The organism is Parabacteroides goldsteinii DSM 19448 = WAL 12034 (assembly GCF_000969835.1).
Classification (GTDB): Bacteria; Bacteroidota; Bacteroidia; order Bacteroidales; family Tannerellaceae; genus Parabacteroides; species Parabacteroides goldsteinii.
Genome location: NZ_KQ033913.1, coordinates 712,230 through 827,572, shown reverse-complemented (window position 1 = coordinate 827,572; position 115,343 = coordinate 712,230). Strand labels below are relative to the sequence as shown.

64 protein-coding genes and 1 pseudogene (2 of these 65 cut by a window edge) are annotated in these 115,343 nt (G+C 44.9%); 11 read left to right on the top strand and 54 right to left on the bottom strand.

Annotation, left to right across the window (positions count from 1 at the left end; translation table 11 throughout):
• The 9 genes from HMPREF1535_RS16320 to HMPREF1535_RS25450 form a co-directional block, all read right to left on the bottom strand.
• Nucleotides 1-178 carry the 5' end (the start) of a dipeptidase gene (locus HMPREF1535_RS16320; RefSeq protein ID WP_046146855.1) on the bottom strand. Its footprint begins 1,178 nt before the window's first position, so 178 of the gene's 1,356 nt are visible here — the first part of the coding sequence; it begins with the start codon at nt 176-178; its stop codon lies beyond the left edge, outside the window.
• 142 nt (nt 179-320) lie between these two features.
• Complete coding sequence (locus HMPREF1535_RS16315; protein ID WP_046146854.1) at nt 321-1,481, bottom strand: carboxymuconolactone decarboxylase family protein; 1,161 nt, start codon at nt 1,479-1,481, stop codon at nt 321-323.
• Between the two features lie 107 nt (nt 1,482-1,588).
• Nucleotides 1,589-2,107, bottom strand: a complete 519-nt coding sequence (locus HMPREF1535_RS16310) for a methylated-DNA--[protein]-cysteine S-methyltransferase (protein WP_046146853.1) — start codon at nt 2,105-2,107, stop codon at nt 1,589-1,591.
• Nucleotides 2,108-2,300: 193 nt separating this feature from the next.
• Nucleotides 2,301-4,310: an SUMF1/EgtB/PvdO family nonheme iron enzyme gene (locus HMPREF1535_RS16305; RefSeq protein ID WP_046146852.1), complete on the bottom strand. Its 2,010-nt coding sequence runs from the start codon at nt 4,308-4,310 to the stop codon at nt 2,301-2,303.
• 181 nt (nt 4,311-4,491) lie between these two features.
• Nucleotides 4,492-5,928, bottom strand: a complete 1,437-nt coding sequence (gene aldA / locus HMPREF1535_RS16300; protein ID WP_046146851.1) for an aldehyde dehydrogenase — start codon at nt 5,926-5,928, stop codon at nt 4,492-4,494.
• 309 nt (nt 5,929-6,237) lie between these two features.
• Nucleotides 6,238-7,419, bottom strand: coding sequence for a TolC family protein (locus tag HMPREF1535_RS16290; RefSeq protein WP_010803507.1), 1,182 nt, complete (start codon nt 7,417-7,419; stop codon nt 6,238-6,240).
• A complete protein-coding gene (locus tag HMPREF1535_RS16285; protein WP_046146850.1) occupies nt 7,416-10,496 on the bottom strand; it encodes an efflux RND transporter permease subunit in 3,081 nt (1,026 codons plus the stop codon). Before HMPREF1535_RS16285 ends, HMPREF1535_RS16290 begins: the two co-directional genes overlap by 4 nt.
• Before the next feature lie 100 nt (nt 10,497-10,596).
• Nucleotides 10,597-11,835, bottom strand: a complete 1,239-nt coding sequence (locus HMPREF1535_RS16280) for an efflux RND transporter periplasmic adaptor subunit (RefSeq protein WP_010803509.1) — start codon at nt 11,833-11,835, stop codon at nt 10,597-10,599.
• A 93-nt stretch (nt 11,836-11,928) separates the two neighbouring features.
• On the bottom strand, nt 11,929-12,318 hold the full coding sequence (locus HMPREF1535_RS25450) for a DUF6769 family protein (protein WP_228100026.1): 390 nt from the start codon (nt 12,316-12,318) through the stop codon (nt 11,929-11,931).
• Between the two features lie 527 nt (nt 12,319-12,845).
• Between HMPREF1535_RS25450 and HMPREF1535_RS16270 the strand changes: the two genes are divergently transcribed.
• A complete protein-coding gene (locus tag HMPREF1535_RS16270; protein WP_007653387.1) occupies nt 12,846-13,808 on the top strand; it encodes a hypothetical protein in 963 nt (320 codons plus the stop codon).
• A 93-nt stretch (nt 13,809-13,901) separates the two neighbouring features.
• Here HMPREF1535_RS16270 and HMPREF1535_RS16265 read toward each other — a convergent pair whose 3' ends face one another.
• The 3 genes from HMPREF1535_RS16265 to HMPREF1535_RS16255 all read right to left on the bottom strand — a co-directional run bounded on the left by HMPREF1535_RS16265 (nt 13,902) and on the right by HMPREF1535_RS16255 (nt 16,890).
• Nucleotides 13,902-14,672, bottom strand: coding sequence for a sulfide-dependent adenosine diphosphate thiazole synthase (locus HMPREF1535_RS16265; RefSeq protein ID WP_010803511.1), 771 nt, complete (start codon nt 14,670-14,672; stop codon nt 13,902-13,904).
• Between the two features lie 174 nt (nt 14,673-14,846).
• Nucleotides 14,847-15,488 carry a cytidylate kinase-like family protein gene (locus HMPREF1535_RS16260; protein WP_007653382.1) on the bottom strand — a complete coding sequence of 214 codons (642 nt, stop codon included), beginning with the start codon at nt 15,486-15,488 and terminating at the stop codon, nt 14,847-14,849.
• 46 nt (nt 15,489-15,534) lie between these two features.
• Nucleotides 15,535-16,890 carry an MATE family efflux transporter gene (locus tag HMPREF1535_RS16255; RefSeq protein ID WP_046147584.1) on the bottom strand — a complete coding sequence of 452 codons (1,356 nt, stop codon included), beginning with the start codon at nt 16,888-16,890 and terminating at the stop codon, nt 15,535-15,537.
• Nucleotides 16,891-16,965: 75 nt separating this feature from the next.
• Here HMPREF1535_RS16255 and HMPREF1535_RS16250 point away from each other — a divergent pair, with 75 nt between their 5' ends.
• The gene (locus tag HMPREF1535_RS16250; protein WP_046146848.1) at nt 16,966-17,433 is read left to right on the top strand and encodes a GAF domain-containing protein; all 468 of its coding nucleotides are present in this window, start codon (nt 16,966-16,968) and stop codon (nt 17,431-17,433) included.
• Nucleotides 17,434-17,477: 44 nt separating this feature from the next.
• Here the strand turns inward: HMPREF1535_RS16250 and HMPREF1535_RS16245 are convergent, their stop codons facing one another.
• From HMPREF1535_RS16245 to HMPREF1535_RS16130, 23 genes are all read right to left on the bottom strand, one after another.
• Nucleotides 17,478-20,456 carry a glycoside hydrolase family 2 protein gene (locus HMPREF1535_RS16245; RefSeq protein ID WP_046146847.1) on the bottom strand — a complete coding sequence of 993 codons (2,979 nt, stop codon included), beginning with the start codon at nt 20,454-20,456 and terminating at the stop codon, nt 17,478-17,480.
• Nucleotides 20,457-20,486: 30 nt separating this feature from the next.
• Nucleotides 20,487-22,040: a sodium/sugar symporter gene (locus HMPREF1535_RS16240; protein WP_007653377.1), complete on the bottom strand. Its 1,554-nt coding sequence runs from the start codon at nt 22,038-22,040 to the stop codon at nt 20,487-20,489.
• A 43-nt stretch (nt 22,041-22,083) separates the two neighbouring features.
• Nucleotides 22,084-22,878 carry an SDR family NAD(P)-dependent oxidoreductase gene (locus tag HMPREF1535_RS16235; RefSeq protein ID WP_010803517.1) on the bottom strand — a complete coding sequence of 265 codons (795 nt, stop codon included), beginning with the start codon at nt 22,876-22,878 and terminating at the stop codon, nt 22,084-22,086.
• Nucleotides 22,879-22,882: 4 nt separating this feature from the next.
• A complete protein-coding gene (locus HMPREF1535_RS16230) occupies nt 22,883-24,052 on the bottom strand; it encodes a mandelate racemase/muconate lactonizing enzyme family protein (RefSeq protein ID WP_046146846.1) in 1,170 nt (389 codons plus the stop codon).
• Between the two features lie 17 nt (nt 24,053-24,069).
• A complete protein-coding gene (locus HMPREF1535_RS16225; RefSeq protein WP_046147583.1) occupies nt 24,070-24,762 on the bottom strand; it encodes an RraA family protein in 693 nt (230 codons plus the stop codon).
• Between the two features lie 142 nt (nt 24,763-24,904).
• On the bottom strand, nt 24,905-25,771 hold the full coding sequence (locus tag HMPREF1535_RS16220; protein WP_007653369.1) for an AraC family transcriptional regulator: 867 nt from the start codon (nt 25,769-25,771) through the stop codon (nt 24,905-24,907).
• A gap of 139 nt (nt 25,772-25,910) precedes the next feature.
• The gene (locus HMPREF1535_RS16215; RefSeq protein WP_046146845.1) at nt 25,911-28,598 is read right to left on the bottom strand and encodes a glycoside hydrolase domain-containing protein; all 2,688 of its coding nucleotides are present in this window, start codon (nt 28,596-28,598) and stop codon (nt 25,911-25,913) included.
• Complete coding sequence (locus tag HMPREF1535_RS16210) at nt 28,579-30,801, bottom strand: alpha-N-acetylglucosaminidase (protein WP_046146844.1); 2,223 nt, start codon at nt 30,799-30,801, stop codon at nt 28,579-28,581. The genes HMPREF1535_RS16215 and HMPREF1535_RS16210 overlap by 20 nt, the downstream gene beginning before the upstream one ends.
• 973 nt (nt 30,802-31,774) lie before the next feature.
• Nucleotides 31,775-34,681, bottom strand: a complete 2,907-nt coding sequence (locus HMPREF1535_RS16205) for a glycoside hydrolase family 2 (protein WP_046146843.1) — start codon at nt 34,679-34,681, stop codon at nt 31,775-31,777.
• A 237-nt stretch (nt 34,682-34,918) separates the two neighbouring features.
• The gene (locus HMPREF1535_RS16200; protein WP_046146842.1) at nt 34,919-36,049 is read right to left on the bottom strand and encodes a DUF4998 domain-containing protein; all 1,131 of its coding nucleotides are present in this window, start codon (nt 36,047-36,049) and stop codon (nt 34,919-34,921) included.
• 31 nt (nt 36,050-36,080) lie between these two features.
• A complete protein-coding gene (locus HMPREF1535_RS16195) occupies nt 36,081-37,262 on the bottom strand; it encodes a DUF4959 domain-containing protein (protein ID WP_046146841.1) in 1,182 nt (393 codons plus the stop codon).
• Between the two features lie 30 nt (nt 37,263-37,292).
• Nucleotides 37,293-39,197, bottom strand: a complete 1,905-nt coding sequence (locus tag HMPREF1535_RS16190) for a RagB/SusD family nutrient uptake outer membrane protein (protein WP_046146840.1) — start codon at nt 39,195-39,197, stop codon at nt 37,293-37,295.
• A 20-nt stretch (nt 39,198-39,217) separates the two neighbouring features.
• Nucleotides 39,218-42,448, bottom strand: a complete 3,231-nt coding sequence (locus tag HMPREF1535_RS16185; RefSeq protein ID WP_046146839.1) for a SusC/RagA family TonB-linked outer membrane protein — start codon at nt 42,446-42,448, stop codon at nt 39,218-39,220.
• 686 nt (nt 42,449-43,134) lie between these two features.
• Nucleotides 43,135-43,674, bottom strand: a complete 540-nt coding sequence (locus HMPREF1535_RS16175; RefSeq protein WP_046147582.1) for a DUF5018-related domain-containing protein — start codon at nt 43,672-43,674, stop codon at nt 43,135-43,137.
• Nucleotides 43,675-43,706: 32 nt separating this feature from the next.
• Complete coding sequence (locus HMPREF1535_RS16170; protein ID WP_046146837.1) at nt 43,707-45,581, bottom strand: RagB/SusD family nutrient uptake outer membrane protein; 1,875 nt, start codon at nt 45,579-45,581, stop codon at nt 43,707-43,709.
• Between the two features lie 21 nt (nt 45,582-45,602).
• Nucleotides 45,603-48,734 carry a SusC/RagA family TonB-linked outer membrane protein gene (locus HMPREF1535_RS16165; RefSeq protein ID WP_046146836.1) on the bottom strand — a complete coding sequence of 1,044 codons (3,132 nt, stop codon included), beginning with the start codon at nt 48,732-48,734 and terminating at the stop codon, nt 45,603-45,605.
• A 270-nt stretch (nt 48,735-49,004) separates the two neighbouring features.
• Nucleotides 49,005-51,347 (bottom strand): glycoside hydrolase family 3 N-terminal domain-containing protein, encoded by a 2,343-nt coding sequence (locus HMPREF1535_RS16160; RefSeq protein WP_046146835.1) that lies wholly within the window; start codon nt 51,345-51,347, stop codon nt 49,005-49,007.
• A 27-nt stretch (nt 51,348-51,374) separates the two neighbouring features.
• A complete protein-coding gene (locus HMPREF1535_RS16155) occupies nt 51,375-52,760 on the bottom strand; it encodes an alpha-L-fucosidase (protein ID WP_046146834.1) in 1,386 nt (461 codons plus the stop codon).
• 225 nt (nt 52,761-52,985) lie between these two features.
• Nucleotides 52,986-55,283, bottom strand: coding sequence for a glycosyl hydrolase family 95 catalytic domain-containing protein (locus HMPREF1535_RS16150; RefSeq protein WP_046146833.1), 2,298 nt, complete (start codon nt 55,281-55,283; stop codon nt 52,986-52,988).
• A gap of 144 nt (nt 55,284-55,427) precedes the next feature.
• A complete protein-coding gene (locus tag HMPREF1535_RS16145) occupies nt 55,428-58,598 on the bottom strand; it encodes a glycoside hydrolase family 2 protein (protein WP_046146832.1) in 3,171 nt (1,056 codons plus the stop codon).
• A 188-nt stretch (nt 58,599-58,786) separates the two neighbouring features.
• On the bottom strand, nt 58,787-60,931 hold the full coding sequence (locus tag HMPREF1535_RS16140; protein WP_244275644.1) for a TIM-barrel domain-containing protein: 2,145 nt from the start codon (nt 60,929-60,931) through the stop codon (nt 58,787-58,789).
• Between the two features lie 184 nt (nt 60,932-61,115).
• The gene (locus tag HMPREF1535_RS16135; RefSeq protein WP_046146830.1) at nt 61,116-62,030 is read right to left on the bottom strand and encodes an Rpn family recombination-promoting nuclease/putative transposase; all 915 of its coding nucleotides are present in this window, start codon (nt 62,028-62,030) and stop codon (nt 61,116-61,118) included.
• Nucleotides 62,031-62,132: 102 nt separating this feature from the next.
• On the bottom strand, nt 62,133-65,552 hold the full coding sequence (locus HMPREF1535_RS16130; RefSeq protein WP_046146829.1) for a glycoside hydrolase family 2 protein: 3,420 nt from the start codon (nt 65,550-65,552) through the stop codon (nt 62,133-62,135).
• A gap of 367 nt (nt 65,553-65,919) precedes the next feature.
• On the opposite strand from HMPREF1535_RS16130, the gene HMPREF1535_RS16125 reads away from it, so the two are divergent.
• Entirely contained in the window at nt 65,920-66,165 is a 246-nt protein-coding gene (locus tag HMPREF1535_RS16125) for an RNA-binding regulator (RefSeq protein WP_007653338.1), read from the top strand.
• A gap of 667 nt (nt 66,166-66,832) precedes the next feature.
• On the opposite strand, the gene HMPREF1535_RS16120 is transcribed toward HMPREF1535_RS16125, so the two are convergent.
• From HMPREF1535_RS16120 to HMPREF1535_RS16055, 14 genes and pseudogenes are all read right to left on the bottom strand, one after another.
• Entirely contained in the window at nt 66,833-69,190 is a 2,358-nt protein-coding gene (locus tag HMPREF1535_RS16120) for an ABC transporter permease (protein WP_046146828.1), read from the bottom strand.
• Nucleotides 69,191-69,349: 159 nt separating this feature from the next.
• A complete protein-coding gene (locus HMPREF1535_RS16115) occupies nt 69,350-71,722 on the bottom strand; it encodes an ABC transporter permease (protein WP_046146827.1) in 2,373 nt (790 codons plus the stop codon).
• A 37-nt stretch (nt 71,723-71,759) separates the two neighbouring features.
• A pseudogene (locus HMPREF1535_RS16110) lies at nt 71,760-73,497 on the bottom strand (ABC transporter permease).
• A 156-nt stretch (nt 73,498-73,653) separates the two neighbouring features.
• Nucleotides 73,654-76,029 (bottom strand): ABC transporter permease, encoded by a 2,376-nt coding sequence (locus tag HMPREF1535_RS16105; protein ID WP_046146826.1) that lies wholly within the window; start codon nt 76,027-76,029, stop codon nt 73,654-73,656.
• 88 nt (nt 76,030-76,117) lie between these two features.
• Entirely contained in the window at nt 76,118-78,472 is a 2,355-nt protein-coding gene (locus tag HMPREF1535_RS16100; RefSeq protein ID WP_007653333.1) for an ABC transporter permease, read from the bottom strand.
• A gap of 42 nt (nt 78,473-78,514) precedes the next feature.
• Nucleotides 78,515-80,902, bottom strand: a complete 2,388-nt coding sequence (locus tag HMPREF1535_RS16095; protein ID WP_007653329.1) for an ABC transporter permease — start codon at nt 80,900-80,902, stop codon at nt 78,515-78,517.
• Between the two features lie 145 nt (nt 80,903-81,047).
• Nucleotides 81,048-83,417 carry an ABC transporter permease gene (locus HMPREF1535_RS16090; RefSeq protein ID WP_046146825.1) on the bottom strand — a complete coding sequence of 790 codons (2,370 nt, stop codon included), beginning with the start codon at nt 83,415-83,417 and terminating at the stop codon, nt 81,048-81,050.
• Between the two features lie 470 nt (nt 83,418-83,887).
• The gene (locus HMPREF1535_RS16085; RefSeq protein WP_046146824.1) at nt 83,888-86,209 is read right to left on the bottom strand and encodes an ABC transporter permease; all 2,322 of its coding nucleotides are present in this window, start codon (nt 86,207-86,209) and stop codon (nt 83,888-83,890) included.
• A gap of 128 nt (nt 86,210-86,337) precedes the next feature.
• Nucleotides 86,338-87,018, bottom strand: a complete 681-nt coding sequence (locus tag HMPREF1535_RS16080) for an ABC transporter ATP-binding protein (protein WP_007653323.1) — start codon at nt 87,016-87,018, stop codon at nt 86,338-86,340.
• Nucleotides 87,019-87,305: 287 nt separating this feature from the next.
• A complete protein-coding gene (locus HMPREF1535_RS16075) occupies nt 87,306-88,112 on the bottom strand; it encodes a DUF6261 family protein (RefSeq protein ID WP_007653322.1) in 807 nt (268 codons plus the stop codon).
• Between the two features lie 325 nt (nt 88,113-88,437).
• Nucleotides 88,438-90,801 carry an ABC transporter permease gene (locus tag HMPREF1535_RS16070; RefSeq protein ID WP_262362567.1) on the bottom strand — a complete coding sequence of 788 codons (2,364 nt, stop codon included), beginning with the start codon at nt 90,799-90,801 and terminating at the stop codon, nt 88,438-88,440.
• Between the two features lie 60 nt (nt 90,802-90,861).
• A complete protein-coding gene (locus HMPREF1535_RS16065; protein WP_046146822.1) occupies nt 90,862-93,240 on the bottom strand; it encodes an ABC transporter permease in 2,379 nt (792 codons plus the stop codon).
• An 86-nt stretch (nt 93,241-93,326) separates the two neighbouring features.
• Complete coding sequence (locus HMPREF1535_RS16060) at nt 93,327-94,577, bottom strand: efflux RND transporter periplasmic adaptor subunit (protein WP_007653317.1); 1,251 nt, start codon at nt 94,575-94,577, stop codon at nt 93,327-93,329.
• 43 nt (nt 94,578-94,620) lie between these two features.
• Nucleotides 94,621-95,961, bottom strand: a complete 1,341-nt coding sequence (locus HMPREF1535_RS16055) for a TolC family protein (RefSeq protein ID WP_046146821.1) — start codon at nt 95,959-95,961, stop codon at nt 94,621-94,623.
• Nucleotides 95,962-96,210: 249 nt separating this feature from the next.
• Here HMPREF1535_RS16055 and HMPREF1535_RS16050 point away from each other — a divergent pair, with 249 nt between their 5' ends.
• The 6 genes from HMPREF1535_RS16050 to HMPREF1535_RS16025 all read left to right on the top strand — a co-directional run bounded on the left by HMPREF1535_RS16050 (nt 96,211) and on the right by HMPREF1535_RS16025 (nt 104,969).
• A complete protein-coding gene (locus tag HMPREF1535_RS16050) occupies nt 96,211-97,563 on the top strand; it encodes a sigma-54-dependent transcriptional regulator (RefSeq protein ID WP_046146820.1) in 1,353 nt (450 codons plus the stop codon).
• 110 nt (nt 97,564-97,673) lie between these two features.
• On the top strand, nt 97,674-98,990 hold the full coding sequence (locus HMPREF1535_RS16045) for a sensor histidine kinase (protein WP_046146819.1): 1,317 nt from the start codon (nt 97,674-97,676) through the stop codon (nt 98,988-98,990).
• Between the two features lie 181 nt (nt 98,991-99,171).
• Nucleotides 99,172-100,425 (top strand): Nramp family divalent metal transporter, encoded by a 1,254-nt coding sequence (locus HMPREF1535_RS16040; protein ID WP_046146818.1) that lies wholly within the window; start codon nt 99,172-99,174, stop codon nt 100,423-100,425.
• Between the two features lie 313 nt (nt 100,426-100,738).
• A complete protein-coding gene (locus HMPREF1535_RS16035) occupies nt 100,739-102,487 on the top strand; it encodes a glutamine--tRNA ligase/YqeY domain fusion protein (protein ID WP_046146817.1) in 1,749 nt (582 codons plus the stop codon).
• A 125-nt stretch (nt 102,488-102,612) separates the two neighbouring features.
• A complete protein-coding gene (locus HMPREF1535_RS16030) occupies nt 102,613-104,055 on the top strand; it encodes a tetratricopeptide repeat protein (RefSeq protein ID WP_007653309.1) in 1,443 nt (480 codons plus the stop codon).
• A 2-nt stretch (nt 104,056-104,057) separates the two neighbouring features.
• Nucleotides 104,058-104,969, top strand: a complete 912-nt coding sequence (locus HMPREF1535_RS16025) for a DUF368 domain-containing protein (RefSeq protein ID WP_007653304.1) — start codon at nt 104,058-104,060, stop codon at nt 104,967-104,969.
• 410 nt (nt 104,970-105,379) lie between these two features.
• Here HMPREF1535_RS16025 and HMPREF1535_RS16020 read toward each other — a convergent pair whose 3' ends face one another.
• The 5 genes from HMPREF1535_RS16020 to HMPREF1535_RS16000 form a co-directional block, all read right to left on the bottom strand.
• Complete coding sequence (locus HMPREF1535_RS16020; RefSeq protein ID WP_046146816.1) at nt 105,380-106,774, bottom strand: ABC transporter permease; 1,395 nt, start codon at nt 106,772-106,774, stop codon at nt 105,380-105,382.
• 15 nt (nt 106,775-106,789) lie between these two features.
• Entirely contained in the window at nt 106,790-108,325 is a 1,536-nt protein-coding gene (locus tag HMPREF1535_RS16015) for an ABC transporter permease subunit (RefSeq protein WP_046146815.1), read from the bottom strand.
• Nucleotides 108,326-108,352: 27 nt separating this feature from the next.
• The gene (locus tag HMPREF1535_RS16010; protein WP_007653298.1) at nt 108,353-109,072 is read right to left on the bottom strand and encodes an ABC transporter ATP-binding protein; all 720 of its coding nucleotides are present in this window, start codon (nt 109,070-109,072) and stop codon (nt 108,353-108,355) included.
• A 223-nt stretch (nt 109,073-109,295) separates the two neighbouring features.
• A complete protein-coding gene (locus HMPREF1535_RS16005) occupies nt 109,296-110,711 on the bottom strand; it encodes an NEW3 domain-containing protein (protein ID WP_235438355.1) in 1,416 nt (471 codons plus the stop codon).
• Nucleotides 110,712-110,931: 220 nt separating this feature from the next.
• A complete protein-coding gene (locus HMPREF1535_RS16000) occupies nt 110,932-112,449 on the bottom strand; it encodes a TolC family protein (RefSeq protein WP_007653296.1) in 1,518 nt (505 codons plus the stop codon).
• 300 nt (nt 112,450-112,749) lie between these two features.
• On the opposite strand from HMPREF1535_RS16000, the gene HMPREF1535_RS15995 reads away from it, so the two are divergent.
• Together HMPREF1535_RS15995 and HMPREF1535_RS15990 are read left to right on the top strand one after the other, a co-directional pair.
• Nucleotides 112,750-115,047 (top strand): GH92 family glycosyl hydrolase, encoded by a 2,298-nt coding sequence (locus HMPREF1535_RS15995; RefSeq protein ID WP_087880751.1) that lies wholly within the window; start codon nt 112,750-112,752, stop codon nt 115,045-115,047.
• Nucleotides 115,048-115,087: 40 nt separating this feature from the next.
• On the top strand, nt 115,088-115,343 hold the beginning of the coding sequence (locus HMPREF1535_RS15990; RefSeq protein ID WP_010803561.1) for a GAF domain-containing sensor histidine kinase. It continues 989 nt past the right edge of the window; only the first 256 of its 1,245 coding nucleotides appear in the window; the start codon lies at nt 115,088-115,090; its stop codon lies off the right edge, out of view.

The window sequence follows — 115,343 nt, the reverse complement described above, 5'->3', positions numbered from 1 at the left end:
GTATCACCACGGCTTTATCCGCTCCGGACGATAGTAACAGTTCCGTCCAGCGCTGGGCACAAGCCTGCATATCAGGTTTATGCTCTTGTTTGGCACTGATAGAAGAAATACGGATTAAACTGAACAACTCTTCCAGAAAGCGTTCTTTATTGGATTCGATATACGATTTTACTGACATAAAACAGAAGATTTAATTTTAAATTTAACGTTTTTATTTAAGGTTACAAGTTTACGAATAAATTACTTAAATCCCCATTTTATTGTCATATAAAATATAGTAAGATGTTAATGTAACGTCAGTTTTGTATAGCGATAAAAGCCTATTTTATTTTCAGCCCGGGAAGCAAGGGAGTTGTATCCGTCAGTTCCAGTTCCTCAACCATAGATAAAGTTCCCTGTTTGTATTTCTGGAAATGAGGCGTTTGGATATGCTTTTCATAAGCCTCCCGGTCTGCATAGATTTCAAGGATTGTTATTTTATTCGGTTGCTTTTTATCGGCCGTGGCATATAAAGTAAGTACGCCCGGTTCCAGGCGCATGGAGGCTTCAATCTCTTCTTTCAGGTAAGCATTATATGCATCCAATTGTGCCGGGTCTACAGTAATTTTGGAGAGGCGGACCAGGTTATTTGCCGGACTTACGGCAGATGCTTCCTTTATTATTTTCAAGGCCTTTATTGCCGGCGGGAAACCGATATACGGAAGACATTGTATGACTGCCGCCACAACCGTCTCCTTACTGTTACCTGCATTCAGATTTCCCTGAAAATGAGAACGAAGCTGGCTGTCGGCTCCCAATGTCGTCAGGACACAATATCCCAGTAACTCACGTGTCTTGAGGTCAAGTCCGCCACGGGTATACATATCACCGAAACAATATTCTGTCAGGAAACGTTCCACATCGTCACCCATCTCCCCCGGAATATCTTCCATCACCTGGCTGATACCGCCGGGATAAAGCCGGTCTTGCACAGCCGCCCCTTTTTCATGACGGTTTTCTTCCGTAACCGTGCCTTGTTTTTCCAATGGCAAGGAAATGTCCCGTTCTTTAAATACTTCGTTAATGACGGTCAGCGCGTTCAAGGTTTTGGGAAAACCGATAAACGGAGCGCATGAATAAATAGCTTCACGAAGTTCAACAGGAGTAACTCCCACATTCAATGCCGCCCCTGCGTGTGCCTTCAGCTGGGGCAAAGTCTGCATAGTTGCTAATGTAACACAGGTTATCATTTCACGGGTCTTTATATCCAGTTCTCCCGTGCGGAATACTTCTCCGAAAATAAACTTCTGAAGAATATCCATCATTTCCGGGTCAGTTCCCAGCCCGGTCAGGGCTTCGCCACCGAATAAAGTGGTATAATTCTTTTTACATAATTCAATCCTATCCATATCTTTTTCTGTTTTAAGGTCCGAAACATTCTGGGCAATAGCAGGCATTAAGCCTGATACGATGAATACCAATGTTAACAATTTACGTTTCATATCTTTCTGTTTTACTGATGTTGCAAAGCTAAAGAAACCGGACCGTTTCGATTGTAGACGGATTACAGATAAATATACCTAAATTACAGATGAGAGATTGGTAAATATCAGAAGAGTCTGCCAGAGGATTCCAAATCGAGCAACCACTGTTTGGCAGGCAGGCCACCGGCATATCCAACCAGCTTTTGGTTACTCCCGATAACACGATGGCAAGGAACAAGTATCGAAATGGAATTTGCACCATTAGCAGCAGCCACAGCACGAATAGCTTTCAGTTTACCCAAATCCTGCGACAAAGTAGCATAAGAGACCGTTTTCCCATAAGGGATATTCAATAACGCATTCCAGACTGTTTTCTGAAAATCAGTACCGGCAAATAGCAACGGGACGTCGAACTCCGTTCTTTTTCCGGCAAAATATTCATCCAGCTGGGCAACTGCCCGGACAATCACTTCGGATTCACCTGTTTCATAGCGGGCATGCAATACCTTTTGCAGCCGCCGGTCAATCAGTGCCCTACGGTTCTCATCCATCCAGTCGCACAAACAAAGTTTGCCGTCCAGCGAACCCAGTATCAATTCTCCGCAAGGAGACTGATAGTTTTGTATCCAAATAATATTTTCCATACTTTAGTTCTTTATTTTGCAAATATAAGGAGTTTATAAATAGATAATAACCCAAATCTAAATTACCTTTATCACTTTCCGAACAAAAAAAGGTCGTTACTCTCGCCAAAGAGTTGGGAGTGGTTCTGGACGAATACTTCGACGGATATATCGAGCCATACAACCGTAATCAATTCACAATCAGAGTTATCACTTAAAATGAATACCCTGTATCTTTTACCAGCCATGGCAGGTTGAAACGGTAATGGTTACGACTGCTTACCAGATGTATCATTCCATCCGGCGATTGCGTACCGGCCAGATAACCGCGGGGTTCCGCATGGTTCCCGTCCATTTCAAAGAAACCGGTCCAGGCGCCTCCATCCATAAAACGTTCTTTGCCATCGGTCAGCAATTTCTTAACAGGCCATGTCTTTCCATCGTCGAAGGAAAGGGCGGCATACATTCCGTAACCGGTATATTCCTTGCCGTCCTTATCTTTAAAGGTCATACCATTCAATCCATTTTTCAGACGGAAAGGATGGTTCGTGAAAGAGACTAGCAAAACAGGTCCTTCCTGTAAACGCATCAATACCAGACGCTGACCACCATCAATCGGGGGAAATTCAGAAGCGCTGTATGTCCAGGTGCGTCCGTTATCTTCCGACAGGCTCATGGGCATCCGTTCCAGACCGTCTTTATCGACAATGCCGTCACCACGTCCGAATGCCATAAAACGGCCGTCGGACAGTTGCACTACTCCGGCATGGATTCCGGCAATAGTACCGCCCGAAGCACCTGCTTCAAACTTACCCGGATTGGTTTTGCCCATATCTTCCCAGGTCAGACCGTTATCCTTGCTGATATGCAATGCCGTGCCGCCATTGCTCCTGGGAGTTGCGTCGGCGGCTTGTACCAGCCAACCTTCCTTAGTGCGGAAAGAACCGGCTATCACCTGATGCCGCCTGGCATGCTCAGGGGCGATGATACGCGGACGACTCCAGGTTGCACCGTTATCCGTGCTTGTCCGCATGACCATAGCGAGGGTTTCCCAGGTACCGGCAGCTTCCACCCCATTTATATGGACGAGTGTACCCTTATTATTCAGCAGGGAAGAACCGGTCATATTCCGGTCAGGCACCTTGAAGAACTCGTGCGGCTCGCTCCATTCGGTACTGCCTTTCTTCAGGCGGCTTTCCAGAATCACCATCTCCCTACCCGATTCTTCGTCGCATGTAAACCAGATAGCCAACAAATCCCCGTTATCACACCAGGTTATGGCAGGGCAATGGTTATGCTTGTAGAACGGGACGCCGGAAGAACATTCGGGCGTTTTCACATAGACGAGAGGTTCACCGAAGAAAGGTGTTTTCAAAGGAGCGTCCCAGCTATGTTTCTGCTGTGATATATGCTCTTGCAGGGTCGGTCCGGCCACAGGAAGCGGCTGGGTTTTAGGCATATCGGCCTGCACCACCCGGAAGCCGGTGAGCCAGTGTTTATCTTCAGGTATCATCGCCATACGGTTGGCGGAACGCAGGAATCTTTCCGGAGTGCTATGGCTTCCGCCACGTGTCACTTTATATAATCCGTCAGAACGGCCCACCGGATCTGTTTGCGGTAATGCTTCGTAAGGTCCATACCAGTCGCTGCACCATTCTTCTACATTTCCGTGCATATCGTGCAGTCCGAAAGGATTGGCAGGAGTTTTGCCTACCTGAAGGCTGATCGTAGAATCCGTTCCCCAGACATTTTGCTGGTTCTTATGATACACGCCATGAAGTCCGTCGTCCATCCAGAAATTCCAGTAGGACCCGGCACGGCAAGCATATTCCCATTCGGCTTCGGTTGGCAGACGATACGTCTTCCCTTCCTTTTCCGAAAGCCAGTCACAGAATGCTTTCGCCTCGTGATAGTTCACATAAATAACAGCTTCGTCATCTTCTTTCGAAAGGCCGTACTTTCCCCGTAAGTTCTTATGGGAAGGGTCAAAACGCTCGTACTGAGCATTTGTCACTTCGGTCGTTCCCATCAAAAAAGGGTTTGTGATCGTTACCGGATGAATCGGTGCTTCATCATAATCTTCTCCCCATCCGTGGCTTCCCATGTGGAAAGAGCCGGCCGGAATCCGGGCAAATTGCATTCCCAGGCTATTCGTTTCCTGGGCATTCGTAGTAAAGGCGCCTAATACAAAAAGGCAATAACATAAGATAGCAGCGTTTCTCATTTTGATTCGTTTTTCCATATTCCGGAATAAAGATACATATATTATCCGGAAAACTATTCAATATTACCGAACGCAGATGACGCAGAAAACACAGATACTCGCAGATTTATAATTTCTTTTCTTATAAAACATCTGCGTTACTCTGTGTATTCTGCGTCATCCGCATTCAGTAATAGCTTAATTAACCCTGCGTCTCCAGATAAACGACATGAGTCTGAAGGTATTCTTCCAGGCCATGCTTACCGTCAGCACCACCAATACCCGATTTACGCCAGCCGGCATGGAAACCCTGCATGGCTTCAAAGTTTTCACGATTGATATAAGTTTCACCGAACTTCAAGGAACGCATCAGCTTAAACGCCATATCCAGATTCTGTGTATAGACGGAAGAGGTCAACCCGTATTCGCAGTCATTTGCCCAGGTAATAGCATCTTCCACATCTGTAAACTCTACAACCGGGAGAACGGGCCCGAATGTTTCTTCCTGGATAATATCCATCTTCTGTGTACAATTAGTCAAAAGGGTCGGTTCAAAGAAGTAGCCTTTAGCTCCGATACGTTTGCCTCCATAAGCCAGGGTCGCCCCCTGCTTAACGGCTTTTCCGACTTTTTCTTCCACTGATTTCAAGGCACCGGCATCAATCAGCGGTCCCATATCCAAATCTGCGACCTCGTTGGGGTTGCCTACTTTAACCTTACCAAAGCCATCCAGCAACTTTTCAATAAAAGCATCTTTAATGCTGGAATGCACATAAACACGTTCACAACAGTTGCACACTTGTCCGGTATTGATCACGCGGGAAGCAATGATCGACTTCACGGTCAGATCCAGATCCGCATCCGGCATAACGATAGCCGGAGCCTTTCCTCCTAACTCCAGCGATACCTTCGTCACATTGGCCGAAGCGGCTTCCATCGTCTGCACACCGGCAGAAACACTTCCTGTCAGGCTGACCATTCCGACTTTCGGATTAGCGGCCATCTCATGCCCGACAACCGATCCGCGACCATTTACGATATTGAATACACCTTTAGGCACTCCCGCTTCATCCACGATCCGGGCAAAGAGATACGCATTCTCCGGTGTCAACTGACTTGGTTTCAACACAATCGTATTTCCTGTCAACATAGCCGGGGCTGCCTTACGGGCAACCAGGAAGAACGGGAAGTTCCACGGCAATATACCGGTTGTCACTCCGATAGGTTTCTTAAATACAAAGATAGTCTCATGAGGACGGTCGCTGGGTATGATCTCTCCTTCATAACGGCGTGCCCAACCGGCCATATAATCGATATAATCGGCTGTAAAGTTAACTTCCACATTGGCCAGTCCCTGCGTCTTGCCTCCTTCACGTACAATAATATCCGTCAGTTCTTTTTCCCTTTTTCGAATTCCCTGTGCTATTTTGGTCAGATACTGTGCACGTTCAATGGAAGTCAGTCGTTCCCATGCTCCTTGCGCCTTCTCCGCCGCATCGATGGCAGCCCGAACATCATCCACTGTTCCGTCAGGCATACGGGATATAACTTCTTCCGTAGAAGGATTCAACACATTGATCCACTTTCCGGATCGATTCTCGATGAACTGTCCATCGATGTACATTTCTAAATCTTTCATGGTCTCTTTAAATTGATAATTAATACTAATATGTATTCTTTATACGAATTAAGGCATTCTGATACCTGTTATCCACAGATATGTCTGATTATCGGTCTCCTAAACAATGCTACATTGTATAATCTCCTGGTAAAAAGTACTTTGTAAAAGTAAAAACTTATTTGCATAATAAAAAATACAATGATGAAAAAAAACAGTACGATAACTTTTTATAAGTTTAGTAACCAATATACGGCTCAATGGGAAGCTATAATAAAAAAAGGTCCATGCCCGAAAAAGACATGAACCTTCCTTATTTTATAAGAAAGTTTATAACTTATATTTATACAATTGCGCCATCACCTTCTGATACTCGTTCTGCAACTGCATATAATTCTGCATGCTCTGATAGAAAGTCGTTACATCAACGAAATATTCAATCATACTGATTTGGCCGGTCTGGATAGCCTTATTCAACAATGCCAGGCTATTTTGGCTTTTCAGAACCGTATTGTATTCGTCCATAGAAGTCTTCAGAGCGACCGACTGGTTATACAATTGGTGCAATTCACTTTCCACGGTCGTTGTCGTACTTTCCAGTTGAAGGTCGGTATAAAGAGCCTGCGCTTTAGCCTGCTTTACATTATTCCTGTTTGAGAACAAAGGAATGCTGATACCAACCAGGAAACCGTTAAAACGTTCTCCGCCGGTAGCCGTATTCATACGATACCCCAACTCAAAACTGGGTAAACTCTTCGACTTATTGACGCTCAACTGGCGGCGGGCAGCCACCTGCTCGCTTTTCAACGTAAGCAACTGAGGATTGGAAGTCACAGCCTCCGCACATAATTCTTCGAATGACAGGATATCACCGTCCGACATATAGGTCGTGTCCGTGAAGTCGATAGCAATACCACCATTCAATGTTGCCAGTTCCTGAAGTTTGGCAATACGGGCAGACTCGTTCATACGGGCTTCCGTTTTCGCATTCAGCAGTTCCAGGTCAATCTTATTTGTTTCCAGAATATTCGCATCGCCGGTTTCCAAACGCATGGCATACAGTTCCGCCAGTTGTTCCGCATTCTGCCTGCGTTGGTCGAGTAATGCCCGTTGCTGGTTCAGCAGGACCAGGTCAAGGCAAATCTCTTTTGCCTGCAAAAGTATTTGCTGACGAAACTCTGCCCCCTGGCGGTCGAAACTGGCGGCTTTCGATTTCGCCAGTTTATTCTTCTGCACATATACCGAAGGGAAGTCGAACGACTGGGATGCAACCAACTCTCCCTGTATCCCCATCCCTTCCCGGTTGCCGTACTGATGTACATAGGAAACTGAAGGGTCTGGCAGGTTATTATCCAGCTTCGCTTCCAATTTCTTAGAAACGGTAAGCTGGTTGTTCGCCTGCAATTCTTTATTATTGGCTTCGATACTGCGCAGGACGGCATCGATAGAATTCTGCCCGTTCACTGAAAGCGCAGCGGAAGCCAACAAGGTAATTACTATGAATTGTTTCATTTTTCCTTATTCATTAAAAGATAAACAATAGGGATAATAAATCCGTTCAGGAAAGTAGATGTCAGCAACCCTCCCAGGATGACAGTCGCCATCGGACTCTGTATCTCATTACCCGGCAAATCTCCGTTCAATGCCAACGGTATCAATGCCAAAGCCGAACTTAAAGCAGTCATAAGAATCGGGTTCAGACGGTCCAGCGAACCGTGTATCACCGTATCGTAAACAGAGAACCCTTCACTGCGCAGCTGTGCATAATGACTAATCAGCAACATACCGTTTCGGGTAGCGATACCAAACAGCGAAATGAAACCGATAATAGCCGGTATACTGATTTCGCCGGAAGTCAGCCACAAAATAAACACGCCACCAATCAAAGCCAACGGCAGGTTCAGCAGAATAACACCACTCTCCTTTGCATTCTTGAACTCATTATAAAGCAACAGGAAGATTACCAGCAGAGACATCAAAGAAGTGAGCAACAGCGTGCGGCTGGCAGCCTGTTCACTTTCAAACTGTCCGCCATATTCGATATGATACCCTTCGGGCAACTTGATTGATGTTCCAATCTTATTCTGAATATCATTTACAACACTGCGCAAATCCCGTTCGGATACGTTCGCACTGATTACTAACTTACGCTGAACGTTTTCACGGTTAATCGTATTCGGACCGGTTACCGAACGAACCTCGGCAATATAACTCAGCGGGATTTTCTTCCCTCCGGCATCTATCATCAGATTACGGATATCTTCCATCGTTGCACGGCTCTCGTCGGAAGTCTTTACTGTCAGGTCGAATGTTTTACCGTCATCATACACCTGGCTGACAACTTCGCCACCCAGCATGACATTAATATATTCTTCAAACTCAGGAAGAGATACGCCATATTTAGCCATCAGTTCACGTTTCGGCGTGATGGTCAGCTGCGGACGTTCAATCTGCTGTTCTACTTTCAGGTCAACCAGGCCCGGAATACTCTGGATAGAGTTTTTAATATCGTTGCCAATCGTAAAGAGACGGTTCAAATCGGTACCGAACAGTTTGATGGCGATATTGGCTTCCGTTCCCGAAAGCATCGCATCGATACGGTGAGAGATAGGCTGGCCGATTTCGATATTCGCACCACTGATAGTCGACAGCTTCTTACGGACATCATTCATCACAGTTTCCCGGCTACGGTCTTTCAATACGAACGGGGCCTCTATCTCCGAAACGTTCACACCCAATGCATGTTCATCCAGTTCGGCACGTCCGGTCTTACGGGCCACCGTCTGGATTTCGGGCACCTGCATCAGTAACTCTTCCGCCCGATGTCCCATCCTGTCTGATTCATCCAACGAAATACCCGGCAGCGAACTTACATTAATAGTAAAAGAACCTTCGTTGAAAGGAGGAAGGAAACTGCGTCCCAGCATAAAGAAAATACCCAACGCCACAAGGAACAGACCTACCGTAGAACCCAGTACAATCTTCTTATGCGCCAAGGCAACTTTCAATGCGGAAGCATATACCTCCTTCAATTTACGGGCTACCCATGCCTCTTTTTCTATCTTCTTATCGGTCGACTTATTACCCAGCAAATAACTACACAATACCGGCGTCAAAGTAAGTGCAACAACGGTAGATGCAAACAAAGCAACGATAAACGCAATACCCAGCGGCACCAACATGCGTCCTTCCATGCCATGAAGGAAAAACAGGGGAACGAAACTTACCACAATAATCAACGTGGAATTCAGAATAGGCATACGCACTTCACGGGAAGCGTCATAAACCACCTCCAATACCGAGCGTCGCTCTTCCGGAGGAAGCATCCGGTTCTCCCGTATTCGTTTATACACATTCTCCACATCGACAATCGCATCATCCACCAGCGAACCGATAGCAATCGCCATACCGCCCAGAGACATTGTATTAATGGTCATCCCCATATAATGCAAAACCAGTATAGAAACGAGCAATGACAAAGGCAATGCCACCAGCGAAATCACCGTCGTACGGATATTCATCAGGAAGAGGAACAAAACGATGACAACGAAGAAACTTCCTTCAAACAAACTGTTCTTTACATTATTAATAGAACTGTCGATGAAACGGCTCTGACGGAAAATATCGGTAGAGACATTCACATCCGACGGAAGGTTCTTTTGCAGGTCGGCAACGATACCGTCCAGCTTGTTTGTCAGGTCGATTGTACTGGTATTCGGTTGCTTGGTCACCGTTATCAACACAGCATGTTTGCCGCGTTCAGAAGCTGTACCCAGTTTAGGACTTTTGCTTCCTATCTTCACCGTCGCCACATTTTCCAGCATAACCGGAAAACCGTCTACAGTCTTGATAACCCCTTTTGCCAGTTCCTCCACTTTCGGAGTGGAAAGAACGCCACGGATGATATATTCATTGTCATATTCATACAAGACGCCGCCATTTGCATTGCGGTTCATATTACGGCAGACCGTCAGGACTTCATCCAACCCTACTCCATAATGTTTCATACGGGCGGGGTCAAGCAATATCTGATATTCTTTGATATCGCCACCAATCACAGCGACCTGTGCCACACCACCTGTCGACAACAAACGCGGACGGATTGTCCAGTCGGCAATCGTACGCAAATCAAGCAAAGAAGTAGAATCGGCAGTCAGACCGATAATCATCATTTCTCCCAGGATAGAAGATTGCGGTCCCAGCGTCGGCTTGCCAACATTCTCGGGAAGGCTTTCACTAACGACTGCCAGCTTTTCCGAAACAATCTGGCGGGCACGGTAGATATCCGTTCCCCAGTCAAATTCAACCCATACAACAGAGAAACCGGTGGTAGAGGAAGAACGTACACGGCGCACATCCATAGCCCCGTTCACTGCTGTTTCTACCGGGAAAGTCACCAGGCGTTCCACTTCTTCAGGAGCCATACCATTTGCTTCCGTCATGATAACCACGGTCGGAGCATTCAGGTCGGGAAACACATCTACATCTGTATGAAAAGCTGTATAGGTTCCCGCTATCATCAGCAGCAATGCACAGATCAGGACAACCAATCTGTTATGCAGCGAGTAATATATTATTTTATTCAACATAAGAATAATTATTTAATTAGCCGATATGCCAATGTGCCAATCAAGATAGTACCATGAGATTTCCATTGGCACATTGGCATATTTGCATATTTGCTCATTATTAATGATTATGAGTATGAGCCGGAATAGCATTGGAGGCAGAAGCCAGTTTGACCTGGTAAGCACCTTGTGTAACAACCGTATCTCCCGGTTTTAGACCAGACAGAATCTGGACTTCAGCACCATTGTTGGCACCCAGTTTCACTTCCTGCTTTTTGTAACCTTCCTCATCCAGACGGATAAATACGGAATAAACACCTTGCTCTTCTATCAACGCAGAAACCGGAACACTCAACACATCCTGCATCGGAGAGGTAAGCAAATAGATTTCAACAAACGAACCGGGAATTACAGCCCCTTTATTATCAAATTCAAAAGTCACAGGAATATAAAAAGAATTGGCATCCGAAGCCTTTCCGTAAGAAAGTAAACGTCCGTGAAGTTCGGAAAGCTCATACACCTGGTCATCATAAGGAGTTCGGAAATTAGCAGACTGTACAGCCGGAAGATATTGATAATACTTTTCCGACACTTCAGCACGAAGCACTAGGCGGCTATTCTGAGAAATCGTAGCCAACGGTTGTCCCACAGCGACATAATCGCCTTCTTTCACCTGAAGGTTCTTCAAGTATCCGTTCATCGGAGAAACAACCGAGACACCGTTCTCTGTTTGTTTACCGGCAATGGCATCGTAAGCGGCCTTTGCATTTTCATAGTTCAGACGTGCCTGTTCAAAGTCCTTGGCAGAAACGATCTTATCTCCCACCAGCTGTTGCATACGTTCATATTCCTTCTTGGCATTTTCGTATGCATATTTGGCACGGGCTGCCACATTCCCCTCAGACAAATTACTGGAAGCCAGGCTCAGGATAGCCTGTCCTTTCCGGACCGGAGTACCGTCCACAAAAGATAAACTGCCGAATGTAACGATACCGGGGACAGTAGCAACCACAGTCGTTTCATCGCCTTGTGCAGCCATCACGCTTCCGCTGGTCTTTATCACATCGGTAAAAGGAGCCGGTTCCATCACTTTCGTCTGTAAACCGACTGCTTTCGCTAATTCTTCTTTGAAAATGATTTCATTGGAATGTACGCCGGCGGCAGCTTCATTCCCATGTTCGTGTCCTTCATGCTCGTCTCCTTCGTGTTCATGGTCATGTCCTTCATGCTCATGATCGTGCCCCTCTTCATGTTCATGTGCTTCATGATCATGATTATGCTCTTCAGATTTAGTAGCTCCGCCACCACAACCTGCAAATATGTAGGCACATAAAACCCACAATAAATATATCTTTTTCATTGTATTATAATGTGTTATTAATGCATAATAAATAGCTCGGCGTTTAGATAAAAACACCGAAAAGCGAATAAGGTTCGCCACCATCAGTAACAATTATAACACAGGAGGGGCTCGCAGTCCACTTGCACACGTTATCCAGCTATCGTGCAGAGACTCAATATAAAAGGCTCGACTGCGTTCAAAAGGTTGTCCGCAAAAAGCCGGTTCGGGAGGGTTAATATAATCAAATAAAACTTGCAAAGGGAAAAGCAGATGACTAGCATCCACATCCGTCGCATGTGACAGCAGAGAGGTGAAAAGAGCAACATTATGCCCGTTACAACCGCAATCGTGAGAAGAAGCACTCTTGTGACTGTGTTCAGTCAGCGGTTTAAAACAAGGCAGACCGTTACTATGATGATGATGCGGTATAATGACCGAAAGCAGCATGATGATGCCGGCTATCAACATTACGTAACGGATTATGTTTTTCTTTGCTTTCATATTTATTCTGCAAAAATAGAAAGTTTATTTTGCAACACAATGGCAAATATCAGATATATAGCAAAAAAAATTCCGGCCGAGAGTCACCTCCCAGCCGGACAGTTGTTCATGGTATTAGCATTAGTGGTCTACTCATTCTGATTATACAAGCAAATGTTTGGTTAGGTCAATAATTTATAAACAAAAAATCTAAGACTAAAATAAAATAAAGTTCATCCATTCTAATGCTATTTCAATTAACATCACTTAGTATTAATAGTAAACTGCAATAACTATCCGTTCAAACCATCATTGCCGTCTCTCTTTTGAGATATGCGAATTTACTAAGCAAATACGGGAGTTTTATTTCGCATATAAGGTATTTTCAGTCATATCTATTTCTCATTCGTCTATTTACCCCCTCCGCATTTTCGAAAATACGCAACCCGTGAGTGTGCTTATTACATTTGTTGCGTTTTTCGAAACAATACGCTTTGTTTATTGTTTAATAATTGAACATATATATTATTTAAAAGGGAGAATTGGAAATGAATACAGATGTATTAAATACAAATCTGATCGAGGTAATGAAAGAGAAGATACCGGATGGGGTTAATTTAGCGAATACCCTGATGGATATTCTCTACATAGGAAAAGAGGCCGTATACAGAAGATTACGCGGCGAGGTTCCCTTCACCCTCAATGAGGCTTCCATCATTTCAAAGAAACTGGGAGTTTCACTTGACCAGATCGTGGGTATAAGCTATACTAATAACGCAATGTTCGACCTGAATCTTTTACATTATTCAGATCCTATCAAAACGTATTACAAAATCCTTGACCACTATCTTGAATTGTTTGAGTCTCTGCGCGACGATCCGACTTCGGAGTTAAGTACAGCCTCAAATATGATACCACAGACTTATTATCTGAAATACGATAGCTTGTCTAAGTTTCGGTTATTTAAATGGATGTACCAGAATGAAAAAGTAAATTGTGTAAAATATTTTTCAGAATTAAATTTATCCGAAGAACTCAAACATGCCCAAAAGGCATTCGTAGAAGCCAGTACATATATACAAACAACAAACTATATATGGGACAGCATGATGTTTAACTACCTGGTGAACGATATTAAATATTTCGCCAGCATTCATTTAATCACGGAAGAGGAAGTAACCAAACTACAGGAAGAACTCCTCCGGCTATTGGACGACCTGGAGACAATCGCTTCCAGAGGTAAATTTGACTCAGGCAAGGATATACATATATATATATCCAACATAAACTTCGAAGCCACATACAGTTTTGTGGAAACATCCAGTTTGCAATTAAGCCTGATCCGGATCTTTTCGATCAACTCGATCACATCGAGAGACAAAGAGATGTGTAAGAACCTGAAAGAATGGATTCAATCCTTACGTAAGTTTTCTACTATGATCTCCGAAAGCGGAGAAATGCAGCGTATACAGTTTTTCAAAAAACAACGGGAACTTGTAGAGAAGATGTAATAGGAAGCATGAGTTTTTATGTTACTATATGAAGAAAGGACGGAAATCTGTAAAAAGATAACCGTCCTTTCTTTTCATGTATATCAGATAATCTTATTTATCCAGTTTTGCACAGATCAGTTCTGCCGCTTTCTTACCGCTCATCAGCATACCACCGAAAATCGGTCCCATACGGAAGCTACCACTTACACCATTGGCTGCCATACCTGAAACAAACAGTCCCGGATAGATTTCTTTTGTATTTTCTACCGTTGTCTGTTCACCCAACTCAACGTTTAATGAACGTTCGCCGATTACACCGCCGGTCGGGGTATTCAGTTTGATATCGTTTTTGCGGGCAACAGTACGTGCCACTTCGCAGTCGTGTCCTGTTCCTTCCAATACGGCTTTTGCCATAATAGTCAGCGGGTCTACATGCATACCTTCGCGGATTACCGGAGCCCAGTTAACTACCACACCGGCTACTGCATCGTTGTGGAATACCACATCTTCCACAGAATAGCAGTTAAAAATAGTAGCACCGGCTTTTGTTGCCTGATAGATCAATGCTGAAGTAGTATGAACCGAATCCATAATATAAGTACCATTGCCGGCATCATGATAAGAAACGCCCAGTTCCTTCACGATCGGCATGGCTTCTTCCTGTACGACAATATCATTAAACATCATGGCACCGCCCCACATGCCTCCTCCCGGAGCCAGTTTACGGTCGAAAAGAGCCACTTTCTTTCCGGCTTTAGCCAGATAATAAGCTGCTACGATACCGGAAGGGCCACCACCAACAATAGCCACATCAATTGATAAGTTGCTCTTCAGTTTTGCAAAATAAGAGTCAATAATCCCCGTTGAAACGATCTGTTCCATTACAATAATAATTAGAGTTTAAACATCGGAGAGCACATAGAGGTTAAAGCTCTCCTTTATTTAGCAATTCTACCGATTCTCCCTTCACGGCATTACCCGGGCAGGTTCTATGGGTATAATCTCAGCCTGTGTATTAAGGCACCCCTATGATAAGTCGACGACAAAGATAGTAAATTATCCGAAATGTGGCGGACGCTTATTCATTTTCCGTTCAACAAATGCTTTCATGAACTCGACAGTCTCGTCTACACCCAATACGGATACGTCGATAGAAAAATTATAGGATGAGGCTACACCCCATTCTTTATTCGTATAATAATTATAGTAGGCTGCACGCGATTTATCGGTCTTCCCCATCAGTTCCTTTGCTTGTTCGACAGTGATATTCTGACTTTCGAGGATGCGCTGGATACGGTTTTCCATATTATTATGGATAAAAAAACTAAGACAATCCGGATCATCCCGCAGGATATAATCGGCACAACGTCCCACCAGCACGCACGACTGCTCCGATGCCAACTTACGGATTGCGTCACTCTGGAATTTAAACAGTCCGTCGTTGGAAAGAATGTCATTATAAGGAGTGAACATTCCCATATAGGAATATCCCATAGTAAAAGCATACGCCAGTCCGCTCGAAGCACGTTCGTCCGCCTTTTCGAAGAACTCTTCGCTCAATCCGCTTTCCTTGGCGGCCACCGCCATCAACTCCTTATCATAATAACCGATGCCCAATGCCTGAGCCAGTTTTTTCCCTATTTCACGACCACCACTGCCAAACTGCCGGCCAATGGTCAATATGATTTTGTTATCCATATACTAACCGATTTTATTATCTTGCGATAAATATACAATATTTTTTTTAGTTAGGAGATTCATGTTTAAACTTCTTGAATTGATTCACCAGTACGATTGCCGTAACAACTGTTGCGATCGTATCGGCAACCGGCATACTGATCCAGACTCCCAGCGTACCGAAGAAGCGAGGAAGGACAATCAAACAAGGAATCAGAAACAGCATTTGCCGGGTAAGTGACAGGAAGATAGCCTTCTTCGACATACCAATCGAAAGGAAGAAGTTCGTTGCCACCATCTGAAAGCCGACTATCGGGAAAACGGCAAATACGATATGAAGACCAAACACGGCCGCTTTCACCAGTTCGTCATCCGTTGTAAACATATTCACGATCAGGGTCGGGAATAACTGGCAGAGCAAGAAACCGGTCGTTGCCACTCCGATTGCCCACTTCATCGTCAACTTGGTTACTTCCGTTACACGGGGATATAAGCGGGCACCGAAATTATATCCGGCAATAGGTTGCATCCCCTGATTGAAGCCCATAATAATCATTACAAACAGGAAGATAATGCGGTTTACGATACCATAAGCACCAATCGCCATGTCTCCCCCATGTTCTTTCAAACCGCGGTTGATCAGGATAACAATCAGACAGGAACAAAGATTCATCAAAAAAGGCGACATCCCGATATACAGAATACCCTTCACCACCTCTTTCCTCAGTTTATAAATCCCTTTCTTAAAATGGAGCAACTGTTTCGGACTTGAAAAATGAATCATCTGTCCCGTCAAAGAGATTACCTGCGAAATGACTGTCGCCCATGCAGAACCCTTGATTCCCCACTCAAAGCCAAAGATAAAAATCGGATTCAAGATACAGTTTATCACCACAGAAGCCAGGGTGGCATACATAGCCTGTTTGGGAAAGCCCGACGAGCGCAACACCGCATTCAATCCCAGATACATATGGGTTATCACATTCCCATATAAAATAATCTGCATGTAATCGCGGGCATACCCTATCGTATTTTCACTGGCCCCGAAGAAATAAAGAATAGGGTCGAGCAAGAGCAAAAAGACAATGGTAAAAGCCACCCCGAGCAGTACATTCAGAACAAGTACATTCCCCAATACCTGGTTGGCCCCTTCATAATCCTTCTGTCCCAGCTTTACCGAAACTAATGTAGAAGCACCGACACCAACCAGCGAACCGAAAGCTGCCGCCAGGTTCATCAACGGAAATGTCAGAGCCAGACCGGAAATTGCCAGCGGTCCTACCCCATGTCCTATAAAAATACTATCAGCCATGTTATAAAGCGAAGAAGCGGTCATGGCTATAATTGCCGGAATAGCATACTGCGTAAGTAGTTTTCCGATACGTTCGGTACCCAGTACCAAAGGTGAGTTTTGTTCTGTCATAAAAATCAATTGATGCGCAAAGGTACGGATATTTACGATTAATTTTTACCTTTGTTTTCCTATAATAATTTAAATATGGCAGAGAATTTAATCATAACGGAGGGAGACAAAGAACAACAATACCAGACGTTGTTCCTCCAGATAGAAGCGTTGCTGGCCGGTGAAACAGATATGACAGCCAATATGGCGAATGTTGCCGCAGCATTGAAACAGACATTCGATTTCTTTTGGGTAGGTTTTTACGTGGTAAAAGAAGATATGTTGGTGCTCGCCCCTTTTCAGGGACCGATTGCCTGTACCCGCATCCGGCACGGCAAAGGTGTTTGCGGTACGGCATGGAAAGAAGCAAAGACCCTGATTGTTCCGGATGTAGAACTGTTTCCCGGGCATATAGCCTGCAACGCAGCTTCCAGGTCAGAGATTGTGGTTCCGGTGATCCGCGAGAGGAAAGTCATAGCGGTTCTCGATATAGACAGCGATAAGCTGGATAGTTTCGATGAAGTCGATGCAAACTATCTGGAAAGGATATGCGGATTGCTTTGATATAAAAAATAAGAGGTGGTTAAAACCACCTCTTACAAACGAGTTTAAAAGATGATCTCTATTTTACCAAAACAAGGGTTAGCTTCGAGTGTCTTACAATAGTTTCCCCAGGCAATTTCCGGGTAATCCCAACGGTTATTGACATACAGAATCAGTTGTCCGTCGGCTCGCTTATTGGAGCGGCAAGCAACGGAGGCATCCGGTGAAATAACCGACAGGCCGGTGGACGGATTACCGGCGTTCAACGTATAATAATAGATGTTCTCCTTCATACCCTTTGCCATTTGGGTAAGCGGACGATCGCAATTCGCTCCGGCATCGGCCCAGTAATAATAATTATGCGTATCCATTTGCCAGGGTTGCTGCGGACGTTCGCCGTATGCCACCTGATTCGGGTTATAAAGAGAAGTTTCTCCCTCATTACCGGCAAACTCTCCGGCCGGATAATAACTCCAATGTCCGCGGCGTTTCCATTTGAGTTGCTCCATCGTTTCGGGAAGATAGAACGAAAGTCCCGTTTCACGCAGGAAACCGTTAGGCTGCCCGTTTGTCAGGTAATTGATTTCCATACGGCCTTCCGGGGAAATCAACAGGCGGATATCGGTATCGACATCGTTATAACGGCCCTTCAATATGACCTGTACATTTTTACCCTGCTTCATATACGTAACACTCTGTTTTCTCCAATCCGCATCGGCTGTCAGGAACTTGGTGGCGCTTTTACGGACTTCAGCTCCGGTCAGATGATTCAGGTTGATATCCAGATTCAGGAAAGGGCCCTTTTCAATAAATACTCGTCCGTCGACCGTTGCGTTACAGATTAATCCCGTTTCTTTGCAGAAAGGTATTTCGAAGCCTTCGCCTTTCACGACAATACGGTCAGTATTTTCCTCAACCAGAAGCGGACCATTACGGTGCGACTGTGGCAAGGTAATCGCCGGCTGTCCCAGCGTCACAAGTGAAGCATCTATTAAATCCCCACCGGCAGTAAAGAAACGGATAAGAAGTTCGCTTCCCTCTTCCCAGTTTTCAGCCGGGATAATCAGGACTCCTTTCTGATGCGGCGCGATGGATGCTGTCTGCGTCTCTTTCTCTATTCCTTTATATATATAGCGCACTTTTATTTCATTCAGGTCAGTATGGTCGAAGCGGTTGTAAACGGGAAGCAACAGGCGCTCACCCGTCGTATAGTCACCCACTTGTTCCGTCAGCAGGCGGACAGGCGAATAGGCTTTCTTGGTTGCCCAGAACTCCGGTTTCTCACGGCGCCAGACATCGACTATTCCCCATTCACCGTAACCGACACAGTTGCCCTGGAAATCTTCCGGCTTGGCTGTACGGGCAAATTCTTTCCAGAAAGAAGTACCCATCTTCGGTTCGGGCAGCATGAACGTCTCGTCGATATATCCCCAAATCGCACCGCCCAAACCTCCGGGAGCATCAAACAGGCCGCTCCACATCTTATCGATAGAGATTCCCCAGAACTCACGGATGTTCGGATCATCCTGCAAAGTCTTATAGGTATAGCAAGCCGGGTGCGCCCATTCATCGAACAAAGCCGGGATGCCATGCCCCTGGTAATTACGCGTCGCACGTCCCCATTGATTCAGGTTGCCATCCACATCCTGATAATGCATGCTGAGAATATCATATATCGGCTTCTTCTCGCCCACCGAACCGGGATAACTGAAAATGACCGGACGTGTCGTATCCGTTGCTTTCACCCAATCCCAGCAATCCTGGAAATTCTTTCCGTACACACTCTCGTTTCCAATCGACCAGAACAGGACGGACGGATGCGAACGGAATGCCTTCACCATCTCACGGCATTGTGACAAATAACGGGGAGCAAACTCCGCACTGTCCTGCGTCCTGCCGGGAGCATAGTTCTTCTGGCGGTATGTATCGACAAAGCAGACGGCCGTTTCGCTCTCCACATAGATACCGAAACGGTCGCAGAAATGAAGGAAACGTTCGGAAGGTGGATAGTGCGAAGTACGCACGAAGTTCATATTCGATTGCTTGAAACGAAGGGCGTCCAGGCTATCCAGTTCGGCAGTTGTGGTACGCCCCAGCGTCGGATGGATATCGTGGCGGCAGGCTCCGCGCAGCTTAACGGGAAGGCCGTTCACCAGCATACGGTCTTTTACAATCTTCACGTCACGGAAACCGATCTGCTGGCTGAAGCGGCTGATTTCCTCGCCTTCCTCACGAAGCGCAACCGTTAATGTATAGAGGTTCGGATGTTCGGCATCCCATTTCAACGGATTGCGGACGGGGAGTTCATTACTGTTTCCGTCTTCTTTCAATACAAAAATACTTTGTGACAAAGGGACCTGGCGACCTGCGGGGTCGGTCAGGCTGTAGACCACTTCGGCATTTCCCGCCGTCCTGCCGGTATAGGATACTTTCAACACGGCATCCCGGTATAACGAATCGAGATGAGTCTCCGCCGCAAAATCGTAGAAACAGGTTTCCGGCAAGGCGAAAACCGTTACATCCCGAAGAATACCGCCAATCGGATGATGGGCATACCCCGAAGCATAGGAGATATCATCGATGCGATCGGTTATTTCAAGCTGTATCTCATTCTTTTTTCCCGGCCGTACAAATTCCGTCACATCTGTCTCCCAACGGGTAAAACCGCCATGATGTTCACGCACCTGTTTTCCGTTCACCGAAAGGACCGCATGGCTATATACCCCGTCGAAACGAAGAATGACCCGTTTCCCTTTATAATCGGCCGGAAGGGTAAATGATTTACGATAAAGATAAGGCGTATCATGTTCGATAGCATATCCCTGCATAGCCAGTTCTCCCGGAACCTGAACGGTATTCCATTTACCCTGCGGGGCGAAACGGAATTGCCAGTCACCATTTAACAGCAGGGAGGACGCACTCATTCCCTCTACTTCAGCAGGTATGATATAGGATGCTTCTATCGGCAAAGCCTGCAAACCGGCAGCCATACTCCCCTGCCCGATAAAGCAACAGGAAGCCATAAGTAATAAGATCTTTTTCATACTTATATGTTATTACAATTATTTCTATATTCACCACCAAAGGCAATAAAACGTCACCAATATGGCAATGACAATCAATGACATCACGTTGAACAGCCGGCTGGTACGGAACAAACCGGGACGATGGGTGGTATATTCCTCATTCATCTGTTTGCCGCTGCCCAACAGGATGATCAAACCCCAACAAAGCAGAAAGACAATCCCCATACGGTCCAGCCAGGGTAATTCGGGACAAAGGAATTTCATCAGCGTAGAAAACACAAACGAACCGAGAGCCGCAGCCAATGCTCCGTTTGCCGTCGCCCGCTTATAGAAGAACCCCGCCAGGAAAATAGCCAATGCCCCCGGACTGATAAAGCCGGTGAACTCCTGGATATATTGAAACGCCTGGTCCAGCCCCGACAACATCGGAGCAATCGATACCGCAATCAGCAACGACCCGAAGCTGGCCCATCTCCCAGTCAGCACCAACTCCTGCTGTCCGGCATCCTTCCTGAAATAAGAGCGGTAAATATCCATCGTGAAAATAGTTGAAATACTATTCATCATCGAGGCCAGCGAACTGACAATGGCCGCTGTCAGCGCTGCAAAAGCGATCCCTTTCACTCCTACCGGCAGCAGATTGCTGAGCAACCACGGATAAGCCTCGTCCGACTTCTCCAACGGGGCATTCAGAGCAAAGGCCGCAATCCCCGGAATCACCACCAACAGAGGAACCAGCAGTTTGATAAACCCGGCAAACAACATACCGTTCTGTGCCTCTCCTACCGATTTGGCCGCCAAAGCACGCTGGATGATATACTGGTTGCATCCCCAGTAATAGAGGTTGGCAACCCACAGTCCGCCGACAATAACGGAGATACCCGGCAAATCCTTATAACTCGGATGCGACTTGTCGAGAATCAGATGAAATTTATCTTCCGCCTGTGTATAAAGGTTCGTGACTCCCTGCCATACACCTTCTCCGCCGCCCAGCATATTCAATGCGATATAAGTGGTTATCAATCCTCCGCCTATAAGGAATACCACCTGGATAACATCGGTCAGCGCCACCGCCTTCAGTCCGCCATAAATGGAATAGATTCCGGCAAAAGCCGCCAGTCCGACAATGCCCCAAATCATAGGGACACCCATCACCTTTTCGATCGTCAGTGCACCGAGGTAAAGGATGGAAGTCAGGTTGATAAAGATGAAAACAGCCAGCCAGAAAACAGCCATGACAGTCTTGACCCGTTTATCGAAGCGTTCCTCCAGAAACTGGGGCATGGTAAATATCTTCTTTTCGAGGAATATCGGAATAAAGTACTTGGCGACGATAATCAATCCCAGCGCCGCAATCCATTCGTAAGTAGCCATTGCCAGCCCGATTGCATAACCGGAACCGGACATACCGACAAACTGCTCCGCCGAAATATTAGAAGCAATAATCGAAGCACCGATTGCCCACCAGGCCAATCCGCGCCCCGCCAGGAAATAATCGCCGGCATCCCGTTCTTCTCCTTTTTTCTTCCGGGAGACAAACAGGCCGACAAACAGGATCAGGGCACAGTAGGCGATAAAAATGACCAGGTCTATAGTATTCATGGTATCAATATTTAATGTTCTATATCTTTTTCTGAAAATATGGTCAAAATTCATCCTGCATCAAGGCCGAACGTCCTCCATCCATCAGAATCGTCGTTCCACTGATAAACCGGGCTTTGGGAGATGCCAGATAGACACAAAGTGCGCCCACTTCGTCCACCGTGCCGATCCGTTTAACCGGATGCAGGTTGATCGTTCTCCGGCGTTCCTGCTCCGCATCCGGAAAGGAGTCAAACCAGGTATCGTTGCCCGCCGTATCAATAAAACCGGGTGCTACACCGACCGTACGGATGGCTGGTCCCCATTCAATTGCCAGGTTACGCACCAGTCCTGTTATCGCCGTTTTGGTAACGCTATACGGAAAACATCCGGGTATCGTACCGAACGCATGGTTGGAAGTCATCAACAGGATGACACCTTCCCCACTCTTTTCGAGATAAGGCTTACACAACTTTGACAACCGCCAATGGGAAGCCAGATTCAAATCCAGGTTATACTGCCAACGTTCTTCGGTACATCCTTCGGCTCCCTCAAACACATTTACTCCGGCACTGGAGACCAGGATATCTATCCGCCCGAACGTGCCGACCGTTTCCCGAACCAGCGCTTCCAGGTCTTCCGGACAGGTCACATCTGCCTGCCTGTATAAGGCCCGTACCCCCTCTGCCTCTACGGCTTTCCGGAAGGCAACCGCACATGTATCGCCTGCCGCTTTCCGGGAACACCCGGCAACATGGGCTCCGGCCTTTGCAAACTCGATAGCCGTACCCAATCCTATGCCGGATGATACACCGGTAACAAGCACCACTTTATCTTTATAGTCTATCGTAAAACTCATACGCTTAAATATAGAAGTTATCGGGAGCGTTCGTAGTAATACCCGGATGTTTCTCCATCTCCTCTTCCACCAGGTCGACGCCTAAGCCGGGACGATTGGACAAATGCAGATGACCGTCGTAAACCATTTCGGCAATCGGATGGTCGATCACCGTATCTCTCCAGGGAACATCGTTAAACATAAACTCCTGACGGAAGAAATTCGGTATCGCGGCACACACATGCGAAGAAGCCAGTGTCGATAACGGCCCGTTCGGATTGTGAGGTGCAATCAGCACATTATAGGCTTCCGCCATCGTAGCCATCCGTTTCATTTCCGAAGGGCCTCCGCAACGGGTAATATCCGGCATAATCACGTCACAGACATGTTTTTCCAACAAAGAACGAATACCGAAACGGGTATAATGGCGTTCTCCCACACAGATGGCCACATCCGAAGGGATACGTTCACGCATAGCCCGCAAAGTCTGGGAACTTTCAGGGCCGGCAGGTTCCTCATACCAGGTGATATCCAGCTTTGCCAACCGTTCGGCCATCTTCACTGCTACGCGGTAGTTCAACATGGCATGCGTCTCGATCATAATATCGAACTCCGGTCCAACCGCGTCGCGGACAGCTTTCGATACATCGAAAGCCAGGTCCTGTTGCTCGGCTGTCAAAGTCAGATTCGAGGCCAGGTCTTCGCCATAGAAATAATTGGTATGTGCAAACGGGTCGAATTTCAATCCGGTAAATCCTGCCTCTTTTACTTTCAGGGCCTGCTCCGTATAATCTTTTGCATTATGGCCACCACCGGTAAACCAATAGTTTGCATACAACAGAATATCTTTGCGATAAGCACCTCCCAGTAATTCATAACAGGGAACACCCAACACTTTCGCCTTCAGGTCCAGCAAGGCCATGTCGATACCGCTGATAGCGCACAGGCTGGCTCCATACGGGCCGATCCAGTTCAGGTCACGATAAAGTTTTGTCCAGATAAAATCCGTTTTCATCGGGTCGAGGCCGATAATACGCTGTCCCACATGTTTGGCAGCTTCGAAAACGATCGGGCTCCCGGGCCAGTTGGTTGCTTCGCCGACACCGGTGTAGCCTTCGTCTGTATATATTTTAAGTAGCGTCCAGTTATATTTGATACCTTGTACCAACCATACTTTAACATCTGTGATTTTCATTGTCTATTCCGATTTAATTACATGATTCCAAACTGATCGAAAGCGTCGCGGGCTTTCATTCCTTCCTGAATTTTCTTTAATACCATACGCTCGCCGCGGGCTTTTTCAAGGGCGCGGGTAAAGACTTCTTCTTCAATGCTGCGGGGTACGACACATACACCGTCGATATCTCCTATCAGTATATCGCCATCATTAATTCGCACGCCATCCATTTCGATAGGTACCCGATAATCAATTACTTTTCCTCTCGGCGCCTGGTCTTGTGCATAAGGTCCGTAAGAAAAACAGGGAAAGTCGAGTGCCAAAATACCTTTTGTATCCCGAGAATACCCATTGACCACTGCGCCGGCCGCTTTACACTGGATAGCACGGGCACTCATCAACTCTCCCCACAAAGCATAACAAGGAGACGAACCGGAGCAAACATACACTTCATCTTCTTTCAGGTCATCCAACGCTTCGAGCATCAACCCGAAAGAGCGTTTCAGCAACGGATTTTCTCCGCACTTTTTGCCATGTTCCAGCACATCAGCCTCCAGCACGGTCATAGCACGTCCCACCACCAGCATATCATCACGAAGCGGACAAATCTGCGGTGGAAGGAACTGACGGGTATATCCCATCTTATCCATTATGTCACCGATTACTGCGGTATAAAGCTCCTCCTTTATCAAAGAGAACAGAGCTTTATCATCATTCCATTCTTTCATATCCATATAGTTTATCAGTATAAATTATTCAATGATTACTGATCACAAAGTTAGCCGGAGTATACAAAAAGTCAGCCCGAAATTCATATCTCAACGTATGCAGGAAGGACCTTTTACGAAAAAAATGTGTACAAAACGGAAACTACTTGGTAACTTCCCGCGGAGTGATCCCCATCTGCTGTTTAAAGACCCTTGAAAAGTATTGCGGTGATTTGAACCCGCAGATAAAACAGATTTCCTTGATCGACATCTCCGTATTGCGCAACAATTCAATCGCTTTGTTAATACGGATCTGATTCAGATAATCCAGCGGGGAAAGATTCAGGTGTTGTGCAAACAGTTTGCGGAGGTACCGTTCGCCTACTCCGGTCTGCCCGGCCACATCACTGATGGATATATCGGTCTGATAATTCATACGAATATAGGAAATTGCCTTTTTCAGCGACTCATTTGTACAAATCGGCAAGTAAGATTCATCCATGTAACGATAGATAAGAATCAGCAGTTCCGCATAGTACATCACCACCAGGTATTGATAGTATTTATTTTTTAGGTTCATCTCGTTTACAATGCGTTGGACAGCCCGCATGATACGGACATTATTCACGATTTTAATCAGGCGGTTCTCTTCCGAAAAGATCGTTACGGGAGTCAGCTCGCCTGTCTCATCCTGTGCATGCGGATTGAAACGGGAAAATATTTCCGGTAGAAATTCCAGCTGCATCAGTGTCGTTCCTTCCGAGCCTGCTTCAAAGGTATGTTCCACATTCGAACAGATAATCATCATCTCGTTCTCATTGAAACTGATACTTTCGTTTTCCAGATGAAGGATGCAGTTGCCTTTCTTTACATAGTTGATCTCGATGCGTAGATGCTGGTGAGGACCGAATGTTTCAAACGGCTGGAAAGAGACGAAACGAAAGACATCTGCCAAACGTTTATATTTTAGATTCTCCGTTATCCCCTCTAAAAGTCCCCAAAGAGACTGTTCTGTTGTCTTGTTATCCATGATATTCCTTTCCCTTGTTCTGAAGCAAAGATAGAGAAAAGACAGTACCGGATTTTACACTTCGAAGAAAAAAGAAGGACCGAAATGGTATCTTTCGGTCCTTTAACTTATACAAATCGGAACTAACCTATATATTCCTTTATTTTTCCAGTAAAATAATCATTCCGCCTCTCCCCATAATCTCACATTGCTTCAAGGAAGACAGTTTTCCTTCCCATTGTGTATTTCTAATCTCAGGTAAGATATAAGAAGATGGTTTGAATCCGAGCAATTCCTCATCCAGTGTGATTTCAGCCGTCTGAGGCATATCCGTCCAGTTTGCCAGTACCACCAGCGCTTTATCACCATTCACATAAACGGTAGCCGGGATGTCCTTATTATCCGTTTTCACCGGACAACGTTCGTCCCAATAACCTCTCATCTGTGCATTCTTCATGCCAAAATCATCCCAAAGTTTCCAAAGCGGAACAGGATTTCCGCTCCACGGCAAACGGGGAAGCATTCCGTAAACCATCCCTCTGAATAGGTTCCGGGCATCCAGCGTTTCACTCATCAAGCCGAAAGGAATACCGGACATTTCCACCAGCCAGAAATCCAGCGTATTATTTGCTCTGAAACCTTCACCGATCCAGGTGCGGTCCACATAAGGTAACAGTTCCAGATACAAATGCAGTGAATTGGCATAACCGGCCCACTGGTTCATATGGTTCCAGGAATGGATATCTATCAGCCGGCGCTTTCCGTCGGCATCCATAATACGGCGGGCACGTTGCAATGTTTGATGGTCCAGAGCACTGTCATCAATATAAACACCATCCAGCCCCAGATTCTTTATCATCCAATCCAAACCTTCCAGATAGTAATTGTTCCAGCGGGAATCAGGGGTAGTAATAACCGAGATATCCATATCGCCGGCATATTTACCTTCATTAAAAGCATTATACCAGGCCGGAATGAAATGAGTCGTCAGGTTCTTGTTCAACCATTCGTGAGGACCGTTCCGATGGATCAGCGTACGGGCATCCTTTCCGGGACCGTCATGGATCACTTCACTACCCAGGCTACGCAACGCCCAGAGTTCAGGTATCTTCACCGTCAACTCACGGGTCGTATAATAAAGCCGGACATCCAGGTCCTTGCTGTGTGCATCCGAGATAAAACGTTTCAAATCCGGAACTGCTTCATCATAATAAGGATAGTTAATGAACGGATATACATCTTTCTTATGATGGATATTAATCATATTGGCACCTGCTTCCAATGCAGCAGGGATATAACCGGCACTCACATCGCTGTTGGAATGGTAGAAACGTTTTTCCGCCAGTTCTTTCAGGTTAAGCGGTTTCACCGGAGTAACCAGCATATTGAAATTATAATGAAGAACATCACCTTTCTGCATAGTCCGTTCACCACTATAGGCCGTCATCAGGACTGTACCGTCTTTATCGGGCAGAATATCGATACCGCCCTTATTGGCATTTCCCCACGAAGCAGGCAGGTTCAGTTTACCTAAACCATAATAGATATTCACCAGCGGGCGGACATAGTTTTCATCTTTGAAGCAGAAGTTCAGACCGGCATTTATATTTCCCATCCAGATCTTATCCTGATGTTTGTCGACATTCCATTGCCAGTTAATTACAGAATCCGGACGGAAACCGCCTTTATGTCCCAATCCCATCATATATTTGGCAGCATACGAAGTATAAGGTACTTCCAGGCGGATATCCTTTACTTTCACGTCTCCCTGGGATTTCACCTGTATCTGATAATCGACCAGACCATCGAAACCGAATTTACCGGAACACTGTACTTCAAAATTACGGTTCTTCCGGGTAGCTATCCAATTTACCGACGCATTATTCCGTCCGGTGATCCGCAGGGAACCGGGTTTCAGCACTTCTTCGCCATTCTCCGTTTCTATCACGAACCGCATTTCTCCTGCCAGAACGGGAGTATTGCTCTGATCGTTCAGCTGGTTACTCTGATCATAACGGGTAGAAAGGGATTGAGGAAGACCTTCTTTCGACAGTTCCATCGTTCCTCCTAACCAGGAAATCGTTTGTTTCTGTAATTGAACCGGAACATACGGAGCCGTCGGTTCATCGGCATTACCGATGGAAGAATCCAACCAGCGCAGGCGGGTTTTCCTCCATCCTTCGTTATCTCCGTGGTTGGCGATGAGAGAACCTTGTACGGTCAGTTCACATGCGATCTCTACCGGTTTGGCATCAGCAGCTTTGATCGTAACTTTTCCTTTATAAACGCCGCTTGCCGTTACAGGCACATCGGAACCGATCCATAATGCCTGCACATTTCCTTTGGAGACATTCACCGTCTTTTTAAAAGATTTGCCATTCGTATCAGTCCCTCCCAGGTTAAAACAACGGAAAGCAGAAGCCGGAATCTTATTTCCCTTTTCATTCTTCCAGTCAGAGAAGATAACAGATACGTCCGACAAGGTTTCATAGGGAGCGAAGATTCCTACCTGCCAGGTATAGAACTCACCCGGAAGACAATCGCCCCGGAACTTTGTCCGCGAATCAACCGACCGTTCCACCCAACGCACAGGGATTGCATCCGTCATACGGATATCGTGTTCCCGGTCTTCCGTAAAACAGAAGTAACCGGCTTCCGGGTTTTCTTGTATCAACCTCTTCACCGCATCCGACGAAGCCACACGGCGCATTTCCGAGTCCTGCTCATTCACCGTACCCTGTCTTTTCAAGTCATCGAAGGCATTCGTTACATCATCCTGCGCCTGCATAACACAAGGCAGGGCCAGAAGCGAATATACCATCAGGTACTTAATTTGTTTTCTCAACATTGTAGTATTCTTTTGATAATTGTTTGTATTTGTCCAACATCCGGCGGGCAACAGCCACTTCGTCTCCTTCCGTTACCGGAGTACGGGCCTTACCCGGACGATCAACGAAAGCCAACTCCCAGTCAGCCAACGAATCATAAAACTCATTCGCACGGAAAGCCTGACGGCCTAAATCCATCTTTGCATCTTCCTCCCTGTAAATCGTTCCGTTATCGAGATGTCCCTGCAACATATCATAGAACTGTTTCCAACGTTGCAGATAATATCCCTCGATCAAACCGGTCCATTCACGCCATGAGTAATCGAATTGACGAACATCGACCTGTCCGCCCCAGATAGTCACCAGTGAAGAGGCATTCTTTTCAAACAAATTGCGTTCTTCATCGGTCGTTCCCCAGGCACGTGCATCAGTCAACCACTGGTCAAAGTTAAACTCTGTACGGGTACGAAGCAAGATATCTACATCTTTTAATAACTCGAGGAAACGTCCGGAGTGCAGAGCAAATGCCTCTTTATCCTTTTTCTTAAATGCCTCGGCAGCTTTTTTATGTATTTCCTGTCCCAGGTTGGACATAATCTGACGCTGTACATCTACAATATCGAAACGATAAGGTCCGGAACCTTTCAATTGTTCCGCATCCTGTAATAAACATACTTCAGCTTCTATCAATGATTGCGGATCATAAGGAATATTAAAACCGGCATTCGGTCCCGACTTCTTTACATCCACAGCAGGACGGGCACAGATGATCGAACTGGACTCGACCCCATTCGTTCCGGCCCGATAAGGACCCGCCAACAATAACTCCCAGGCCTTATTGGCTGCATCCGAAAATGCGCCATAACGACGTTCTGCATATTTATTCAACCATTCTTCCAGCTTCACCGAATCCTGATGAACCGGCATCTCAAATGCCAACTCATAAAATACAGGATTTTGTCCGATCGACTCCATGAATAAACCGGAACCTACCACATTCGGCGTTTCCTGTTTAGCTTTCATAAACTGATTGGATGATACCAGCGGCAAATCTCCGTGAAGATTGACACGCCCACCAAAATTATGCAGATTACCTACAACAAAATCATGGTTGCAAAAATGATCTTCTCCCCCTAACGCACCGTTCAGGCTCAATACGAGTAAATCATGTTTCGGTACAACGGATGCAATATCTTTCCGGAAACTCCAGGCTTGCATCACCCACAACGCCTCCGGATCGAACGTCTTCATCAATTTATGGATAGAAGCCCCTACTGCATTCAGATATTCAGGTGTATCCACAGGCGGCTTGCTTTCATGGAAAGGATCGGCAGCATATAGTCCGTAGGTTCCATATAATTTCTGTTCCTCTTCCAGAAAAGCTTTTCCCAGTTCCGTAAATAACGGATCCAGCGGATCTAACTGGCAGATACCTTCAAATCCATACCAATCCGGTTGTTTCTGTATCTTTGCCTCCGGAAACTTTTCCATCATCTTACGAGGTACAGCACCGGAAAAACCTTGTTGTATCGGTGTCATCCCTAATTCCAGCTGACGGTTTACCACTTGTTTACCCAAAGCGATATGCGAATCAATCCATGATTTCGGCAGCGGTCCGCCAAAGCTTTCGATATTAGGCATCCACTGCCAGGCAAAATGGGCCGGATCGACCAGATAAGAACGTGCTTCCTCATCTGTAAAACCGAAACGAAGCAGTGTATTATACCAAACACCTTCCAAACCGACAACCGACAAAGGTGTATTGATCGAATTCATAGCCATATAGTCGATCTCACGCTGCCAACGTTCCCAATCCCACCAGGCACCGGTATAGCTCAAGGTACAATAATTAAAATAGACACGATACTTACCGTTAATTATCCGGTGTGTCGTCTCTGCCGGAACAGGCAATGTCGCCGGTAAATTCAACTGATCGCCAAACCAGGAAACATGGGCATTACAATGATATTTCAAATACTGGTTATAAGCTGTTGCCAACGATACCGTATTGTTCCCCCGCAACACAACCTTGCCGTTCTCCCCAGCCACTTCATAGACATCGTTCCCGTTCTCCGGCTCTATCAGTTCCAGACTAAACTGCTGACTATAACCCGGAGTAATACGTTCGATCAAGTCATAAGCAGCCTGTATCTGCGGATCTTTCTGACAAGACATCAGAGATAAAATACAAAAAAGCAAAAATACTTTACTTACAATTCTCATGGTATAAATCTTTATAATTATTTATATTACTAGACGTAGAAAAGCCCGTTTACCCTATAAGGATACGCAAATAAACTTACTTTACACGTTCTACATATCTATCCCTGATATCCTACAATAGTTCGTTAAAAAGAACGGATAGGCATCCGTTCGCCATTCCCTGCCTATCCGTTGGAAGAAAAGCGTACGTTTTTTTCCTATATCCCGGCAGGTCATACCCTATAATGTACATACCGATACTCTATATTGTATTGGTATGTACATTATAGGGTATAGCAGACAAATCCATGGGGATAGATCTATTAATAGGTGTTCACCCGATATGGGCGACTTAGTAATGCCATCATGCCAGTACTACTATGTCATCTTGCTAGCATAGTAGTATCAGTACCATTAGCTCTACTGTGTAAAGGTGGTTAACACTATAGTGCTACCTATTCATCCTTTATTCTCATCTTTCAGGTTTCATCCCTGTTTGCAGCTTTAATATTCAAAGGATCCGGCTGAAAGGAGAAAAAATGCGAAGGCTTATACGATAAAAGAGGGGTACCTGTCCGATAAAAAACGGGGAGGCATCGGAGGACAGACAGATATTTACCCATTTAGAAAACTATTGGTATTTTTTACCTGTAAGATAAGTCTTCTCTCATTCTTAAAACATTTTTCAGCATACAAACCATGAACATCAAAGGACAGAAGATACCTGAAAACTGAAAGATGAGAAATAAAAACACACTGAGAGAGGAGGTTTTTATATAAAAATTGTCACTAGAAAATTGGAGAAGCCTAACTTATATGTCTATCCCCACTGATTTTCTTCTAAGCCGTTCTAATGTTCAATTTTAACAAGATAAATATCTCTGAAAAAAAATAAGGGACTTTTGCATTCAAAAGTCCCTTATTTTGTAATCAAAAGTCCTGTCTTAACATTTCAAAACACCGGACCTTTTTTTCTGCTATTTTAGATCTGTCTTTACGGATGAAAAGAAACCGTTACTTTCCCCTGTACTTTATCGCCTTTTCGCAACGGCTTGTATTCTTTCTCGGCATGAGGGATCAGGAAGTTTTCCTTCCCCGGATTGTTATAATCGGCAACTAATAAGCGGATTGCATCGCCTTCTATCCAGGTACGGACATACTGCGTTCCGTCGGATTTCACTGTGACAGATTGTCCTGATCCGTCTTTCAGCCGGGCTGAGTAAATATTCTCCTTCGTAGAACGGAACATGTTTGAACCGGCTGCCGTCTGGTCATACGACCAGGATTTTACAGGTTGTTTGGAAGGACCTGCCAGTCCGGATACAGGCAAAGAGGCATCGAATGCTTCAGCTTGTCCCGTCAACGCTCCTATATGGTCTTCCGGATATACATTCCAATAGCCTTTCCGCTTCCAGTCCAGATGGGTAAAAGAAGAAGGTAAAGTAAATACCAACCCTGTTTGTCTCGGGGAAATATCCTGAAGCATAGTGAAGTCGTAGACAAAAGTGACTTCTCCGTTCTTATGAAAACGATATTCAAATATGCCTTCGGCTTCTTTATAAATTCCTTTTACTTTTATACTAATAAGTTCATCACCCGGCAGACAAGTAACAGACTGAGCTATCCAATTTTCGCAGACTGAGTTATATGGCTTGAACTTCTGGTCTTTTCCGACCATCTGGACACCTTCGCCATCTCCATTCAACGGCAGTACCATAAAAACAGGTGATTGCAGCAATACGGCATTACCTCCCTGACCGGCGGACAACAATCCGTTGCGTTTATCCACAGTAAACACTCCTCCTACCGACTGAATCTCGATAACATCGGCTTTTTCCTGACAAGAGAGTTGTCCTGACTGCCCTTGTCCCTGTGGCTTGGTCTGTTCCGGTAAAATACGGAAACTGTATTCATCGATCACAAAACCACGGACACCGGTAACCGTCAGTTCCAGCTTTTCCGCATTCCGTAAAGATTCCGGCAACTGAATTTCGAACTCTCCTTCCGAGCGGGGAGCCATATCGGTTGTTACCCTGCCGCTCTTTCCCCCGGCTTTCCACACGATGGAACATTCCGACAGATTACTGAAATTATGACGGTTCTCCACATGGAAACGGACAATACCGTCGGCCGACATATTTCCTTTCTGTACGATCTTAACCGGACTGAATGCTTTCTTCATTCCCCAATATTCCGGTTTCTCACGTCGCCATCCGTCTATCGGTCCCCAGGTTCCGTAACCGACCGCCTTTTCACCCGGCAGGAAGAAGGTATCGTCGATACCGGCCCATATCGCACCGCCCAGAACACCCTGGCTATGATACATATCATTCCACATCTGGTCCAGCAGAGGTCCCCACATCGAACGAAGTCCCGGATCGGCAGCCAGCTCCAAGCGGTTGTAAGCATTCAGGTGGCAGAACTCGTCGAATGTGACGGGGCGTTTGCTATTGCGGTATTTATTCGGTCCGGTAGGCCCGGGATAATGATGATTGGTTACTTCCAGTTCGCCGTTATCGGCATCCGGTCCCCACTGGCTGAAGATGCGCGGACGTGTCGGGTCCATCTGCTTCACGACTTCTCCCGCCTTTTTGAAATATTCGGCATATTTCAATGATTCATTTCCCAGCGACCACATAATAACGGAAGGATGGCTGCGGTTCAGGTTTACCATCTCGACATGCTGGTTCACCAGTACGGCATCATACATCTCTTCCGGTACATTCGTGTTATGTGCCCAGCAGAAAGGAGCTTCCACTTCTACCAGCATTCCCAGTTCATCGCAGGCTTCCAGTAAGGCTTCATCGGGCGGATAGTGGGACGTACGGATATAATTCACATTACCACGACGGAACAACTCGACATCTTTCCGCCACATGCCGTCATTCACAGAACGTCCGCGCAACGGCATGACCTCATGACGGCAAACACCCCGCAGCTTTACCGGCATATTATTTATATACATTTGGTTACCGCGAACTTCCACCTGGCGGAAACCTACCCGACGTACCGTTTCATGCAACACCTTCTTTCCGTCTTTCAAACAGCAGGTCAACGTATATAAATAAGGATGCTCGGAATCCCATTTCTCCGGTTTTGCGATACTGAAAGAGAGGCAGGCTTTCTCTGTCGCACCTGCTGCTATCTTTTGAACCGGGTTAGTATTTTGTTTTAACGCGATCTCTTTTCCGTTTGCATCTTCCAAAGAGAAATGAAGGGAAAGGTTTGAAGCGGGAACCGATGACTCATTGCTAATTTCAATATCCGTTTTCAGTACGGCATCCATATAAGTACTGTCAAAAGAAGTATTTACATGAAACATCGACATATTTACATCCGGTAAGGTAAACAGATACATATCCCTTGTTATCCCTCCCAACGGATGAACAGCGTACTGGGAACCGCTGGAAGTCGAATCGGCAAGGCTTTCCGATCTCACCGACACAGCAATTCTGTTCTCTTTTCCTGTCTGTACCAGCTCCGTTACATCCAGTTCAAAGGCGGTAAAGCCGCCCAGATGGGCTCCGGCTTCCTTACCATTTATATAAATATGGCTATCGCTATATATACCGTTGCAGCGTAGTTTGATCCGTTGGCCGTTCCAGGAAGAAGGGACGGAAAACGTACGGAAATAACCGGCCGCCTTTCCTTTTTCCACTTCAAAGCCTTGCATTACCCATTCGCCGGGCACTTCGATACTTTTCCAGTTGGTAACACTTCCTTGCTTCCAGAATTCTTTTTCCGGAGAAGGATTGAACTGCCAGTTCCCTCCCAAAGGGATCTTTTGCTTCTCCACCTTTACGGGCAAAGGGGAAAGACGCGGAACCGTAAAATCTGTTGCACTGACCGATTGCAGGCATAAAACCGAAACCAGCAAGTAGAATAGTTTCCTTACATTCATATACGTATTTTGTGTTTTAATGATATTAATACAATTTCCACAGGCAAATTAACGACATTTATTCTTTTCGGCCCATACAATAAATAAAACAAAAGACTTTAATTCGGAACTAATTTATAAGAAATGCTTCAAATACGGAACTACAGGCATAAAAAGCAAAAAGAGCCATTCTTCACTTATTTATTAAGTTGAAAAATGGCTCTTCAAACGGACGATAGTACTTAGTATTCCGTTTTCCTATTTACCATAAACATATACTTCAGCAACATTTGTATAGGGTTCACGGTTACTATCCGGAAGTAATAATTTCAGGTAGCGTCCCTTGCCTGCCCCGCTAGTCTCCGGTAATGTAATTGATGAACTGTCTCCTTCGTCAAACACGGCAGTTCCTATTTTTGTCCAGTTACCTGTATTGGCATCCGGTTGATCAGATACATATAACTCAACACTTTTGGAATCAGTGTTACCTGACCGGCGATACAATTCAACCCTGGAAATCATTTTCGGTGTCTGCATATCTATTACGGCCCAATGAGGCAGAGGTGCATCCCCGCCTTCGTAGGCCGACTGCCAATAGGTACTCAAATCATCGTCTATCAATGCATCCATTCCACCACCTTCGGAGGTCGATACATCGGAAACGGACAAAACCTTCCACGAACTACAGTCATATTTATATTCTGTCGGGAAAGGTGTTTCATATTCTTTCCATGCAGTGGCAAATGTATCGATCGCTGCTGCTTCCGGAATATACAAAGACCTGTATTCAAAGGTTGAACCCGACTTTACATCCGGTAATAGAACTAAATCATCTGTAGAAGGGACTTTTGCTATTGCTTGTGAACCATCCTTTTTCACATAACGTATTTCACTACGAACCAAATATTGAGGTGCATAATACCACTTGATTGTTCCTTCCTGATCCGACAGTGACAAACTTTCTATCAGACGATCATTCAATGTTGCTTGGTAAGTATCCCCGTAAGAAGTTCCAAAATCTGTCATAAACAATGATTTATGTCCGAAATTATCAGTTGTCTGTATATTGAATGTATAAGATTTTTCTTCCAAATTATCCAATATGACAGAAATACTATCGTAACCGGTCTTCAGTTCAACAGGAATAATCAAAGAGTCAAGTCCGTCATTCCAATATACATCTATAGAACGGACATTTGGGGCATTATAGGTACGACAATTAAATAAAACTCGTCCTTTACCTGCAATAAAACTTACGGAATCCGGTTTAGGAGCATAAATAATCTCACCACCTTCTATATACTCTTCATGTATATCCATGAAATCTTCACAAGAAGTGAAAGATAAAATGGAAGCAGCCAGTATCGCTAAACTATATATTCTTTTCATAATTTTCTTGTTAATTTGTTGATACTATACATTATTTTTCGATTTGGCCATAAAAGTCAACATCTGCAATATTCGAGAAGGTCGCTCCTCCGAAAGCAGACATAAAGACTATACGGACATATCGTACCGAAGTCAGGGATACGTCAAATGAAAACTCATGTCCGTTATTAGCAACATCCATGTCCAAATCCGTCACGGTAGAACCAGGAGATCCGGAAGGTTTCACAATTTCACAGTCCATCACTTTTGTCCATTCGCTCCAATCTCCACTTTGGCTGGGTTCATGGTCACATACATATACCTCAAATGTTTTTGGATTACCATGACCGTAAGCAATGTTTGCACCAAAGTTATAAATACGTTGGTGTACAACCAATCGACTCAGTTTAGCAACAGTTCCTAAATCGAAAGTAGCCGGAGCACCCGGTAAAGCATTTGTAATAAAACATCCAAAAGTATTATGGTCATCGTCTAATATATAAGCGTCTTTTCCTTCCCAATTCGTCAAACTTTTATCGTTTGCCAAATTCATTACACGCATATTCTTTTTGTTCAATTTTTCTTCGAACAAAGGAATGACTTCTGCAGTGAGGGTGTCGGAATAATTATCAAAATTATCGTTTATTATCATGGAGAAATTTTTAGGTTCCGGAGCATAGCCTCTGATGTTGTAAACATTTTCGTCAATATCACTCATCATAATATTCATGGTTGACATTTCCCCGGTGGAATCCGGAGCTAGAAATTCAATGTTAAGAGGCGCCTTTTCCGGATTCCTCCAGCTGAAGCGGGCACCACCAAAGTCTTGCTCAATTGCTACTGATTTGATAGCTTTAGCCAAAGCTGATTCCAATGGGGTAAACTTCACTTCTATCGGATCTGACAACTCTTGGGCACGATTCACTGCATAAATAGTTGCTGTATGCTCCGAAGTGTCATTATAACCCTGGATTGCCAATTTATCTTCGTAATATGAAGCTGTCACTTCATACTCCTTACCATTAGTCGTAGTATATAAACATTTTACCGCCAATAAATCTTCCGTATTGGGAATTTTATAAGAGACAACAGCCCCACCGGCTGTGGGTTCAACTACAACATTGGTAACAACTCCCGGTTTACCTAAGCTTTCACTGATCGGTAACTGCTCTTTTTCTGAACAAGAAAAAAGAAACGGAAGTAATAATGTAAACTTTAAATATCTGGTATTCATATGTATGTCATAAATAATATAGATTAATAATTACCATCCCATATTCTGACGTAACAGTGGGTTTTTTACTATTTCTGACTCAGGTATAGGAGCAAAATAGTTTTTAAATTCAAAAGATTGCTCGTAAATGGCTGTTGGCGTATAATAGTTTTTAACATCTGAAGCATTGATATTCCAACCTTCAATGATACGATTTTGCTCAGCCAAAGCAGTTTTCCAACGATGGCTATCCCAGTAATAAGAACCCTCACATGTTAATTCTATTTTACGTTCCTGTCGGATTATATCACGCATTCCTTCTTTGGTGGTCGGTTTGTTCGGTTGTTTGGAATATTTACTCCAAGACTCAACAACACCTTTAAGGCCGGCACGTTCGCGTACCATATCGATATATTTGTACACTTCGGCATCCGGTGCATCTTTCGATTCATTCAAAGCCTCCGCGCACATTAATAACAAATCGGCATAACGCATGTCGGGGAAAGGATAAGATTCCCAAGTGATACTGTTGGCATCCCGGAAAGAACTATTGATGGAAACCAGTTTTTTAGGCCAATAACCGGTTGCGTTATAGTGCCCCGGATTTCCAACGGAAGAAACTTCTCCGAAACGATTTTTAGGATACAAGCATTCTGCATCATCATCCGGCATGTTTTTATAAGAATTTCCATACCACTTACCTCTGTCAAATCCTAAAGTAGAATAAAAGCGCGGTTCACGGTCAAAATTCAAAGCTGCTGTTTGTTCTCCTCGCTGAATATAATAGCGATGTTCCGCATCACTGACACGTAAACTATAACGACTGGCATAATCATACGTATTATCTTCTTCAATAGGAACACCGTTTTTTGAATAAAATCGTTCTACTGTCGATAAAGGCACACTCATTTTTTGCCATACATTATTTAATGAAGTAGAAGTTTCAAAATAAGTAAAACATTCCATTTGGAAACCACCGTCGACAATCGAAGCCGTATTACTCCAAATAACTTCGGGATTCCATCTGTGACTAATCACACCTCTTAATGTTTGTACCAACAACGTTTGATCGGACAAAGGTTTTGTTGCCACATAGTCTGATGTTTGATACAAACGGATACCAGCCGCTTCACTCACTTCTACTGCTTTTTTACATGCTTCTGCCGCAGCCGTCCAACGGGTAGGGTCATAAACCTGATTAAAGAACGGTTCACCATTATGATCCAGAAAACTATTATAGTCTGTGTTTCCATTAAACAAAGGGCTGGCCCAATACAATAGCACTTTAGCTTTTAGCATGTGAGCTGCCGGTTGTGTAAAACGACCTAGTTCCGATGACGGGTTGGTAAGTACTAACGGTAAACTTTCACTATCTATCACTTCGTTGATCAAATCCATAACGTATTGAAAGCAGTCGTCTACTTTCTCACGATAAACACGAACTCCCTGAGTCGATTCTGTCACAGGAGGACTTTCACGCAGCGGGCAAATAGGACCGTAATACGACAACAAATAGAAGTGCAGATAGGCTTTTATCAGTTTAACCTCGGCAATCATACGTTGTTTTTCGTATTCGTCCAGATCTTCAACGTTGACAATTCCTTTCATAAAAGTGTTGCACTCACGAATCCCTGCATATAATCCTCCAGTACCCCAATAATTGATAAGAGCACTCGTCGAACTATCAAGGCCTAATCCGAATTGCATTCCTTTTTCCGTATTATATTCCGTATTCAAAATCATTTCCAAAGCGCCGAAAATAGCAGGGTTTGCATTTCTGTTCATTGTAGACGGAAACTTTGAATAACAGGTTGCCAAATATTTTTCGACCGTATAACGATCTGCAAAAGCATGCTCTTCCGTTGCAATGTTGTCCGGAACGACATCCAAAAAGTCGCAGGATGTTGCAGCGACAGCCACACAGGTGCATAAAATATATTTAAATATTGATTTCATTTTCTTTCGTTTTTATTGTTTTAGAATCCTAAGTTAATGCCGACATTAAAAACACGCTGAATCGGATATCCAAAGCCGTTACCAGCCATTTCCGGATCCCATAGCTTGAATTTACTCCAGCACAAGAGGTTCGTTCCACTGACATACACGCGGAAGTTCTGTACTTTGATCTTCTTGAGCAAGTCTCTGGGAAGCGTATAACCGACTTCAACCGACTTCAACCGAAGGAATGTCGCGTCCTGCATGAACCAGGTACTGGTTTGATTATTGTTAGATATGGTTTGACTGGACAATCTGGGCCAGAAAGCATACGGATTACGGTTGCTCTCAGACCAATAATTATCAGCGATAACTTGTAATACCTGATTTTGCCCGGTCATACCATCGTCATGGTCTGTCCCCGAATTTCCATCGATAAAAGGAGATACCTTCTTTTGATCCAACCAGAACGACTGGCGTCCGGAACCCTGGAAAAAGAAAGAGGCGTCAATTCCTTTATAGCCGGCAGAAAGACCGAAACCATAGTTGATTTCCGGAGTTGTCGGGAAACCGATAGGTACTTTATCTAATTCTGATATTTTTCCATCCCCGTTCACATCCCGGTATTTAATATCGCCGGCCTTATATTCTCCGAATTGTGTCGGTGAATTTTTTACCTCTTCATCGTCAATAAACAAACGTTCGGCTATATATCCCCATTCCTGTCCTAATGATTTGCCAACTTTCGATAACCAGGGAGTAGCACTGTAGTCCGGCTCTTCCCATTCTACAGCTTCGCTGGTCGCATATGTAAAGGTTGCACGTCCGGTCATCCATAAATCTTTATTGAAACTCTTTTCATAATTGAATTCCATATCGACACCATGCCCTTTCGCTTTACCCAAATTGGCTTTTACATCCGGTACAATACCCATTGTTCCCGGAATGATACGGTTCAAAAGGATGTTTTTTCTTCGTTCGGTAAAATATTCCACATTAGCAGATAGCCCGAAAATGGTTGTTGCTTCAAAGCCGACATTCATCTTATAAGATGTTTCCCAACCGATTTCATCATTGGCATAACGATTAAACTTTACTCCGCCAGGATTATAATCCATCAAAGTACCCCAATGAACGGAAGAACCTGCACCCATGTTCACATCCGAAAGATAGTAGAAACGATCATTTCCACTACCGATCTGGTCCTGACCGGCCATACCGTAAGATCCTTTCAGTTTAAATTGTGAAAACACATCGGTTAATGGTTCGAAAAACTCTTCATTGGAAACCATCCACCCCAATGCACCGGAAGGGAAGAACCCCCAACGGTTATTCTTCGAAAAACGTTCCGATCCGTTGTAACCGAAAGTAAATTCCCCGAAATAACGAGAGTCGAAGTTGTAAGCCATACGACCGGCTAAACCAATATTTCTATAAGGTAATGACAATTGAAGATTATCCGCAATACCAGATTTCTGATTACGCATCGTGTAAACAAACAAAGCATTCACAGTATGTTTATCATTAAACAAGCGGGTATATTCTGCTTTCGCTTCCAAATAAACACTGCTGTTGATTTTGCGTTGCCCCGGTTGATAATTGATCCATTCTGTTCCGGTTGTCGGGTTCAAACGGCTCAACTTGTAAGACTGATCCTGCATATCGAAAGAGCTGATGCTATAATAGAAAGGAGTATATGCACGATCCACGGTATATTCCGAATAACGATCCATATTGACAAGTACGCTGGCCGTTAAACCTTCGGTTATCATATCCAGGTCCTGATTCACAACAAACTGAGTCAGCATGGTATTTTTACTGTATTCGTTATATCCTCTTAATGACTGGGCATAGGGATTGATATAATTGGAATCTCCGTAGTTACCAAACAAAATATGGTTCGCATAAGAATACTGCTCGTCCGGTTCATAATAGGGTTTGAATAATACCGGATTGGCCTGCATCACATGATTATACATGGTACTACCGCCACCTATTGGTCCGGAATAATCATCGAATGCCGCACTCATACGTAAAACCAACTCGGTAGTCTTTGTCAAGTTCACATTCACGTTCGAACGGATCGTATATTTCATCAAATTGATATTTGAGTTAAAGTTGTTACGCTTGTCAACCTTCATATTACCGTTGTCGCGTGTCATATTGGCCGCTACATAATAACGGGCTACCTTACCACCACCGCTTACACTAATATTTGCACGTTGGTTCATCGTCAAATCACGGAACATGGTATCATACCAATCTGTGGCTGGGAACAGATTCGGATAAAGGCCACGTTCGGTCATGGTTATTTTTTCTTGGGTATACAATGCCAAACCCATCGGATCACGTGTTTTGATCGCTTCATTATGCATACGCATATAAGTGACCGGATCTGCCAATTTTATCTTCTCGGTAGGAGTTGAAAACGAATTTTCCACACGAACATTAACAGAGACCTTCCCCTCACGTCCTTCTTTAGTTGTTACAGAGATTACACCATTGGCACCACGTGCTCCATATAATGCCGTAGCTGTGGCATCCTTCATGATCGTAAAGCTGGCAATATCGTCGGTATTCAGACGAGACAAGTCTTCTGTTCCCAATTCGATACCATCAATCAAAATCAGCGGGTCTTTTTTAGCTTCCGCTCCGAATGTCGTAATACCTCGAATGAAAAAGTTTGCATTATCCTTTCCCGGTTCACCGCTTGTCTGGTAAGAAATCAAACCGGCTACACGACCTGCAAAGGCTGTGGTCAGGTTGCTACTCGGAATTTTGAGTTCTGCCGGTTTTACTGTTGTGATGGCAGAAACCACACTCTCTTTTTTCTGTTTTGCAAAAGCGACAACCGTTACTTCATCTAAAACATCTGCTTTCGGTTCCAAGACGATGTTTAAAAACTTTTCCCCCTTATACGTAATTTCCTGGGGTTCCATACCAATAAAGGAAACGATCAGTATATCGTTCACCTTGAGACCATCAAATTCAAAATTTCCATCTACATCGGCAATCACTCCTTTTGTACTCCCCTTAATCTGAACCGTAGCACCGGGCAAAGGGTCACCTCCGGTATCTGAGATCTTACCTTTAAATTTTGAACTCTGCAAAACACCTCCAACGAATGGCCTTGTTTCACTTTTTACACCAGAATGAAGGTTAATTTCAGTATTCTCTCTTTCAATGCCTAGCGCCTCATCTGCTGCAAGCAACGATGGTGTGCAAACCAATGACAGAGGAACAAAAAGACCTAACAGTGTCTTTGTTTTCATAATGTATAATTTTACGATAAATAAAAAATGTCATTTGATTTTCTGATCAATTTAAATACATTCCGTCTCTTCCCTACTACTAATTCCATCCCGTCGGGAACGACCCATTTCTTTAGTTTGTTTTGCATAATAGTTAAATTTATGAATGGCACTTGCCTTTCAGGTTTATAATATTGTTTCAAAAATTGTATAAAACCAGTCAACCATAGTCTTAGTAGAACTATGGTTAAGAAGAGCACATGTATTTGTTCACCACAAACAATTATGCTCTGTATATCTGATATATACAGAGCATAATTTATTTTATCCGATTCAACAGCGATTCCGTTTTGTATACTTTTTTTAGGAAATAAAATCCGTATTCTCCATATACTTTATGGAAAACAGGATAAGTTTTTATCAAATAATCAAGAATTTTGTAAAGACAAATTTAGAATTGATATTCATCTGATTACGCGGAAGTGAAATAGTATGATGTATTCTTAAATTTTGAATCATAATCAACTGGTTTTAATATAAGCTTACAGATAATATTTACTAATAATTGTCACGATTATTATAAAAAAGGCTGTAGTTCTACTAAGACTATGTAAGAATAAAAGATCCCTATATTTTTGACACAAAAAGGGCTGACTAAACTTGTTAGACAGCCCTTATTTTTTTTACTCTTTATGAAAAACAGCTAATCAGAAAGCTTTTACAGTTTTCAATATATAATCCTGTGTGGAACCATCTGCTGCAGTCACCCGGTAATAACGATCTTTTGTAAAATCACCGGGGGCTCCTAACGTTGGTGCTCCATCCAATGGAGAAATGATAGCAGCATCCGAAATGGAGACATACACCCAGAGCTTTGATAAACCATCCCGTGCAATCTGTTCTTCGAACATCTTATACAGCATTTCCTTCGTAACGGAACCGGATGGTCCCGCTTTCTGAATACTATTCAGGGTATGAGTCAGAGTCGTTTTAAAACCAGTTATTCCGTTTTCTTCCACATTCTCTATCGATTTACTAAAAATCACTTCACAAACGCGTCCTTCAAGAATTTCCTGATTGGCAGTTCCTTTCTGAATCGTATCGTTATATAAAAAACGATATGAATAATCGACATTCGTCATTTTTTTATCCGATGAGTTCTCTAAATCCTCCAGATTGTGATATAAACAACTATTCATAGAGAATATCAATAAGCATCCGACCAATATATTAAAATATCTTTTCATTGTATTTGTCTTTTTATTTACTATTAATAAGATCATTCCCATCCCGCATTCTGTACAACACCGGATTTCAAGCAGAAGCTACGGTTCAACGGTACTAAATAGCGTTTCGGGGAGAACCGGGCTTCTCCTATCGCATTATTTACTTCAAAAAATTCATACTTCTGTCCGTCACGAGAGATACGTATACCACGTAATGGTCCAACCAATTCAGGGATAACGAAACCACTCGTTGCATAGGCCCCGTTACCGACACCGCCACTCTGACGCATTCCCCATCGCAAAAGAGACCAATAGCGGTCATTGCATTCATACACCATTTCAACATTACGTTCACGTTTATAGGCTTCGAATAAAGGATCGTTCCAGCCGTTTCCGCTTTTCGTATTGAGATATGCCGCAGCTTTTTCCGGGCTGAACCCTCCATGTTTTACCATCGTCGGGATCATATATTTACGGGCATTCGCAAAATCGCCTTTCATCAGATAAGCCTCTGCCATATTTAAATAAGCCTCGCCATAACGTAATACGGAATAACAATAATCCAGTTTTTGTGAACCTGGGTCAGGTAAAGAAACAACAGGGTCATAATGATATTTCAACATGGCATAACCGGTTGAAGAATTATAGTTATCCAAATCTCCTGCCCTACGTCCGTATTCATCTTCCGCTCCTGCATTGATCGGACTGTTAGAGTTGGAACAGTTTCCGTCACGACGGAAGAAAATACGTTCCTGACCATTGAAATACAGACAGCTATCATATAAAATCGTTGTATAGAAGCGTAAATCTCTTTTCTTATCCTTACTAAAATACATCTTTTCATCGACGTTTGTCCCTGTCTGTACATATGATGCATCTTCCCAATACTTGATCGATCCGTCTGTTTCTTCTACCAGATAATCGTCTACTAAATCCTGCGTAGGCCATGAACCACCATCCATTCCCCAATAATTCATCGTTGCATGGATCGGAAAATTCTTTTTAGCATATTCCGATATATTACCGGCATGCCATAAACCTTGATATTGCATAGGAGTATCATGTAGGGATGAATTTAATTTAAGACGTTCCACTACCAGAATTTGTTCCTGTGCTGTAACTGCCGTTTCGTACGAACGGAACATATCATAATAAGGACTCAGTTGGCTGCCATCGGCATCTAATCCTAAGGCCGTACCTGCTGCAATCACTTTATCATAATATTGGCTTTGGGCAGAACCACCATCGGCATAAGCCGCCGCTTGATTTGCTACACGCATCAATAAAGCATGGGCAGCCATACTGCTGACACGTCCTCTGGCTACTTTTCCGGTTGCCGGTAATGCCTGGGCCGCTTCTTCCAAATCCTTTATGATAAAATCATATGTCTCCTTAACTGAAGAACGTGGTATTTGCAAATCATCCTCTACAGACAACACACGGTTAATAATCTGTAATCCTCCATATTGACGGGCAAACAAGAAATAATGAGCTGCACGTAAAAATTTCAATTCCCCGATAGTACGGGTTTTAAATTCTTCTGAGAATATTTCACTTGCGGTAATCTCTTCCATTGCTGTGTGAATACGCCAAAGAACACTGTAATCCAACCATTCATAATTATCATCTGCGGTCACCCCTTCTGCACGGTCCCTCGACCAGTAAGAACTGTTCAGCGTACCTGTCATAGCATTCTTTGTTGAACTTTCAGCATGGCAGGAATAACGATGTCCGTATGCTCCTAGCCACAAACTTTTTTGTAGTACACTCGAGTAGATGGAATACACAAATGATTCTGCCAACGTTTCACTCGTCCATGTATCATCCCCAATAATCTTATCATACGGTCTCGTATCAAGAAAATCCGAACATGAAGTATTTGTCAATGCAAGGCCTAAAACAACAAGGCCTATATATATTCTTTTCATAATTTACTCTTTTATCTGTTATTAAAATCCTAATTGGAATCCAAGGGAATAAGTACGCATCATCGGATAAGCATATCCGTCGAAGTTCGAAGCTTCAGGGTCAGCATATTTTACAGAAGGACCGATAGCGAATAAGTTCACACCGGAAGCAAAGACCGTCAGATTCTGTAACCACGACAAGCTTCTCAAAGCTGCATATTTCAAATCATATGAGACTGTCAACGATTTCAAACGCACATAATTTGAATTGCGAGCCCAAAAATCAGAATCGACATAGTTATTATTTTCATTCAACGACGTATTACCCGGACGAGGGAATGTAGCATCGGTGTTAGTCGGTGACCAGGTATCGAGCTGATAAGTAAAGTCCAGCCTTCGTTCACCTTCTTTTCCCATAGCTACAGCACTCATATAAGTCTGTCTACGACCGGTTCCCTGGATATTTGCCAAAACATTTAAACCTTTCCAGTTTGCCGACAAGTCGATACCAAATACAAAACGCGGACTTGCATTGTTTCCGTATTTACGCTGATCCTGCCCTGTAATCTGACCATCACCATTCACATCGGCATACCATAAATCACCGGGGCGCAGGTCTTTCGAATTAATACGTTTCGGATTATTCAATACATCTTCCGGAGTCATATAAAACTGTGTCCCGACGAAGCCTGTTCCCAGATAACCTTGCTTATATCCTTGTTCACGAGTATAAGGATTTGACAAAGTCACTTTATCTTCATTGGTTATTGCCTTAATCGAGCGATACCAGGTAAAGTTGAAACCGGCAGAGAAATTAACTTGCCCAATCTTATCCGTATATTTTACAAAACCATCCAATCCTTCAGAACGGTCTTCTGCCTTGGAAACAATCAAAGGCAGGTCATAACCAATCGGATCCGTATATTCATATTTCGGTGCCACCAGATATCCCTTTGTCCGTTCATAAAACCAGTCGAACGAACCTTCCAGTTTGTTACCCAACGTAGAAAAATCAATACCAACGTCTGTTTTATCACGGGTGTACCAGGTCATATTTATACTGGGAGTAGCCCCCGGCGTAATCGAATTGACCATGCTTCCACCGATTACATATGCATTAGAATTATAATTGAAAGTTGTCAAATAAGCATAATCATCATGTTTTGCTCCGTTCAAACCGATTTCACCGTATGAGCCGCGTACTTTGAAGTAATCGAATATGCCTAAATCCTTTACCGGCGAAAAGAACTCTTCTTCCGAAATAGCCCATCCCAAAGAACCGGAAGGGAAGAAACCGAACCGGTTCCCTTTCGGAAAACAGTCCGAGCCATCGTAACGTCCGGAGAACTCTGCCATATACCGGTTGTCATAGTCATAACGAAGACGGCCTACATATCCCATCGAGGTCTGTTTACTTTCTTTGTTGCTTGCCGTAATACTGGCAGCATCTCCGTTTTGTATCTGATGTATCGTCGACAGATAGAAGGTATTCGAACTGGCAGAAAGAGATGTCCCATGATAATACTGACGGTTGTGCACTAAAGTTACCAGTACATTATGTTTTTCATTAAAGGTGTTCTTATAATCGGCACGCACATTGAAATCATATCGGTTGTGCTGATAAGAAGAACGAGTCATACTGATATTGGAAGGATCTTCAAAGGTGGCATTCCCATCCGCATCATAATAGGTGGCATTTTCATACCAGTCAGCCCTGTCCTGACTCTCGATATTATAATTTCCGTCAAAACCAAACTTCAAGCCTTTTACCCAAGGTACTGCCCACTCCAGATTGACAGCTAATTGATTATAAACAGTACGATATTTGATTTCACCCGGACCATCCAGTTGTAACGCTGGGTTATCAAATTGATTGGAAACTGTGCCGTCTTCATTATATGGTTTCTCAAAAGGTGTCCTGTCCTTCAGGCGGGAATAGAGAGTATATGCACTGGCGCTGGGATATAGTTCGTCTTTTACCGTTCCATTGACATTCAAACCGACTGTTAAACCTATTTCATCGAAATTACTGCTTACATTGGTCCGGTAATTATAACGATCATAGTTCAACTTATCCGATTTATAAATACCTTTCTGTCCCAGATAATTCAGACTACCAAAATATTTCAGCTTATCATTACCTCCACTAATAGATACCGTATGTTCATTCTGAGGTGTATAATTACGTAATAATGCATTTTCCCAGTTTGTGTATGAACCTAGATTCGCTTCAAGCTCTGCCATTTCTTCTTGTGTTCTGAATGAATTGAGGCCATTACCTAAAGATTGGTTCAATTTATTAATGGCCGTTGCATATTCATATGCATTCAAACGCTCTGCCGGATAAGACGGTGTATTGAATGCGAAATTAGCCTGATAATTTACACTCAACTTTCCGGCTTTCCCCTGTTTAGTAGTGACTACAACTACACCATTACCGGCATTCATACCATAAACAGCAGTAGAGGCTGCATCTTTCAATACGGTCATCGATTCGATATCCGATTTATTCAGTGCCATAAAACGGCCGCTCGAAGAAACAAATCCGTCAATCACATATAATGGATCTCCATTACCACGTATAGAAACACTGGCTCCATTCTGCCCCGGCTCAGCCGATCCCTGCTGTACAATTACACCAGGTACACGTCCTTGCAAACTCGATCCCATGTCCGAAAAAGGAACTTCGAGCACCTTCGTGTTATCTACTGTAGCCAAGGCGGCCGTATTCTTCCGGACACTAGTAGAACCATATCCAACAACAATCACCTCATCCAATTTTTGAGTATCTTCCCGGAGAGTGATTTGTAAAGAAGATTTATTCTTCACCGGAATAGACTGGGTCAGATAGCCGATATAAGATATTTCCAGAATAGCATCTTCCGGAATTTCCAAAGAGAATCGCCCGTCTATATCTGTTATACTTCCATTAGTAGTACCTTTTTGTACTACATTAGCTCCAATAACAGGTTCGCCAGTTTCATCGATAATCGTTCCTGTAACTTTTTTTCCTTTTTTCTGATTTAAACCATTGTTCAACTCGGTCACTACCGAGTTGAACTGATCATGATCAGTTCCGGCATAAACATGACTTGAGAAAGGACCCGCTCCTAATAAAGTCGCAATAAAAAAGTATCCCCCTCGTTTCCAAACACACATTTTCTTGTTTTCCATAATAATAATGTTTAGTGAAAACTACTTTATACAATGCTTTAATTCATAAAAGATTTACGATTACAAAGTAAGTTATGATCTCATTCTCAGTAAGTATAATGCTTGTGGTAAGAACTTTTAAATACGGAACGGATTCTCCAAAAATGTTCCAATTTAGGAACTATAGGAAAAAATGTAATCAAAGATATTGAATATAGACTTAGTATATAACACAAAATAGGCTGAACTCGCTACGAATCCAGCCTATTTTGTGTTATATAGAAATCTCTATTACAATGTAAACTCTCCTTCCAGCCGGATATCATCCGAAGCTGCTCCAACCATGACTTTGAAGTCTCCCGGTTCTACCACCTGTTTCATTTCCATATTATAAAGAGACAGTTCTTCTTCACCCAATGTGAAAGTAACTTTCTTGCTTTCACCTTTCTTCAGGGAGATACGTTCGAAAGCCTTTAACAGGATTGGGGACTGGGAAACAGAGGCTACTTTATCACAGATGTAAAGCTGGACAACTTCCTCCCCGTCACAGTCTCCGGTATTGGTAACCGTACAACTGACTGTTTGCAAGACATCTTTTCCATTACCTTTCTGCAGCTCCAATTGACTGTAATCAAACTTAGTGTAGCTCAATCCATAGCCAAATGCATAAAGAGGCGTTCCTTCTTCTTCGACATAGGCACGCTGTTTTCCCTGTGAATAGAATAAGGGTAACTGACCTTCGCTACGGGGTACGGATACAGGCAAACGCCCGGCAGGATTATAATCGCCAAACAAAACATCTGCTATAGCTGCCCCACCCTGTTCACCCGGATACCAGGCAGTAAGCAACGCCTGTGCCTTTTCCGAAGCCAGGTTCATATTTAATGTACGTCCCTGGATATAAATAACAACCAATGGTTTGCCTGTGGCAGCTACCGCCTTCAGGAGTTTTTCCTGATCACCCAGCAAACGCAATGTGCTACGGTCATATCCTTCGCCACAATCCATATCCGACAGGAGTTGGTTTCCGTCGTTAGAAACATCCGCAGCACCTGTACCTATATATTTTGTCTTGAAATCGCGAGCACTCGAACCACCGACAACCAAAACAACTGCATCTGCAGCACGGGCAGCTTCTACCGCTGCCGGGATATTACTGGTAGTTACATCACGGATTGCACAGCCTTTTACGTAATTCACTTTCGTTGAAGGAGAAACGGCTTTTCGTATGCCATCCAGTACCGTAACAATCTCTTCACGTTCCTGAGGAGCCGTATAGTCACCCAACTGGTTATACATCATATCCGCATTCGGACCGATCACGGCAATGCTTCCGATATTTTTCTTCAGAGGCAATACACCTTCATTTTTTAATAAAACAATCCCTTCACGGGCAACTTCGCGAGCCAGTTCCTTGTGAGCTTTTGAACGTACCACCTGTTTGGCCTGTTCCGGTGAAACATACGGATTCTCAAACAACCCCATGCGGAATTTCAGACGGAGGACATTAGCAACCGCTCTGTTGAGGTCATCCATGGTGATGGCACCTTCTTCCAAGGCTTTCTGAAGATTCTTTCCATAAGCATTTCCTCCCAGGTCCATATCAAGACCAGCTTTTAAAGCCAGGACGGCGGCTTCCTTATTATCTTTCGCCACTCTTGCCCCTACAATACCTTCGATACTTGTCAAATCAGAATAAACGAACCCTTTAAAACCCCATTGATCACGGAGAACATCCGTCAATAAATATTTATTAGAAGTACAGGGAACGCCATCGATAGTATTATAGGAAGTCATAATTGTTGCGACTCCTTCTTCCACTGCTTTCTTGAAAGGAGGCAGATAATCGGAAAATAACTGACGCATACCGACATTGGCACGTGCACCGTTATGTCCGGCTTCAGGAATGCCATAAGCGGCAAAATGTTTCAAGGTAGAATACAAATGCTTTCCGTCATTCTGCGATTTACCCTGCATACCTTTCATAAAGGCAACTCCCAGATGAGTTGTCAGCACAGGATCTTCACCGAACGTTTCTTCCATACGTGACCAACGGGGTTCACGGGCAATATCCAGTACCGGACCATAACCGATGTTTGCCCCCTGTGAACGTGCTTCCAGGGCAATAGCCTCTCCCATCCGATGCATTAACTCTGCATTCCAGGTACTTGCCTGCGACAAAGATGTCGGGAAGACAGTGGTACCAATTGCCATATGTCCGTGCGGACATTCTTCTGCGAATAGGACAGGGATTCCCAGGCGGGTTTCTTCTACGGCATATTTTTGTAAGGCATTTAATGCTTTAGCTGACAGTTCCGGATTCAATCCTGTCTCCAACGTTTTTTGTGTCCAGGGATCGGCTCGAAGGACTGCCCAGAATGAACCGATAGGCATCGTCTTCATCCGTTCTTTATAAAGGTCGGAAGCAACAACGTCGTTTGCCGTTTTGGTATACATTTCCCAACCCAGCGGACAACATAACTGGCCGACTTTTTCTTCAACCGTCATACGCCCTATAAGATCTTTTACTCTGTCTTCAACAGGAGCCGTAGCCTGTTTGTATAACGGTTGTTGTGCCATTGCATGTCCTGCAAAGGCGATAAGCCCGATAATTAAAGAAGTTGTTCTACTCATATAACATGTGTTATTTTATTTCATTTATTATCTCTTCAAAGTGAACTGCAAAGCAACCGGTTCGTTTTTCAACCCTTTCGGAAGAATAACTTTTACCTTACCGTCCTTGCTGGTATATTTCACTGTTTTGTTACCTTTCAGCATTTTCATTTTTCCTGTCGGAATGTTTCCTGTCCATTCAATTGTTTCAGGCAAATTCTCTCCTTCCGGCAAAGCATAAACAGCATATAATGTTTTGCCGTCCTTGTCTGCTGTAAACCAAACATTTCCATCATTATAAACCGGAGTGATACGAGTGTTGTAAATAGCCTTTCCATTGGCTCTCAGCCAGTCGCCGATCACATGCAGACGTTCTGCAACAGCATCTTCAATAGTACCCTGCGGCGTAGGACCGACACCCAGCAGCAGACATCCGCCTTTAGCCGTGATTTCAGCCAGCAGACCGATAACTTTCGTCGGTGATTTATAAGGAGCATTAGGAACCCATCCCCAGTCGTTGCTCAAAGTAATGCAACTTTCCCAGGGATTATTCAACTGAGTCTCAGGAATACTACGTTCCGGAGTTTGATAATTTTCATTTTTTCCACGGATAGTACGATCCACAGAAATCAACCCCGGTTGAGTAGAAGTACGTACCTTGTTCAATAATTTATCCAGATGGACATCTCCACCGGTCACCCAGCCGCCATCCAGCCAAAGGATATCGAAGTTGCCATAATTAGTCATCAGTTCATCCATCTGGTTATAGGTAAATTCCTGGTAATTTTTCCACCAGTCCGGATGACGGTCTATCTTATAATTCTGGCGGCGGTTGGGAGTTGCAAAATAAGGATTCCAAAACCATTCGCAATGCCAGTCCGGTTTGGAGAAATAACACCCGATCATGAAATCCTTCTGACGGAATGCGTCAAAGACATAACGGGCTACATCTTTTTTGGGGTTATTGGCAAAAGGACCGTTTGCAATAGAAAAATCTGTATATTTTGAATCAAACATACAGAAACCATCATGGTGTTTGGTTGTAAAAATCATATATTTCATTCCGGCATCCTTCATAATATCAGCCCATTTGTCCGGATTGAACTGTGTCGGGTTCAGTGATTCCTTCAATCCCCAATACCACTTCTTGTATTCATCGTACGTCATATCCTTTTTACGGGAAATCCAGTCTACATCCTCTGAACAAATAGACCATGACTCTACAATACCCGGAACCGAATAAAGTCCCCAATGGAATAATACACCGAATTTCTGGTCCTGCCATTTATCAAGTTTATCCAAGACCTGTTGATCTGTAGGCCATTCATAATCGGTAGAACGTTCATGAACAAATCCTTGTACTTCTTGGGCGTTTACATTCATAGACAAAGCTACGCCAACTAAACATCCGAATAGTGTTTTCTGGAATTTCATAAAATGATTGTTTTAATTATTGTACATTCTTAATTTTTCGTTTAAGTCAAATCAGATTTAGTATTAAAAATCACGGCAAGTTATAGAAAATATCCCAAATGTCAAAATGTAATCCAGACAATATGTAACAAAAAAATGTATGGACCGGGGCGAGTGATTGATTTGTCAGACGACATTCAATCTCAGCCCGGTCCATACACTTTCTGTTCTATTTATTCCAAAGAACTATTCAATACGATGATCTGCCGGCTTTATATCCACCCATTCACCTTTACGGGTTTCAAACGATAATATACCATCCTCGTTCGTAACATCTCCGGCATTACCCGTTACTACTGCTTCATCTGTTCCGAACGGAGAAGCGAGACGTAATGTTCCGCCCTGTTCCGGATAAATGCGCAGTTTGGTGATCTTTCCGTTTTGTTTTTCGGCAGAGATAAGGAAAGCACCCATGGCACGAAGGTTATCAAAAGATACATTCGACCAGTCGGAAGGGATTGCCGGGAATACACGGATGATTCCGGTATGGCTTTGCAAAAGCATTTCCTGGATACCGGCAGCGAAGGCAAAGTTACCTTCCAGGGTAAACGGACGGTATGTGAATTTGGATTTTCCTGTTTTTGTCTGGTCGCCGTTGGCATGGAATGTATTACGCAAGCAGAAACATTCAGCAAATGTACGCAATTCCCGGGCGGCACCATCACCGTCAAATGCACGGGCTTTCATATTACCAAACCAACTGTATGAATAACCGGTCCAGTAGTCGGGACCATAATCCTGCAACTTCTTTATCGTAGCTTTAATGATCTGTTGTGACTTTTCACCCTGGTTCCAATCCAGCAAACCCAATGGATGGATAGCCATCGCATGAGAGAAATGGCGGTGGGATTGATCGTATGAGAAACCTTTGGCAAACGTCAAGGCACCATCCTTATCCACATCCAGTTCCGGTAGTTGTTCATTCAGTTTTTTCCAATGAGCAGCCTCTTCCGGAATCTCTAATTCCCCGGCAAGTTCAGATGCGGCACTGAAAGCGAACTTCATCAAAGCCAGATCATAGTTTGTCATATCCTTAAACCAGGCGTTGATCGAGTTATCGTATATCTCAGGACTGGAACTCATGGTCAGTTTACGAACACTCTGAGCATCCACCACGGATATTTGTTCCAGGTATGTAGCCACATCTTTCAGGAAAGGATAAGCACGGTCTTTCAGGAAATCACGGTCCATCGAATATTTCCAGTGAAGATAAAAATGCTGTGCCAGCCAGGCTCCGGCCGTCTGCGACATGGAATATTGAATCCATCCACCCATCGGAACACCTAACAACGTACATACACCGGGGACATTCATTCCATCCGTTTCAAAATACTGGCGGGTATATTCCTTATAGACATCCCGCTGATTCCAAAGCGTATTCAGATAACCCAGACCTTCCGTCAGATGGTTGCCGGTATAAGTCGGCCAGTAGCTGAGTTGAGTATTCAGGTCATGATGATAATCACCTTTCCAGGGCGGGAGTTTACCGTTATCGGCAGTCCATACGGCCTGTAAAGAGATAGGATAAGAGTTTTCGCGAGTGGCAGAACCATATTTATACATTTCATTATCATATTGTTTCTGTAAAACAGGATCCGGAAGTGTGACGGATGACTGTGCCCAATAGTTCTTCCAGAAATTCAGATGAGACTGATAATCCTGATTCACTCCGCGTGTCATGGCTTCCTGTGTCTTTTCAGTTGCCTTATCGGATTCCAATGAAGAAGTCACACTCCAGACACCATACAGCGTCTTTCCTTTCTGCTCCCAACGAACATTCACATCATACGAAAAACCATTCCAGCCTTCCTGATGATAGGCTATCTGATTCGCATCTTCATCAATAGTACCTTGTTTATAACCTAGACGACGCAAATCCTGCCCTTCTACAGAATTACCGGCTTTATCTCCTCCTGTACTGTATTTGGGAGAAATTAAGGTAGGAGTTATTGACGAGGGTAAATTCTCGAAAACAAACCAACCGACCGGTTCGGTGGCATGAACAAAAGTTTTCAACGTGGTTCCGTTATCCCACGTCGCTTCACAAAGCGCGTCATTCAGATAAAGACGGACATCAGAAGGAGAGCCCAGTTCTTCCAAAGAAAATTCCAGCGCCGCCCCCGGTATTTTGGACGGAGCCGGTTGACGGTCATACGGATGGTCGTATTTCTGCTGAACCGGAAGATAATCCTTTTTCTTCACTTGTTCACGAACCCAGGCAAACCGGTTATTCGGACCGGAGATACTATCCATCGGACGCAAATCCCAAAGGTCAATCCTGTCCAGGGATAAGCGTAAAGCCGAATCCCGCTGCCAAACCAGGGCACCAACAGTCGCATTTCCTAATGGCATTCCCTCATCCCAGGTCTTTGCCAGATCGGAGAATTGTAAATCGCTATCCGACGGTCTAACCGGAAGATCAATTCCGGCATTGCAGGATGTCAGTAACCACACACTTAATGCTAATAATAAGTTTTTCTTCATAATATCTGTTTTTTTCACTTATATACAAAGATAAAAAGAGGAAATATATAAAAGCAACATACTTCCTCTTTTCTTTATATCCATATCGGATTCTGCAAAAAGATTCCCTAATTTTACAAAAAACCGACAGTCTTTATTGAACGATCATTCCTCCACGATAGCCACTTTCGAAATAACCAAATCAGGACCATTCTTCAGCTTTGCTTTCAAACGAAGTATTCCGTCATTTGAATCTTCACGCATAATATGGAGTTTAACCCATGACTCTTCATTCTCTTGTTTTACCAATTCGTAGTCACGACCTTCGAAGACTAGATGCCCCGTGCGTCCTTTCTTATCCTTGTCGGCAAAACAAACATATAAGGAACCGATGATTCCCGGAGGACATTGGATCGTCAACTCCATCTCCTTTGCCTGCCAGTCGGGAGTTATCTCGTATGTTGTCTTCTTATTGGCAAAGGTTTTATCCGGAGCTGCACAGTCTATATACAGCAAAGCATTGCTGAACTCGCCGGTAACAGTACTCTTCAATGGTTCCACATAAGTCAGCATTTTCTGCAAGGAGGCAATATCTTTTTCATACGAAGGATCAAAATCGTCCGAACTCATATAATGCAGGATGCTGTTCTTCAACTGGCGTGCAGCCGGATTCTTTTCATCTTTCAGGTCAAAGCCGCAGACAAGCAATTTTCCTTTTCCTACTTTCAACTCAAAGATAGAGGCCAGCTTATTATTCCGGTGGAAATCATCGACCGGCTGCGCAATCGGCTTATAACTTTCCGGATAGTCGTTTATATAGAAGGCACGGGCATCTTTATAAACGGATTGCCACTGCCAGTCGCTATGTGAATCGGTCGGGAACTGGGCAAACAACGGATGTTTATCGCGAACAATCATACCGATCGTATTCTTACCCTGCCCGGGGAAGAAAGTCAGCGACCAATATAAAGGATAAAAACTAATCTTATCGCAGGTTTCTTCCGTCCCTAAAGCAGACGCCTGCAAAAGAACCTTCTCTCCTTTTTCCAAACGTTTCAGGCATTCCGCATCCATCCGGTCGGTGACATACACATCTTCGGCCACAACAGGTTTGCCCGAAGATTTTGCAGACGGATAAACCCAGATATTCCAACGGTTAACGATGGACCGTCCCTGCAAACCGACTTCAACCGTCAGTTTTTGAGCGGCAGAGATAGAAGAAAGATCACAATTTATTTTACCTCCCAGTTCGGAAGTACCTACGGGCCAACGGCGGGATGCAGTCTTTCCGGAAGCGACCAGATTACTGTTTTCATCTTTAATCTTCCAGTAAAGCCCCTCCTGCAAATCTTCGGTTCCGTAATGTGCCAACTGCATTTCAGCCGTAAAAGGCTCGTTGTTTTCCCATACATATTTAGGCATACGTAACAAAGGAACTGTCGTATCATGGTGCGCACGGAACTGTTCAGGCGTTGTAATGCCTTTGCTGTCATAAAAAACATCCAGCCAACCGATCAACGCTTCGCCCTGCCCCTGATAATCCTGCATGCTAAGCAACTGGATGCCGGCACAGGAAGGCGTACGAAGGAAGGACTCTATTTCATATTTGTACATGATCTGGTTCAGGGCACCGGAAGCTGCGACAAATTCCTCATTCTGTTCCTCGATCCTGTTTTTGCGTGCCTGTTCGCGGAACTCTTCGAAGTTACGGGCTTTCAGTACACCTGTATATTTCTTTATCTCCTCCCATTTCGGATAAACCGGCCATTGCCCGATCTCATGCGAAAGAATGGGGATGTCCGAACGTGAATACACATCTTCAAAATCCCAGGCGGTAGAAGCACCGCCCCGAAGCCCGCGGGTTCCGCCCAGTCCGTCCATATAATGGGTGACCATATATTGATCGAGCGGCATGATCTTACGAGCCGTTGAAGTTGCATACAGGCGGCGCGAATCTTTTTCTTTCAAGGGTTTCATCCACGACTCCATCACGTCGAAATCAGAGTTCCCCAACTCGTTACCGATACATTGCATAATGAAAGACGGATGGTTGCCGTAAGCATCGATCATACGGGTTAATTCCTGCTGCACATACCGGTCGGCCGAAGGATTCTTACCCAATCCCTGCGGATGGCCTTTGGTATCCATCTCTTTCCGTTCTTTCTGCTCGACAGACATCCACCAGTCGATCCAAATCGTTTCTGCCTGGATATAAATACCGATCCGGTCAGCTGCGATAAAAGCTGCTTCCGGAGGACACCAGGAATGAAAACGGACATGGTTCAGACCGTAGTCTTTATGAATACGGAAAATCTTTTCCCAATCTTCTACCTTACAAGACGGATAACCCGTCAGCGGAAAATGCACGCAATCGAGATTACCACGCAGAAAAACAGGTTTTCCGTTGATAAGAACTTTCGATTTGGATGTCGTCACTTCCCGGAAACCGAACTCGATTTCACGGGTATCATATATTTTCTTTTTATCCCGTATGGTAACTTTCAACTGATACAAATGGGGAGTGACATCATTCCATAGCTTGATACCCTCCGGCATAGATGCTTTAAAATTCAGTACGTTCGCTCCCTTCTGCAGCGGCTGTTCGGTTGTTTCCGTAAAAACAACCATTCCACTCCCACGCTCGGTCAGTTGCCAGGTTATATGTGCATCGATCTTTTTAGGGGAAGTATTCATCAAGGTATCCATCAGTTGCAGGGAACAGGGAGAAACCTTGGTAAATACCTGTGGATTAGAGAAATGAACCGGTTCGATCGCCTTCAGTTGCAGGCGTCCGACAGCTCCATTCCAGATACTTTGCGTATATTCCGTATAGACATGACCTTTATCGCCAATATTATAGATCAGATCATTATTGATACGAATAGTCAAACGATGCTTACCAGGGGATAGATAACCGAGATCATGGTAATGGGGAGTAGACAAAGCATCCTGCACGGACACCTCCTTTCCATCCACAAAAACACGTGACTCCCATAAGACGCGTTCCAGTTCCATCCGAATGCGTTTTCTGTTCCATTCGGATGGAATTTCAATTTCTCTCGAATACCAGGCCGGACCGTAGTATTTATAAGCACGGGTCAAGATACCGAAATCGGAACCGGACGTCTTCTCGCCATATTGCGCTTCATCGGTTGTTCCCGGCAAGGCAATCGTTTTATCAAACGAACGGTCTTGCCAGTTTTCTTTCATCCCCTGATCGGCAGGGTCGAGACTGAACTGCCAGGTTCCTGCCAACGATTGAATATCCTGCGCATGCAGATAACATCCCAGAGTTAAAGAAAGTAGTGTTAGTGAAATAGTTTTGCTTAGCTTCATATAAAATTATGTTTCTGATACAGTCAATTAGCCCGGTCACAGTATGATTTACCCGCCAGCATGTGTGGATAAACTCCAATTCTTTATTCATATCACAGCTGTGAAACAAAAGAAACTCAACTGTGATACAAACGGAATCCAACTGTGAAACAAAAGAAATACATCTGTGATATGGAAAGAGTATTTGCTTATTCCGTCATAAACTTGAAATTATATTCACTGAATGACCAAATCTTTTTTCCTTTCGGTTGAACGGCTTTCCCTTTTTTCTTTCCTTTCTTATCAACCGTAACGGTCAGGTCGATGCGGGTAAACTCTCCCTTTTCGTAGTTATAGGAACTTCCGTCATCATCATAGAGAGAATATGTGCCCGGTTTGTTTCCATAATGCCGTACTTCCAGCGGATATTTCCGATCTCCGAATTTCGACATGGCAGGCCAGAGTGGGATAATACCGCCGTCTTTTACATATACAGGAATATGGCGGTCAGCCGGGATAACAGTTATGACCTCTCCCTCACCGGCAAACTTTCCGGTATAAAAATCATACCATTTACCTTGCGGGAGAACGACTTTACGTTCTTTCTCTCCGGCAAACAAAGGGGCGACCAGAATATTCTCGCCGACCATAAACTGGTCTTTCACTTCCCGGCGTACAGCCATCGCATACGGATTCTCAGTTGCATCCAGCTTACCTTCTTCCGTCTGTGCTTCAACAGAATAACCTTCTTCCAGATTCATGGCACGTACCGGAGGTGTTCCATAAAAAGCATAATCGGCAAAAGCGGTATATAAATAAGGTATCAACTGAATACGCAACAAAGCGATTTCACGAATATCATCTTCTACATCTGCAAAAGTCCATGGTTTCGTCCCGTCCGCCCAGGCATTCAACTGTGCAATAGGCGAAAAACAAACGGTCTGCATCCGTCGAAGCCATTCTTCCGATGTTTTGGAGGAACGAACTTCCGGTGTCCATAACACGCCGATAAAAGAACTGTTTATCAAAGCGGTGATAAAACCGCGATGGTCGTAATAGTCATTATACAGGACATAAGGATAAGCATTCGTTCCCGCATTACCGGCACGCACCTGCCCATAAGTACGCAGATTCTTTTCACGATACATCTTTACCGTTGCCTGTTGCATCAGCGAACCATACAGGTTACGCAACTGTTCCGCCGGGATACCGGAAGGAAACGTAGCTACGTCAGGCCACAACCAGGAATCATATCCGTCATTCTCATCCATCTTATATCCGCTTATTCCCAGGTCGACCTGATGTTTACGGAAGTGATCGGTCATGATTTTACAGGCTTCAGGCATGGAGTAGTCAGGAACCTCACCCAGCCAGACCGTATGAGAACCGGTATAGGGTTTTATTTTATTGTATACTTCACTATGTTTGGATACATACGGATTCATCCAGAGGTTCAATCGTATATTCCGGTCGAGCATCTCTTTGGCAAAGCCGGGAGCATCCGGGAAACGGGTTTTATCCCATTCATAGGTACAAGGATAGGCTTTGCTATGCCATCCCGGTTCAAGGCCGATCACGGAAAGAGGAAATCCGCGTTTCTCAAATTCATCCACCTCTTTCTTTACATCGTTATCGGTAAACAAAGTCGGTGTACGGTGCCAGAACCCCAGCCCCCAACGCGGAGGCAAAGCGCCACCACCATTATACAGATTGTAACGGCGAACAACATCCTGCATGGTTGGCCCGGCAAAGAAAACCAATTCCACACCTTGTGCAGGAACCAGGACTTCAATATTGTCGGAATAAGGTTGTGCAGGCCAGGTCGGATCTGTATTACGGTCTTGTTCCTCCGGGGCATTCGGTCCCTTGCGAACGGCCGTTCCTACCCATAAATCTATATAGCGGGCGGAATTGATTAATACACCATAGCCGCGGGAAGAGACAAAGAAAGGAACCGGTGCATGGGTACGGCCGTTATCGCTTCCGGTGTAATGATCCATGTGCAGCCGCATGATACGGCCCCGTTGTTCGACAGTTTTGAAGTTAAGCCCCAGACCGAATATCTTCTCCCCTTTTTCCAACGGGAAACTGATATACGTTTTGCCATCCCTTACTTCTGTTTTTACATCAGCCGGTGATATAGGTAACCGACCTTCCGCCATCTGCTGCAAGGCTTCTTTCTTCGGAGTTATATCGAGTTCGCTCAGCAGGTTGATCTTTTCGGGTGTGCCTACTGACAGTTTCCATATTCCGGCATATTCATTATTGTCCCATTCTTTTGGGGTTACGTTCGGTTGACTATAGGCTGTCATGACTAAGCCGATAGACGCTAGTAATAAGGTAAGTCTTCTCATGGTATTGTTATATACGTATTTACTCCGCAAAATAAGAGTTTTTCTTTAAAAGAACAAATAGACTATACAAGATAAAAGATGGACAATCATTCGATAAATGCTATACTATTCACGTAAACACATAAAAAACCCCAATATCTTTATATGCATGGATATTGGGGTAAAAAATAATCTTACAAGATTATTACAGTTTCTCTATTTCTTCAAGCGTTAGACCAGTAGCCTCCAAAATAAGTTGAATATCTAGACCTAACTTTTTCATATTTGCAGCAATCTCATTTTGCTTTCGGATTTCACCTTCTACGCGACCTTCGGCTAATCCTTCCATACGTCCTTCTACACGACCTTCCATACGACCTTCCATACGACCTTCCAGCTTTGCACCATCCAGAACATCATTTTGTATCATAATGGCATTCAGGTGTTCATCGTAAGCATGACGTTCTTCGGGAGTCATATTATAATAACGTAGTTTCTCACGCGCCTCTTCCAGACCGGGAGCCGTTGTATCAGAGCGGATACACCCTGTTTTCAGATACTCTATCCATTCTTCCAACGGGGTCACAGCTACTTGATTAAACTCGTTCACACGAATCAGGTAGTATTCCGGAAAAATTTCTGCCGGAAGCTTATGCACAATTGCATTTTTCTCTTTGGTAATCACTTCCAAACGGTCACCCGTATGTACCCCCGTGAAAATATTCTGCCCATGATACAGGTAATCGTCCCCTTTTCCTATATCAAAATATAGAATACTTATGGAGTATATTTTTTTCACTTCGCAATAACGTTCTCCCAAAGAGATATGTTCTGTAATCGCCTTAGCCACACCATAAAGGATGCGTTCAAGATAATAGAGTTCACGTGTATTCTGTACTTCCACAATGATGATATCACCCTTGCTGTTTTTAGCCTTGATATCTACTCTGTTGAATTTATCGTCAATGGTTTGCTGGTTACTTTCACTTTCCAACAACTCGATGATTTCAACCTTTTCGTCCAACAACACGGAAAGGAAGCCTTCCAGCACTCCGAAATTAGCTTTCTGACGCAAAAGACGTTTGATGGCCCAGTCAAAGCGGATATAACTATCTTTCATAAGGCAATATGATTAAACATTTCTATGCAAATATAAGCAATCCAAGTCAATATAGTTTACGGAAGTCTTACTATTTTACCTCCTCTCCCTGAATATTTCAAATCAGTTCGTATGCAATACAATCGCACCACTAATATTATCCCCTGCCTTTAACGGTTTTCTGAACGGAGCATAATAGCTACTCAAGAACATTTCGTTGCCGGCAGTGACGAAATCTGCCACCAGGAAACGGATACGGTCTTTTTCCAGCCATGAACGCCAGTGCTGTTTGCCATCTGAAACGGCGGTTACCTTATTGCCTGCGGCATTGGTTAGGCCGGCGTACCAGATATTACGACGGGTAGAGCGGAAATCGTTGCTTCCCAATTCATTGTAATCGAGGCTCCACGACCAGGTAGGTTCCACCCGCGGATTGAGATGCGAGGGTAAACCGGAATAAAACAGGTCTGCCTCTCCTACCGGACGACTGATATGGTCTTCCGGATAAACACTCCACAGACCATCACGACGCCAAAATGTTTTATTGAAGGTTGCCGGAGCCTCAAAAACCAATCCCCATTGGCGGGGATTTACGTCAGCCAGCGCATTAAATGAATAGCTGACAGAAAGTTTTCCGGCCGCGTTGACAGTCAGTTTATAGCTTCCTTCAAATTCTTTATAGCTTCCTTTTACCGTGACAATGACATCGTCACCAACTTTTGCCGCATCGATTTCCGTCGGTTTCCATTCCGTGCAAATATCATTAAATAAAGGAGTATTTGCATTATGGTTCGGATAACAACCGCCGCCATTCAGAGGAAGCGCCATCAGCCACGGACCGCCGTTCAGTATCTCCTGCTTTCCCTGTTTCAACGACAGGATTTGTCCGGTCGTGCGACTCACTTCACAAATAAAGTTTTTGCCGGTAATGCGATAACGGTCACTTGCCTTCTTCAGTTGTGTCGTAAGCGGCTGCAACTCCGGTAATTCATTCTGAACCTGTTTACCTACCGGGATGATATACTCGTCGGCAATGAAACCGCGCGGATCAGTAAAAGAAAGATACAGTTCGTTTGCCTGATCCGGATTCATAATCGGAATACGTATCTGACCGCTCTCTCCCGGCCTAATCGAGGCGAAGGAAACTCCCTGTTCATCCCCATATTTCCAGTTGAGCTGCAATTCATTGAAATTAGTATAGGTATATCTGTTTTCCAAATGAATAACCAACTCTTTAGCTGGCGATAACCGGTCTGTTTGCACACGAATCGGACTATATATCTTTTTCATATCCCAATATTCCGGTTTCGGACGACGCCATCCGTCTATCGGTCCCCACGGACCGTAACCCACAGCATCCCCATTCGGCAATTGGAAAATATCGTCGATACCCGACCAGATAGAACCACCCAGCACACCATCCGTCTTATACATATTTTCCCAGGTCGGAGACAGTGCCAGCGCCCAGTCGCTACGCACACCGGGATCGGTCACCAACTCGCTGCGGTTGTAAACATTCAGGTGGCAATATTCCCCATACACCATCGGACGGTCACTCTTGGCGGCAACCTTATATCCATCCGGTCCGGGATAATGAATATTGGAAATGGGAGCCGTACTTCCCTGGTTATTGAAACCGCCGTATGCTTGATCATGGAAAGTATGCGGACGAGTCGGATCGGCTTTCTTCACATATACCTCAACCTGGGCAAACTCTTTGTTCCAATACGATTCGTTGGCAATCGACCAAAAGATAACAGACGGATGATTCCGGTAGAAATGGATTGTCTCCATATTTGCCTGTAAGACATACGGATAATATGTACTATCCTGGTAATCGAGTACTTTCCAGTTCTCATTCGCATGATGACCAATCCAGCAAACAGGTGCTTCCACTTCGACGAACATTCCCAGTTCATCACAGATTTCAAGTAATTCTTCGCAAGGAGGATAATGTGACGTACGGATAAAGTTACAGTTGGCGGCACGATATAATTCCACATCTTTTCGTTCCAGATCCAGAGTCATGACACGACCGGTAAGCGGATGCGCTTCATGACGGCAGACGCCTCTCAACTTTACCGGCTTGCCGTTTACCAACAGACGGTTGCCCTGCACTTCTACTTCACGGAAACCGAAACGTTTCTCTATCTGTTCAGTGGTTACGTCCGCATTTCCCAATTCTATTTTCATCGTATATAAATAAGGATGCTCATTATCCCATTTCCGGGGATCGGCCACTTTTCCGGTTAACCATCCGGTCCAGTTTTGGCCCGGAGACAGTTCCGGAATTACCTGATCGAGAACAACGGGAAGGCCGCCGATAGAAAGACGCGCTGCTATATTCTTCTCCGTCTCCTTTCCGGCATTTGTCACAGCCAGATACACTTTGAGTTCAGCATCCTTATATTGTTCATCCAACTCCGTCACGATACGGAGATCGAAAATATGCACATCGGGTACGGCAAAAAGCGTGACTTTGCGCGTAATACCTCCCAGTTGATGAGCGGCATACTGCGTCAGGCTTCCCAGCATATCTGCCAGCGATTCGCTACGGACCTTCAGTGCTAATCTGTTTTCTCCCGGTTGCAAAGCTGTGGTAGCATCCAACTCAAACGCAGTCATACCCCCCATATGGGTCCCTATCTCTTTTCCGTTCAGCCAGACAATACATTCGCTGGATACACCGTCGAAACGCAACTTCACCTGCTTGCCTTTCCAGTCCGCCGGCAACGTAAAAAGAGTCTGATAACCTCCAAAACCGGCAGAATCGACTTTGAATCCCTGCATCGACCATTGTCCGGGCACGACAATCGGACTCCATCCGTCCGTATCGGCCTTACGGGTATAAAAATCAGCTTTCGGAGACGGATTAAACTGCCAGGTTCCGTTCAATGACAGAACCGGATTATACACGCCCGGCACACTGTACGGAACAGTTGTATAAACCGGAAGATGTTCTTCCACATTCACGGTCGTATCCACCCGATAACTTTGCGTCTGCGCCAGCGCCAGCTTTTTATCCCCTTCAAAAGGAATCGGTTTCTTTGGATTGGATGAATAAAGATTCAATTCCGAAACAATGGCATTCGGTCCTTTCAATACTTCGAAAACCAGTACCAGCTGTCCATACGCAAATGCCTTTTTCGGCAGGTCGATACGATAACGCTGTTCCTTCCCTTTTTCAAGAACGACAGGAGCCTGCACCTCGTTTCCATCGGCTACGATCCGTTGCCGCCGCTCGCTATCCGCCAGATAGACTACCTCCAACTGGTAATCCGCCTGTATATCCAAACGGTCGAAAGCATAGATAACAGACCCTCCGAAATTGCAGGTTCTTGCCGTCATACTTCCTCCCGTTTCATCGGGCATGGTATAATTATCGCCTTTTACCAGAAACGGCTGTTTGCCGTCCACACCACAGTCGTTGGAAGCAACCGGATGCAAGGTCGTTGTTTGTGCGCTCATTGTTACAATCGAAAGTAACAAGATCAAGATACTTAGAACAGGCCTCCTGTGCCTGGATCGTTCAAGGTTATTCATGCTATATCATATTTAATATTTCTACTGCAATATTACGAATATATGCCCGCTTTACCCGTATATTTTTCCGATAGAAAAAACGAGAGGATGGAACTAATGTCGGATAAACTTATACAAAACGGAATAACGGCATATTACTAATTAATGACCTTATTTCATAATAATAATATATTATTGAATAATAAACAAGATATATAGTTCATTATCCAAATTGTTTCCGTTACTTTGCATCAGAAACAATAAGAGATTTATTTCGATCTTACTTTCACATGTATCTCCTCAGTTATAAACATTGAGTATTTCCATCTCTGATAAAGACCTTCCTAAAGTTTTATTGTTATATTATTAATTTTTTATTTTTATATTTATGAACATGTATATTGGTAACCTTAGCTACAATGTTAAGGAATCAGATTTGAGAGATGTAATGGAAGAGTTCGGAACAGTTGATTCTGTAAAACTTATTGTAGACCGCGACACCAGAAGATCAAAAGGTTTTGCTTTTGTTGAAATGCCGGAAAATGCAGAAGCCTTCAAAGCTATCAACGAATTGAACGGTGCAGAATACGAAGGCCGGGCAATGGTAGTGAAAGAAGCACTTCCCAGAAACTAATTGACTGACATTATATTTATTATATATCAGTAGAAGAAAGGATATTCCATATGGGATATCCTTTTTTTGCGTTTACAGTGTCAGGTTTTCTACGAATCAACTATCATACTATCATTTACTCGTGTAAATCTCTATATACATGCACATTAACCTATGACAGTTACCGCTTTTAACTATCACTAATCTAACATACAACCATCATTTTAACGAGATTTTAACCAAAGAACAGTCATTTCAATTCATAAAAAGTACCTGTAACCGTTCGATACCACCTCTTATAATTCGTCGCCCTACTACCTTTTTATCTCAAACCTATGACTTATTTTCATCCGAATACCTATTTTTTGTTGCCGGCATGCCCATTTCGACCTGTTTCACACCCCCATCTCAACGATGCTTACACCCGGGTGTCGAGCATATCAAGACCCGGGTGTCAAGCAACTTATATTACTATCCATCTGATTTTAAACAGTATACTTACTAAAAAGAAGTACTTATCTATCCGTCTTTTCAAATAGGCTATGATAGTTGCATGATAGATAAGTGACAGTTAAAAACGGTAACTATCAGAAGACAACACGCATATATACAACATATTACACAAATAAATGATAGTATGACAGTTCATTTCAAAAAACATGGTAGTAAATCTGTTTAGTTGAAATACTTATTGTGCCTTCAAACTATCTACCGGATTGGCATTTGCCGCCCGCCAACTCTGGAATGTGACTGTACCTATGGTAATGACCAGTACAATTGTCAATGCGGCCAGATATACCCACCAGTACATCGGTGTCTTATAGGCAAAACTTTCCAGCCATTTCTTAATGCCATAGTAACCGATCGGCGTAGCCAGGGCAAAACATACCAGTACAATATAAATATATGAACGGTTAAGCATTTTCAGAATTTCACTGTTAGTCGCCCCATGTACCTTACGCACACCGATTTCTTTCCGGCGATACTGTGTATCGAATACGACTAATCCGAATACTCCCACAAGCGATATGATTATTGCCAATATGCTGAAAACAGTAATCAGGCTACGCAAATTCTCTTCCTTATGATACAAATGATTAAAGATCGTATCATAAAACTGCACATCAAACGGATAGGCCGGATCAAGATCCGCCAATGTCTTACGGATATGATTAACAGCAGCATGCACATCGGATCCCGCTTTCAGACGAATATAAGATACAGACATCGGATAAGGCATCTTTGACACCACAAAAGCAATATTGTTCTCACCGTTGCGAAGAGAGGTAAACTTCACATTTCCGGTAAATCCGATAATACGGCCGGGAATCCATGACTGAAGAATATCTCCCTGTTCCATATTTACCGCCAGTTTAGCTGTCTCATTAAATATATAAACAGGTTCTTCCGATAACTCATCGGACAAAGAGAAATCGCGCCCCTCTTCAACCGGAATACCCATCACCCGAAGGAAATTGGGAGAAGTCATGATCATGAAAAAGTGAAACTCCTTTTGCTTCAAAACGGCTCCATTGGTACTGTAACCATCCTTTGAAGCCACTTTTTCCATGGCAAAAGCAACATCCTCGATATCCGGAAATTCCTTCAACCGGTTTACATATGTCTCATGATGTTTGTTATAAAGTTCTCCGCTTAATTCCACAATAGCAATCTGATCCTTATCGAAGCCAAGCGAAAAACTACGCATATAATCATTTTGTAACTGTACAAAGCTAGCCCCGATAATCAACAGGATGGAAACTATAAATTGTACACTGACCAGAATGGTACGCAGTTTACGACCGGACGGAGAAAGTCCGAAACTACCTTTCAGTACCAGTGCCGGTGGAAAAGAGGTCACATACCAGGAAGGATATAATCCGGCGACCACTCCGGTTATCAATGCCACTCCACCCGTGATCAAAACAATCGGTAAATTCTTCAGGATACTCAAATCAGCTTCCACAAAAGGTAAAGCGGTTGCCCTGCCGAGCATCCAGACCAAAACCAGACTGATCAACCAGGCTATAAGACTGACAATAGCAGCCTCCGCCAGCAAAGCGTTTCGTAATAATCTATCAGAACTGCCCAATACCTTTTGGGTATTGATACTCTTAATACGAAGAGGTGTCAGGGCCGTACTGAAGTTGGTAAAATTGATAGCAGCTACGATAATGATCAATAAGGCGATAAAAAATAACAACAAGGTCACTTCGTTATTTCCACTGCGGAAAATCATTCCGTCCTGGCTTTCATTCAGATAATAAATAGCAGTGAGAGGGGTAAGTTTAAGCTGTTGATCTTTCTTTCCTATTTTAGTAAAATCAAAATTTGCATTGAAGTTATCAACCACATCCTGTGCAGATTCCGCTTTATCCAGCAACACATAACAGGCAAAATTACTCGCCCCAAAATTATCCCGCTGAAAAGTCGGTCCGATAGCCGTATAGATCAGATTCCTCATCTGGGTGTTCCCGGGGAAATCTTTATAAACGGCACCAACGGTATATTCACGGTTATCTTTGGTCTCAACATTCTCTTCGGCATGCAACATTTTACCTACAGCCGGTTGGTCTCCAAAAATTTTCCGAGCTATGCTTTCAGGTAAAATAAGTTTATCGGGATCTTTCAAACAATCGATATCCCCTTCCAATATCGGGAAATCAAAGACACGGGTAATCTCAGGGTTACAAGTATATACCGGTTCGCGGTAACCAATCTTCTCTCCATTCTCCATAACGGAAAAATAAATAGCCGAATTATAAGGATAGATCAACGATCCAGCCTCAATATGCGGAGATGACTGAATAACAGTTTCTACAAATCCACGGGGTAAAATAAGACCGAATGTACCGGGAGTTTCCAACTCCACTCTGAAAACTCTTTCCGCCGTCGGATGACAACGATCAAAACTACGTTCATAATTTACCTGTATCAGAATAACGATAAAGGCTGCAAATGCAACTGCCAATCCCGCCACATTCAAAAAGGTTGCCATCTTGAACCTACGCAGTACGCTTAAAAAGTTTCTTAGTATTGTCTTCATTACTATTTATGTTTACTTTGGTAATTCAAATTGCATGCCAAAGCAACAACGCACAGAATAACAGAATATTAGCCCAACCGTCAGAAAAGAACAATGTCTAATAATTAGACAATGCTGTCAAATTATTAGACATTGAAACAGATTCTATGTAAAACGCTGTTATTCCGACTTCAAACTATCCACCGGATTAGCATTAGCAGCCTGCCAGCTTTGGTAAGTCACCGTACCGACAGTAATAGTCAGTACAATAAGCAAAGCCAGCGGATAGACCCACCAAAACATCGGTGTCTTATAGGCAAAACTCTCCAGCCACTTGTTGATCCCATAATAACCAACCGGTACTGCCAGCACAAAGCAAATCAGGACAATATAAATATAGGAACTGTTCAGCATCTTCAAAACTTCACCGATAGTCGCACCATGCACTTTTCGGAGACCGATCTCTTTCCGGCGATATTGTGTATCGAATACCACCAGATTAAAGACACCCACAAGCGAAATAATGATCGCCAAAAGGCTGAATACCGTGATCAGGCTACGCAAATTCTCTTCCTTATGATATAATTCGTTGAACACAGCATCATAAAACTCGATCTCGACCGGATAAGCCGGATCTATATCAGCCAGTGTTTTATAAATATGTGAAACGGTTGCATCGACATCTGCCCCGGCTTTCAGGCGTATATAAGAAGTAGTTAGCGGATAAGGCAGTTTCCCTGTCACAAAACCGATATTACTTTCTCCCTCTCGAAGCGAAGTAAACTTGACATTGCCTGTCAACCCGACAATATCACCCGAAGCCCACGAATCCATTTTATCCCCCACTTCCATGCCTACTTCCTGTTTTGCCGTACAATTAAAAATGTAAGAAGGAGTTTCAGCCATTTCATCGGCCGGATAAAAGTCACGCCCCTCTTCTACCGGGATTCCCATCACACGCAGGAAATTTGCGGAAACAAAGATCATAAAGAAGTGGAAATCATTTTCCTTGACAGAACCGCTGTTCGTACTGTAACCATCCTGCGAACCGACCTTCTCCAGAGAAAAAGCCACATCTTCGATACCGGAAAATTCCTTCAGGCGATTAACATAGGTCTCATGAGATTTAATATACAGGTCACTGCTCAAAGGAACGATCGCGATCTGATCTTTGTCAAATCCCAGCGAATAACCACGCATATATTTATTCTGCAAATGAACAAAACAAGCACTGATAATTAATAAAATAGATACCACATATTGGATACCGATCAACACCGTACGTAATTTGCGTCCCGACGGTGAAAGCCCAAAACTTCCTTTCAGCACCAGGGCCGGAGGAAAGGAGGTCACGTACCAGGAAGGATATAACCCGGCCAGTATGCCGGTAACCAATGCAATAACACCGGTCAACAAGACAATCGGCAGGTTATCTATTATACTCAAATCAGCCTCTATAAACGGCATGGTACCGGTCGAAGCCAGCACATGCACAATGAACAGGCTCGCCAGCCAGGCCACCAGACTGGTAATAGCAGCTTCGGCCAATAAAGCCCGACGTAATACGCAATCCGGACTGCCTAACACTTTCTGGGTATTGATACTCCTGATACGCATCGGTGTCAACGAAGTATTGAAATTCGTAAAATTGATGGCAGCCACTATAATGATCAGTAAGGCAATAAAAAAAAGCAACCAGGTCACTTCTTTATTACCGCTGCGGAAAATCGTACCATCCTGGCTTTCATTCATATAATAAATGTCCGTAAGAAGCGTCAACTTTATCTGTACCTTCCCACTCCCCAACTTGGAAAAGTCGAAGTTCGCATTGAAGTTGTCCGTAACAAGCCGGGCCGATTCCGGATTATCCAGTAAAAGGAAACATATAAAACTACTGGATCCGAAATTCTCACGCATAGTATTATCGATACCCGTATAAATAAGGTTACGAATCTGCGTATTTTCCGGGAAGTCTTTATAAACGGCTCCGACAGTAAAATCCCTTACATTCTTGCTCATTATTTGCTCTTCGGCATGTAATGCTTTACCTACAGCCGACTGTTTTCCAAATATCTTACGAGCCATGCTTTCCGGTAAAATCAGTTTTTCAGGATCGTTCAGGCAATCGATATCTCCTTCGATGATCGGAAAATCGAATACATGGGTCAGCGCCGGATGGCAAGTCTGAATCAATTCATGATAGCCTTCCCGTTCGCCGTTCGACGTCACCGTAAAATAGATGGCCGGACTATAAGGGAAAATCAGGCTACCAGCCTCGATATGGGGAGATGATCCTATAACAGCCTCGATCAATCCTCGCGGAAGGATACGGGAAAATGTCCCGGCCTCTGCCTCTACCACCTCGCCACTTAATTCCACCCGGTAAATACGGTCGGCCGTCGGATGACAACGATCGAAATTACGTTCGAAGCTGATCTGTATCATAATAATGATAAAGGTTGCAAAAGCAACAGCCAACCCCGCAACATTCAGGAAAGCGGCCAGACTGAAACGGCGCAGCACGCTGAAAAAGTTTCGTAATATTGTCTTCATATCAGTTTGTTTTTATGGCATCCATTCTAAAGCCGGATTACTCCGACTTTATACTTTCCACCGGATTCGAATTTGCTACTTGCCAGTTCTGGTAAGTAACGGTTATAAAAGTAATGGCCGAAACAATAACAAAGGCTACCGGAAATACCCACCAATAGATCGGAGTACGGTAAGCAAAGTTCTCCAACCAGCGATATACGCCATAGAATGCAACCGGAGCCGACAGCACAAAACGGTTTATCGTTATAATTCCGTCCCCAGCCCATATAATAGTCCCGGCTCGACAATATCTGGTCGGCACACGTGATAGCTTCTATTCCTGAAAATGTTTTTATCTCACTTTCCAGCACACTCAGGTTTTTATTAATCTTACTGTTCAGCTCGACAACAATCAGTTCGTCCTTATCATATCCAAGCGGCGCACTTTGCATATAATGGTTTTGCAGGAACATGAACAGAGAACCGATGATCAGGATAAAGGATGCAATAAACTGAATACTGACCAGCGTACTCCGCAGCACACGTCCTTTAGGCGACAATCCAAAACTCCCTTTTAGCACCAGGGCCGGTGGAAAAGAGGTGATGTAACAAGCCGGATAACCCCCTGCCAGCGCACCGACCAACAAGGCAATGATCCCTGTGACACCGATAATTTTCCATTGTACCCCCAAAGACATATCGGCATCCACCAGAGAAGCAATAAACGAGTTTTCAGCCAGATGCAATACGACCAGCGAAATCAGGAATGCCACGAAACTGATAATGACAGCCTCTCCCAATAAACTCAGCCGTAGCAGGCTATCCGGACTACCGAGCACCTTCTGCGTATTGATGCTCTTAATGCGCATCGGCGTCAATGCCGTGCTGAAGTTCGTAAAATTGATACCGGCAATCAGCAGGATTATGAAAGCGATGGCAAACAGTACCTGTACTGTCTGACGACTGGCTTTCGGCATCGAATCGTAAGAAGCGTTGGTCAGGAAATGTAATTGGGTAAGCGGAGTGATATGCAGGTCGATCTTATCCCTTTCCCAATCCAGATCGGAACCGGCCATTTTTGTCTTATCGAAATTCTTTTTGAAGTTTTCCTTCACATCTTCCGCATTTGCCGGATCATCCATACGGAAAAAGAAATAATAATTACTGTTACCCCACTCATCATAATTTTCCTTCGGATCCATCTGGAGGTAAATGATATTGCGGACAGATGAATTACGGGGAAAATCTTTAAAAACACCGTTGACGATCGCAACTACTTTTCCCGATGTCCCGCCCATCAACTGTTTACCGATAGCCGATTCATTACCGAACAGGCGATTAGCGATGCTTTCGGGAATCATGGCCGACTTCGGTTGCTCCAGCGCCGTTTCATCGCCTTCCACCATATCGAAATGGAAAACACGGGTAAAGTCGGGGGTAACTGTCGCTATCGGATCCTGAAAGTTTTGTATCTCACCGCTCCGTTCGACACTGTAAAACCCGTCGGAAGTCCACGATGTCATAAGGGTTCCTGCTTTGATATGCGGCGACGATTCTGTAAAAGCCCTCGCCAAAGGACGGCTCATAATGGCTACCTGTTCTCCCTGATATTGCATATCCATCCGATAGATCGCTTCTGATTCCGGCTGGCAGGAATCGAACGTATAATCATAACTTACCTGCATCATGATCACCATAAATGCAGCGAAAGCAATACTTAATCCCAGAATATTCAACAAAGTCGCCATCCTGAAACGGCGGAGTACACTGATAAAGTTTCGTAATATCGTTTTCATATTGACCTCTTTTTATCCAATTCGTTCAAATAACATGCCAAAACGATAACTCTTTGTCAATCAAAAACATTTGGCTCACGCCTTAAAAATGAATGTCTAATAATTAGACAATGCTGTCAAATTATTAGACATTCATAAAGGAAAATAACTTTCCGGTCACTCCGACTTTATACTCTCCACCGGATTTGAATTAGCGACATGCCAGTTCTGGAAAGTTACGGTTATAAAGGTGATAACCGAAACAATAATAAAGGCTGCCAGAAATACCCACCAGTACATCGGAGTACGGTAAGCAAAGTTCTCCAACCAGCGATATACGCCATAGAAAGCCACAGGAGCCGACAAGATAAAACAAATAACCAGAATAATCAGATAACTCCTGTTGAACAGTACCAATATTTGCGGAGTGGACGATCCTAATACTTTGCGGACAGCCACCTCTTTACGTCTGTATTCACTCTCAAACACCACCAGTCCGAAGACTCCCACTATGGAGATTAAGATCGCAATGACACTGAACAGGGTGATCAGGTTACTGATCTTCAGTTCCTTTACATAGGTACGTTGTAATATCTCGTCATAAAAAGAGACTTTAAAAGGATAAACCGGATCGATCTTCTTTAATGAAGCCTGAATATGTTTCATTGCCGCACGCAAATCACTGCCGGCCTTTACCCTGACATAGGCTGCTGCATAATATTTACTGTCGACTTCCCCTCCCCAATAGTATTTTCCCCAGACATAGAAAGTCATTGGTGAAACTTCGTTGCGGAAAGAAGCAAACTTGATATTAGGCATAAAACCAATAATCTCGCCACCGTCAATCTTATCCCCCAGTTCCAGATCGTACATCTCACGGGCTTTCTCATTAAATATATAGCATCCCGTATCTTTCAAGTCATCTTCCGGGCGAAAATCGCGTCCGTCGGTCACTTTAATCCCCATCACACGAAGGAAAGAAGGAGACACCGGGATACATTGAAAGTTAATATCCTTATCTTTATACTCGCGTCCCCATCCCATATAGAAGTCCCGGCTCGATAAAACTTGTTCGGCAAAAGTGATATCTTCAATCCCGGAGAATGTTTTTACCTCACTCGCCAATACATCCTGGCTCTTATTCACCTTACCGTTCAGCTCCATCACGATCAATTCGTCCTTGTCATATCCAAGCGGTGTATTCTGCATAAACCGGTTCTGCAAAAACATGAACAGGGAACTGATAATCAGAATAAATGAAGCAATAAACTGGATACTGACCAATGTACTTCTGAGCAACCTCCCTTTTGGAGACAGTCCGAAACTGCCTTTCAGTACCAGTGCCGGCGGGAAAGAGGTAATATAACAGGCCGGATAAAGGCCAGCCAACACACCGACAGCCACAGCAATAACCGCCGTAGTAGTAATAACTCCCGACTGTGCCGAAAAAGCCATGTCGGCATCCACCAAAGAGGCTATAAAAGTCTTACCGGCTATAAACAATATCCCCAGCGAAATCAGATAAGCCACTGCACTGACGATAATCGCCTCCGCCAGCAAACTCAAACGAAGCACACTATCCGGACTTCCCAACACTTTTTGCGTATTGATACTTTTGATACGCATCGGTGTCAGTGCCGTACTGAAATTGGTAAAGTTGATACCCGCAATCAGTAAGATAACAAAAGCTATAGCAAACAAAACACGCACCGTCTGACGGCTGGCCTTCGGCATCGAGTCGAAAGAAACATTTTCCAGGAAATGTAGCTCGGGAAGCGGTGTGATACGCAGGTCAATACCATCTTTCTCCCAGTCAAAATCCTTACCGAACTGTTGGGATGCATCAAAATTCTTCATAAAGTTTTCTTTCACATCCTTCGTATTAGCAGGATCATCCATTCGGAAAAAGAAGAAATAATTCTGATTATTCCAAGTATCGTAGTTTTCTTTCGGGTGCATCTGCCGGTAGATAATATTCCGGATGGAAGAATTAAGGGGGAAATCTTTAAAGACGCCGCTTATTGTTGCTACCGTACTTCCCGTCTCTACATTCATCAGCCGTTTTCCTATAGCCGACTCATCTCCGAACAAGCGACGCGCCATACTTTCGGGAATGATGGCAGTTTCCGGCTGATCCAATGCCGTTTCATCTCCTTCCACCATATCGAAATGAAAGACACGGGTAATCCCGGGCGAAGCATTCACGACCGGGTCCTGGAAATTCAGCCTCTCCCCTTGCCGTTCGACACTATAAAAAAGTTCGGAATTCCACGACGCCATAATCATGCCGGCCTTAATATGGGGCGATGACTCTGTAAAGCCTCTTGCAAAAGGACGGCTGAAGACGGCACTCGCTTTTCCCTGAAAGTCCATGTCCATGCGGTAGATTGCATCAGCTTCCGGCTGGCAGGAATCGAACGTGTAGTCGTAATTCACCTGCATCATAATCACCATAAAAGCTGCAAAAGCGATACTTAATCCAAATACATTCAGCAACATCGCCATTTTGAAACGGCGAAGCACGCTGACAAAGTTTCTTAAAATAGTTTTCATATCAATTGAATTATTACTTCGATTTAAGGTTGTTCACCAAACAACTTTTTAATAAATACGTAATAAATTCAGAAATGTTGCATGATTGCTATTCTGTTTTTATACTTTCTACCGGATTTTCATTGGCAGTCTTCCAGTTCTGGAAAGTAACCGTCAGGAATGTTATAACGGAAACGACCACAAAAGCGACCGCATATACCCACCAATACATCGGAATCTTATAGGCAAAATAAACCATCCAACGGTTCACCCCGTAATAGGCAACCGGTATTGCCAGGACGAAACAGACAATCAGGATACGGACATAGACTTTATTGAACATAAGCAATATCTGCGAAGTGGTAGCACCATGAACTTTCCGTAGACCTATCTCTTTCTTTCTGTATTCGCTCTCAAAAATAACCAGCCCCAACACACCGACAACCGATATAAAAACGGCTATCAGGCTGAATAAAGAGATCAGCCAACCGATGCTCAGCTCCCGCTTATAGAGATTATTCAATATCGTATCATAAAACCTGATCTCGGCCGGGAAATTCTTATCTATCGAAGTCAAGGCTTTCCTGATCGAAGCCACTGCATCCCGGATATCCGCCCCCGCTTTTATTTTGATATAGGCATATCTCGGCCGATACCCTGCCGCAGGCGAAACATAAAAAGCCATCGGAGCCACTTCCGTGCGGAACGAAGCATACTTAATATCATCTATAAACCCGGCAATCAAAGCGGGAGGAGCCTCATACCATTCATTTCCCGTGATATATTCACCGGCAACCAGATCATATTGCAATCTGGCCGCTTCGTTAAACAGGTAAACGCCCCCTACCGATTTACTGTCTTCCTGAAGGAAATCCCGTCCCGAAATAACAGGAATGTTCATCAGCCTAAGAAAATCCGGTGAAACGACAAACACTTTGAACTGTACGTTATTCTCCCTGTAACCACGGCCAAAGTCGGTATATTCATCACTTGCCGAAAGTAAATCTTCCGCAAAAGAAACTTCCTGCACAGAGACTTCCTGCTCTAATCGATTTTCCACGGCCTCTATATTCTTTATCAACTGGCCGTTCAATTCCACAATAGCCACATGCTCCTTATCGAAACCTAAAGAAGAGGCCAGCATGTAATGATTCTGCAAATAAATAAACAAAGCGGCAATAATCAGAGCAAAAGAGATGACATACTGGAAAGAGACCAGCAAACTTCTCATCCTTTTACCGGAAGGAGACAATCCAAACGATCCTTTTAGAACCAAGGCAGGAGAAAACGATGTTATATGCCAGGCAGGATATGCTCCGGCCAGCAGGCCGGTAAGAGCAGCCAGTACTCCCGCCCCTATCAATAAAGGAATGTTGGCTTTCAATGAAAGTTCTCCACTGACCATATCGGCCAGCCAGGTATTAGCCATCCCTTTCACAATAAACAAGGAAAGGATGAAAGAAAACAGACAGATCGCTACCGCTTCAACCAACATGGCACAGCGCAACGTATTATCCGATCCTCCCAGCACCTTCTGCGTATTGATACTCCGGATACGCATGGGAACAAGTGCATTGCTGAAATTCGTAAAATTAATCCCGGCAATGACAACAATCAATACAGCGATGGTAAATAACACGAACACCATCGTTTTATTACCTTTGTCTTTCTGTGAATCAAAACGGGCATCTGCCTCATAATAAATATCGGTCAGTTGGGTCAGTCTCACATCTTTCGTTTTCCAATCATAATATTCATGGTTGAAATGATTCTTGAAGTCAGCAATTATCTGGTCTTTTTTACCGGGATCATCCAGTAACACATATAACTGGTAGCCGTTGGCATTCCAATTATCCTGATTCTCCTTTTCACCGATTCTCCTGTATACGGCATTTTGTATCACTGAATTTTGAGGAAAATCTTTATATACGCCACCCACAACAAAAGATAACTTATCGGCTGTCAACTGTTTGCCGACAGCCGGTTCATCTCCGAAAAACTTTTCTGCCTGGCTCTGTGCTATCAAAACATACCCCGGATTATCCAGGCTTTCTATCTTCCCCTCCAACATCTGAAAGTCAAATACAGAAGCATATTCAGGAGTTATTGCATTTACCGGACACCAGAAACTCGTTTCATTCGTATCATTTCCCCTTTTTAATGCAAGCTGGCTACCCCAGGAAGAAAGTAATGCACCCGTCTCTATATGGGGAGACGATTGAACGAAAGCCTCTGCAAAAGGGGGAGAAACAACCACCTGGTTCCCCCAATCCGGAGTATAAAGTCCTACCCGGTAAATCCGTTCTGCATTCTTTTGGAACCTGTCGAACCCCCAGTCATATTGTAACTGGATCATTAAAATTATAAAGGCAGCAAAGGCTATACTTAAACCCATCACATTCAATAGAGTCGCCATTTTAAAACGACGGACAACTCCTAATAAATTCCTGATAATTGTTTTCATGATAGTATCTGTACTAAATTTATAAATCTAATGATCCATCCGCTATTCTGTTTTTATGCTTATTACCGGATTTTCGCTTGCCGCCCGCCAGTTCTGGAAGGTAACAGTGACGATCGTCACAGCCGACACCAGCAGGAAAGCCAGTATGAATACCCACCAATAGATCGGAGTACGGTAAGCAAAGTTCTCCAACCAGGCATGAATGGCATACCAGGTCAACGGAGCGGCCAACACAAAGCATATCAACAGGATACGGACATACGTTTTGTTAAACATAATCAGAATCTGCGACACGGAAGACCCCATCACCTTGCGGACACCTATTTCCTTTCTGCGATACTGGCTGTCGAATACTACCAGACCAAAGACACCCACCATCGAGATAAAGACGGCTATCAGACTGAATAATGTGATCAATGCTCCCAGACTCGTTTCTTTTTCATATAAATTATTCAGCACTTTATCAAAGAAAGTAATGTCGAAAGGATAATCCGGATGAATCTCACTCATTACATTCTTGACATGCGCCATGGCTGCTCCCATATCCGAACCGGCTTTTACCTTGATATATGCAAACGCCGCACCTCCCGAATAACTTTTACCACGCACTAAGAATGCCATCGGAACCACCTCCGTACGGAAAGAAGCGAACTTGATATCCGGAACAAAACCAATCACCTCCATATCACCGATCTTATCCCCCAGCTGAATGTCGTAAGTCTTTCGCGCACGTTCATTAAATATATAGGCACCATGCTCCGTCAAAGTATCTTCTTCCCGGAAATCCCGTCCGTCACTTACTGCAATATTCAGTACCTTCAGGAAAGAAGGATCGACCGGCATCACCTGATACTGAATATTTTTACCATTCAGTTCACGTCCCCAGGTCATATACTGATCCTGGCTGGCCAGCAGAAACTCCGCACAGGTCACATCCTCAATACCGGAGAACGATTTCATACGATTCGTGAAAGCGTCTTTACTGTTTAAGACTGTAGCCGTCAGGTCTGTCACGATGATTTGATCTTTGTCGTATCCCAACGAACTGGTTCGCATAAAGTTATTTTGCAAATACATGAACATAGCGCCCATAATCAAAACAAATGAAGAAATGAACTGCACACTGATCAGTACGTTCCTCAATACCCTTCCTTTGGGAGAAAGTCCGAAATTACCTTTCAGCACCAGCGCCGGCGAGAAAGATGTCATATAATAAGACGGATAAATCCCGGCCAGCACTCCGACCAGCACAGATAGCAGAGCCGTCAACGAAATCAACACCGGATGAGCGGAAAAAGAGATATCCGCATTGATCAGGCCTGCTATGGGACTGCTTGCCGTCATACGGACGATCCATAATGCCAACAAGAAAGCCACGACACTGATACAGACCGCTTCCATCAATAAAGAGAACTGTAATGTTGCATTAGAACTACCCAGCACCTTTTGCGTATTGATACTTTTCATACGCATCGGAGTCAAAGCCGTACTGAAATTGGTAAAATTGATACCGGCAATAAGCATAATAACAAATGCGATGGCAATCAGAACCAATATCGTCTGACGGCTAGTCTTAGGAACCATGTCATAAAGAACATCCGTTACATAATGAAGCTCCGTCAAAGGAGTCAGCCGTAAATTCAGGTCATCGGTAGACCACGGCATATTTTTCCCTATCTCGTGCTTTTTATAATAATCCAGAAAGTCGTTTGTCAAATCCTTTGCGGCTTCGGGGCTATCCAGACGGATATAAGCATAATAATTAGAACTTCCCCAATCATTCAAACCCTCCTTATCATCCAGTTTCACATAGACAGCATTCTGGAGGATACCGTTTACCGGAAAATCCTTATAGACACCTCCCACCGTATAATCCATCTCAGGTATGGTAAAAAGGCCGGCCAACCGCCCTCTGGTATCTTTCGCTTTCATTCTCCGGCCGACAGCCGATTCCGTACCGAATATCTTTTTAGCCTGACTTTCCGAAATCAAGATCTTTTCCGGGTCCTTCAGGGCATCCTTCGTTCCTTCCAACATATCAAAAGTAAACACATCGGTAAAGGAAGGATAAATAGTCATATTCGGTTCCATATAACTATCCTGTTTCCCGTCCTTATCTACAATAAAAACCGTCTCACTATAGATAGGATAGCTAATGGCTCCGGCAACGATATGCGGTGAAAAGTTGAAAAACACATCCATCAGGGGCCGGCTTACAATAGCCTGAGGCGTTTCCTTACCCCACTGTAGCTCCACCCGGTAGATATTATCGGCTTCATTATGAAAAGTGTCAAAATTCTGATCATAATCGACCTGCATCATAATAATCATAAATGCAGAAAAAGCCACTGAAAGCCCTAAAATATTAAGAAGCGTCGCCATCTTAAAACGACGTAATACACTGATGAAATTTCGAAGAATTGTTTTCATTATATATTTATTTTTACCCGAATAGGTTCAAAACGCATGCCAAACATGTAATCATCTAATAAATAACACCTTGACGAATCAAGGTGTTATCAGATGTGTCTAAATTTTAGACACTGGTGTAAAATAATTAGACAAATTAGATTAATTATTCACTTTTTACACTGTTCACCGGATTCTCATTTGCCGCTTTCCAGTTCTGGAATGTAACCGTCAGCATGGTTATACCGGCCACAATGCCGAAAGCCAACACAAACACCCACCAATAGATCGGGGTCCTATCGGAAAAGTTTTCCAGCCATTTATGTACACCGTAATAAGCAAACGGGACAGCGATCACAAAACAGATCGAGACAATACGCAGATAAGACCTGTTGAACATATTCAAAACCTCCCCTACTGTAGCACCGAACACTTTACGCACTCCGATCTCTTTACGTCTGTATTGCGTTTCAAAAACAACCAGTCCAAAGACACCCACGATCGACAGCACGATAGCCAGCAAGCTGAACAAAGTGACCATCTTTTTCAGATACTGTTCCTTATGATACAGATTATTGAATACCGTATCATAAAACTCCACCTCGAACGGATATGCCGGATCGATATCGGCTATTACCCGGTGGATATGGGCGACGGCTTCTTCCACGTTTGTTCCGGATTTCATACGTATATAAGAAACCGGTAATATGTTATTTGCTTTTACTTTAAGAAGTAGCGGCTTATCCTCCGAACGCAGGGAAGACACTTTTATGTTGTCGATGAAGCCGACTATATTACCTGTACCCATCCAATTCTTTGCTAACGAACACCCCGGTTCCATATCGGGAACGAAATCCAGTACCCGCTTGGTAAAAACACAAGCATAGGTAGAATCACTTTGTGCATCCGAACGGTTGAAGTTGCGTCCACTGATGACAGGAATGCCCATCACATCCAGGAAGTTCCATGACACATCGATAATTTCACTGCCAAAACCGTTATTATTATAACTGAAATAATTAGAAGAATAGACATCCGATGCCCCGACCAGGGTACTGGCAAAACCAACATCTTCAATACCGGCATATTCCTTGAGACGATTTACCAACAAGTCGCCGGACTTCTTGACCGTTTCCATTCCCAACGTCACCATCGCTATCTGGTCTTTATCGAATCCCAACTTATAAGAACGCATATAGTTATTCTGGATCTGTATAAAAGAAGAGCCGATGATCAAACCGATGGAAACGACATACTGGAAACCGATCAAAGCCGTACGCAACTTCCGTCCTGAAGCAGACAAGCCGAAACTACCTTTCAATACCAGTGCCGGTTGGAAAGAGGTCATATACCATGCCGGATACAGACCGGCTACCAATCCCAATAAAACAGAAATACCTAACATCATAAACAACAACGGTATATAATGCAACAGATTCGTATCCGCTTCAACGAACGATAAAACTTCCGCCCTGTTCAATATCCAGGTCAATAAAAAGGCCAACAGGCAGGCAAATACACAAATAGATACCGCTTCGGCTACCAAACTCGCCCGCAGACTTGTTGTCGAACTACCCAATACCTTTTGGGTATTGATACTTTTTATCCGCATCGGAGCCAGCGAAGTACTGAAATTCGTAAAATTGATCCCCGCAATAACAATAACCAGTAAGGCAATCAATACCAACAACCGTATCGTATCTACATTTCCGGTCTTAATAAAATCATCTAACTGACCTGGCATATAATAAATATCAATGATAGGTATCAGTTGCAAGCGGGTTTCTTTATTAACGTTATATTTAGCAAAATCGAATGTACTATTGAAGTTATCCTCCACCACCTGACGAGATTCAGGTGAATCGAGCAATAAATATCCCATAAACTGCTGAGAAAACCAATCGTCTTCGTAACGTTTATTCATCCGGGCATAAATTCCGTTTTCCAACTGCGAGTTTTCCGGAAAATCTTCATAGACAGCTCCGACGATAAAGTTCGTCTCGTCCCAATAGGGTATTTTGTCTTTTACACGTACACTCTTTCCAATGGCGGATTCGTTACCGAACATCCGCCGAGCCATGCTTTGAGGAATCATCATCTTTTCCGGATCTTCCAGGCAAGCGGCAACACCTTCCACGATAGTCGGCTCGAACACCTTGGCTAAATCCGGATAACAGGGGATTAACTGTTCTTTAAATCCCTTCTCTTCCTCCCCTTTACCTACTATGACATAACGCTTGCCAGTAAATGAATTCAGCAAAGTATAACTTTCGATATGCGGAGACGAAGTAAATGCGGCATTCGCCAATGCCTGGGGAATCACTGACGCATAAATATCCCCTTCCCCCCGATTCATATCCACCCGGCAAATACGTGAAGCGGTCGGATAACACCGGTCGAAAGTCCGCTCATATTCAACCTGCATCATAATCACCAGAAAAGCGGTAAAAGCCACCGACAACCCTACTATATTCAGGAAAGACGCCATCTTGAAGCGGCGCAGCACATTCAGAAAGTTTCGCAATATCGTTCTCATTGATATACTATTTTTTGTTATTTCAGTTATTTACACATTCCAACAACCAAAATACGTGCCAAAACAATAAAACATTAGATATCAACAAAATACAAAACAACAAAACTTCAAGATATGTCTAATAATTAGACAGTCCTGTCCAGTTTTTTTACATCCTATCCGCCCCCCCCAAAAAGTATTCACATTAGACGTTTCAGACACCAGCCGCAAGAATCTCCTACCTTTCAATAACATAAACTGAAAGGTAGTATCTTTTGAAAACAAAACTAAGGAGTTTTGATTGCAAAACATATATGCTTTGTCAACGAAACATATATGTTTTGAAAATAGATAAGCACCCGTTTAACTACCGCACAAAGGTAGCATATAAACCTGTATAATTAAGAGATCCATGCTATTCTTAAACAACTAAAGACGGAGAGTCATTCTTATGAATAACTTCCGCCTTTAAATTTATAATACTCGTATCGTTATTTATTAGCAATACTATTCACCGGATTGGCATTGGCTGCCCTGAAGCTCTGGACAAATACGGCAGCAAATGAAATAACCAGGCAGAACAGGCCGGAAACAATAAAGATAAGCGGATTCAGGTCGATCCTGTATGAATAGTCAGACAACCACTGGTTCATCGCATACCAAATGATGGGCGTTGCGATCACAAAAGCTACGACAACATAGATCAGGAAGGCACTGACCAGGCGTAACAGGATGCTTTTATTGTCCGAACCGAATACTTTACGGACTGCCACTTCCTGCGAACGCTGCTGGATAAAGTAGGTCGACATAGCCAATAACCCGAGCAAAGAGATCAGGATGGCGATACCGGCAAAGATAGAGACAATCTTTGCCATGCGCTGCTGCGCTTCAAACGATTCCTGAATCTGTTGGTCGATGAATTTGCCTTCGAAATTCAGGCCGGATGTCTGTTCGTAGGCCTTACGGATCTGTTCATAAGCCGTGTACGGGTTTCCATCTATTTCGATGATAATAGACCAGGGATACATTTCTTCCGGTTTATTGATGCGAAGCATAGACGGCTGGTTCTCACGGGTTATATTGCCGCGGGGCTGGAAGTTGCGGATCACACCGGCAATCGGGGTACTGTTTTCTCCCCATTTAAAAGCCGGCGCATCCATAGGCAACTCCATATCCATCATTGCTTTTTCGGTCAGGTACCAACTATTTTCGGCCAGGTGGTTATCGCGGATAATCTCCAGTCCCAGGATATTAAATGTGACGCTATCCATAATAAATTGCTGGAAACTGAGTGTTTTGTCTTCATACGTACCGGTCATATTGTTACTACCGCTGAAAGGCATCCCGCTCGCCAGCCCTATCCGTTTGACAAACGGCATCTGACGCACCCGGTCTAAAGCAGCTGTACGATCCGTTACATTCTCAAAATTATTGGAGGTTTCCAATATATTCGTTGTATTATATCCCAAAGGAGCATTGATCAGATGGTTGATCTGGAGAATCATCACAATAGAAGCTGCGATCATGGCAATCGTGATCGTATTCTGGAACGTGATAAAAACCTTACTGAACACCATCTTCGTCTGTCGGCGGAAAGTTCCGCGCACCACATCGATCGGCTTGGCCGAAGAAATCATAATGGCCGGTAACAGTCCCGACAAACCACCTATCAATAAAACGACCACAATCGCCGTACCGATCCAGAGAGGCGTACAGGCATCGGCCAGACTTATATCGGATTGCAGCAGGTTGTTGGCATAAGAGGTAACAGCCATGGCAAACAGCAAGCCGAGTATGAATGAAATAACCGTCAGCGACGTCGATTCCACCATCAGTCGCATGAACAATTCACCGCGCGACGAACCCAGCAAACGGCGTGTAGCCATCTCTTTTGCCCGTTGGCCCGCCTGTGCCACCGTCAGGTTGATATAATTGAACACGGCAAATATCAGGATCAGTATACCCACCGACATCAGAACAATGACAAAACGTCTATCCCCCGAATTTCCGTTTCCCTTTATCGGTGAAAAATACAATTCATTCATGGGGATGAGTATTACCTTTTTCCACAGTTCCATCTTATACGGCCAGAAGAACTCCTTCATATAGGTAGCAATATCATCTGTCTTAGGACGCAGGTCGGCCCCCGGTTTCATCATCAGAAAAGCGGTCGTAGCACCGGCATTATTATAGCGGTCCATGCCCAACGAGCCGTTAAACTCGGTGACGCCTTCGATCCGCAGCAGCAGGTCGGTATAAGGGATTGCCGAATTTTTGATATCTTCCATCACACCTGTCACCATCACTGATGTTGAGTCACTGATACGGATGCTTTGCCCTACCGGGTCGTCCGTGCCAAACAATTTGTTGGCAAATGTCCGGGAAATGACAGCATTGTTACGGGCCTGCAACACCCGATTCTTGTCGCCACTCAAAAGTTTAAACGAAAAGAAATTGAAGAAGGAAGAATCGGCAAAACATAAATTGGCATTCATCTTTTTATCATTTGCCCAAACGATCATCGAATTGAAATTGTTGCTGATGACCGGACAAACCCTTTCTATCTCCGGGTAACGTTCCTGCAACCGGTAAGCCACCGGAACGCCTGTCACTACTCCTTCTTCATAAGCTACCGCATAAATGCGGTCTCCATGTTCCTGAAATTTATCGACCGACAACTCCTGTACCGTATAAATAGAGATCAGAATGACGAACATCAGTGAAACAGACAGTCCGAACACATCGATCACCGTATATGCTTTATTCTTACCCAGGAATTTCAGGAAAGACTTTATATTTAATAGGTTGTTCATCTTTTTAATGGTTTAATTGTTCTACAGTTGGCGAGAATAAAAACATATCCCGCCTTCACAGGTAGGATATGTTCGTGTTTGCTTACATTCTTAATTTAGCTATATGTCCATGTGTAAAATCTAATTCATCAAATAAATTCGCTCACTGATGACACGATGCTACCGTCGAACAGGTTGATGATGCGGTGTGCAAAACTTGCGTCATGCTTGGAGTGGGTTACCATGACGATGGTTGTCCCTTCTTTGTTCAGTTCGGTAAGCAGCTGCATTACTTCGGCACCGTTCTTTGAATCCAGGTTACCAGTCGGCTCATCGGCAAGGATGATCTTCGGGTTGGAGACAACGGCACGGGCAATGGCAACACGCTGTTGCTGACCTCCGGATAACTGCTGTGGGAAGTGAGCGGCACGATGGCTGATGTTCATACGTTTCAGAATATCGTTTACCATCTGTTTACGTTCGGAAGCCTTTACCTTCAGGTAAGTCAGCGGCAGTTCCACATTTTCGTATACATTGAGTTCGTCGATCAGGTTGAAGCTCTGGAATACGAAACCGATATTCCCTTTACGAACCTGTGTACGTTCTTTTTCTTTCAGATGGCCCACTTCTTTATCAACCAGATAGTAATTACCGCCAGTCGGATTATCAAGCAAACCCAGGATATTCAACAAGGTTGATTTACCGCAACCGGAAGGTCCCATGATAGCTACAAATTCACCATCCTTCACTTCCATCGAAATATTGTTCAATGCGATTGTTTCTACTTCTTCTGTACGGAAGTGCTTACTTAATCCTTCAATCTTAATCATAATGTTATTTATTTAATTCTACATTTATACTTTATATTCCTCTTTAAAATCCACTCTCTTTTCTCTATATAATTCAAATTACGTGCCAAACTTAATAAAAAGCTAGTTTTCAACATTATACTGTTTTGTCTTTTTTACGGCAGTGTCTAATATTTAGACAGTCATGTCTATTTATTAGACACTTTGCGGCAGAAAAAACATCCGACCTTCACAGGCCGGATGCACATGTTTAATTAAAACTTAAACTAATATCGGTGACTATAAAGAGTCTTTGTCACCCCAAAATATTATTCTATTTCCGGACGGTCGTCCGGTTTTTTCTTGTTTTTGTTTGCCTTGGCGATACCGACACGCTGGTTGTAGCGTGCTTTGGTTTCACCGATCAAGGCATTGAGGGCCGTAACGAAAGCGGTCGTTTCGCCGGTCGGTTGAACGACGTTGTACGACTGCGCCAACAATGTCATATCTCCGTAAATCTGATCCATGCGACCGCGAACGACCTTCCCGCTGTCGATAGAGGCTGAGATTTTATTAGCCGAACGTTGTTCCGTCAGTGCTATAAATGTATCATTGCAAGTTTTCAGTTCCTCCAGGACGGAAGTCAGGCCAAGGGTCGTTACATTCGATTTATTCGCTTCCTTTTCCATATCCAGCAGCAAACCTAAAATTTGTTGGGTTTCCTGCTGGTCGGCCAACTTCTGGATACCGACATAGATTTTCACCTGATTGTAAAGGCTGATCGCGGCATTTCTTTGAGCCGAAACCGGACTTTTAGTCATTTGCCGGACTGTCGAGGTAAAATAAACGACCAACTCATCGCGCTGCTTATCCGTTTCGGCCAGTAAAGCTGTTTCATCACTGATAAGCGATTTATTCACCACATCGGTAAGGATATTCAATTCGTTTTTGAACGTATTTATCTGCTCGTCGGTAAAACCCAGGGCAGCAGGGCCGGTCAGATCGACACTTTCTATTTCCGGACGATCTTCCTGTTTCACTGGAATGAGGGCTAAAAAGCGGGTCATATGGTTGGCATATTCGGCATTGTTCAAGCGTTCCAGACTTAAATCTATAATTCTTGCAAGTGTTTCCATGGTATTCTTTATTTAATATTATACAAGTGTTTTCTTCGGTCGTAAAAGTAGGTTTTTATTTTCATGGGACAAGGAAATTCTGCATTTTCTTTCAAAAGAATTTGAAAAACACAGTTTTTCTCCGGAAACAATGTTTCTAAGGACTTGTCGGAGGGTAAAAATGAAATTTACAATGTTTCCGGGAGGATAACCCACTGTCGACCTCTCAGAAACATTGTAAATTTCATTTCGTCGGTGGGACAAGCTGCCGGAAACATTGTAAATTCCATTTCGTCGGTGGGGTAAGTCCCCGGAAACATTGTTTCCGGCATTTTCACCCTCTTCCCTAATCCGCCTTTATACTCTCCACCGGATTTTCATTCGCCACATTCCATGCTCGTATCAGCACGCAGGAGATGATAACGGCATAGACAAACAAGGCCGCCCCGATGAATATAAAGAAACTGAGATGGATGCGTTCGGCGAATTTCTCCAGCCAGCCCGAAGCATTGATATAAGCGACAGCCACCCCGATCGCAAGAGCCGGAAGGGCGATGTAGGAAATATCACGCGAAAGCATACGGAGGATATTCACGGCCGTAGCCCCGTTTACCTTACGGATGGCTATTTCGCGGCCGCGGCGGTTCGTCTCGTCGGCCGTGTATCCCAATAAGCCGATCAGGGCAATGATCAGGGTGACGATACCGCTGATCATGATCGCGTCGCGGAAATCGCGGTCGTCCTGATACTGGCGGACGATATCCATTTTATATACGGAGGCTTCGACCACCTTGCCGGTGATCGTTTCGGTAAGGACGCGGTTCACTTCCGCCAGGTTGTCCGACGACATCGTATTCATCTTGATCAGGATATTCACGGGAGGATTATAACAATCAGGTGTGGCGTAGAAGAAAATCGACGCACGCGTATCCGGGCCTTTCAGGGAGCCGATACGGAAATCGTCGAACACACCGCAGACAGTGAACACTTTTGTTCCCTTGCTATGCTCGGACACCATGACGCCTTTACCGATGATACTGCCCGTCCAGCCTGCCGTCTTTTCCATCAGGTCGACGAATTTACGGCTGACCATGATTTTATCGCCGTTGGCCTCATCGGGACGGAAGGCATGGCCTTCAACGACGGGTATCTCCATCAGGTCGAAATAATTGTCGCCCACGAAATACATGTCGGCTATATTGAAAAGATCGCGATCGTCTCCCGGAATATTTATGTTATTGCCGGACGGATAACTGAAAGGCAGTTCGGTGCTGCACGATACCATCTTCACCTGTGGCAGGCGGCGCAATTCGGCCATCGCACGGTCGCGCACCTGCGGATCGACACCGCGTGTATTACAATAAACCAGATTCTCGTAAGCGTAACCGGGATGACTCGAAATCATCGTGTCATACTGCCGGCTGATGGTAATCAACAGCGCCACCAGATAGGCCGTGGCAACGAATTGAACGAACAGCAGGCAGAGCTTCCAGTAGCGTTTCGACTCTTTCACACTGCGGAAAGCCGTAGCCACCGGAATACGCATGAAAAGCCAGGTCGGTACGAAGCCCGTCACCGCAAATACCACCACGCAGATGGCCAGCAGGATCGACATCGTAGGCAACGTGAAGAGCGCCGACAGCGAGGCGGACAACAAATCTTCTATCTTCCCTTTGAAAATGACGATCAGGAAAGCCGCCAGCAACAACGACAACAGCAGGTGCAGGAACGACTCGGAAAGAATCATCCCGAAGATATTCTTTCCCGACGCACCGTAGCATTTATGTACGGCCACCTCCTTGGCGCGGCCGATCAGCGTAGAAATCACGACCAGTATATAATTGAGGACGGCGATGGAGATCAGGATGATCGCCATGAAAATGAGCATGTAGTTCATGTCCTTCACCTCCTTATTATTATTGTGGATGTCCTGCAACGGAGAGATGGAGTACGACAAGTCTACCCCGGCTTTCTTCAGGCCTTCCATATCCTGGTTGCGCTCCTGCATCCGGCGGATGGCGGGGGCGAGCCCGTTGGGATCGGTGCCGGGGAGCAGCTTCACGTAAGCGATATAACGATCGTTGCCCAGCCAGTTGGTCGTGCTCCATTCGGGCATGGTGGCCAGCGAAGCCACGGCATCATAGCGCAGGTGGCTGTTTTCGGGGATATCCTCAAACACGCCACCGATGGTGAAGGGAGAGCCGTGGTTAGCATCGCGCACGAAGGTCTTGCCTACCGCATTCCCCACGCCGCCCATCTTCTCGGCCAACGAACGGGAGATCATCACGTAGCCGGGACGTGCCAGGACATCTTTCGGGTCGCCCACCAACAGGGGACGGGGGAAGATGTCGAAAAAGCTGGTGTCGGCCAACAGGAGCGTGGCGGTGAGGTATTGCTCTTCGGGAGTCATGATCAGTTCGTTGTTCTCGCCGATACGGGTGTAGCGGGTGGCAAACTCTACTCCGGGCACCTCGGCTTTCATACCGGGGGCGATGGCACCGCTCACCTGTCCCCAGGAATCTTTTTTGCCGTCCCGGTTCAGGTCGGATTTAACCAGATAAATCCGTTCGTTATCCGGATAGAAGTTATCGTACGAGCGCTCGAAGCAGACTTTCGCTACCAATACCAGTCCCATCGCCAGTCCGACGGCCAGCGCAAGGATCTTAATCCCGTTACTCCTCCCCTTCTTGAAGAGGGAACGGAGTGCCATGTTAAAATTCTTCATATCTATTATTGTCTTTTTATTTTATTCCGGATATATATGTTTTTTCTATTCCGATTTCAGGCTCAGCACCGGATTGGCATTCGCCACCATCCAGGTACGGTAGACCACCGTCAGGAGGATAACCGCCAGCACGACCACAGAGCCAGTCAGGAACAGGCCGGCATTCATCGGGATCTTCTCCGAAAACTGCTGCAACCACTTTTCGCTGGCAAACCACGAAGCACCCGCACCGATCAGAATGGCCGGCAGTGCCATCCATACAATGTCGGAGGAGATCAGACGGAGGATATCCCGTTCGGTTGCCCCATTGATTTTGCGTACGGCAATTTCTTTCCCGCGGCGGTTCGTCTCGTCGTTGATGTAACCGATCAGGCCTATCAGGGCGATGATCAGGGTAATGATGCCACCCGCCATCACCGAGTCGCGGAAAATACGCGAGGTATCGTAGAGCTTCGTGAGGCTGAAACGGTAATCTATGAGATTGATCTCGCGGTCGGGCAGGAACTCTTTTATTACATTATTTATATGGGCGAGATTCTCCGCATTCCTTTCACGGAATTTGACGACAAGGGTCTGCTCGGCCCGTTTACTGAAAAAGATGGCGGAGTTGACCATGCCTTCCTGGTCGATCCGGCCCATCCGTACGTCGTCGTAAACGCCGACAACGGTAAAGGGATCGTCCGTGCCATGCCCACCGATATCGAGCTTCTTGCCTACCACACCGTCTTTCCACTGAAAGGCATTGGCCAGTTCGGTAGCCATCTGGCGGCTCACCATGACGAGTTGCATGGAGTCGGAATAGGATTCGTCGAAGGCTTGTCCCTCTATCACCTTCATCTCCAGCAAGGAGACGAAGTTGGCATTGGTACCGTAAAGATCCCGGAAATGGGCTACGGCATCCTCCGAACCGGGACGATAAACGATATCGCCCGAACCGGAAAAGGCCGGCAATTCGTAGCAGGTCGTAACGTCTTCCACTTCCCCCTGCTTGAGGATTTCATCCATCAGCGCTTTGCGGGAGGATTGAGGAACGCCTTCCAGATTACAGAAGGCCAGCCGCTCGTAGGAGTAGCCGGGATTATCATTCACCATGAAACTATATTGCCAACCAATAACGATGAGCAGGCAAACGAGGAAACCTACCGCCACGAACTGGATAAACAGCAAGGCTTTCTTCCACGACCGCCGGGAGTTGGTGTACGAACGGAATACCAACGCCACGGGTATCCGGGCGAACAGTTGCGAAGGCAGCAGGCCGGCAACCAGAAACACCAGCACACAGACACCCAACAGGATCATCAGCGTGTCGGGCGTGAAAAGCGACGACAGCGAGGTGCCCAGCAGCTCTTCCACGATCCGGCGGAAACCGAATACAAGGAGTGTGGAGAAGACGACGGATATCAACAGGTTGAGAAATGCCTCTGAGAAGATCATGTCGGTGATGTTCCAGCCCGTCGCGCCGTAGCATTTATGGATCGCCACATCCTTCGAGCGGGTCACCATCGAGGAGATGACCAGCAGCACATAGTTCATCAGGGCGGCAAAAAGGATGGCGAAAGCAATGGCAGTCAGCATCACGGCCATACGCTTGGTGGCCGGAGAACTGGCATAAAGCTCGCCGAGCGGACGCAGGAAGATGCTGTACGTCATGCCTTGCTCCTTCAGTTTCTTCGAATCGACATGACGGTCGAGCATTTCGGCCATAGGTTGCAGCATATCGTCTGCCGACAGGCCGGGTTGCAGGAGGACGTAAGCGTTGAAGCTGTCGCCGCCCAGCCATTGGTCGTCCTTCGACCATCCGGTAATAGCTTTGAAGGTGGAAAGGGAGACAAGTACGTCGTAATAAAGATGGGTATTCTTCGGAACATCCTTAAACACACCGCCGACGGTGATCTGAACGCCCGGGAATGTCTGTACCTCGAAGGTTTTGCCGATCACGTCTGCTCCGTCGGGGTTGATTTTGCCGGCCATTTCTTCCGAAACAAGGGCATAGAGGGGGCGCGACAGTGTCTCACGGGCATTACCGACCAGCATTTCGCGGGGCAGGACGTCGTAGAAACAGGAGTCGGCCAACATGAAGATGGCGGTGTACTTCTTATTGTCGGGTGTTTTCATGACCATCTCGCCTGTTCTTTCACAACGGGTAGCAGCCACTACACCGGGGATCTCGGCTTTCATGCCGGGGGCTACGCCGCCACTTACGCAGGGGAAGCCGTCATTGCTCTTATCTCCGATGCTAAAGTTCTCCTGGATAGCAAAAATCCGGTCGGATTCGGGATAGAAATTATCGTACGACAACTCGAAGCAGACTTTAGCAATGAGTACCAATCCCATTGCCAGGCCTACGCCCAACGACAGTATCTTAATATCATTATGTCTGCCCTTCTTGAACAGGGTGCGGAAAGATATGTAAAAATTCTTCATTGTAACAGATTCGTTTTGTTATTGCTGACAGAAAACCAATATGACCGGCCTTGGAGGTAGGGGGTCTGCCCCCCTACCTTTGCATATTACTCCAACACCAGGACTTCGTTATCCTTGTAGCTTTCATAGCTGGAAACGATTACCTTTTCTCCTGCTTCCAGGCCTTCTGTTACTTCATAATACTGCGGGTTCTGACGGCCGATCTTGATCTTACGGCGATAGGCTTTCTTGCCATCTTTGTCGAGTACGAAGATCCAGCTGCCGCCGGTACTCTGGAAGAATGTTCCGCGTGGTATGATGATACTCTCTGTCGGCTGTCCCAGTTCCAGATTGATATAATAGGTCTGACCGCTACGGATATTGTCAGGGCGTTCGCCTGTAAACACCAGGTCCGTACGGAATTTACCGTCGCGAACTTCCGGATACACCTTGCGTACGGCCAGTGCGAAACTTGTTCCCTGACGGTCGAAGTCGGCATCCAGTCCCGGCTTAACACGGTCGATATAATGTTCGTCGATCATCGCTTCCACCTTATAGTCGGAAAGGTCGTTGATCTGGCCGATCTTTAAACCGGCAGAAACATTCTGTCCCAGCACGACATCCAGCAAACCCAGTTCGCCGTCAATCTGTGAACGGACATTCAGATGTTCCTTACGTTCATGAACCAATTGGATGTTACGGCGCATGTTGGCCAGACTGGTTTCCATTTCGTCCATCTGGATCGTACGGGAAATTGAATCCTGACGCAGGCGCTCGACAACAAGGTCATATTTCTTTGTTGCCAGTTCATAATCTTCTTTAGCTTTCAGATAATCTTCCTTGGCAATCAGGTTTTCATCATACAATTTCTTCTGTTGTGAATAAGCACGGCGTGAACGGGCAATGTCGACATCGAGCTGCGCTTTTTCCAACTGATTGTTCAGTTTGTCCTGTTCCATGGCCACCTGTGTGTTACGCAGGAAGTTTTGTTTTTCCGCCAGCTGAGCTTCGGCATCCAATATCTGCAAATCGAGGCTTGAATTGGAAAGGCGGATAATAACGTCGCCCTTCTTTACCTGGGCACCTTCTTCCACCACTTTCTCCTGAACGATACCGCCTTCTTCCGGGCTCAACTGTACCACAGTAATCGGCTGCACCTGTCCGTTTACACGAACGAAATCATTGAACTGCTCCTTCGTAACCTCACCGATACTGATACCGCGGGCGTCCACTTTCAATGTCGATGCATGATCGCCGAAAATGATCCATCCGACCAATGCCAGGAATAAAACACCGCCACCTACATAAGGTAAATGTTTCTTCTGAATGCCTCTTTTCTTTTCTAATTGTATATCCATTGTTGTATGTTTTTATTTCTTTATTATCAGTTTCTGTTTATTCTCAGTTTATACCTTCAATCAACGGTTTACCTTTATAGTAATCAACCAACTTGCATTTCAGCAGATACATCAGCTTCCGTTGCAGCAAATCAGCTTTCGACAGCAGTAAAGTATTGGCACTGGTCTGTAAGTCGATCGGACTCATCAAGCCTTCTTCAAACTTGCGAAGAGTCACCTGGTAGGCTATTTCGTCCGCCTGAGCTTTCTTTTCCATCTGGATCGTTTCCTTGGCATACCCTTCACGATCGAGGATAGCCTGTTCGATAGCCGTCTGCAACTGGCGGAGCACCTCGGTCTGCTGTTCCTGGGCGATACGCATATTGTTGCGTGCCTTGCGCAGATTTGTCAGACGGTCCAGACCGTTAAAAAGCGGGAAACTCAGGTTAAAGGAAATGTATTCCCCCCGGTTGTTCTTAAACTGGCTTCCGAATGCAGCAGGAGCCTGTTCTCCTTTCAGGTTCTCATAATAATTGGTAGAAACACCGGCTGAGAAAGAGATGGAGGGTAACATGCGTCCTTTAGCCATCAGATATTGCATTTTAGAAGACTTCAGTTGAAGTTGTGCCTGCAAAGCTGTCGGGTTATTATCGGATGCATAATCGTAAATTTCCTCCACCGATTCCAACATGGTTGCATACGATTTATCCAGGAGCATGGTATCTACGTCCAACTCCATATCCGACGGGAAGTTCATATTTTGTTTCAAAGTCAATATGGCTGTATTCAGCAGATTCTGCTGATGCGTCAGGTTATAGTCGTTGGCAGCGACCTGCGCTTCGATCTGGGCGACATCGGCTTTTCCTTTCAGTCCCAGTTCTTCCTGGCGACGGGTTCTATACAGGATACGGCTGTTCTCTTCCAGTTGCTCGGCAGCCAGTTTTACTGTTCCCTGATAATATACGACATCCATAAAAGCCTGCATCGTATTGATTGCCAGATCATCCTTTTCCTTCTGGATATCATTCATACCCAATTGACGGTTCGCTTTTGCCATACGCCATTGGTTGATCAGTTGTCCCCCATTAAATATAGGTATGGAAACACTCAGGCCATATCCGTTATTAAATGTAGATGTATTGTTATAGACGTTGGTTTCCGGGTCAATGGAACGTCCGAAACTATACTGTGCTCCTACACTTGCACTCATGGAAGGGAAGAAAGAAGCTACTGCTGAATTCAACTCTGCTTTATAAGAATCGCTCGTATGGGTTTGTTTCTTGACTTTCGGACTGTTTTCAACGGCATAATGCATGCATTCGTCCATTGTCCAGCGTTTTTCCTGGGCCATGGCAACTGTTGCCAGGCTAAGCGAAAGGATCGATGTAACTATTATCTGTTTCATTTTTGTGTTATTTTCTGCCAACAAAAGGGCAAAGAGCGTGCCAAACCTGATAAAACACTATTTATCAATAAATTGTAAAAACCGTTCTTTTTCAGAAGTGTAAAGAAATTAGACAGTGGTGTATAATTATTAGACAACCTGCATTTATCCGTTTTATACGCATATTTTATCTGTCTAAATTTTAGACACAGGTTAGGTAGTATAAAACCGAAGCCCTATCTTTGCATTATAAATACATTAAATATCACAATGGCTAAACAAGGCACCATACTGGTCGTAGACGATAACAAGGGGATTCTCACCGCAGTACAGATGCTGTTAGGTACCTGCTTCGAGAAAGTGATAACCATCTCTACCCCAAACAAAATAAAGACGACACTGCATAACGAGAATGTGGACGTAGTCCTGCTGGATATGAATTTCAGTGCCGGAATCAACACCGGTAACGAGGGACTTTTCTGGCTGTCCGAAATAAAGAAGGAAGACCCGGCCGTACAGGTCGTACTCTTCACCGCTTATGCAGACATAGACCTGGCAGTAAGGGGCATCAAGGAAGGCGCCACCGACTTCGTTGTCAAACCCTGGAACAATGCGAAGCTGCTGGAAACACTGAAAACGGCTTACGATATCCGGATAGCAAACAGGAAAGGAGTTCCGCATGAGAGCAGCAAGCAGGTTATCTCTAAGGAAAGCGGCATGTTCTGGGGCGAAAGCAACGCCATGCAGCAACTCCGCAACCTGATCGAAAAGGTTGCCAAAACCGATGCCAATATCCTGATCACCGGAGAGAACGGAACTGGTAAGGAAATGCTGGCAAGAGAAATACATATGTTGTCGAACCGCAAAAAAGAGGCTATGGTCCCCGTAGATATGGGTGCCATCACCGAAACATTGTTTGAAAGCGAACTGTTCGGCCATATGAAAGGTGCCTTTACCGATGCACGCGCCGACCGCCCCGGTAAGTTCGAGGCAGCCAACAACGGAACCCTGTTCCTCGATGAAATCGGGAACCTCTCCTATCATTTACAGGCAAAGCTACTGACGGCTATCCAGCGCCGCAGCATCGTCCGGGTAGGAAGCAACACCCCTATCCCGGTAAATATCCGCCTGGTCTGTGCCACCAACCGCGATTTGCAGGAGATGGTACAGAAAGAGCAATTCCGTGAGGACCTTTTATACCGTATCAACACAATACACGTGGAAATACCGTCCCTCCGCGAACGTCCGGAAGACATTGTTCCGCTAACTGAAATATTCCTGGCAAAATATTGCAATATCTACGGTAAATCCTCCATGCGCCTCAGCGCAGATGCAAAGGATAAATTGAAGCAGCAACCCTGGTTCGGTAATATCCGCGAACTGGAACATACCATCGAAAAGGCCGTGATTATTTCTGAAGGCGAAACCCTCGACAGCTCCGACTTCGACTTCCCCCGCAAGAAAGAATCGCCGCTGAAAGAGGCAACCACGCTGGAAGAGATGGAGTACAACATGATTAAGAATGCCATGGACAAGTACAACGGCAATCTCTCGCTCGTCGCCAGCCAATTGGGTATTTCACGTCAGACGCTGTACAATAAAATCAAACGTTATGAATTATAATGTGCCAATATGCCAATGCGCTGATATGCCAATGAAAGGCCACAGCACAACGTAGGTTGTATCCGTAATTGGCACATTGGCATATTAGCACATTGACACATTATTATCTTATGTTAAAAGGTATCTATCATAGTCTGACTTTCCGGCTGGGGTTATTCGGAATATTAATCGTCGCAGGAACCTATTTCGCCATGACGCGGCAATGGGAATGGTTTATCCTCGTTTTCATAGGCTGGCTGTATTCCATACGGATGATGAGCCAGTTATTCAAACGCAACGCCCAGAAGGTAGCCTTCATGTTCGATGCCATCGACAACAGCGACTATGCATTCCAATATGCCACCCGAGGACGTTCATCCAACGACAAACTGGTAAGCGAATCATTAAACCGCATCACCCAGATACTTTTCCAGGCGAAAGCGGAAGCCGTGCAGAAAGAAAAATATTACGAGCTGATCATGAACTCGGTCAATACCGGCATAATCGTATTGGATGACATAGGCAACATCTACCAGACCAACAACGAAGCCCTTCGTCTGTTGGGCCTTTCCGTTTTCACCCATGTCAAACAGCTGGCGCGCATCGATGAAAAACTACAGACTACGATTGCCAATATCCTCCCGGGCGACAAACATCAGATATCATTCGTAAACGAACGCGGAACGGTAAACCTTTCCATCCGCGTATCCGAAATGACCTTGCAGGAAAAACATGTGCGTATCCTGGCTATCAACGATATCAACAGCGAACTGGACGATAAGGAAATCGACTCCTGGATACGTCTGACTCGTGTGCTGACACATGAGATTATGAATTCCGTCACCCCGATCACCTCACTGAGCGATACGTTGCTTTCCATCCACGAAGACGCCAACAGCGAAATACGTAATGGCCTGGAAGTGATCAGTACAACGGGAAAGAGCCTGATCTCATTTGTCGAGTCATACCGCAAGTTCACCCATATCCCGACACCGGAACCTTCGTTATTCTATGTGCAAAAATTTGCGGAGCGGATGACAAACCTGGCCCGTCACCACAACAATTTCCCCAATATAACGATTAATATAAATATAGAACCGGCCGACCTGATCGTTTATGCGGATGAAAAACTGATCACCCAGGTTGTACTGAACTTGCTGAAAAACGCCATGCAGGCCATCGGCAGCGGACAACCGGACGGGCTAATCGAGCTGAAAGCCTATTGTAATCCGGACGAGTCCGTGATTATCGAGGTGAGCAACAACGGTCCTACCATCCCACCGGAAGAAGCGGTACATATTTTTGTACCGTTCTTCACGACCAAAGAAGGCGGAAGCGGCATCGGATTATCCATTTCGCGGCAGATCATGCGGCTCTCGGGGGGTAGCATTGCCTTAAAGAGCAATCCGGCGATAAACAAAACGTCGTTTATTCTGACGTTCCCGTAGAAAACAATAAAACGTTCCCTTTGTTATTTCTATTAGAGGTACGTCTAATTTTATTTACACCTAGGTCTAAATCGATTTACACGTACGTCTAAATGAATTTAGAGGTAGGTCTGTTTCAAAAGACTACAGGAAAGAACAAAAAGAAAGTAACTAACATTTGGATATAACAAGTAATAAAAACATGAAACTGCTAGACAAACTCAAGATCAATCACAAACCTCGTTCCGGAGGATTAGACCTTTTAAAATACATAGGCCCTGGATTATTAGTCACCGTTGGATTCATCGACCCCGGAAACTGGGCAACCAACCTGGCAGCCGGTTCCGAATTCGGATATGCACTGCTATGGGTGGTCACTTTCTCTTCCATCATGTTGATCATTATCCAGCACAACGTTGCCCACCTAGGCATCGTAACCGGTTTGTGCTTATCGGAAGCGACCAATAAATATATGCCCCGGATGCTTAGCCGTCCTATTCTGGGTTCGGCCATGCTTGCCAGCATTTCGACTTCGCTTGCCGAGATATTAGGTGGTGCCATTGCGCTGCGGATGCTGTTCAGCATACCGATAAAGATTGGTGCCGTAATCGTTACGATTGCCTGCCTGATCATGCTTCTCAGCAATACCTACAGCAAGATAGAACGCTGGATCATCATGTTCGTTTCCATTATCGGCCTCTCTTTCCTGTATGAACTGGCTTTGGTCGATGTCAATTGGGGACAGGCCGTCACCGGATGGGTAAAACCGTCTTTTCCTCCCAACTCCATGCTGATCATCATGAGTGTGCTCGGTGCCGTAGTGATGCCCCACAACCTCTTTCTCCACTCGGAAGTGATACAGAGCCGCGAATGGAACCTGGAAGATGAATCCGTCATCAAGAAGCAGCTGAAATACGAATTCTATGATACGCTCCTGTCGATGGTTATCGGCTGGGCGATCAACTCGGCCATGATTATCCTGGCAGCAGCAACATTCTTCAAAGAAAAGATTGCCGTAGACGAACTGGACCAGGCGCAACAATTACTGGTTCCCCTGGTTGGAAACAACGCCGGCGTGATCTTTGCGGCCGCACTGCTGCTGGCCGGTATTTCATCAACAATTACATCGGGTATTGCGGGAGCCTCCATCTTTGCCGGCTTCTACGGGGAAGCCTACAATCATAAAGACTTACACTCCAAGCTGGGAGTCATTCTTTCATTCGTTCCGGCCTTGCTCATCATCTTCCTGATCGGCGACCCGTTCAAAGGACTGATCCTCTCGCAGATGCTGCTGAGCGTGCAGCTTCCTATCACGGTCTTTACCCAGGTATATCTAACCTCCAGCAAGAAAGTAATGGGACAATATGTCAACTCCCGTTCAACCACCATCCTTCTCGTATTATTGGGAACCATGGTTACGGTATTGAACATAGCTCTGCTAATCAGCTTGTTCTGACGCATTACATTCTACGTTTCACCATAGCACACAGGTGACACAGATTGAACGGATGGGCACAGATTCTTATTTAATAAAATAAACATCTTCTCTGTATAAATCCGCCAGTTCTGCGTCACCTGTGTGCTATAGTGAGACTATAGTAACCCAATTAAGAAAAGCCGGTAAAACAACTTTTTCCTTATCCATGTATTATACTCTGTTCGATAAAATTAAGCCACAAATACAGGAAAAAACTTGTATTGCTATGCAGCAAATAAAGAAATCGCTACCTTTGTTCCGTTAATAAAGAAATAACATATTTATAACAGATATGAGCGATATCAGAACGAACGAAGAAGAAGGCAAAAAAAGCCTGAATTTTATTGAAGCAAATGTTGAAAAAGACCTGGCAGAAGGTAAAAATGGCGGACGTATACAAACCCGTTTCCCGCCCGAACCAAACGGCTATCTGCATATAGGACACGCCAAAGCAATCTGTCTGGATTTCGGTATTGCAGAACGTTACAACGGAGTTTGTAACCTTCGTTTCGACGACACGAACCCTGTAAAAGAAGATGTAGAGTACGTCGATGCAATCAAGGAAGATATAGAATGGCTCGGATTCCATTGGGGTAACATCTATTACGCATCCGACTATTTCCAGCAATTGTGGGATTTTGCCATCCGTCTGATCAAAGAAGGAAAAGCCTATATCGACGAACAAAGTTCGGAAGTTATCGCCCAGCAGAAAGGAACCCCTACCCAACCGGGTATCAATAGTCCGTATCGCGACCGTCCCATCGAAGAAAATCTGGCGTTGTTCCAAAAGATGAGCGACGGCGAAGTGGAAGACGGAGCAATGGTGCTGCGTGCCAAAATAGATATGGCAAACCCAAACATGCACTTTCGCGACCCGATCATCTACCGTGTACTTGCCTCAGCACATCACCACCGTACAGGCAACACTTGGAAAGTGTATCCGATGTACGACTTTGCCCACGGACAGAGCGACTTCTTTGAAGGCGTTACACACTCGCTTTGTACACTCGAGTTTGTGGTACACCGTCCGTTATACGACCTGTTCATCGACTGGTTGAAAGAGGGTAAAGACCTCGACGACAACCGTCCGCGCCAGACTGAGTTCAACAAACTGAACCTGAGTTATACGCTGATGAGCAAACGTAACCTGCTTACACTGGTAAAAGAAAAGCTGGTCGACGGTTGGGACGATCCCCGTATGCCGACTATCTGTGCATTCCGCCGCCGTGGTTATTCTCCCGAGTCTATCCGTAAATTCGTCGATAAGATCGGATATACCACTTACGACGCCCTGAACGAATTCGCCTTGTTGGAAAGTGCCGTTCGTGAAGACTTGAATGCCCGTGCTACCCGTGTATCGGCCGTTCTCGATCCGGTCAAACTGATCATCACCAATTATCCGGAAGGACAGGTGGAAGAGATGGAAGCTATCAACAACCCGGAAGACCCGGAAGCAGGCAGCCACCTGATCGAATTCAGCCGCGAACTGTGGATGGAAAGAGACGACTTTATGGAAGATGCACCGAAGAAGTTCTTCCGTATGACTCCCGGACAGGAAGTACGTCTGAAGAATGCTTACATCGTAAAATGTACCGGTTGCAAGAAAAACGATGCAGGCGAAGTGGTGGAAGTCTATTGCGAGTACGATCCGAATACCAAGAGCGGCATGCCGGACAGCAACCGCAAAGTAAAAGGAACGCTACATTGGCTGAGTTGTGCGCATAGTCTGCCGGCAGAAGTCCGCTTGTACGACCGCCTCTGGAAAGTAGAAAATCCGCGTGATGAACTGGCCGCTATCCGTGAAGCCAAGAATTGCTCCGTGCTGGATGCGATGAAAGAGATCATCAATCCGGATTCTCTGAACATATTGACGAACTGTTACGTGGAAAAATATCTGGCAAACGCCAAGCCATTAGATTATTTACAATTCCAGCGTATCGGTTATTTTAACGTAGACAAAGACTCTACGCCCGAAAAGCTCGTATTCAACCGCACCGTATCCCTGAAAGATACGTGGAGCAAGGTGAAGGACAAGGCTTGATAATTTGCCAATTAAACAATATGCCAATGCGCCGATTTTAATAATGTACCAGACAGGATATACTAATCATTCCGGTTATTGGCATATTAACAAATTGGCATATTGGCACATTAAAATTATTCCCTATGAAAAAAGATGATATTTCACGCCTGCTACAACGTTATCTGTCTGCCCGCGAAATGGGAAAAGAACCCTATTTCGATGCAGATGAAGTAGATGAACTGTTGGGCAGCTTTGAAGAATCGGATAATTATGACTACTTTGATGAAGTTTTAGCTTTAGGACTAAAACTTCATCCGGGTAATACAGACTTACAGATCAGACAATGCAAACTCTTCGTTTATAATGAAGATTATAACAGTGCACTGGCCCTGATCGATTCAATCGCTGAAACAGACAACCAGGACCTCGACTTATTACGGTTAGAATGTTATTGCATGCTCGACCGGTATGATAAACTGATCGAGTACACAGAAAAATTGATCGAAGAGGATTGCGATTATCTGGAAACGGTATTCGAATGTACCGCTCCCCTTTTAAGTGATATGGAAATGAACAATGAAGCCCGCGATTTCATAAACCGCGGCATTGATTTATTCCCTCAGAATCTGGTATTGAAAGATGAGTTATGCTACAACCGGGAAATAGAAGGAGACATCGACGGGGCGATCAGCATCTGCAACGAACTGATCGACAAAAACCCTTACTCCCACGAATACTGGTTCACACTCGGACGGTTGTATTCGATTAAACTGGAGTTCGAAAAGGCAATCGAAGCATTCGACTTTGCACTGACCTGCGATGATTCGGACCCGGAGTTGAAGATACTGAAAGCCTATTGCCTCTACATGAACGAAAATTATGAAAAGGCACTGGAAGTATATCAGGATATCAATGGCGACTTTGAGATGGCGGAGCGCATCAAACCGCTCATGGCTGAATGCTATATCAAACTTGAGAATTTTGAAGGAGCCTATAATCTGCTGAAAGATATTATCGGCAAAAAGGTGACTGACAACGAACCGGCAGCATACATCAACTTCATCCGTTGCTGTGCGGAAACGGAACGTCACCGGGAGGCTTCCAATACATTGACAAAGGCGGTCGAACTATTCCCCAACAATGTCAGGATACTCTCTCTGCTGGCTTTGACCTACGTAGAAAACGGAGAAGACAAGCAGGCAGTCGAGACTACCGAACGTCTGTTCGAAGTATTGGATAAAGGAGACTACTATCAACCGGAGGATTTTGAAAGCCTTTTCCATGCCGGACAGTATCTCTACATGAAAGGCGATATCGACAAGGCGATCAAATATTATAATAAGGTATATGCCGTTAATCCGGATCTGCCTTTTATCCATCTCCATATGGCTATGGCTTATCTGGCTAAAGGAGATATGAAGCATTTCGGCGAACATTTCAGCAAGACTACCCCGAAAGAACTGATCGAGTACCTGGAAAACTCGGGTATCGACTTCAGCGATGTGGAGCAGCAGTTGCTGGGCAAACATATCCCGCCGGAAGATCTGACAAAGGAATTCCTCAATAATAAGGACAATAATAACTAATAATGGACAGAAATCTAAAAGACTACGGTCTCCTACTTTTGAAAGGCATGGGTATGGGCGCAGCCGATGTTGTTCCCGGCGTATCGGGCGGCACAATTGCCTTTATTGTTGGTATTTATGAAGAACTGATCGATTCGATCAAGAGTATTAACGGAGCAAGCCTGAAGCTACTCTTCACCGGTAAGATCGCCGCTTTCTGGAAAGCGATAAATGCCAACTTCCTGCTGGCTATCGTTGCCGGCATCGGGATCAGCATTTTCTCGCTGGCAAAGCTCATTACCTGGCTGTTGGTTACCCATCCGATCCTGGTGTGGGCCTTCTTTTTCGGGTTGGTACTGGCTTCCACCTGGTTCGTATCGAAAGATATCAAACAATGGAACTGGAAATCGATACTGAGTTTTATCATCGGGGCTATCATTGCTTATTACATTACCGTTGCCACACCGGCGGAGACACCGACAAATCTGTTCTTTATCTTCCTTTGCGGAGCCATTGCGATCTGCGCGATGATCTTGCCGGGTATTTCAGGTAGTTTCATTCTGGTATTGCTCGGAAAATATTTCTATATCATGGAAGCGGTAAAAACACTCAATATCCCGGTCATGCTCGTATTTATCTGTGGCGCGGCATTGGGTATCACTTCATTTTCACGAGTACTCTCTTATGCCCTGCGCCGGTTCCATGATACGACAATCGCAGTATTGGCCGGTTTTATGCTGGGTTCGCTCAACAAAGTATGGCCCTGGAAAGAAACGATCGAGACATATACCGACAGCCATGGAGTGATCAAGCCGTTGGTCGAAGCAAATATTTTGCCGGACCAGTTGTTGTGGGAAGCCGTAGGATTAATGATATTTGGCTTCGCTATCGTATATTTCCTTGAAAAGTTATCCATGAAAGGAGCTAAAGCATAAAAAAATCTCTCCCCTATGCTCACGCACAAGGAAGAGCTTGTTCTCTCGCCAAAGAGAACCTCATCAATTATGTTAACCTTTTTAGGTTATAAAAGGGAGCAGTTCGCCAGAGTTGCTCCCTTCATGTTGAAAACACACATCTTATTAGTATTGTTTATCTTTTTACCTAATTCATAGCAAATAGCATGCCATAAGTGTATCTATCTGATAACTACCTATTTTATAAATAATAACCTGTCCAATAACGGACAGCTGCCCGGTTTTACTTTACAGTATGTCCGGCAACGCCGTTTATAGTGCAAACAGCGTGCCAAAACACACAAACATCTATTTATCAAACATATATATTTATCACTAAAATCCCATTCTGTCCAATAATTAGACAGTGATGTACAAAATTTAGACAGTTATTACCGTACATCGTATCTTGTAAAGAAATAAAAGCAAGCCATAAACAAAACAGCAATCATAACTATCATAGCAATCATATAACCGCCGATGAATTCGATGCGTTGCCCGAAAGAGGCGATCTGTTCCTGGTATTGCGGAATCTGATCGACGGCTACAGGTTTCTTACTGGTGGAATAATCTTCATAAGGATTATACCAGTGAGGGCTACCGTCATCCTTGGCATCGACGTCTTTGAACCACTGTAAGAACTGTTCCTGGAAAGCATGCAGGTCATTCCAGTTCTTCTGAAAACGCAGGTAACCACCTCCCAGAAACGCTTCATTCATATAATCGAACTGCGCGATCGGTGACAACAGCGTGAAATTACGGGTCTGCTCAAACTGACGGAACTGTTGCAGGTAATAGGCATCATTATACTTCTTATCGCTATTCATCAGATTGCTCTGGTTTCGTGCACGCAACTCATGCCGGGGATAAAATGCATCCATACCATTGGACGACCAGCTTCCTTCCGGTGCATTCCGGTTAATATCATTGGATGCCTCCTGGCGCTTCTGAGCCACTTCGTCCGATGTCGGTATGCTGAACAGCGTCTTTGCCCAGAATACAGACGTATTAGGAATGACCACCGCAGCAAACAACCAGAAACAAAGCGAGATAAGCAAACTGATATTGGAGTAGCGCGTCACCACCGACGACAGCAAACCGAATACGGCAAACGTAGTGATGAACAAAAGGCTGATCAGTATAAACCCGGCAGTCTCTATCAGAAAGCTACTGTTCAACTGCACCTGACCGGAAACAGCCAGGATAATCAGACTGATTATGATACCGACCAGCTCCATGACTCCTATCACTGTTATAATACTCAAAAGCTTACTGCACAAGAAGGTGCTCCGGGGCACGGCATTTGAAAAGACCAAAGCCAGCGTCCTCTCCTCCTTTTCCCCTGAAATGGCATCAAAAGCAAAAAGCAGCGTAATAAAACTAAGGAACATGGAAACGATAAACGACCAACTCAAACTATCCGTACGGATCAGAAGAGGATTATTGCTATCATGGCGTACCGAATAATCAAACATATTATAAGCACTGTAGGTAATACGGTTAGGCAAATAGCTTTCCTTGCAATCCGCAATCACACTGTTTTCACGCGGAGAGATGATAAAGCTATTCCTTGCTGTCGCTACTTTTGAGATATTTTCGGCTTGTTTGCCTATTGCTTCCTGCTGTGCTACGCTATATTTGGTGTAGTTATCATGCATATCCTTAAAAGAAGAAGCGAATGAAACACTACCCAACGTAAACACCAGCACAACAATTACAAAAGAAACCTGAAAGCGCAGGCTATACAGATAGTTCTGCAATTCACGTATATATAAAGTTGTAAACATAACTGTAATTATTTATTATCTGACATCATATTTCATAAACGACACGATTGTCCCGACCAACAATACGATCACCAATCCCAACAGAGCACATAAGCGTCCCAGTGCAGCACCCAACGTAGCCGAAAGTGTGATCGGTTGAGGAACATAGCGGGGAACACCGCTGGTATCCAGATACGGAAATTCAGAATTACTTCTGCCATATTTCTTCCATACTTCTTCTCCTCCCAAGTCAACTTCTGCCTGTGTAGGAAATTCGTCCAAAGGCTGGGCGGTAAAATAAGCAGTAGACTCAAACAGCTTATGATCCTTGAAATAGGTAATGACGTTCTCTCGGTATTTACGCAAACTTTCCATATATTTAAGGAAGCTGCCCGCATCGGTACGGCATAAAGCATCCGTCGTCTGATCGAACAATTCGGAGGGCGACAACCAGGCGATGGCTTGTTGCAACCGTTGCTGACGCACCAGTCCGTCCAGATAGTTCCGCTGCAAGGCCCATTTCTTATCCGCATTATTCAGCATGACAGGAGTTGCCCAAATCTGCATCTGCTGGTGGAATAAAGGTGTCTCTTTCGGGCCTCCGGCCAATTCAAGATATTCAGGTCCGTCACCGGTACAATTATTATAACTCAAATATTTCATATTGACCCTTTGGGACGCACGCGGCCATTCCTCCATATATTCTTTATGAAAAGCCTCGTCATAATTTCTCATGGTTGCCTGTACATTATCATATAAAGGCGCTTTCGAAATACTTTGTGCCAGATAAGTCGCAATATTAGGCATCAGGAAAAGGAACCATATCCAGCACAGCAAGCTGATAATAATGGACGAAGACGAATGCGTCACCCGGCTGGAAATAAACATTCCCAACAACAGGAATACCATCATATAAATGACGGAAGTCAGGAAAAGCAGCGACAAGCCGCCCCAGTCGGATACTGAAAGGGAAATCGCCGGATTAACCACAATGATCAGGCAGGCCAGCAGATAACAGAACAGCAAAATAGGCAGTAACGTCAGCAACAACCCCAATAACTTACCCATCAGGAAAGAGATACGGCTCACCTGTCCGGTAAAGGTCAGCTTCATCGTCCCGTCTTCCCGTTCACGGGTAATGGCATCATACGAAAAGACGAGTGCCAGCAACGAGATAAGAATAGCGACCACTTTCGAAAAGTCTATCGAGAAGAAGGCATTCAACGAAGGGTTGTCGCGGGTAAGAGTATGCCCTTCGGGAAACAGCGGATATTCCCAGAAAGAAACCTTCACCTTATTGCCGACATCACCAATAATACCCGTACTAAAGATACTCAGCGGCTCCGGCACCTGTATAACAGTAGGACGAACATGTGACCATACGCGGCTCTCTTTCATTTCTTTATCCGCCTTTGCCTGTTCGATCTTAAAGACACGCACCTGGTTCTGATAATTCTCCACACTGACGATCACCGTGAACGGTATCACTAGCAGGCACAGTACAAACCCTATAATAAACCTGACCGACAACAAGTTCAGCAGGAAATCTTTCTTTGCTATTAACCAAATCATATTACTTATTATTAATGGTTTATACTCTTATTCCAAAATAGCTTCCTGCATATAATCCAGATAGATACGCTCGAGGTCGTCCTGGAGGAACTCTTCACGACTACGGAGCATCACCAGGCGTCCTTCCTTCATGATACCGACACGGTCGGCCACTGCCTTAGCACGGAACAGATCATGGGTACACATCAGGATACTCTTGCCGGCGTTACGGAGGTTAATCAGTATCTGCATCAGTTCGGCGGCACTCTTAGGGTCGAGTCCGGTGGTCGGCTCGTCCATGACGATGTTGTCGGCATCTTTGATGATGGCGATGGCCAGTCCGACCTTCTGACGCATACCTTTGGAGAAGGTTTTCAGCTTGCGTTCGAAGGCTTCTTCCTGCAGGCCGACACGGCGCATGACGTTATAGTAATCGTCTTTCGTCAGGTTCGTCTTACCGCCCAGGCGGGCAAAGAAGTCGAGGTTCTGACGGGCGGTGAAGTTGCCGTAGAGCATTACATTCTCGGAAACGAAAGCGACATGCTTCTTGGTTTCCAACGGTTTTTCCATAACGTCGATACCGTCGATCAGGGCATGGCCCGAAGTGGGTTCGATGAAGTTGAGGAAGATATTGATAGAAGTGGTCTTCCCTGCCCCGTTTGCTCCCAGCAGGAAAAATATTTCGCCCGGCTTGATCTCTAGGTTCAAGGCATCAAGGGCCAGATTGCCGTCTTCATATCTCTTTGTCAAATCGATTGCTTGTAACATGGTGTTTTATTTTTATTGTTGTTATATTTCAAATGTTGTTAGAAGTGAACTATTTATAGTGACTGGTTGTACCTGGCTCCCCTCTCGAGAGGGGGAAGGGGGTGTGTCATAGTTTCGTCCTATAACTAGCTTTAACACACCCCTTATCCCCTCTCAAGAGGGGAATTGGTTACTCCCGTCACTATAAGCAGATAGTTCATATCTTTCTATATTCGCATCTCATCTATCTTTTGCTAAGCTTCATTCCGAACCAAACGATTCCCCCGATAAAGCCGACCAGCAACAGGATCAGGAAGATGGTACCGAAGACAGAAGTCGAAGCATTTACCTGGATGCGGACTGTCTTGTCTTCCGTATCTACCTTGCGGTTGTCGGCCATTGCTTCCGTTTTGATCTTCACTTCCTGGGCACCTACTCCACCGTCTGATGGCGGGATGATGGTTACTTTTACCGTTAATTCCTTTTCCGGTTCCAGGCTGCTGATTACATCCGGTTCGATACGGGTATCCCATCCGAGAGGCTTCTCTGTTGTCAGCTTGATGTTATCCAGACGGCGGGTTCCACCGTTGCGGACTGTTACGTCCATAGCCACTTCTTTGCCGACAGTCGTTTCATGGTAGAGGTTGTTTGCACGCACTTCGATCTTTCCTTTTCCGCGAGGGATAATCTCCAGGTTCTCGCTTCCGGCCTTCTCGCCGTTCGACGCCGTTACGGTCTGCACCTGGAACTTTATCGGCTTATCGATCACTACCTGCTGGTCGTCGCGATCCGGCAAATAGACCTGCAAAGATAACTTCTTTATGTTTACGCCCTGTGCAAATTTGATCTGTGTCACCTTACTTTCTCCATCGGTAAAGTCGTAACTGATCTGGCGCGGCAGGTCAAGCACTTCCAGGCGGTAGACATCATCCGAAGTGGAGAAGCGCTCAAGTGTCAGATCGTAAGTCGCTTTGCTACTCAGGTCAGCTTCCTGGCTGAACTGCATGGAGGATATGTCGATCACGTTCACACTGGCATCTTTTTTCAGATAGATATTCTTTTCATCCTTCCGGTTGTTGTAGTTTAGCGAGACAGTCAGGTTCTCCGCATCTTTCAGCAATTCGAAATCGGCCGTCGCCACCTTCCCCAACTCGATGGAAGGGACACGAAACTCATACGGCGAACCGATGATCGTTTTCGACTCATTATCCACCAAAGATACATATATATTATATATCTTACCGGAACGCATCTCAGGCGTGAACACATCGAAGTGTTCCTTGAACTGGCTCAGATACTCTTCGTTCCCTTCGAGGGCACTTTTCAGGGTGATCTTCACCTTGCGTTCGCCCCGCTGGTCCTGATACTTCACCGCACGTTCCACCGTTATGTAACTCTGCTGGGAGATCAGCTTCAGGATCAGTTTCTGATAATCGACTTCCTTACTCAGCAGCTCATTCTTCGAACGATTGAAATCGTTGGCTGAGATGGCTTTTTCATTATACAGCTTCGTGTCGTTCTCATACTTCTGTTTGGCCACTTCGTAATCGGCACGGGTCTTTTTCAGGTCGAGCAACAAGGCAGCCTCGCTGTCTTCCTGTGCCCGGACGGTAAAGGGCATCAGAAGGATGGCCAGCAATACCGCAATAAAACTTTTCATGTGTTTGTTCATCTGTTCTTATTTATTATGTTATCATTCTAATTTGCTCCCGAAGGCGTTTCAGTTTCCCGCTATGAAAACTTTAGTTTTGTCAGGAGGAAACTAAAGTTTTGTGCCGAAGAAACTAAAGTTTCATGCAGGAGAAACTTTTGTTTCACAAGCAGGAACAGCAATGAAACTGCAATCTGCTATGAACCAGAATACTAAGCGAATCTGGTTTCTATCCTTTCTCCGGCAGAAAACTGCGGTTATGTTCGAAGTCATACATGGTCTTCCGATTCAGGTCGGCCACCGAGAGACGATAGGTGATATAACTGTCGATATAGGCAAGCTGCACCTGCGAAAGGCGCTCCTGTTCGATAGAAAGTTCCTGGCTCGTCATATCGCCGTTCTCAAAACGCATCTGGCTGATACGGTAACTCTGTATCGCCACTTCCTGGTTCCGGCGGTTGATGCGGTAACGCTTCTCCGCTTCATACACGCTACGGACGATCTCGCGAATCTCCTGTTCGATAGTCCGCTTGGTATTGTCGAGATTTAATTCGCGCTGTTTCAGGCGGACTTGCTCGCGGCGTACCTGGTTTTTGGCACGTCCCCAGTCCAGAAGCGGATAAGAGACGGTCAGGGCGATTCCCCGGTTAGCCGGACGGTCGCGCATGTTATCAAAGGATGAGCCGACCAGTTGACCGACAGTTCCATCTCCGCGTGTACTCAATCCGGTGAAATCATAATAGGCGGAAATGTTTCCTTTAAATTCCCGTTCCCGTTTGGCACGCTTCACTTCGATGGCCTGAAGTTCGATATCGAGGTTGTCTTCCTTTATTTCCATACGGTTACGCAAAGCCTCGTCGATGGCCAGTTGCATGTCGACGATGAAGGCCTCGAACTCCATATCCGCTTTCAGGTCGATCTCTTCTTTGAGGTCAAGGCCAATAAGTAGCTTGAACTGGTCTTTGGCGGCGGCGAGCTTGCCTTCGCTTTCCATCACACGGGCTTCGTCTTGTGCGACGGTAATCTCGGCGATCAGCATTTCACCTTCGGGAAGGTTGCCCGTCTCCTGTTTCAATTTGGTGATACGGTAGGCTTCACGGGAGTTGACCAGGCGGTCCTGATTGATTTTATGTTCGTAGGCCAGTTTATATACAGTATAGAAACTCTCCGTTACATTATAGACGATATCCATCTGGATACGGGTGAAATAGCAGGTACTCTTCTTATAATCGAGTTCGGCCACTTTCATGTTTTCCTTCAGTTTATTGGCGGTAAAGATGGGTTGGTTGAAAGAGAGGGCGAAACGACTGTACACCTGGTCGCGTTCCAGCTCTTCATAATCCCGCTGCGAAAGTGTAGTCCGGTAATTCTCCCAGTACATCTTGGAACTCAGGGCGAAATTACCGCCGGTAGGCAAGACATATGTAAAGTTCAGGTTACCGCCCACTTGCAACGAACCGGTAGAGTTGTAGACCGGCAGACCGTCGGCCTGCGAAATCTCCGTCAGGCTTTCCGTCCATGAAGGAGTAAAGAAGTCAAAGTTCAGCAACGGCTTGAATTGTGCTTTTGTGTAAAGGTAAGAGTAACGGGTTGCGTCCATATCTTCCTTGTAATATTTCACCGTATAGCTCTCTCCCAAAGCAATGTGAATCGCTTCATCATAGGTGATCTGCCGGAGATTCTCCGTCTCCGCATGCCCTGCCAAAGCGAATCCCATCAACAGTGATACCAGTAAATTTCTTTTCATACTATATCGAATTAAGTTCTTTCGAGTAACAGGTTACCCAATTGTCATTATTTATTGTTTTACCTGCCTATAATAAGGCAAATGGCGTGCCAAAACTGCAACCGGTTGTATTTCCACCGGTTACCCGGATGGGTAATTATTTCCCTCTTGGGTAAAAGGGAAAGCCGTTACCCAAAGTGGGTAATATTTTACCCAATTGCACGCCATCATAAGATAATGCAACCGAATCAGCAGAAAGTTATATACCTGTACACAAGAAAACACATACCTTTGCCTTACAATAATTAATAGATCAACACCATGAATAGCAGACAAATAAGCAGTTACATCTTAATTCTCCTGACTCTCCCTTTCACCCTCATTTCGGCAAAGCCGAAAGAACCCGTCGATTATGTGGATATGTTTATCGGTACTTCCAACTCCCGGTGGATGCTGGGGCCTTATGCACAAGAACCGTTCGGCATGGTGCAACTCGGACCGGATAACCAGGGGAATGTCTGGATGGGAGGATACGAATACGCCATCAACAGCGTTTCCGGTTTCAGCCATCTGCATGCCTGGACGATGGGTGGCCTGATGATCATGCCGACCACAGCCGACCTGGCCCTGACAAACCCTTCGGCCGATTCTCCCTATAAAGGAGCAAACGCCGGCTATCATTCACGCATACTGAAAGAAACGGAAAAGGCCTCACCCGGTTACTATTCCGTCTATTTATACGATCATGAGGTAAAAGCGGAACTATCGGCCACCACCCGTTGCGGCATTCACCGGTACACTTTTCCCGAAAGAAAAGAATCCAGGATACTGATAGACCTCCTATTCCCGACCGAATGGGACTATGGCTTCAATGTGAAAGATGCCTGCATCACCAAAATCAGCAATACCGAACTCGAAGGATATGCCGACTGCCAGTCCGGTCCGTGGAGTAACTGGAACAACTACAAACTGCATTTCGTCATCCGCTTCAGCAAACCTTTCTCGCAACTGAACGGATGGAACGAAGGAGTAGAAAAAGACGACATACAATCCATTGCCGGCAAGAACGATATCGGAGCCTACGCAATCTATTCCACAACCGAAGGAGAAAGCATAACCGTCTCAACCGGTTTATCGCTGGTAAGTATCGAACAGGCACAGCTGAATATGGACACGGAACTCGCCCCCTTGCAGTATGACTTCGACCGGGTAGTCGCCCAGACCCGCAACAAATGGAACGAACTGCTCGGCAGGATAGAAGTAGAAGGAACGAACGAGGTGGACAAAACAAAATTCTACACCAACTTGTATCGTGCCTATGCCGGCAAACAAACATGGAACGATGTGAACGGCCAATATAGAGACGCTTGTGAAAACATACAGCAACTGGATCACGGGAATATGTATGGCGGCGATGCCTTCTGGAACAGTTTCTGGAATCTAAACGGCCTCTGGTCGATCATCTCCCCCCGCATCGTGGACGATTGGGTAACCACCCAGCTGGAGATGTTCAAACATACCGGATGGACAAGCAAAGGGCCGGCCGGACTGGAATACTCCGGCATCATGGAAGGTTCGCACGAAACAGCCCTGATGGTTGCCGCCTATCAAAAAGGCATACGCAAAGACGGTGAAGCAATCTATGAAGCCGTGCTGAAAAACGTCACGGAAACAGGTATCGACCATCCCTGCGGAGGCAGCTGCGGCAACCCTCTGCTGGACGTTTATATCAAACAAGGTTATATGCCGATGGAAAAGGGAGTGGTTTCCAAAACGCTCGATTATGCGTACGACGACTGGTGCGTCTCCCAACTGGCCCTGGCACTCGGAAAGAAAAAAGAAGGAAAAGCGCTGCTGGCACGTTCGATGAATTATAAGAACGTATTCCACCCGGAGAAAAAGTTCGTCATGCGGCGTGACAGCCTGGGTAACTGGGACCCGGATTTCGATGTGTTCTCCAATAAGGGATTCATTGAAGGCAACAGCTGGCAATACTCCTGGTACGTGCCGCACGATATTCCCGGACTGGTAGACTTCCTGGGGAAAGACCTCTTCAACAGCCGGCTGGAAGAGGGATTTATCAAATCGGAAAAGCATAAGTTTGCCGCCCATGTATTCGACCGTACCACAGGACAGTCGGCTGAGTTTTACATCAATCAGGGAAACGAAGTAAATATGTGTACCCCGTTCCTGTTCAACTATTCCGGTAAACCCTGGCTGGCCCAGAAATGGTCGCGTGCCATCCTGGACAGTTTCTACGGCTCAACCCCTTATCATGGTTGGGAAGGCGACGAGGATGAAGGTCAGATGGGCGGTTGGTACGTGATGAGCGCACTGGGTCTGTTCGAAATGAACGGAGGAGTTTCCCTGAAGCCGGAACTGGAACTGAGCAGCCCGCTATTCAACAAAATAACGATCCGTCTGGACCCCGGTTATTATAAAGGGAAGACTTTCACGATCGAAGCCCGCAACAACTCAAAAGAAAACATCTATATCCAAAAGGCTTATCTGAACGGAAAAGAACTGAAACAACCCCGAATACCATTCGCTGCCATCGTATCCGGAGGGACGTTGTTGCTCGAGATGGGAGATAAACCGAAGTTCGATTGTTTCAATTAATACGATTTTGCGTACTTTTGCACAAAGATCAAGAAAAAGTATGCCACTATTCAAGAAGGACGAACAACCCAGGCAACCGAACCTGGAGCAGCTGCTCTCGGAGTTTAACCGGTCGCTCACTCTGATCGTCGACAAGTCACTGCTGATCGGCAATATCGTTGCCAAGGTAAAGCAAATATGCCCGGTAGAAAGTGTTTATATCTTCCTGCTGGATGAAAACACAGGCAAATTCAAACTGCAGAACGAAGCGAAGAACAAGCCTGTGACGCTGACCAACCGCAGCCGGCTGATCAGCT

Bases quoted from the DNA above. Each gene is read 5' to 3' on its own strand.
- HMPREF1535_RS16205 (WP_046146843.1), bottom strand. From the start codon at position 34,681: ATGAATGTAAGGAAACTATTCTACTTGCTGGTTTCGGTTTTATGCCTG.
- aldA (WP_046146851.1), bottom strand. From the start codon at position 5,928: ATGAAAGATTTAGAAATGTACATCGATGGACAGTTCATCGAGAATCGA.
- HMPREF1535_RS16170 (WP_046146837.1), bottom strand. From the start codon at position 45,581: ATGAAAAGAATATATATAGGCCTTGTTGTTTTAGGCCTTGCATTGACA.
- HMPREF1535_RS16150 (WP_046146833.1), bottom strand. From the start codon at position 55,283: ATGAAGAAAAACTTATTATTAGCATTAAGTGTGTGGTTACTGACATCC.
- HMPREF1535_RS16160 (WP_046146835.1), bottom strand. From the start codon at position 51,347: ATGAGTAGAACAACTTCTTTAATTATCGGGCTTATCGCCTTTGCAGGA.
- HMPREF1535_RS16085 (WP_046146824.1), bottom strand. From the start codon at position 86,209: ATGAACAACCTATTAAATATAAAGTCTTTCCTGAAATTCCTGGGTAAG.
- HMPREF1535_RS16315 (WP_046146854.1), bottom strand. From the start codon at position 1,481: ATGAAACGTAAATTGTTAACATTGGTATTCATCGTATCAGGCTTAATG.
- HMPREF1535_RS16115 (WP_046146827.1), bottom strand. From the start codon at position 71,722: ATGAAGACAATATTACGAAACTTTTTCAGCGTGCTGCGCCGTTTCAGT.
- HMPREF1535_RS16240 (WP_007653377.1), bottom strand. From the start codon at position 22,040: ATGAATACTATAGACCTGGTCATTTTTATCGCCTACTGTGCCCTGATC.
- HMPREF1535_RS16035 (WP_046146817.1), top strand. From the start codon at position 100,739: ATGAGCGATATCAGAACGAACGAAGAAGAAGGCAAAAAAAGCCTGAAT.
- HMPREF1535_RS16020 (WP_046146816.1), bottom strand. From the start codon at position 106,774: ATGTTTACAACTTTATATATACGTGAATTGCAGAACTATCTGTATAGC.
- HMPREF1535_RS16310 (WP_046146853.1), bottom strand. From the start codon at position 2,107: ATGGAAAATATTATTTGGATACAAAACTATCAGTCTCCTTGCGGAGAA.
- HMPREF1535_RS16005 (WP_235438355.1), bottom strand. From the start codon at position 110,711: ATGAAAAGTTTTATTGCGGTATTGCTGGCCATCCTTCTGATGCCCTTT.
- HMPREF1535_RS16100 (WP_007653333.1), bottom strand. From the start codon at position 78,472: ATGAAAACAATTATCAGGAATTTATTAGGAGTTGTCCGTCGTTTTAAA.
- HMPREF1535_RS16080 (WP_007653323.1), bottom strand. From the start codon at position 87,018: ATGATTAAGATTGAAGGATTAAGTAAGCACTTCCGTACAGAAGAAGTA.
- HMPREF1535_RS16095 (WP_007653329.1), bottom strand. From the start codon at position 80,902: ATGAAAACAATTCTTCGAAATTTCATCAGTGTATTACGTCGTTTTAAG.
- HMPREF1535_RS16125 (WP_007653338.1), top strand. From the start codon at position 65,920: ATGAACATGTATATTGGTAACCTTAGCTACAATGTTAAGGAATCAGAT.
- HMPREF1535_RS16175 (WP_046147582.1), bottom strand. From the start codon at position 43,674: ATGAAAAGATATTTTAATATATTGGTCGGATGCTTATTGATATTCTCT.
- HMPREF1535_RS16050 (WP_046146820.1), top strand. From the start codon at position 96,211: ATGGCTAAACAAGGCACCATACTGGTCGTAGACGATAACAAGGGGATT.
- HMPREF1535_RS16235 (WP_010803517.1), bottom strand. From the start codon at position 22,878: ATGAGTTTTACGATAGACTATAAAGATAAAGTGGTGCTTGTTACCGGT.
- HMPREF1535_RS16285 (WP_046146850.1), bottom strand. From the start codon at position 10,496: ATGTTGAATAAAATAATATATTACTCGCTGCATAACAGATTGGTTGTC.
- HMPREF1535_RS16155 (WP_046146834.1), bottom strand. From the start codon at position 52,760: ATGAAATTCCAGAAAACACTATTCGGATGTTTAGTTGGCGTAGCTTTG.
- HMPREF1535_RS16060 (WP_007653317.1), bottom strand. From the start codon at position 94,577: ATGGATATACAATTAGAAAAGAAAAGAGGCATTCAGAAGAAACATTTA.
- HMPREF1535_RS16195 (WP_046146841.1), bottom strand. From the start codon at position 37,262: ATGAATACCAGATATTTAAAGTTTACATTATTACTTCCGTTTCTTTTT.
- HMPREF1535_RS16305 (WP_046146852.1), bottom strand. From the start codon at position 4,310: ATGAGAAACGCTGCTATCTTATGTTATTGCCTTTTTGTATTAGGCGCC.
- HMPREF1535_RS16230 (WP_046146846.1), bottom strand. From the start codon at position 24,052: ATGAAAATCACAGATGTTAAAGTATGGTTGGTACAAGGTATCAAATAT.
- HMPREF1535_RS16090 (WP_046146825.1), bottom strand. From the start codon at position 83,417: ATGAGAACGATATTGCGAAACTTTCTGAATGTGCTGCGCCGCTTCAAG.
- HMPREF1535_RS16030 (WP_007653309.1), top strand. From the start codon at position 102,613: ATGAAAAAAGATGATATTTCACGCCTGCTACAACGTTATCTGTCTGCC.
- HMPREF1535_RS16120 (WP_046146828.1), bottom strand. From the start codon at position 69,190: ATGAAGACAATACTAAGAAACTTTTTAAGCGTACTGCGTAGGTTCAAG.
- HMPREF1535_RS16145 (WP_046146832.1), bottom strand. From the start codon at position 58,598: ATGAAGCTAAGCAAAACTATTTCACTAACACTACTTTCTTTAACTCTG.
- HMPREF1535_RS16015 (WP_046146815.1), bottom strand. From the start codon at position 108,325: ATGATTTGGTTAATAGCAAAGAAAGATTTCCTGCTGAACTTGTTGTCG.
- HMPREF1535_RS16105 (WP_046146826.1), bottom strand. From the start codon at position 76,029: ATGAAAACTATTTTAAGAAACTTTGTCAGCGTGCTTCGCCGTTTCAAA.
- HMPREF1535_RS16290 (WP_010803507.1), bottom strand. From the start codon at position 7,419: ATGAAACAATTCATAGTAATTACCTTGTTGGCTTCCGCTGCGCTTTCA.
- HMPREF1535_RS16265 (WP_010803511.1), bottom strand. From the start codon at position 14,672: ATGGAACAGATCGTTTCAACGGGGATTATTGACTCTTATTTTGCAAAA.
- HMPREF1535_RS16210 (WP_046146844.1), bottom strand. From the start codon at position 30,801: ATGAGAATTGTAAGTAAAGTATTTTTGCTTTTTTGTATTTTATCTCTG.
- HMPREF1535_RS16270 (WP_007653387.1), top strand. From the start codon at position 12,846: ATGAATACAGATGTATTAAATACAAATCTGATCGAGGTAATGAAAGAG.
- HMPREF1535_RS16025 (WP_007653304.1), top strand. From the start codon at position 104,058: ATGGACAGAAATCTAAAAGACTACGGTCTCCTACTTTTGAAAGGCATG.
- HMPREF1535_RS16075 (WP_007653322.1), bottom strand. From the start codon at position 88,112: ATGGAAACACTTGCAAGAATTATAGATTTAAGTCTGGAACGCTTGAAC.
- HMPREF1535_RS16200 (WP_046146842.1), bottom strand. From the start codon at position 36,049: ATGAAAAGAATATATAGTTTAGCGATACTGGCTGCTTCCATTTTATCT.
- HMPREF1535_RS16185 (WP_046146839.1), bottom strand. From the start codon at position 42,448: ATGAAAACAAAGACACTGTTAGGTCTTTTTGTTCCTCTGTCATTGGTT.
- HMPREF1535_RS16165 (WP_046146836.1), bottom strand. From the start codon at position 48,734: ATGGAAAACAAGAAAATGTGTGTTTGGAAACGAGGGGGATACTTTTTT.
- HMPREF1535_RS16260 (WP_007653382.1), bottom strand. From the start codon at position 15,488: ATGGATAACAAAATCATATTGACCATTGGCCGGCAGTTTGGCAGTGGT.
- HMPREF1535_RS16045 (WP_046146819.1), top strand. From the start codon at position 97,674: ATGTTAAAAGGTATCTATCATAGTCTGACTTTCCGGCTGGGGTTATTC.
- HMPREF1535_RS16070 (WP_262362567.1), bottom strand. From the start codon at position 90,801: ATGGCACTCCGTTCCCTCTTCAAGAAGGGGAGGAGTAACGGGATTAAG.
- HMPREF1535_RS16245 (WP_046146847.1), bottom strand. From the start codon at position 20,456: ATGAAAAAGATCTTATTACTTATGGCTTCCTGTTGCTTTATCGGGCAG.
- HMPREF1535_RS16040 (WP_046146818.1), top strand. From the start codon at position 99,172: ATGAAACTGCTAGACAAACTCAAGATCAATCACAAACCTCGTTCCGGA.
- HMPREF1535_RS25450 (WP_228100026.1), bottom strand. From the start codon at position 12,318: ATGAAAGCAAAGAAAAACATAATCCGTTACGTAATGTTGATAGCCGGC.
- HMPREF1535_RS16280 (WP_010803509.1), bottom strand. From the start codon at position 11,835: ATGAAAAAGATATATTTATTGTGGGTTTTATGTGCCTACATATTTGCA.
- HMPREF1535_RS16255 (WP_046147584.1), bottom strand. From the start codon at position 16,890: ATGACAGAACAAAACTCACCTTTGGTACTGGGTACCGAACGTATCGGA.
- HMPREF1535_RS16220 (WP_007653369.1), bottom strand. From the start codon at position 25,771: ATGGATAACAAGACAACAGAACAGTCTCTTTGGGGACTTTTAGAGGGG.
- HMPREF1535_RS16065 (WP_046146822.1), bottom strand. From the start codon at position 93,240: ATGAAGAATTTTTACATATCTTTCCGCACCCTGTTCAAGAAGGGCAGA.
- HMPREF1535_RS16010 (WP_007653298.1), bottom strand. From the start codon at position 109,072: ATGTTACAAGCAATCGATTTGACAAAGAGATATGAAGACGGCAATCTG.
- HMPREF1535_RS16000 (WP_007653296.1), bottom strand. From the start codon at position 112,449: ATGAAAAGAAATTTACTGGTATCACTGTTGATGGGATTCGCTTTGGCA.
- HMPREF1535_RS16250 (WP_046146848.1), top strand. From the start codon at position 16,966: ATGGCAGAGAATTTAATCATAACGGAGGGAGACAAAGAACAACAATAC.
- HMPREF1535_RS16135 (WP_046146830.1), bottom strand. From the start codon at position 62,030: ATGAAAGATAGTTATATCCGCTTTGACTGGGCCATCAAACGTCTTTTG.
- HMPREF1535_RS16130 (WP_046146829.1), bottom strand. From the start codon at position 65,552: ATGAATAACCTTGAACGATCCAGGCACAGGAGGCCTGTTCTAAGTATC.
- HMPREF1535_RS16215 (WP_046146845.1), bottom strand. From the start codon at position 28,598: ATGTTGAGAAAACAAATTAAGTACCTGATGGTATATTCGCTTCTGGCC.
- HMPREF1535_RS16140 (WP_244275644.1), bottom strand. From the start codon at position 60,931: ATGAGAAGACTTACCTTATTACTAGCGTCTATCGGCTTAGTCATGACA.
- HMPREF1535_RS15995 (WP_087880751.1), top strand. From the start codon at position 112,750: ATGAATAGCAGACAAATAAGCAGTTACATCTTAATTCTCCTGACTCTC.
- HMPREF1535_RS16055 (WP_046146821.1), bottom strand. From the start codon at position 95,961: ATGAAACAGATAATAGTTACATCGATCCTTTCGCTTAGCCTGGCAACA.
- HMPREF1535_RS16225 (WP_046147583.1), bottom strand. From the start codon at position 24,762: ATGAAAGAATGGAATGATGATAAAGCTCTGTTCTCTTTGATAAAGGAG.
- HMPREF1535_RS16190 (WP_046146840.1), bottom strand. From the start codon at position 39,197: ATGAAATCAATATTTAAATATATTTTATGCACCTGTGTGGCTGTCGCT.